The following is a 107909-nucleotide window of genomic DNA, read 5'->3' as shown; positions in this document are numbered from 1 at the left end:
ACCGGGGACCCGCACGTTCTCGCCGGGGGAGAGGAACGGGATGTTGGTGATCCCGGCGAAGTACGCGCTCCCCGCCCCGGACTCGCCCTTGGAAACCCCTTCCACGTACTGGCCGAGCTGGACCATGCCGCGCAGCGTCGGGCCGAGCGAGTCCTTGATCGCGGCGAACCCGTCCAGCACCGCGCCCACGTCGTTGATCTTCGAGACGAGATCGCCGCGCACCCGCGACAGCAGGTTGTTGCCACTGGTGCCCGCGTTCGCGACCTTGGTGAGGACCTCGGTGATCTTCCCGGTCTGCTCGGAGAGCACCCGCATCGCCGGGGTGAAATCGGCCAGTGCCGCGTCGATCGTGCCGCGCCGCTGCTCGGCGGTGGCGGTCAGCGACCGGGCCGACGCCAGCACGCGGTCGATGTCGGCGGTGCGCGCGTTCAACGTCGACAGCGTGCCCTCGAGTTGCCCGAGGAGGTGCCGGATCTGGTCGGGCCGGTCGGTCAGCGCGGTGTTGACCTCGGTGACGATCGTCTTCAGCTGGCCCAGCCCGCCCCCGTTGACCAGGGCGGACAACGCGGCCAGGGTGTCCTCGACGCTGGCCGCCGCGCTGGTCGAGCCGAGGTTGATGGTGTCGTTCGCGCGCAGCGGCGGGCCGGGTTCCCGCGGCGGGTGCAACGCGACGAACACGTCCCCGAGCGGGGTCGCCTGGCGCAGTTCGGCGGTCGTCCCGGCGGGCAGCGTGACGTTCGTGGAGATCACCATGCCGACGTGGGCGTGGAAGTCCTTGGCGTGGATCCCGGTCACCCGGCCGATGTCGACGCCGTTCAGCTTCACGTGCGCCTTCTCCGGCAGGTTGAGCGCGTCCTCGAAGACGGCGTTCAGCGGGTAGGTGTCGCCGGTGACCCCGCCGCCGGGCAACGGCAGATCGGCCGCGGTCACCCCGCATCCGGTGAGCAGCGCGGAGGTGAGCAGCACGGCGGCGAACGCGTTCCTGACCTTCATTTCCGCACCGCCCCCACCAGGAGTTCGGTCATGCCCAGGTCCGGGCCGAAGTCGGCGACCTTGCCGTCCCGGCAGCCGGGCAGCTGGATGCCGACGGCCTTGCACAGCCCGTTGACCAGCTCGCCGTCCAGCAGCATCTCCGCGAGGTCGGCGTGCACCCGCAGTTGCCCGGTCTTGTGGTCCACCGCGGCGGCCACGTTCTGGAACAGCAGCGGCAGCACGTCCGCCGATTCGGCCAGTTCCCGCCCGTGCCGGGCGAGCGTGTCGGTGGTGACGCGCAGCTTCTTCAGGCTTTCCTGCGCGCTGCTCCGGTTCTCGTTGACCAGTTTCGTGGCCTCGTCGAGCAGGCCGTTCAGCCGCTGCAGCGCGGCGCCGAGCTGCGGGGCCTCCCCGGCGAACAGTTCGGTGACCTGGGTGAGCCCCGAGCTGAACGTCTTGATCTTCGCGTCGTTCTCCGCGGCGGCCGCGGTGAGCTGGTCGACGTTGCGGACCAGGCTCAGCAACGCGTCCCGCTGCCCGGTGCCCACGTCGACCAGGCCGTTCAACGCGTCCAGGCTCGCCCGGATGCGGTCCCCGTTCCCGGCCATGTTCCGCGCGAACACGTCGGTGGCGTCCTGGACCACCCCGGTACCACCGTCCGTTTTGGACAGTTGCGCGGAGAGTTCGTCCACGGCCTTGATCACCCGGTCGATCTCCACCGGGGTTTTGGTGCGCTCCAGGGGAATCACGTCCCCGTCGCGCAGCGTCGGCCCGCCGCGGTACACCGGGGTCAATTCCACGTGCCGGTCGGTCACCACCGACGGCGAGACGGTCACCGCGCCCGCGTTCGCCGGGATCTTGGTGTCCGCCTTGAGTTCCAGCTTCACCGAGACCTGCGTCCCGCGCGGTTTGATCTCCTTGACCGTGCCGATCGGGATGCCCAGCATGGCCACGTCGTTGCCGACGTACAGGCCCACCGAGTCCCGGAACTGGGCGGTGACGGTCATCGTCGGCGGGCTGAACACCGCGCAGCCGCTCGCCGACACCAGACCGGCCACCGCGGCGAGGATCACTACCAGGACCTTCTTCATCGGCAGTCCTTGATCGCGCCCGCCGTGCACAGCAGGTTGTCCGGGATGATCGCGTAGGGCAGGTACATGTCGCCGTACGGTCCGTTGCCGAACGCGTTGGCCAGGTACCGCCCGGCGGGGGCGAGGATCTGCAGCGCCCGGTCCAGCGCGTCGTCGTTGCGGCTCAGGATGTCGGTGACCCCGGCCAGGTTCGACAGCAGCGGTTCGATCTGCGGCCGGTTCTCGTTGAGGATCTCCTGCAACTGGCCGCTGAGCGTCTTGAAATCGGTCAGCACGCTGCGGATCAGGTCGCGGCGTTGCAGCAACTGCTTGATCAGCCCGTCCGCCTGGCCCATCAACTCGAACAGCTGCGCCCGGTTCTTGTTCAGCGTGGTGGTCACCGCGTCCGCGCTCGACAGCAGTTGGGCGAGCTGGTCCTGGCGCTTGGTGACCAGTTCGGACAGCTGACCCAGCCCGTCGAGCGTCTTCGCGATCTGCTGCGGCGCGCCGCGGAAGTCGTCGGCGAGCACCTTGAGCGATTCGCGCAGTTTCGCGCCGTCCAGCTTCTCGATGGCCGGGCCGCCGGTCTCGATCACCTTCTCCAGGTCGAACGGGACCGTGGTGTTCGCCAGTTTGATCCGGTCGCCCTCGAGTTCCCCTTCACCGAGCGGTTGCAGGTCGACAAAGCGGCCGCCGAGCAGGGTGGCGAGTTTGATGGTGGCGTGCGTGCCGCTGCCCAGGTGCACGCTTCGCTTGGCGCGGAAGGAAATGAGCACCTTGTCGCCGTCCAGCCGGGTGCCGGTGACCTCGCCGACGCCCATTCCGGCGACCCGCACCTCGTCCCCGGCCCGGATCCCGCCGGTGTGCGCGAACTCGGCCTCGTACCGGGCGTCACCGAGCCCCAGCGTGCCGACGGCCAGCGAGCCCAGCACCAGCGCGCCGATCACCGCGGCCCCAATGATCCCCAACCAGATCGGGTTGTACTCCTTGAGCGGCCTGATGATCCTCACCGGCACACCTCCGACTGCTTGGTGCCGATGATCTGCGGCACCACGCCGACCGGGAACGGCGCGAGGTTGATGTCGATGCTGCAGGCGTACAGGTTCAGCCACGAGCCGTACTGCGAAACGCGGGCGAGCCCGCCGAGGAACCCGGGCAGCGCCTTCACGGTCGCGTCCACGGTCGGGCCCTCCTTCAGGAACAGCCCGGCGACCTGGTTGAACCCGGCGAGATCCTTGCGCAGCGCGGGGCGGATGTCGTCGATCAGCCCGGTCACCGAACCGCTCACCTGGTCGATCTTGTCCATCGCGCCGAAGATCGCGTCGGTGTTGCCGCCGAGCGTGTTCACCAGCTGCTTCGCCTGCGCGAGCAGCTGGTCGAACTGCGGGCCCTTGCCCGCCAGGTGGTCGAGCACGCTGGTCAGGCCGGTGAGCACGTCACCGAGCACCTGGTCCCGGTCGGCGATCTTGCCGGTCAGCTCCGCGCTCTGGCTCAACAGCGAGTTGAGCGCGGGCCCTTCCCCTTGCAGCGCCTGGATGATCGTGCCGGACAGCTTGTTCAGGTCATCGGGCTCCAGCATGGAGAACAGCGGCTCGAACCCGTTGAGCAGCGCGGACAGGTCCAGCGAGGGTTCGGTCCGGTCCGGCGGGATGCGGGCGCCGTCGGGCAGCGGTTTGGCGGCGCCCGCCCCCGGCGTCAGCGCCAGGTAGCGCTGGCCGACCAGGTTCTGGTACCGGATCAGGGCCTTCGTGTTCGCGAACACCGGCTGGTCCGCCTGCACGGTGAAGCCGACCTCGGCGCGGGAGCCGGTCAGCTCGAGGCTTTCGATCCGGCCCACCTTCACCCCGGCCACCCGGACGTCGTCGCCCTCGTGCAGGCCGGTGACGTCGCTGAACTCGGCGACGAAGGTGTTGGTGTCCCCGCGGACGGTGTTGCGCAGCGTCGAGTAGATCAGTGCGATCGCGCATGCGGCGACCACGACCACCGCGGTCAGCTTGAACAGGGCTCCCTTGATGTTGTTACCCACGTGGCATCACCGTCGCTCCCCGCAGGAACGGTCCGAGCAGCAGGTTTCCCAGCGAGCCGAACGACTTCGCCGCGTCGCCGAAGATCGAGCCGATCGCCTCGGTCTCCTGCGGGCTGCCGACCGGGCCGACCAGCCCGCCGGGCGCCTGCTGAGTGGTCGCGGGCGGGGGAGTGGTCACCGGCGCCGGGGCGAGCTGCGGCGCCTGAGCCGGTTGGCTGGGCGGGAGCGGGATCGGCGCGGGCTGGGGCGGCGGGGGATCGTCGCAGTTCGGCCCGTCCAGGCCCGGGTACCGCGGGCAGTTGGTCGAGTTGTACGGGGTGAACGGGGTGACCGTGAAGACCAGGTCGATGTTGAGCCAGTGGTGCGGCCCCTCGAAGGCCTCGCCGAACGCCTTGACGCCCTTGCCCAGCGCCTCGAAGGACAGCGGGATGTCGGCGGCGTGCTGCCCGAGCGTCTTCACCACCGGGGTGATCTCGTGGATCACCTTGATCATCCGGTCGGCGTTGTCGTCCAGCACGCCTCGCACGCTGTCCACAGTGGATGCACCACCGGCCAGGGTGCGGGCGAGCTGCTGCTGCTTCTCCACGATCGTCCGGCTGGTCACCAGCGCGGAATCCACGGTGTCCAGGAGTTTCGGCGCGTTCGCCTGCAACCCCTCCAGCGCGGTGGCCAAAGTGGACAGATCGTGGGTGAAGGTGCCGGTGTGCGGGGTGATCGCGGACAGGTACTTGTCCAGCCGCCCGATCAGCGTCCCGAGCTGCCCGCCGCGCCCGTCCAGCGCCTGCGCGATCCCGGTGAGCGCGGTGTTCAGCTTGGCCGGTTCCACCGCGGCCAGCACGTCCCGCACCTTGGTCATCGCGGTCTGCAGCTGCAGCGCTTCGGTGGAGTCGTCGCCCGGGACCACCGCGTCCGCGGCCAGCGGCCGGGTGTCGTTCGGCTCCGGCACCAGCTCGACGTACGGCGCGCCGAACACGTTGGTCGGCAGGATCCGGGCCTTCACCGAGGCCGGGATGCCGGAAACGTGCTCGGGTTTGAGGTTGAGGTGGACGACGTGCCGCGCCCCGCCGGGCGTGGATTCGACCGCGCCCACCGAACCGACCTGCACGCCGCGCACCTTCACGTCCGAACCGGCAGGCAGGCCGTCGCCGACGTCGCTGACCACCGCGGTGGCCCGCACGTCGTCCCGGAACGCCCCCTGGGACTGCAGCACGAGCACGGTGGTCACCACCGCGATCACCGACAGGTAGACGAAACCGCGCAGCGCGAGCGAGCGCACCGACGGGCCGCGGCCGGAGGGATCGATGAGGGAGGCCATGCGCTACCCCGAAATCCGGATGCCGGGGTCGAAACCCCAGAACGCCAGGGTCATCAGCATGTCCACCACGACGATCACGATGATGCTCGCCCGGATCGCGCGCCCGGACGCGACACCCACGCCCTCCGGCCCGCCCGAGGCGTAGTAGCCGTAGTAGCAGTGGATCAGGGTGGACAGCACCACGAACGAGGCCGCCTTCAGCACCGACAGCGCGACATCGCCGGGTACCAGGAACTGGTGGAAGTAGTGCAGGTAGGTCCCGCTGGTCTGGCCGTAGACGATGCTCAGGACCCCTTGCGTGGCAAGGTAACTCCCGGCCAGGCCGAGCAGGTAGAGCGGGATGATCGCGAGGAACGAGGCGAGCATCCGGGTGGTCACCAGGTACGGCAGCGGCCGGATGGACATCGACTCGAGCGCGTCGATCTCCTCGGAGATCCGCATCGAACCCAGTTGCGCGGTGGTGCGGCAGCCCGCCTGCGCGGTGAACGCGATCGCGGCGATCAGCGGCGCCAGTTCGCGCGTGTTCCCGTACGCGGACACGAAACCGGTGAGCGGCGCCAGCCCGAGGATGTCCAGCGCGTTGAACCCCTCGACGCCGACCGTGGCGCCGGTGAACAGCGACAGCAGCGCCATCACGCCGACCGTGCCGCCGCCGACCACGATCGCCCCGCTGCCCCAGCTGATGTCCGAGAGCAGCCGGAACACCTCGGCCCGGTAATGCCGCAGCGTCAACGGAATCGCCGCGATCGCGCGGACGAAGAAGGTCGCCTGGTGACCCATTCCGGCGAGCCCGTGGTACGGGGCCCGCACGACCCGCTCGGCCACCCGGACCGGCGGCGCCTGGTAACGCGATCCGACGGCCATCACACGATCCTCGACGGGAAGAGGACGTTGGAGATCTGCGTGATGATCACGTTGACCCCGAACAGGATTACCACGGCGAGCACCACGGCCGCGTTCACCGCGTGCGCGACGCCGCCCGGCCCGCCCTGCGCGGTGAGGCCCTTCTGCGCGGCCACCACGCCGACGATCGCGCCGAACAGCACCGATTTGAACTCGGCCAGGATCAGGTCGCTGGGCTGGGCGAACGCGGCGAACGAGCTGACGTAACTGCCCGGCGTGCCGCCCTGGGCCAGCACGTTGAAGAAGTAGCCGGTGACCACCCCGGTGAACACCACGATCCCGCACAGCACGATGGCCACCAGCACGATCGCGACCATCCGCGGCGCGACCAGCCGACGGATCGGGGACAGGCCCATGGTCTCCAGCGCGTCGATCTCCTCGCGGATCTTGCGCGCGCCGAGGTCCGAGGTGATCGCCGAACCGACCGCCCCGGCCAGCAGCAGCGCGGTGACGATCGGCGCGCCCTGCTGGATCACGCCGAGGCCGTTGGCGGCGCCCATGAACGAGCTGGCGCCGACCTGCTGGGCGACGCTGGACACCTGGACCGAGATGATCACGCCGAACGGCACCGCGACCAGGATCGTCGGGATCACCGAGACGCTGACCATGAACCAGGCCTGGCGGACGAATTCCCGCCACGGGAACCGCCGGCGCGGGATGTCGGTGAGGATGCTCGCGCCCACGGTCACGGACATCACCAGCACGTTCCCCGCGGTCGCACACGACTGGAGCGCGCGGGAAACCAGCAGCTCAGCGAGCGATCCCTGCTTCATCGTGTCCTGCGCCACAGTCGCAGCGTACAGAATGACACGTCATTCACAAGGGCGGCTGTCATTTCACACCCCTTCCCCGTTGAAGGTGCTCACCGTCATCGCCCGTGCTCGCTGAGTGCTACCTACTCGCGAGTTCATCAAGGTACAACGAGTGGGTGTGATGCGCGTTACTCCATTGTGGCGACAAGGTCGTTGGTCCTGTCGCGCCTCGTTGTGAGTGTTGACACTCGCGGGCGGCCTATGGATAGTAACTCGTCAGTAACGGATACCTGAGGTACCAAGTACTGGCAGGGTGGTGTCGACGATGACCAGGACCGCCGCGAACCAGGAGCGCACGGCCCAGCGCCTGCTCACCTCCTCGGCGAACAAGTTCTACGACCCCCAGGTGGACATCGACTGGGGCGAGCCGATGCTCGACGGCGCGCCCTATCTCCCCGAACACCGGATCTCCTTGTACGGCACCGAGTTGTGGGACCGGATGGCCCCCGAGCAGCGCCTCGAACTGGGCAAGCACGAGGCGGTCAGCATGGTCAGCTACGGCATCTACGCCGAGGTCGCGCTGATGCACCTGCTGCTGCGAATCGTCGCCGAAGGGGACCCGGCCAGCGCGCACGCGCAGTACACGCTCACCGAGATCGGTGACGAGACCCGCCACTCGACGATGTTCGGCAAGTTCATCGGCAAGACCGGCGTCCGTGCGTACCGGCAGCCGTGGCTCGCCGCGAAGGCGCTGCGGTTCATCTCGCTCATCCCGATCGGCCCGGTCAGCTACGGCATGGCCCTGCTCATCGAGGAAATCCTGGACCGCGGCCAGCGGGAGAACATGGCCGACGAGCGCATCCAGCCGCATTTCCGGATGCTCAACCGGATCCACGTGCTCGAGGAGGCCCGGCACATCGGCTTCGCGCGTGAGGAACTCGTGCGCAGCGCGGAGAAACTCAACCGGTTCCAGCTCGCGCTGAACCGGGTCATCCTGGCGATCGCCGCGAACGCGGTGGCCTACATGCTGATCCACCCCAAGGTCTACCGAGCGGTCGGGATCAAACCCCGGGTGGGGCGCAAGGCCGCGCTGCGGAACCCGCACTACCAGCGGACCTCGCAGTTCATGGCCGAACGGCTGGTGGACTTCTTCACCGAGACCGGGATGATCAAAGGTTGGCTGACCACCGCGCTGTGGCGCCGCTCGAACCTGCTGCCGCGGGGCCGGAAATGACCGCGCTGCACGCCGTCCCGGCGCCACCCGAACCCAGGCCCGATCCGCGGCGCTTCGTGACCGCCGACGGCTCCGCGCTGCGCGTGGTCGGGTCCGGACCGGCCGACGCGCCGGTGACCGTGGTGCTCGTGCACTGCTGGATGATGGACCACGAATCCTGGGACGACGTGGTCTCGCACCTCGGCCCGGACGTCCGCGTGCTGCGGTACGACCACCGCGGGCACGGCCGCTCGGTCGCCGCGCCGCCGGGGACCGCGCGGATCGAGCAACTCGCCGACGATCTGGCCGAACTGCTCGCCGACCGGGCGCCGACCGGGAAACTGGTGCTGGCCGGGCATTCCCTCGGCGGTATGACGATCATGGCGCTCGCCGAGCGGCACCCCGAGCTGGTGCGCGCCCGGGTCGCCGGGGTCGCGTTCGTGGCGACCAGCTCCGGTGACCTGTCTTCGAACACGTTCGGCGTCCCGCCGAAGCTGTTCACCGCCGGTCAGCGGATCGAGGCGCCGGTCAACCGCTGGCTCGTGCGGCGCGATCCGCGTTCACGGCGCTACGGCACGGCGGTCCTGCGGCTGGTGCTCTTCGGCCGCAACCCGAGCCGGTACGACCTGGCCCGGGCGGCGAAGCAGTTCGCCCGCTCGCATCCGGCGAGCATGATCGGCATCCGGTACTCGCTCTACGAGCACGACCGGTACCACGCGCTCGCCGCGTTCCGGGACATCCCGGCCGTGGTGCTCGCGGGCGCGGTCGACGTGCTGACCCCGGTCGGCCACCTGGCCCGGATCGCGCGGGCGCTGCCGGACGCCGATTTCGTCCTCTTCCCGCGAGCGGGGCACATGCTGCCGTTCGAACGGTCCGCCGAGGTCGCCGAGCGGATCGGAGGTCTCCTGCGGGCGGCCGCGGATCGGAAAGCGAGGCGACATGGCTAGGCGCACGGCCGCTCGGAAGGTCACCGAGGAGACCGGGATCGTCATCGTCGGCACCGGGTTTTCCGGGCTGGGCATGGCGATCCAGCTCAAGAAGGCGGGCCGGGACGATTTCGTGCTGCTGGAGAAGGCCGCCGAGATCGGCGGCACCTGGCGGGACAACAGCTATCCCGGCTGCGCTTGTGACGTGCCGTCGCACATGTACTCGTATTCCTTCGAACCGAACGCGCGCTGGTCGCAGACGTTCTCCGCGCAGCCGGAGATCTGGGACTACCTCAAGCGGCTCACCGACAAGTACGGGCTGCGCGAGCACATCCGGTTCGGGCACGAGGTGACCTCGGCGCGCTGGGACGACCGCGAACACCGCTGGCAAGTCGGTACCAAGGCGGGCGAGTTCACCGGGAAGTTCCTGGTCGCCGGGGTCGGGGCGCTGCACATCCCGAACATCCCGCAGCTGCCCGGACTCGACACCTTCAAAGGGAAGACGTTCCACTCCGCGCAGTGGGACCACGCCTACGACCTGCGTGGCAAGAAGGTCGCGGTGATCGGCACCGGCGCGAGCGCGATCCAGTTCGTGCCGGAGATCGCCAAGCAGGTCGCCGAACTGCACCTGTACCAGCGCACGCCGCCCTGGGTGATGCCGCGGGCGAACGCGGAGATCCCGGAATCCGCGCGGAACGTCTTCCAGCGCGTCCCGCTGCTGCGCCGCGTTTACCGCAACGTCGTCTACTGGGGCGCGGAATCCCTCGCGATCGGCATGAACGGGCATCCCGCGATCCTGCGCGCGGGCGAATGGCTGGGCAAGCGGCACATCAACCGCCAGATCGCCGATCCGGTGCTGCGGAAGAAGGTCACCCCGCGCTACCGGCTCGGCTGCAAGCGGGTGCTCGGCTCGAACACCTACTACCGGTCGCTGACCCGGGACCACGTGCAGGTGATCACCGAGGGCATCACCGAGATCCGGGAGCACGGCGTGGTCACCGCCGACGGCACGGAACGCGCGGTCGACGCGATCATCTTCGGCACCGGGTTCCACGTCACGGACGCCTTCGAGTACCTCGACATCAAGGGCCGGGGCGGCCGGGACCTGGCCGAGCAGTGGCGGCGCGAGGGCATCCAGACCCATCTGGGCATCACGGTCAACGGGTTCCCGAACTCGTTCTTCCTGCTCGGCCCGAACACCGGACTGGGGCACAACTCGGTGGTGTTCATGATCGAGTCGCAGATCCGGTACGCGCTGGACGCGATCCGGATGGTCGAGCGGAACCGGGCCGCGGGCTTCGAGGTCCGCCGCCAGGTGCAGGGCGAGTTCAACGCGGAAATCCAGCGCAAGCTCGCGAAAGGCGTGTGGAGCACCGGCGGCTGCACCAGCTGGTACCTGGATTCCCAGGGGGTGAACCGGACGATCTGGCCCGGTTTCACCTGGCAGTACTGGTTGCGCACGCGCAAGGCGGATCCGGCGGACTTCGAGCTGATCGGTTCCCGGCGGGGGCAACATGCTGACAGAGAACACAGTTTGACGGGAGTTGTGCGGTGAAGCGGTTCGCGGACAAGGTCGCGGTGATCACCGGAGCCGGTTCCGGCATCGGCCGGGCCCTCGCCCTGGAACTGGCCGATCGAGGGGCTCGGCTGGCACTGTCCGATGTGGACCTCGCGCGGGTCGCCGAAACGGCCGCGCTGTGCGAGAAGGCGGGGGCGAAGGCGTTGCCCTACCAGGTCAACGTGGCCGACCGGACCGCGGTGCTCGCGCACGCCGACGAGGTCGCGGGCGAGTTCGGCGCGGTGAACCTGGTGGTGAACAACGCCGGCGTGGCCTTGTCCGCGAACGTCGACGAGATGCGGTGGGACGACCTGGACTGGTTGATGAACATCAACTTCTGGGGCGTGGCGCACGGCACCAAGGCGTTCCTGCCGTACCTGATCGAATCCGGCGACGGGCACCTGGTGAACGTCTCCAGCGTCTTCGGGTTCATCGGGGTGCCCACGCAGAGCGCCTACAACGCGGCGAAGTTCGCGGTCCGCGGCTTCACCGAGGCGCTGCGCCAGGAGATGCTCATCGACAGGCGACCGGTCGGGGTGAGCTGCGTGCACCCCGGCGGGATCAAGACCAACATCGTCCGCGACGCCCGCTCCACGGGAGCGTTACGCCTGGACAAAGCCGACCGGGACTTCCAGCGGATCGCGCTCACCACGCCCGCGCGGGCCGCGCGCACGATCCTGCGCGGGGTGCAGCGGAACAAGCCCCGGATCCTGATCGGCCCGGACGCGTACGTCTTCGACGCGCTGCCGCGCGTGCTCGGTGCCCGCTACCAGCGGCTCAGCGCGCTGATCGCGAAGGGCGGGCTGTCCCTCGGCTCCCGTCTGGGCCGGTTGTGAACCCTAGGAAGCCGACCGGGGAAGTGGTAGAAATGAAGCGGAATGACAGATCATTCCGTCTCGTGACGGGAGGTGCCGGGATGGCCGACGTGGCTGACCAGGCCGTGGAGAGGGCGACCGAACCGGCCGCGCGCCCGGCACCTCCCGTCGTGGAACACCGGGGCAGGGGAAGCCGCCGCTCCCGCGTGCTCGCGCTGTTCCTGCGCGTCTTCGTGCGCCCGGTCCTGGTGGCCTACGGCCGCTTCCCGCACCTGCCCTGGCCGTTCGGCCTGATCGACCGGCTCGCCTTCTGGATGCGTTCGCTACCCGGCACCGAACGCGCGCCGGTCGCGCTGCCGGACTGCCGCGCGGAGTGGATCCAGGCGCGGAAGGCGACCGGGAACCGGGTCGTCCTCTACCTGCACGGCGGCGCCTTCATCTGCTGCGGCCTGCGCACCCACCGGCGCCTGGTGTCCGAGATCTCGGCCGCCGGGCGGTGCCCGGTGCTCACCGTCGACTACCGGATGCTGCCGCGCGCGCCGATCTCCAGTTCGGTGACCGATGGCGTGCACGGCTTCCGCTGGCTGCTCGACCAGGGTTTCCGACCGGAGGAGATCGTCGTCGCGGGCGATTCCGCGGGCGGTTTCCTCGCCTTCCAGGTCGCGCTGGCCGTTGTCCAGCGCCGCCTTGGCACCCCCGCCGCCGTGGTGGCGCTCTCCCCGCTCACCGACCTCGACCCGGCCCGGAAGTGCGAGCACCCCAACGCGAGCCTCGATCCGGTGTTCCCGACCAGCGTGCTGTCCGCGGTCGCCGACCTCGCCGCGAAGACCGAGGCGCGCGTGTTCGTCGACGGCAGCCCCGGCCCCGCGCTCTCCCCGGTGGACGCCGACCTCGGCGAGTTGCCGCCGGTGCTGATCCAGGCGGGTTCCACCGAGATGCTGCTGCCGGATTCGGAACTGATGGCGGACCGCCTCGCCGCCGCGGGCGTCGGCGTGACCCTGCAGATCTGGGACCGCCAGGTGCACGTCTTCCAGGCCGCCGCCGACCTCGTCCCGGAAGGCCGCGCCGCCATCCGCGAGATCGGAACCTTCCTACGCCAGGCCGCCCCATGATCCCCCGCCACCATTTCCCCCAATGTGGCTTTCGGGGCGCTCAAGGTACCCAATGCGGCTTTCGGGGCGTTGAAGGTACCGAAAGCCACTTTGGGGGATTCCCGGGGTGCACCATGAACGTCCACTGTGGAGGATCGCGATGACGGAAACCCCGGACCACGAGATCATCATCGTCGGGGCCGGTGTCGGCGGGCTCGGCGCGGGCATCGCGGTGCGCAAGGCGGGCATCGAGGACTTCGTGATCCTGGAGCGGGCCTCGGACATCGGGGGCACCTGGCGGGACAACACCTATCCCGATGTCGCCGTGGACCTGCCCTCGTTCACCTACCAGTTCTCGTTCGAGAAGAACCCGGACTGGTCGCGGGTGTTCCCGAAGGGCCACGAGGTCAAGGAGTACATCGATCGCGTAGCCGACAAGTACGGGCTGCGGCCATATATCCGGTTGAACACCGAGATGACCGCGCGGGTGTGGGACGAGGACGAGCATCTCTGGCGGATACATTTGCGTGGCGGGAAGGTGCTGACCTGCCGGTACGTGATCACCGCGCTGGGCGCGTTCGTGGATCCGAAGCGGCCGGACATTCCCGGGCTCGACGATTTCGGCGGGAAGGTCATTCAGACCTCGCGCTGGGATCACGACTACGACCTGCGGGGGAAGCGGGTCGGGGTGATCGGCACCGGGTCCACGGCGGTGCAGATGGTGCCGAAGGTCGCGAACGTGGCGAAGAAGCTGAGCGTGTTCCAGCGGCACGCGATCTGGGTGTTCGCCAAACCGGACCTGAAGATTCCGCCCGGGTTGCGGAGGTTGTTCCGGGTGGCGCCGTTCACGCAGAGCGTGGTGCGCGGGGTCACCGCGGCGATCGTCGAGGTGCTGCTGGTCGGCGTGATCGTGTCCGGCAAACCCGGCACGTTCGTGGCCAGGCGCTGTGAGCGGGCCATTCGCGGGTACCTGCGGACGCAGGTGCGGGATCCGGAACTGCGGCGCAAGCTCACCCCGGACTACGGGTTCGGCTGCAAGCGGCCGAGCGTGTCGAACACCTACTACAAGACGTTCACCCGGGAGCACGTCGACCTGGTGACCGACGGGATCGAGCGGATCACGCCGACCGGGATCCTGGACCAGGCCGGGCGCCACCACGAGATCGACGCGCTGATCCTGGCCACCGGATTCCGGCTGTCGAACGATCCGGAGAACTACCGCAAGGTGCCGGTCAAGGGGCGGGACGGGTTCGATCTCGCCGACTTCTTCGCGACCGAGCAGGTCCAGGCGTATGAAGGGGTGAGCATTCCCAAGCTGCCCAACAGCTTCTTCATCTTCGGGCCGTTCTCCTGGACCGGGAGTTCGTGGCACGTGATGGTGGAAACCCAGTCGCACCACGCGATGCGGGTGATCGCCGAGGCCAAGCGCCGGGGTGCGACCGCGGTCGAGGTCACGCAGGAGGCGAACGACCGGTTCTTCGCCTTCGCCCATGGCCGGGCCAGTCGCTCGCTGCTGTTCAGCAACAACTGCGAGAACGCGAACACCTACTACATCGACCACCACGGCGACTTCTCGCTGCTGCGGCCGACGACCGCGTTCCAGGCGATGTGGAAGAGCCGCCGGTTCTCCCTCGACGACTACACCTACCGGACCCTGCCCGCGAAACCGGTGAACGGCCGGGAGGTGAAGCGGCAATGGCGGCGCCCGATCAGCAGCCCGACCACGAAGTCGTCGTGATCGGCGCCGGGCCCGGCGGCATCGCGGCCGGGGTCCGGTTGCGCGAGACCGGTCTCGACTTCGTGATCTTGGAACGGGCCGGGGAGATCGGCGGGAGCTGGCGCGACAACACTTACCCCGGGATCGGCGTGGACATCCCGTCGATCGCCTACCAGTACTCGTTCGCCCGCAACCCGGACTGGTCGCGGGTGTTCGCGCGCGGTGCGGAAGTGCAGGCGTACCACCGCGATGTCGTCGAGCGGTTCGGCCTCGGGCCGCATCTGGAGTTCCACACCGAGGTGGTGCGCGAGGTCTGGGACGACGAGCGGCACCGGTGGAACCTGCACACCGGCGACGGCCGGGTGATCACCGCGCGGTTCGTGATCAGCGCGGTCGGCGCGTTCATCAATCCCAAGCTGGATCCGGGGATCCCCGGGCTCGCGGACTACCTGGGCAAGATCCAGCGCCCCACCGCGTGGGACCACGACTACGACCACACCGGAAGGCGGGTCGGGATCATCGGCACCGGCGCGAGTTCGGTGCAGATCACCCCGTCGATCGCGCCCGAGGTCGAGCGGCTCGACGTCTTCCAGCGCACCCCGGTGTGGTGCCTGCCGAAACCGGACTTCGCGATCCCGCCCGCGGTGCGGCTCCTGCTGCGGGTCCCCGGGCTGATGGCGTTGCTGCACGGGACGATGCTGGCCGGGGTCGAGGTGCTGCTGCGGCTCGCGGTGCATTCGCCGCTGCCGATCGCCGCGCGGGCGATGCGGTTGATGGACTCGCGGGCGCGGGCGTTCTACCGGTGGTACCTCCGCCGCGCGGTGCGGGACCCGGAAACCCGTGCGGCGCTGGTCCCGGCCTACGGCGTGCTCGGCAAGCGGCCGACCATGTCCAACACGTTCGTCCAGGCGTTCAACCGGCCGAACACGAACCTGGTGACCACGCCGATCGAACGGTTCACCGAGAAGGGCGTGCGGCTGGCGGACGGCACCGAACGCGAGTTCGACATGATCGTGCTGGCCACCGGGTACGAGCTGTTCTCCGATCCGGAGAGCTACCGGCCCGGCGCGATCGTCGGCCGGGACGGGTTCGACCTCGGCGAGTTCTACGCGGCGCGGCGGCTGCAGGCGTACGAGAGCGTGAGCGTGCCCAAGCTGCCGAACCGGTGGATGCTGGTGGGGCCGTACTCGTGGACCGGAACCGGCTGGCACGCGCTGGTCGAGATCACCTCGCGGCACGCGGTGCGCGCGATCACCGAGGCCCGGCGCCGCGGGGCCACCGCGGTCGAGGTGGACCAGGCCGCGCACGACCGCTACCACGCGGGCGTGCGGCGGCGCGGGCGCAACATCGCGTACTACTTCGGCGTGCTCAACCAGGGTTTGCGGACGTACTACGTGAACTCCCAGGGCGACATGCCCTACATCCGGCCCTCGTCGGTGCTGCAGGCCCGGCGCAGGAGCCGTAGTTTCGATCTGGACGACTACACCTATCGGGCGGCGTGATGGCGAACTGGACGGCGGCGGACATTCCCGATCAGCACGGCCGGACGGCCGTGGTGACCGGGGCGAACAGCGGACTCGGGCTGGTGGCGGCGAAGGAACTCGCCCGGGCCGGGGCGCGGGTGATCCTGGCCTGCCGGGACGTGGGCAAGGGCAAGGACGCGGCTGCCGGGATGACCGGCGACGTGGAGGTGCGCGCGCTCGACCTCGCCGATCTGGCGTCGGTGCGGGCGTTCGCGGACAGCGTCGACGGGCCGGTGGACATGCTGATCAACAACGCGGGCCTGATGGCGGTGCCGCGCGGGCAGACCCGGGACGGGTTCGAGACCCAGTTCGGGGTGAACCACCTCGGCCACTTCGCGCTCACCGGGCTCCTGCTGGACCGGATCACCGACCGGGTCGTCTCGCTGTCCAGTTTCATGCACCGCATCGGGCGGATCCGGCTGAGCGACCCGAACTTCACCCGGCGGTACGGTCGCTGGTCGGCCTACGGCCAGTCGAAGCTCGCGAACCTGATGTTCGCCTACGAACTCCAGCGGCGGCTGGCGGACGCGGGTTCGGACGTGCGTTCGATGGCCGCGCATCCCGGATACGCGAACACGAACCTGCAGGGGCGCACCGAGTCGATCCAGGACTTCGGGATGCGCCTGATGAACCGGTTCCTCGCGCAGAGCGCCGAGCGGGGCGCGCTGCCGACGCTGTACGCGGCGACCAAGCCCGATCTGCCCGGCGGTTCGTTCGCCGGTCCGAACCTGCCCGGCGAGATGTGGGGGCATCCGCACCGGGTCCGGTCCAACCGGGCGTCCCGCGACCGCGAGGTTCAGCGGAAGCTGTGGGAGCTGTCCGAGGAGCTGACCGGCGTGCGGTACGACTTCGCGGTCCTTCGACGTTGACGGTGTGCTCGCCCGGGGAAGTGGGATACTGCGGGCGATGACGACAGCAGCGGATCGGGCGGCGGAACGGGCCGAGCAGCGGCGCGCGGACATCGTGCACGCGGCTTTCAAGGTGTTCACCGAACGCGGGTACCACGCGGCCGGGATCGCGGACATCGCGAACGAGCTGGGCATCGGGCACGGCACGTTCTACCGGTACTTCGCGAACAAGCGCGACATTCTGATGCACGTGCTGGCCAACGCGGCCGAGCGCCTGATGTCGGTGATGGCGCTCGCCGATCCGGCGTCGACGAACACGCTGGAGGAGTACCGCGAGCAGGTCCGCCAGATCTGCGACCGGATGTTCACCCTGTTCGTCGAGGACCCCGAACTGGTGCGCCTGCTGTTCGTGGAGGCGCTCGGCGCGGATCCGGAGATGACCGCGCTGACCCTGGACACCTACCGCGGCATGGCCCAGGGCACCGAGATGTACCTGCGCAACGGCGTGGAGAAGGGTTTCCTGCGCGCCGACCTGGACACCGAGGTCACCGCCCAGGCCCTGAACGGCGTGATCATCTCGTGCGGTCTGTCCCTGCTCACCGCCAAGGACCCCGCCGCCGAACGCGACCGCTGGATCAACGCCGGCACCCGGGTCATGTTCGACGGCATCCGCGCCTGAGTTCCACGTTCGCGCACGCGAGTTTCACGTTCAGGCACGCGAGTTCAACGTTCGGGCAAGCGAGTCGCACACTCGGGCACACGAGTTCGACGGTCAGCGGCCGACCAGGTTGGCGAGGCTGATCGGCTGGTCCGCGTCGAGCACGATCCCCTCGGACCGCAGGGCGCCGTCGATCGCGCCCCAGACGAACGGGGTCAGGTAGTCGATCACCTGGTCCCGGGTCATCGACTCGCTCTCCAGCCACCATTCGGTGGCCGCCGCGACCGCGCCGACCACCGCGTGCGCCCACGGTTCCGCCCCGCCCGCGTCGCCGGAGAACGAGCGCAGGTTCTCCGCGAACAGCCCGGCGAGCAGGCTCGCCACCTTGCGGCCGTTGTCCACCACCGGATCGGCTTCCCAGGACCGGTCGATGAAGTGGCTGCCGACCAGGAACCGCACCACGTTCGGGTACTCGTCCACCAGCCCCACGTACGCGGCCAGCGCGGTCCGGACGATCGCGCGCGGCTCGCCGTAGGTGTTCAGCGCGGGGAGCAGGCGCTCCCACAGGATGCGCAAGGTGCGCTCGGCGACCGCGTCGAACAGGTCCTCCTTGTCCGCGAAGTACCGGTACAGCCGCGGTTTCGCCACGCGAGCCTCGCGGGCGATATCGGCCATGGTGACGTCCGGGCCGTGCTCGTTCAGCGCGCGGAAGGTGGCGTCCAGAAACTCCTCGCGCCGCGCGGCGCGGTGCTGGCGCCACCGTTCGGCGCGCCCGTCCCGGCCGCTGTGACCGTTGACACTGTCGTCCACTCGCACCATAGTACTTACAGGTATCCGATACTGGCGGTATCCCATAGTCGGGAGGCAAGATGGGCGCACGCGACGGCCGGGAGCGCACGGCCGAGCGACTCCTGCAGTCCTCGGCGGACAAGTTCTACGACCCCGCGGTCGACATCGACTGGTCCGCGCCGATCGAACCGGACAAGTACTACCTGCCCGAACACCGGATCTCGCTCTACGGCACCGCGCTCTGGGACCGGATGACCCCGGAACAGCGCTTCGAACTCGGCAAGCAGGAAATCGCCAGCATCACCAGCTTCGGCATTTTCGCCGAGGTCGGCCTGATGCACATGCTGCTCAACACGATCGCCGAGGGCGACCCGACCTCGCGCCACGCGCAGTACGCGCTGACCGAGATCGCCGACGAATGCCGCCACTCCACCATGTTCGGCCGCTCGCTGGAGAAGTTCGGCGTGCGCCCCTTCCTGCTGCCCCGGCGGGTCCGCGTGCTGCAGCGGATCGCCTCGCTCATCCCGACCGGCCCGGCGATGTACGGCGGCGCGCTGCTGATCGAGGAGATGATCGACCGGCTGCAGCGGGAGACCATGGCCGACGAGAACATGCAGCCGCACATCCGCATGGTCAACCGGATCCACGTGCTCGAAGAGGCCCGGCACATCACCTATGCCCGCGAAGAGCTGCGGCGCCTGATGCCGCGCCTCGGCCCGGTGCTGCGCGCGCTCAACCGGGTCGGCCTCGCGCTCGCCGCGTGGGGCGCCGCGCGCGTGCTGATCGATCCGCGCGCGTACAAGCGGGCCGGGCTTGATCCGTGGGAGGCGAGAAAGGCCGCGCTGGCCAATCCGCATTACCGGGAGAGCGTGCGCTGGATGGGCGAGCGGCTGGTGCGGTTCCTCGACGAGGCCGGGATGATCAAAGGCCGGGTCACCACCGCGCTGTGGCGGCGCTCCTTCCTGCTGGGCGGCCGGGTTTGAGCGCCCGCCGGCTCGCGCACGAACTGGGGAACCTCGGCGTGCTCGTGCGGTCCGGGCTGGTGCGCCCGGTGCGCCCGTCGACCGCGTTTCGGCTCGGCGGCGCGGCCCTGCGCTGGGGCGCCGGAGCGGCGACCTTGGTGAAGGCCGCCGCGATCCAGCACGGCGATCGCGTCGCGCTGATCGACGAACGCGGCTCGCTCACCTTCACCGAACTGGACCGGCGCGCCGAGGCGCTGGCCCGCGCGCTCGCCGCGGACGGCGTCACCGCCGCGGACCGGATCGGCCTGATCTGCCGCAACCACCGGGGATTCGTGGACGGGCTGCTGGCGGCGGCCAAACTCGGCGCGGACGCGTTGCTGATGAACACCGCGTTCGCCGGTCCGCAGCTGGCGGATTCGCTGGCCGCCGAGGGCGCGACCGCGGTCATCCACGACCAGGAGTACACCGGATTCAACTTCGGCCGCCGCTATGTCGCCTGGCACGACGGTGACGCCGACGCGCCGACGCTGGACGGGATGATCGCCGCGCACCGCGACGGGCCGCCGGTCAAACCGGACGGCGTCGGCCGGATCGTGATCCTGACCTCGGGCACCACCGGCCGCCCGAAGGGGGTCGCCCGGCCGGAACCGCGTTCACTCGATCCGATCGCCGGGCTCGTCGACCGGATTCCGTTGCGCCGCAGGCAGTCGCAGGTGCTCGCCGCGCCGATGTTCCACACCTGGGGTCTGAGTTTCCTGCTGCTGGGCCTGTATCTCGGCACCACGCAGGTGATCCGCCGCCGGTTCGACCCGGAGGCCGTGCTCGCCGACATCGAATGCCGCCGGTGCTCGGTGGTGGTCCCGGTGCCGGTGATGCTGCGCCGGATTCTGGACCTGCCCCGCGCGGTCCGGGCCCGGTACGACACGTCCACAGTGGACGTCGTGGCCACGGCCGGTTCCGCGCTGCCGGGCGATCTGGCGACCGAGTGGATGACCGAGTTCGGCGACAACCTGTACAACATCTACGGTTCCACCGAGGTGGCGCTGGTGTCCGTCGCGACCCCGGCCGACCTGCGCGCGGCGCCGGGTACCGCGGGCTTTCCCGCGCGCGGAACCGAGGTGCGCCTGCTCGACGAACGGGGTCGGCCGGTCCCGCGCGGGGTGACCGGGCGGATCTTCGTGGGCAACGGCGGGCTGTTCGAGGGGTACACCGGCGGCGGGGGCAAACAGGTGATCGGCGGCCTGATGTCCACCGGGGACGTCGGCGAGTTCGACGCCGCCGGGCGCCTGTACGTGCGCGGCCGGGACGACGAGATGATCGTTTCCGGCGGGGAGAACGTGTTTCCCGCGGAGATCGAGGATCTGCTGACCCGGCACCCGGCGGTCCGCGAGGCCGCGGCGGTCGGGGTGCCCGACGACGAGTTCGGGCAGCGGCTGCTGGCGTTCGTCGCCCCGGCCGGGGAGGCGCCGCCGGACGAGGACGAGCTGAAGGACTACGTGAAGCGGAATCTCGCGCGGTACAAGGTGCCGCGCGAGATCCGGTTCCTGCCCGCGTTGCCGCGCAACGCCACCGGGAAGATCGTCAAACGCGAGTTGCTCGACCGGGCCTAGGCGCGGGCGTAGTCGCGCAGCGGCGGTTCCGCGCGGACCCAGGTCCAGGGCGGGCTCTGCAACCAGGCCTTGATCGGCAGGGACAGCAGATCGGGCAGGGCCTGGGCGAATCCGGGCCAGTCGAGCGGCATGAACGCCTGCCCGCACACCGATTTGTCGATCCGGTTCACGTCGGCGGGGCCGTCGTGGGTCAGGGCGTCGGTGGCCAGCGCGAACGCGACGGCGTCGACCACGAGCGCGAGGTGCTCACCGACGCGGCCGGGGCACACGTCGTGCAACCCGAGATGCGCCGCCCCGGCCAGCGCGCTCGCGTCCTCGCCGGGTGCGGCGAACTCGTCGGTCGCGGTGTAGATCGAGGTGAACGAGGGCCCGCTGGGCATCGGTGCGCGGTTGAGCGCCTTGGACCAGTTGGAGTGCCAGGTGAACTGCCAGAACGACTCCTGGCAACCGGTCGGGAAGGCGTTGAGCACCTGGCAGTAGCCGGTGGCCACCAGGGAACCCTGGAACGGGGTGCCCAGGCTGATCGCGTCGTCGAGCATCCCGGCGATGTCCGGCCAGAACCGGGCCGCCCACGCCGGGTGCAGGCCGCCCTGGCTGTGCCCGATGGTGGACACCCTGCGGCCGCTGCGCTCGTGCATGGTGCGGATCGCGTGCACGATGTACTCGGAGCTGATCTGCATGTCGCGCCAGCCGCGGTACGGGTAGTTGACCCAGCAGGCCGGGACGCCCCGTTCGCGCAGCGCGGTCACGTAGTTCCAGGCGAAGTTCTCGCCGCCCTCGGCGGTGGTGCCCGGGACGAACAGGACCGGGTTCGTCGTCGCGTGGTCGATCCCGTCGTCGCAGTGCAGTGCGGCGTCCAATTGGGACGGCGGGGTTTCCAGGGGCGGGCCGGGGTCGCCCGCGGCGTTCGCGGTGTTTCCGATGACTCCGGTGAGGCTCACCGACAGCGCGGCGAGCAGCGCGATCCCGGCGCGCCGCAGCGTGGATTTCCCGGTCATCGTCGACCCCTTCCCGCACTTCTCGAGCACGCGCCTTCGCGTGATCCACCGCACAGTAGCTCCGGCGGTTCATTTCGACAAGCGGTCTGACCAAATATTCGTGCGCCGCGGTGCAACCCCGCCCGGATGGGTGGTGTTACCCGGGTATGCGGGATTTGCTGAGTGAACTGGACTGGGACAAAGTGGGCGACGACCTGGACCGGAGCGGGTTCGCCCTGACCGGGCCACTGCTCACGCGCGCGCAATGCGCCGAGGTCGTCGACCTGTTCGACGTCGACGAGGTCTTCCGCAGCACGGTGGTGATGGCCCGGCACGCCTACGGCGAGGGCCGGTACCGGTACTTCGGCGATCCGCTGGTGCCGATCGTGCGGGACCTGCGCGAGCGGCTGTACCCGCCGCTGGCGCGGATCGCGAACCGCTGGGCGGAACTGCTCGGCGAGCGCAGCTTCCCCGCCGAACTGGACGGGCTGGTCGCCGAATGCGCGGCGGCCGGGCAGCACCGGCCGACGCCGCTGCTGCTGCGCTACGGGCCGAGCGGTTACAACTGCCTGCACCAGGACGTCTACGGCGAACTGACGTTCCCGTTGCAGGTGGCGATCATGCTCAACCGGCCGGACGAGGACTTCACCGGCGGCGAGAGCGTGTTCGTCGAGCAGCGGCCGCGGCAGCAGTCCCGGGCGATGGTGGCCCGGCCCCGGCAGGGACAGGGCATGGTGTTCCCGGTGCGGCACCGCCCGGTCCCCGGCAAACGCGGCTACCGGCGGGTGGCGCTCCGGCACGGTGTCAGCGAAGTCCACAGTGGACAAAGGCACGTGCTGGGGATCATCTTCCACAACGCCGTGTAGCGGCCCACTTCGCGTATTCCTCGGGCAGGCAGCGCGCGCACGGCCGGTACCCCGCGGCGCGGGCCGTGGCGGCGTCGGCGAAGAAGACGCGGTGCCGGACGTAGTGGCCGCGCCCGATCCAGCGCAACGCGCTCGGGCAGTCCAGCCTGCCGTAGACCCGCAGCTTCCGGTGCCCGCCCAGCGTGCCCGGCGTGGCGCTGCGGTAGGTCCGGCCGTGCGCGTCGAGCAGCCGGTAGTTCACAGCCCGGACACGCGGAGCGTGAGGTTCAGGCGGCCTTCGGGCAGGCCGATGTCCGGGGCGTCCGCGGCGGGCAGGGTTTTCGGCACCCCGTGGTAGGCCAGGCGGGACGGACCGCCGAAGACGAACAGGTCGCCCGACCGCAGTTCGACATCGGTCCACGGCCGGCCCCGGTTCTCGGTGTTGCCGAAGCGGAACACGCAACCGTTGCCCAGGCTCAGCGACACCACCGGCTCGCGGGACCGTTCGTCCTTGTCCTGGTGCATGCCCATCCGCGCGTCCGCGTCGTAGTAGTTGATCAGCGCGATGTCCGGGCGGTAGGCGACCTCCGGCTCGCGGTAGGCGTCCGCGACGGCGCGCCGCCCGAGGTCGGCCAGCCAGTCCGGGAACGGCAGCACCGGGGAGCCGTCGACGTCGTCGAGGGTTTTGGAGTAGCGGTAGGGGTACCAGTGCCAGCCGAGGCACACCGTGCGCACCGACATCACGCCCCCGGAGGGCAGGCGGGCGGCGCGCATCTTCGCCGCCCAGCCCCGGCACGCGTCAACGAGTTCGCGCTGCTCGCCGAGCGAGAGCCAGTCCGGCACGTGCACCGCACCCGGCGCGATCTCCTTGCGGGGCCGGGGAATCAGTGCTTGGTTCATGTCGCGCGACCGCGATCGCGTCGACAGGGCGCTCTTTCCATCGTCATCTCCCGTTACGCGGTTGGGCGCCCTGCCCCCGCGATAGCGGGGCCTTCGGCCAGGGCGCGTGCATCCATGGGGCGTTCTCCAGCCTCCCGTCGACGAACGTCCACGCCCGGCCGTCCCGGTCCGCGCCGCTGAGCCCCTCGGTGGCGCACCACCCGGCGAGTTCGGGCAGCCCGGGATCGGCGAGCCCGCCGAACGCGACCGTACGCCGCGCCCGCCAGGCGGCCTGGGCGGCCAGGCGGCGGCCGAACCCGGCCCAGCCCTCCCGTTCGTCCGCGACCACCCAGGCGTCCGGGGCGCCGTGCGCCAACCGGCACGCGGGCCGCAACCAGGACGCCGCCGTCGCGGGCCAGGACACCACGGCGCCGATCTCGCCGCCGCGCTCCCGCCAGGCTTCGACGAACGCCTCCGCGTCGGCCACCGACCGCGCCGACCGCCCGTGGCCCACGTTCACCAGCACCGCCCGGTGCTTGCGGACGAGCGCGAGAACGGTCTCGAGTTCCGGATTCGGCATGCTCGCTCCCGCGTCGTGGTCGTCTCGGGCGCCCGGGGTGATCATGCGACCGCCCCGGGACGGCACACCTGGCACGGCCGGTATCCGGCCCGTTCGGCCGCCGCGACACTGGCGAACCCCCGGCGATGCGGCGCGCTGATCCGCCGCGCGTTGTGGCAGGTCGGGAAGCAGACGATCCCCGTGGTGGCGCTGGCCAGGAAGTGCACGTTCGCCTCGGCGAGCGCGCGCAGCGCGTCCACGTCCACGTTTTCCGTCCGCAGCAGGCGTTCCTTCGTGGCCGGACCGAACACGTACTCGCCGAGCGCGCCGTCCGCGCGGGTCACCCGGTGGCACGGGATGAGCACCGGCACCGGGTTGCGGCCCAGCGCCGAACCGACCGCCCGCACCGCCCGCGGCCGCCCGATCTCCCGGGCGACCCAGCCGTACGGGCGGGTCTGCCCGGCCGGGATGCGCCGGGTGGCGGTGAGGACGTCCCGTTCGAAATCGGTCAGCCCGCGCAGATCGAACCGCAGCGCGCGGGCGGAACCACCCCGCAGCGCGGGCAGCAACCCGGCCGGGGGCCGGTCCGCCGGGCGCAGCGGCCGCCCGAACCGCCGCCGGTACTCCTCGGCGAAGGAATCCTCGCCGACCGCGCCGGCGACCCGGACGTAACTGATCCCGCGCTCGGTGAACGCGACATACAGCTCCCCGGCCGGTCCGCCGACCCGGACCCAGCGGTCGAGGACCAGGTCCAGCAGGCTCCTCGGGGGCGCGGCGGACAGCTTGCCGAGAGCGTCGAGGATGGGATCTTCGGTGGTCATCATGCTTCCCTCCCGGAGCTGAGCGGCTCCGCGGCCGCGTAGAGCGCGCGCAACCGGCGCAGACCGCGTGAGACGTGTGACTTGGCGGTGCCCTCGGGGCAGCGCAGAACGGCGGCGACCTCGGCGATCGGCAGGCCCTCGACATGCCGCAACACCACCGCGATCCGCTGGGGCTCGGGCAGGCGGGCGAGGAGATCGCCCAGTTCCCGCAGGCTCTCGTCCCGCTCGGCGAGTTCCTCGACCCCCGGCCCCGGCTGCACCGGATCGGCCAGTTCGTCGAGCGGCAGCTGGCTCGGCCGCCGGGTCGCGTCCCGGATCGCATTGCGCCAGGTGTTCAGCAGGATCGTGAGCAGCCACGAACGCGGCCGCAGCGCGAGGATGCGCGCCCGGTCGTAGCGGCGCAGCGCGCGGTAGGCCCGCAGGAACGCCTCGGCGGCCAGATCCTCCGCCTCGGCGTGCCGCCCGCTGACCCGCAGCGCCACCGAGTAGACGACCCGCTCGTACTCGCCCACCAACCCGGCGAAACCCCGGTCGAGGTCGTCGGCCAAGCCGGTGAGCAGCGCGGACGGATCGTCGGTCATACCGCCTAGAACACCAGTTCCGCCACCCCGGTTGCGCTTCCCGACACGCCCCCGACGCGGCATTCGCCGACACCGGTTGGTTCAGCGCATGCCGAGGCGGCGGTCGACGGCGATCTCGATCACCACCCGGTTCGGGTTGACGCGCGGCTCGCGGCCGTACCGCACGGTGTGCCGCCGCTCGGCCTCGCGGATCGTCTCCGGATCGGCGCGGATGACCGCGCGGCCCTCCAGGGTCGACCAGCGCCGCCGGTCCACCTGGCTCACCGCCACCCGCGCACCGGCTTCGCCCGCGGCGAGGACGTTGCGCGCCTTGACGCTGCCACGCGAGCACATCACCCGCGCGACGCCGAGATCGGCGTCCACCGTGACGCACACCGGCACGACGTGCGGCGATCCGTTGGGCCGCAACGTGGTGAGCGTGCCGTGGTGCCGCTCGCGCCAGAAGTCACACAGTTCCGCGCTCGGCGCCCCGGCCTGTCGGCCCCCGTTCGACTCACCCATGTTGCCAGGATGCACGGGCGCACGCGACAACTCGGTACTGGGGGAGGACGAACGACATGATGGGCCGCACCCACGCGCTCACCGGCTGGTGCGCCGGACTCGCACTCGCACCCGTGGTCGGCGCGGGCACCGTGCACCAGGCGGTCGCCTTCGCGGCCACCACCGCCGGGTTCGCGCTCCTGCCGGACCTCGACCATCCCGGCGCCCGGGCGTCGAAGCTGCTCGGACCGATCACCGGCGCGCTGTCCTGGCTGCTGCGCCGCGCCTCCGCCGGGCTGTACGCGATCACCAAGGGGCCGCGCGACGAGAACCGGACCGGCACCCACCGGCACCTCTCGCACACCGTCCTGTTCGCCGCCGGGCTCGGCGCGCTCGCCACCGCGGCTACGGCGGCGGGCGGCTGGTGGGCCGTGGCCGCGATCGTGCTGTTCGGCGTGCTGCTCGCCGAGGACGCGCTCGGAGACTGGCTCCTGCCGGTCGCGGGTGGCGCGATCATCTGGTGGACCTACACCGCCGGTGCGGCCGGCGCCGGGCAACTCGACCAGCTCGGCGGCTGGCTCGGCATCGCCGTGGCGGCCGGCTGCCTGGTGCACTGCCTCGGCGACGCGCTCACCGAGTCCGGATGCCCGTTCCTGTTCCCGCTGCCCATCGCCGGGGAGACCTGGTACGAACTGCGGCCACCGCGCTGGCTTCGGTTCCGCACCGGGAAGAAGGTGGAGAACCTGCTGGTGTTCCCCGTCTTCGTGGTGCTGGCCGCGTTGCTCGTACCGGGCATCTGGCCGCTGGTCACCGACGCCGTCGGCCGGTTCTTCGAGCAGCAGACCGTTCAGGCCGGTCCGTGAACGTCCTGTTCGGACGGCGACGAATCCCGCCGTGCCGAACGGACGACCGAGTACCCGCACTGCGAGTACCGAATCCCTTTCAAAGTGTCCTCCCCTCCGTGCGGCTTCCTTGCCGCGCTCGGGTCCAGGATGAAGGACGGCACCGACAAAAACGGGGCGCCTAGAATCGAGGGCGATGAACTCGGTCGAGAAACCCGCCCTGCGCGCCGACGCGCGCCGCAACCGCGCGCGCGTGCTGGCCGCGGCCGAGGCGGCGTTCGCCGACGAGGGCCCGGCCGTGCCGCTGGACGAGATCGCCCGGCGCGCCGGGGTCGGCGCGGGCACGGTCTACCGGCACTTTCCCAGCAAGGAAGCCCTTTTCGCGGCGGTCGTCCTGGACCGGATCGACCAGCTCGCCCAGCAGGCCCGCGCCCGGCTCGCCGAGGACGGCGACCCGGGCGAGACGTTCTTCGCGTTCTTCGCCACGGTCGCGGAACAGGCCGTGCTGAACAAGGCCCTGTGCGACGCGCTCGAGGACAGCGCGACCCTGAAGTCCAAGGCGCCGGAGAGCGATTTCCGCGCGGCCTTCGGCGAACTGCTCACCCGGGCCCAGCGGGCGGGCGCGGTCCGCCGGGACATCGGGGTGGCGGACGTGAGCGCGCTGCTCGCGGGCTATCTGGCCCTGGAACGCCAGTCTCCGCCGGACCGCCACCTGGGCCACATCCTCACCGACGGCCTGCGCGCACCGGAGTCCCGCACGTAACCGGCTCGGTGCGGGACTCCGCGGCGATCAGGACCGGGCGGGGTCGACGCCGAAGTGCTTCGCGAGGTCGTCCAGCATGGCCTGGGCGCCCTGCAGGCTCACCGAGGTGAACCACACGTTGTCGTTCACGTCGGCCACCTTCCCGGTGAGCTTCGTCCACAGTGGATTGGTCTGGAACCGCGCCTTCGGGTCCTCCGCGGCCTTCGTCGGATCCGCGTAGCTGGACACGAAAACGCTGTCGGCGTCCAGTTTGGTGATGTCCTCCTGGCTCAGGTCCACCGAGATCTTGCCCGCCGAATCCGGCTGGCCCGCCGGACGCCTGAGCCCGGCGTCGGCCATCACGATCCCGGGGAAGGAACGGCTGCTGTACAGCCGCACGGTCGGCTCGCCCTCGACGAACCGGGTCAGCGACACCGTCGCGTCCTTGCCCAGCTTCGCCCGGATGTTCTCGCCGACGCGCCGCGCCCGGTCCTCGTAGGCCTTGATCTTGCGCTCGGCGAGCTCCTCCTTGCCCAGCGCCTTCGCCAGCAGCCGGATGTTCTCCTTCCAGGTCGCCCCGGTGGTCTGGCTGAACACGGTCGGCGCGACCCCGGTGAACTCGTTGTACAGCTTCTCGTGCCGCACCTTCGCCGAGACGATCAGATCCGGTTTGATGTCGTACAGCTGCTCGATGTCCGGGTTCTCCAGCTCGCCGACGATCTTCGCCTGCTGGCCGTACTTCGCGTCGTCGCCGAGGTAGTCCGGCAGCTTGTCGTAGGCGCGGTACTTGGTGTACGCGACGACTTCGGCCTCCAGCGCGAGCGCGGCGTCGACGTAACTCGAATCGAGCGCGGCGACCCGTTTGGGCTGGGTCTTCAGCTCCGTCGAGCCCATGACGTGCTGGACCGTGCGCGGGAACCCGCCCTGCGCCGCCTGCTGGTCCCCGGCCTGCTGGTCGCCGCCACCGCAGGCGGTCAACGACAGGGACGCGGCCGCCGAGACGGCCAGAACGGCGCGCCAGGAGCGGCGGCGGAGAAGAGGTCGGGTCATCGGACATCCCTACTGTTCGCTTAGGCTTGCCTAAGGGAGACTAGGTCGGCGACCCGGTTTGTTAAAGTTCAAGTAATCAAGACGACAGGAGTGGTGACGTGAACTCGACCGTCACCAACCGCGCTCGCACCCGCCCGCTCGCACTGGCCGCCCTCGTCGTCGTACTGCTGCTGACCTGCGTGGCAAGCGTGGTGTTCGGTGCGCGGGCCATCCCGCTCGGTGTCGTCTGGGACGCGCTGGCGCACCCGTCCGGGCTCGAGGAGCACCTCGTCGTGCGGTCGCTGCGGCTGCCGCGGACCCTGCTCGGCGTGCTGGTCGGCCTCGCGCTCGGCGCGGCCGGGGCGCTGATGCAGGGGCACACCCGCAACCCGCTCGCCGAACCCGGCCTGCTCGGCGTCAACCAGGGCGCCGCGTTCATGGTCGTGCTCTCCACCGTCGTACTGGATGTACACAGCTTGTATACAACGATCTGGTTCGGGTTCGCGGGCGCGCTGCTGGCCAGTGTCGTGGTGTTCGCACTGGGCACCGCCGGTGGCCGCGGCTCCACCCCGGTGACGCTCGCGCTCGCCGGATCCGCGATCAGCTTCCTGCTCAACGGCCTGGTCTCCGCGATCGTGCTCGGCGACCGGCTGGGCATGGAGGTCTACCGGTTCTGGCACGTCGGATCGATCGCCGCGCGCGACTACACGGTCGCCGCGCAGATAATCCCTTTTCTTGTCGTTGGCTTACTTCTCGCGCTGCTCAACGCGCCCGGGATGAACCTGCTTTCCCTCGGCGACGACGTGGCGACCGCGCTCGGTCAGCGCAAGCGCCGGACCCGGGTGGTCGGCGTCCTCGCGATCACCCTGCTCACCGGCGCGGCCGTCGCCGCATGCGGGCCGATCGCGTTCCTCGGGCTGGTCGTGCCGCATCTCGCGCGTGCGCTCACCGGGCCGGACTACCGGTGGCTGGTCCCGTTCGCGGCCCTGCTCGGCGCGATCGTGCTGCTGGCCGCGGACGTGCTGGGGCGCGTGCTCACCGGGGACTCGTTCGAGGTCGGCATCATGCTCGCGCTGATCGGCGCGCCCGTGTTCGTGTTCCTGGTGCGCCGGAAGGGGTTGGTGCGCCTGTGAACCGCAAGGTGCTGAAGGCCGGTCCGGCCGCGTGGAGCTTCCGGCCGCGGGTGGTGGCGGTGCCGCTCGCCGCCGCGGCCCTGCTGCTCGTGGTGGCCGCGGTGAACATCGCCCAGGGCAGCGCCCATCTCGACGCCTTCGACGTGCTGCGGACGTTGTTCGGCGGTGGCGACCGGCGCGAGCAGGGCATCGTCTTCGACCTCCGGCTGCCGCGCACGCTGGCCGGTGCCCTGGTCGGGGCGGCCCTCGGGCTGTCCGGCGCGGTGTTCCAGTCGATCGCGCGCAATCCGCTGGCCAGCCCGGACGTCCTCGGCATCACCTGGGGCGCCGGGGTCGGCGCGGTCCTGGTGATCGTCGTCGGCGGGAACGCCGGCCAGGTGAGCGGGAGCGCGGGCGGGTTCGGCGTGCCGCTGGCCGGGTTGTGTGGCGGCCTGCTCGCCGGGCTGCTGCTGTACCTGCTGTCCTGGCGCCGCGGGATCGACGGCTACCGCATGGTGCTGGTCGGGATCGGCCTGTCGGCGATCGGCTACAACGTCGTCTACTGGCTGCTGACCGTCGGCGACGTGGACAACGCGGCGCGCGCGACGACCTGGCTCGTCGGCAACCTGGCCGACGTGGGCTGGGAGTCGGTGTGGCCGGTGCTGATCGCGCTCGCGGTGCTGGTTCCGGTGACCCTGGTCGGCTCGCGCACCATCGGCGGTCTGCAGTTCGGCGACGACACCTCGCGTGCGCTCGGTATCCGGGTGGACGCCGCGCGCGGCGGGTTGCTGCTGCTGGCCGCCGGGCTCGCGGCGGTGGCCGCCGCGGCGGCCGGGCCGATCACGTTCGTCGCGCTGGCCAGCCCGCAGATCGCGCTGCGCCTGGCCGGAACCGCGCAGCCACCGCTGGCCGGGTCGCTCGCGGTGGGCGCGCTGCTCACGGTGACCGCCGATCTGGCGGTGCGCGTGCTCCCGGGCATTTCCGGGCTGCCGGTCGGGGTGCTCACCGCGATCCTCGGCGCGCCGTACCTGATCTACCTGTTCGTGCGAAGCCGCCGGGAGGAGCGGGGATGACCGCGAGACTGCGAGCCGAGCGACTGCGGCTGGGATACGGCGACTCGGTCGTCGTCGACGGGCTGGACCTGGACGTGCTCGACGGCACGGTCACCGCGATCATCGGGCCGAACGGCTGCGGCAAGTCGACCCTGCTGCGCGCCCTGGCGCGGCTGCTCGGCCCACGCGACGGCGCGGTCCTGCTGGACGGCAAGCGGATCGACAAGCTGCCCACGCGCGAGGTCGCGAAGGTCGTCGGCCTGCTGCCCCAGTCGCCGGTCGCGCCGGAGGGGCTGACCGTGGCGGACCTGGTTTCGCGGGGGCGGCATCCGTACCAGAACTGGTACCGCCAGTGGTCGCCCACCGACGAGCACGCGATCGCCGAAGCGTTGCGGCTGACCGGGATGGACGAGCACGCGGACCGGATGGTCGACCACCTCTCCGGCGGGCAGCGGCAGCGCGCGTGGATTTCGATGACCCTGGCGCAGGAGACCGGTCTGCTGCTGCTCGACGAGCCGATCACCTACCTCGATCTCGCGCACCAGGTCGACGTGCTCGACCTTGTATACAAGCTGCATACCGATCGTGGAACGACCGTGGTCATGGTGCTGCACGATCTGAACCTGGCCGCGCGGTACGCCGACACCCTGATCGCCATGCGCGCGGGGAAGATCGTCGCGCGCGGCGAACCCGCCGAAGTCCTCACCGAGCCGTTGCTGGACGAGGTCTTCGGCCTGGAGGCGAAGGTGCTGCCGGATCCGGTCGCCGGAACGCCCCTGGTGATCCCGGTCAGCGCGCACCACAAGGACGGCTGATCCTGTGCTGTGATGGGCGCATGTCGGAAACCGCTCTCCTCGGGTTCACCCTGGTCGCCCTGCTCGGCGTGCTGACCCCGGGCCTCGACACGATGCTCATGTTGCGGCACACGCTGCTCGGCGGCCGGCGGGCCGGATTCGCCGCGCTCGCCGGGATCAGCCTGGGCTGCCTGGTCTGGGGGACCGCGAGCATCGCCGGGCTGACCGCGCTGCTCACCGCGTCGCGGCTCGCCTACGACATCGTCCGCATCGCGGGCGCGGCGTACCTGATCTGGCTGGGCGGCTCGGCGCTGTGGAAGAGCCTGCCGCGCAACCGCCGCGAAGAACCCGCCGAGGTCGCCGCGACTCCCGGCCGCTCGGGGAACGGGGTGGCGCTGCGAGCGGGCCTGGTCACCAACCTGCTCAACCCCAAGGTCGGGGTGTTCTACATGAGCCTGCTGCCGCAGTTCCTCCCGGCGGGGCCGGGCTCGGCGGCCTGGGGCGCGCTGCTGGTGGCGATCCACGTGACCGTCGGCCTGCTCTGGATGTCCACCCTCCTGCTGGCCGCGGCCCAGGCGCGGCGGTTCTTCCTCCGCGAGAAGGTGAAGCGCTGGCTGGACCGGGTCACCGCGACTGTCCTCATCGGACTCGGCCTGAAACTCGCCGCAGAATCCCGGTAGCGCCCGCGCGCGGGACTCAGCTGTAGGTCGTGTGGCGTGACCGGGCCACCTCCCGCAGCTTCGCGCGGAGGTGTTCCCGGGTGCTCCCGTGGGTTTTGATCCGGTGGCAGTTCGGGCACAGCGCGATCATCTGCTCCGGGTGATCGCGTCCGCCCAGCGCCAGATCCTCGATGTGGTCGACGTCGAGGAGCGGTTTGCCGCTGTCGGTCACGTCCTCGGGTTGTCCGGTGCAGCCGGGGTTTTCGCATCGGCCCGCACTGCGTAACCGCACGGCTTCCCGGGCACAGGCCGAGCGGAACGGGCTGGTCGTGGTCCGGGTCGTGCGCTTGCCCGAGTTCACCGGCTCGCCGCGCTCGACGACCCGGCACAACCGCGCGTATTCGGTTGCCATTCCGGTTCGCGTGGAGTCGATCAGGCCCGTGTCGGTCAGCAGTTCGTCGTGCGGTTCGTTGTCGAGGTAGGTGTCGAAGATCTGGTCGATGGCGGCGGCCTGTGCCGATTCCGAGTCTCGGAGCAGTTCGTATATCGGCAGGGGGAGTCCGCCGCGTGGCTGGTTCCGGTTGAACCAGGGTTCCGGCTCGGCGCCCCCGTGCGCGGTGGGAACCGGGGGTTCGTGGTCGCGCAGTTCCCAGATCCCGGCCCGATGCAGTGCCGCGATGGGGCGATCCGGTCGCGGCTTCTCGCCGTGCTTCCGGAGCAGTTCTTTCAGGGTGGCCTGGGTTTCGGGCCAGGGGAGTAGCCGTTCGGCGCCGCGCCGGGCTCGGCCGATCGCCCACAACAGGACTACCGGTTGGAAGAGCGCGCTCTTTCCCGCTCGCCGGTACCGCTGCATCGTGTCGATCCGGCTCAGCAGGTCATCGAGCGTGGTCGCCGGTTCGGTCATGTTCACACGATAGAGCGATATGCCGACAAGACCGGTCGGTTTGACGGATGGCTTGGTTGCTCTTCGTGACGACAGTGGAGGCGTCCGCACGTCGTACGAGGAGAGAAACCGATGACGGAGTTGAATCGCCGGGGAGTGCTGGGTGGGCTGGGTGCCGGGCTCGCCGGGTCCCCGCCCGCTTTCCGGATCGCCTGCTCGACCGCCTCGCCGAGACGCTCCCAGCGGCCGCAGAACCCAAGTACGGGCGCCTCGGCATCGCGTTCAACAACGCCGGGATCGAGCGCGGCAAACCGCGCGGACTGGGGCGACCTTCCCGCAGCCGCCCGGCTAGGCCCGCCGCCAGGCGGCCGCCCCGGCCAGCACCACGACCCCGGCCCCGCCGAGCACCCAGGAGATCCACGTCGGCGCCCCGAGGCCGACGAGGATTCCGGACACCCCGAACGACGAATGCCAGAGCGACTCGGTGAGCGCCGAACCGAATCCCTGCACCAGCAGGAGCACGCCCACGATCCACAGTGCGGTCCGCATGATTCCCTCCCCGGGTTGTGATGCGCTTGCATCGGAACGTTAGCACGGTACCGATGCAAGCGCATCACAACGGGGTACGATGACCGGTATGCCACGGCAGGTAGACCACGACGCCCGGCGGCAGCGGATCGCCGACGCCGTCTGCGAACTCATCGCCGAGCGGGGGATCGAGGCGGCCACCCTGCGCGACGTCGCCGACCGCGCGGGCGTCTCGATGGGCGCGGTCCAGCGCAGTTTCCCCAAGGACGGCATGCTCCGCTTCGCCCTCGAGCACATCATCGCCCGGACGACCGAACGCGCCCGGTCCCGCATCGACGGTTCGGACCACGCACGGGACCTGCTCCGGATCACCGTGCACGAGATGACGCTCGCCGAAAGCCCGGCGGAGGCCCGCGTCTGGCTGACCTTCGTGGCGCAGGCCGGGGTCCGCGACGAGTTCGCGGCCGTCCTGCGCGAGCAGCACGCCAAAGCCCTCGAACTCCTCGAGTGGCTGATCGCCTACGGCCAGCACGCCGGGCACATCCGCGCGGAGATCGACCCCGCGCCCGAGGCCCGGGCCCTCCAGGCGATGGCCGACGGCCTCACCCAGCACGTCGTGCTCGGGCACACCACACCCGCCGAAGCGCGGGCCCTGATCGACCGCGCCACCAGCGGGTTCTGGCCCTAGACCGCCAGCGCCAGGTACTTGACGTCCAGGTACTCGTCGATGCCCTCGGCGCCACCCTCGCGACCGAACCCCGAGGACTTCACCCCGCCGAACGGCGCCGCCGCGTTCGACACCAGCCCGGTGTTCAACCCGGCCATCCCGGTCCGCAGCCGCTCGCCGACCCGGATCGCGCGGTCGAGATCCCGGGTGAACACGTAAGCCACCAGGCCGAACTCGGTGTCGTGCGCGAGCCGCAACGCCTCGTCTTCGTCGGCGAACGTGGTGATCGGCGCGACCGGTCCGAACACCTCCTCGTGCAGGATGCGGGCCGAGGAGGGCACGTCCGCCAGCACGGTCGGCGGGTAGAAGAAACCCTTGCCCTCCCACTGCTGCCCGGACGTGGTGACCTTCGCGCCCCGGTCGGTCGCGTCGGCGACCAGTTCGACGACCTTGTCCCGCTGCTCGATGCTGATCAGCGGCCCGACCTGCACGCCGTCCTCGGTGCCGTGGCCCATCTTCAGCGCGTCCAGTTCGGCGGTGAGCCGGCGCGTGAACTCCTCGGCGACCGATTCGTGCACGTGGAACCGATTCGCCGCGACGCAGGATTCGCCGTTGTTGCGCATCTTCGCGGTCACCGCGCCCCGCACCGCGGCGTCCAGATCGGCGTCGGGGAAGACCAGGAACGGCGCGTTCCCACCGAGTTCCATCGACGTGCGTTGCAGGTTCGGCGCGCACTGCTCGACCAGTTTGCGGCCCACCTCGGTGGACCCGGTGAAGGACAGCTTGCGCACGCGGAAGTCGCCGAGCACCGGGTCGACCACCCGGCTCGCCGACGTGCTCGGCACGACACCCAGCACCCCGTCCGGCAGCCCGGCCTCGGCGAGCAGCGCGGCCAGGTTCAGCATCGACAGCGGCGTGAGCTGCGCGGGTTTGACGATCATCGTGCAGCCCGCGGCGATCGCCGGGCCGATCTTGCGGGTGCCCATGGCGAGCGGGAAGTTCCACGGCGTGACCAGCAGGCACGGGCCGACCGGTTGCTTAGTGACGATGGTGCGGCCGCCCCCGGCGGGGCTCGGCGTGTACCGGCCGTCGATGCGCACGGCTTCCTCGGAAAACCACCGGAAGAACTCGGCCGCATAAGTCACTTCGGCCCGGGATTCGGTGAGGCTCTTGCCCATCTCCAGGGTCATCAGGCGGGCGAGGTCGTCGGCGCGGTCGGTCATCAGCTGCCACGCGCGCCGCAGGATCTCCCCGCGTTCCCGGGGTGGCGTCGCCGCCCACGAATCCTGGGCCGCGACCGCCGCCTCCACCGCGGCTTCGGCGTCGGCGGCCTGGCCGTCGGCGACTTCGCACAGCCACTCCTCGCTGCCCGGGTCGTGCACGCCGAACGTGGTGGCGTCGGCCGAATCCCACCAGGAGCCGTTCCGGAAAACCTGCTTGGGTACGCGATCGATCAGGTCGTTCATCCCTCCCGGCTACCCGGCTCCGCGGATTCGCATTCCCGGGGCAGAGCACGCGATCGCCGCAGTGGCGAGAACACCAGGAATCCGGCGCTCGCGAACACCCCGGCCCCGGCCACCCACAGCGTGGCGCGCAGCCCGAGCGTCCCGGCCAGCACCCCGCCGAGCAGGCTGCCCAGCGGTACCGGCCCCAGCAGGAGGAACCGGATCGTCGCGTTCATCCGGCCCAGCAGGCGTTCCGGCGTGACGGCCTGCTGGAAACTCGCCGCCAGCACGCTCAGCACGATGATCCCGAAACTGGTGGCCAGGCCCGCGACGACGTACCAGGCGAGCGCCCACCCCGGGCCGGTGAGCGGAAAGAGCAGGTACGCCAGCCCGATCACGATCCCGGACACCCAGAGCCCGCGGGCCTGCCCCAGCCGCAGCCCGATCCACCGGGCGCACAGCGCGCCGAGCACCGCGCCGACCAGGGTGCTGGTGCTGAGCACGCCGATGATTCCGGGCGAAAGGTGGATCTCGCGCAGCAGGAAGACCACGTTGATCGCGATCTGCCCGGATTGGAAGAGGCTCAGCACCGCGGCATTCAGGCCGATCGCGCGCAGGATCGGATGCCCGAACACCAGCCGCAACCCTTCGCCGATCTCGCGCCACAGCCTCGGCCGTTCCGCCCGGACCGGGCGCGGGTCAGGAGTTCGGATGCGTCGAAGCCACCAGGCGGACCAGAGAAAACTCAGCGCGTTGACCGCGATCGCGGCCGGGCCGCCGAAGACCTGCACGAGGTACCCGGCGGGCGCCGGGGCGGCGACCGCGGCCATCGACCGGTTCGTCTCCAGCCGGGCGTTGGCTTCCAGGAGGTGTTCCCGGCCGACCAGCCGGGGCAGGTAACTCGGCCGCGCCACATCGAAGAACACGCTCAGCACCCCGGTCGTCGCGACCACCGCGAACAGTTGTCCGAGGGTGAGCACGCCGAACGCGGCCACCACCGGGACCGAGGCGAGCACGACCGTGCGGCCGAGATCGGCGGCGAGCAGGAGCGGACGGCAGCGCAGCCGGTCGCACCAGGCGCCCACCTGCAGGCCGATTACCAGGTACGCCAGGGTTTCCAGGGTGCGCAGCAACGACACCTGCAACGCCGAAGCGTGCAGGGTGGTGGCCGCCAGCAGCGGCAGGGCGAGGACCTGGATCCGGCTGCCGAACTGGCTCAGCGCGTCGGCGAGCCACAACTGCCGGAAGTCCCGGTGACGCAGCAACCCACCACGCCGAGCCTCGGTGATCACCCGACCCACCATGCCCGGGCTGAGCACGCGGCGGCAACTAAGTTGAGTCCTGCCAACTCAAGAAGAAACGCGACACGATAGGTGTGTTTGACACGCTCTGTAACGGTTCGTGCGATCAACGCGAGTACCCTGAAGAACGTCGGACCAGTGAAAGAACCGAGCCAGTACAGGGATGCGCGTGACAGTCTGTTAGTCGTGGGTCGAGCCCGGGGAGGTGTCGTCCATGGTCGAGCGGTGGCCCCGCACCGGGGTCGTCTCGGTCGGCGTCCTCGCCGGGTTCGTCGCCGGGCTTTCGGTCGCCGCCGCACTGGTCGCCGGGCGCACCCCGCCGCAGAACGCGGTCCCCGCGCGCGAAGTCGTCGCGCCGAACCCCAGCACGATCGTCCGCACGGTGCCCGGTCCGCCGCGGCCCGCCTCGACGATCACCGAGGTCGTCGTGGCACCTTCCCCGTCGGAACTGACGATCATCGAACGGCAGACCGTGACCCGGTCCGAAACGGTCACTCCGACCTCGGCCACCCCGAGTTCGACCTCCGCGGAACCGACTTCCAGCTCTACCGGCCAGTCGCCGTCCACCCGGTGCCGACCGCGCTGCTAGCTTCGCGGGGGTGTCGACGAGTACCGCATCGCCAGTGGAACCCGAAGCTCCCGCCCGATTCGCCGGGTCCGCCAAGACTTTCCGGCGCGCATTCCAGGATCTGGTGCGGGCCCTGCGGGCGCGCGAACTCTGGGGGCAGCTCGCCTGGCAGGACATCAAGCAGCGCTACCGCCGCTCGACCATCGGTCCGCTGTGGATCACCGTGGGCATGGGGGTCACCGCGCTGGCGCTCGGCGTGGTCAACTCCGCGTTGTTCGGCACGTCGATCGCCACGTTGCTGCCGAGCATCACCACCGGGCTGATCCTGTGGAACTTCATCAACGGCTGCATCGTGGAAGGCTCCGAGACGTTCATCGTGAACGAGGGCCTGATCAAGCAGTTGCCCGCGCCGATCACGACCTACGCCTTCCGCACGGTCTGGCGGCAGACCCTGTACTTCGCGCACAACATGGTCGTCTACGTGGTCGTGCTGCTCGTCTTCTTCGGCAGCGTCGACCATCCGTACAAGGTCATCGACCACCCGGACGCGCCGGTGCATCCGGGCCTGGGGTGGCCGATCCTGCTGGCGATCCCGGCGTTCGTGCTGATCATGCTCAACGGCACCTGGGTGGTGCTGCTGTTCGGCGTCGTCGCGACCCGGTTCCGGGACGTCCCGCCGGTCATCCAGAGCTTCATCACCATGCTCTTCTACGCGACCCCGATCATGTGGTCGATGGACCAGGTCATCGCCATGAACGCCAACAGCGGGCCCGGCTCGTGGGGCGTCACGGTGCTGAAGTTCAACCCGATCTACCACTTCGTGGAGATCCTCCGGGCGCCGCTGATCGGCCAGATGCAGAGCTGGGTGCACTGGGTGGTGGCGGGCGGCGTCACCGTGGTCGGCTGGGCGCTGGCGCTGCTCGTGCTGCGCAACTACCGGTCGCGGATTTCCTACTGGGTCTGAACGCGTACCTCGCTGGCCCCGCGGAACGGGGCGAGTGATTCGGCTTCGCCGACGAGTTCGTTCGCGTCCAGTTCGCCGAACGCCTCGACGGTCAAGGTCAGCCGCTTGCCCTGTTTCCGCGGCCGCCAGAGCCCGGCGATCTCGCCGTCGCGCAGCACGACGCCGGGGTTGCCGACGATGCGCCACACGCGTTCGCGGAGCTGCCGATCGGCGACGAGCGATTCCCGGTCGCGGGTCGCCAGGTACGGGTCGTACGGCGGCAGCAGGCGGATTCCCTTGGCGCGTGGTGGTTCCGGGCGGTCTCCGGCGAGGGTCCAGGCGGTGCGATCGCGGTAGCGGACCTCGGCCGGATCCACGAGTTCCCAGGACTCGCGGGCGAACCGCGGCGAGACCCCGGACCATTCCGCGAATTCGCCCGGGGTCGACGGCCCGTGGCAGCGCAGGTACCGCCGGACCAGCTCCGCCCGCGGTTCTTCCTTGGGTGGCAACGGTTTCCCGAGCCACTGCTCGGTCAACGCGAATCTCGCCGGGTTCTCCGAAACGAAACACACCGTGCCGTGCAGCCCGGCGACGTACAACGCGAACCGCACCAGGCTCTGGCCGTAGGTGTTCTTCCCCAGTCCGTCGGGTTCGTTCCACTTCCCGGGTTTCCGGACCCGCACCTGATCGGCGAGCGCGACACCCAGTTCGTCCTTGGTGAGTTCCCGCCCGTCGAGGACCTCGGGCAGCGCTTCGAGCGTGCGTTCGACCGCTTCGCTCGCGGTCAGCCCCAGCGCGTCCAGGTGCTCGGCCGCGCCGCGGATGAAATGCAGCGTGGATTCCTCGTCGCAAGGCTTGAGCCCAGTGGTGAACACGGCCGCGTCCGCGGTCGGCACCACGTGCGGCGCACCCCGCACGCTCCACACCTGGATGAGCGATTTGTCTTCGTGCAGGGCTTTTTTCACCACATCGGGGGAAAGATCCCGCACGCGCGCGTGCAGTGCCTGGCCCGCCGACCCCGGCGGGGTGTGCTGCACGCCGATCGCCCCGGCCGCGGCGAGGAGGTCGTCCCCGCGTTCGGCCAGCCCGTGCCCGGCGAGCCGGAACCGCACGGCTTCGTCCACGGTGACCATGCCCAGCACGCTAGTGCAACCACTCGCGGGTGTCGTGCCGTCTGTAGGGCATGCGTGCTTTCCCCGCGATCGGCCTGCTCTTCCTCGCCACCGCCTGCGGCGCCCCGGCGGGAGCGGGCGACGGTCACCCGTGCACCGAGATCGGCACGCCGGTGGGAATCTCGATCGACATCGCGGCGCCGCTGGCCGACCGGGCGCGCGCGGTGAACGTGACGGTGTGCTGGGCGGGCTCCTGCCAGGCGCCGCGGGTGGACCTGTTCCCGTCCAGCGAGGCCGGCCAGTCCGGCTGCGCGGGCGAGGTGTGCTCGGCACAGGCCCGGCCGACCGGCGCGAAACACGGCTTCGCCGATGTCCCCGGCCTCCCCGCGTCGCCGGTGCGGGTGACCCTCGCCCTGGTTTCCGAAAGCGGCAGCACTTTCTCCGAACGGGTCCTCGAGGTCACCCCGGCGCTGGCCTACCCGAACGGCCCGGACTGCGGCGCGGGCGGCCCGCAAGCGGGGCTGACGGTCGCCCCGGACGGAACGGTGACCCAGCGCCGCTGAGGGGCGGAAGCGGGATGTCGACAAGTTCGCGGTCGCCTTCTGACGGGGGATCGTGAGTGTTGCGGCCGGTTCTAACCGGTCTGTCCACTCACGACCCCAGCGCACGGCAAGCTGCCGTGCGCTTGGTCGCCGGAACGGCTCACCTGGGGCCTGGAGTCCTCGCCCGAAATGGTGAACCTGCGCCGCTGAGCCAGGCGGTTTCGCAGGCGAGGCAGGTCGGATCGAACCAGTGCCCGCCGAGTTCGAGGATGTCGGTGCGGCGAACGGTCACCTCGGCCCCGCACAGCGCGCGGAAACTACCGCCCGGCGGCGGGGTGAGCCCCACCATCGCGTGTCGCTTCCCTTCGGCCTGCTGCCAGTGCAACATCCCTACCTCCCCGCGTGTCGCTTGGAACAGAGCGTAAGCGTTCTTACACTCAACGCAAGCTCGTTGCAGCAACGAGACGGGGAGGGGTGCTCAATGCCGCGAAAATCGCCTGGTGCCAAGGCCAGGGGGCTCGGTGCGCAGTTGCGGGTATGCCGGGAAAACGCCGGGTTGAACCTGCGTGAGGCCGCCGAAGCGCTCGACTGGGACAAGTCCACTCTGTCCCGTCTGGAGACCGGCAAGCGCAACATGACCGTGGAAGAGGTCGCGCAGATGCTGGGTGTCTACCGCGTGCGCGGAGATCTGAGCAGGGAGATCCTCGCGATCGCCAGAACCATGGACGAACCAGGCTGGTGGGACCAGGGAATGCACGGCCTGCCAAAGGAATCCGCGACTCTTGCCGACTACGAGTCCGAGGCGATCCGGATTACCAACTGGGCGCCGCTGCTGATCCCCGGTCTGCTGCAGACTCTGGACTATTCACGGGCATGGATGCTCGCCGACGGCATCGCGCCGAGCGGTGTCGAATTGCGACTCACCGCGCGGCTTCGCCGTCAGCACATACTCACCACCGGGAAGGTGCGCTATGTCGCCTTCATCGGTGAGCCTGCCCTGTACACCCCGGTTGGAGATGCGGCGATCTCGGCGAGTCAACTGGCCGCGATCCGGGAAATCGGCGCGCGGCCCAATGTCGCGGTGCGGGTGGTGCCTACTGGAGTCGGCCCGCACCGCGGACAACTCGGCTCGTTCAGCACGCTGGAGTTCCACTCCGCACCGCCGGTGGTCCACGTTGAACTCGCCCGGTCCGGTGTGTTCATGGATGAGGACAAGCACACCGCCCCTTATCTCGATCTCTTGCCCTACTTCGCGCGTGTTGCACTGAGTGAGACAGAATCGGCCCGACTGATCACTCGGATCCAGGCGAGGTGGAGTGCCCATGTCGGACCAAATGGGCTGGAGAAAATCCAGTTATAGCGGGTCGACGTCCGACTGCGTCGAGGTTGCGGTCGGTCGCACGGTCGGCGTACGGGACACAAAGGACAGGGATGGGGGCACGCTGATCCTGTCTCGCGAGGTGTGGTCCGCGGTCCTCTCGGCGCTGAAGTCCTAGTCGGGTCGTGAGTGGTTAGGCCGGTTAGAACCGGCCTAACCACTCACGACCTAGCCGATGTCGCGCTGGCGGAAGCGGGCCAGGCCTGCGGCCAGGGCCACGATCGCGATACCGGTCAGCCAGAGCAGCGGGGTCGCGGTGAACTCCGCGCTGGGCAGCTGCGGGATGTGCGTGAACGGCGAGATGTTCAGCACCGCCTGGGAGACCTGGGCGACCGGGCCGAATACCTTGAGCAGCACGAAGAACGCGGCCACCGCCCAGGCGGCCGTCGCGAACTTCGGCAGGAACGCGAACAGCAGCACCGAGGCGGCGACGACCACCCACGCCGCGGGCAGCTGGGCCAGGGAAGCGCCGAGCACGGCGGGCACCTGACCGCTCACGTCGCTGATCCGCAGCCCGTGCAGCAGCCCCATCGCGAGCCCGGCGACCGCCATCAGCACCGCGGTGCCGAGCAGGGCGAACACCAGGTGGCTCCCCGCCCAGCGCAGCCGCCCGACCCGGGTGGCCAGCAGCGGCTCGACCCGCAGCGCGACCTCCTCCGAGCGCATCCGCAGGGTCGCCTGCACCGCGTACATCGTCGCGACCGCACCGACCATGCCGGTCATCGCGGCGAGGAAGGCGTCCTCAATACCGGAGGCGCCGCCCATCCGCTCGAGCATCTGCCGCGTCTGCTCGCTGTCGCCCACCACGTCACCGATCCCGGCGACGAGCGAACCGAGCATCGCGCCCATCAGGGCGAACCCGATGCCCCAGCCGATCAGCGCACCGCGGTGCAGCCGCCAGGCCAGCGCGAACGGGCTGCGCAGGGTCTCCGCCGCGGCGGCCGGGCCCGGCCGGGCCGGGTAGAGGCCCATGCCGATGTCCCGGCGCGGCAGCAGCGCGTACCCGATCCCGCCGAGCACGACCGCGGCCGCCAGCAACAGCAGCAGCACCCACCAGCGTTCCTGCGCGAACGGCCGCACCTGGGTGCCCCAGCCGATCGGGGAGAGCCAGGACAGCCAGTCGATGTCCTTGGCCGAGTCGCCGACCGCGCGGAACAGGAACGTCACGCCGAGCACCGCGGTGGCGATGCCGTTGGCCGTGCGGGAGTACTCGGCGAGCTGTGCGGCGATCGCGGCCACCCCGGTGAACACCCAGCCCACCAGCGCGGTCCCGAGCCCGAAGGCCAGCGCCCCGGACGCGGGCAGCTTGGCGCCCGCCATCCCGGCCGTGATCAGCAGGCCGGTCACCAGGGACGCGGCGCCGGACACCAGCACGGCGGCGGTCAGCGGCGCGTACCGCCCGAGGACCGTGGACGACAGCAGTTCCTGGCGCCCGGTGTCCTCCTCCTGCCGGGTGTGCCTGGTGACGGTGAAGACGCAGGCCAGCGCGAGGAACAGCGGGATCAGCGTGCCGTAGCGCCAGGTGGTCCAGCCGCCCGCGGTGGACAGGTCGAACGGCGGCCCGTAGAGCAGGCTCAGCGACGGGTTCGCGCCGGCGCCCGCGGTCAGCGAGGCGCGTTCGGCGGGTGTCTTGTACAGCTCTTCGTACGCGTTCGCGCCCGCCGACGGGATCAGGCCGATGAGCAGGACCCAGATCGGCAGGATGATCCGGTCCCGGCGCAGCGCCAGGCGGGTCATCTGCCAGGTGCCGAGCAGGGGATGTGGCGACTCGCTCGGCGCGTGGTGCGTTGTCCGGGGGCGGTCGAGGGTGGTGGTCATTTCGTTGCCGCCGCGTGTTTGGAGTTGGTCGCTTCGGTGGTGTAGTGGCGCAGGAAGAGCTCTTCCAGCGTCGGGGGCTGGCTGGTCAGGCTGCGCACGCCGACCTTGGTGAGCTGCTTGAGCGCGTCGTCCAGCGAATGCGTTTCGACGTCGAAGTGCACCCGGTTGCCCTCGACCCGGAGGTCGTGCACGTTGTCCAAAGTAGACAAACCGTTGGGCGGTCCGGCCAGTTCGGCGGAGATCGAGGTGCGGGTCAGGTGGCGGAGTTCGGCGAGCGTGCCGGTCTCCACGTTGTGCCCGTTGCGGATGATGCTCACCCGGTCGCACAGCGACTCGACCTCGGCGAGGATGTGGCTGGAGAGCAGCACCGTGCGGCCCTGTTCGCGCTCCTCCTGGATCGCGTACTGGAAGGTGGCCTCCATCAGCGGGTCCAGGCCCGAGGTCGGCTCGTCCAGGATCAACAGGTCCACATTGGACGCGAGCGCGGCCACGATGGCGACCTTCTGCCGGTTGCCCTTGGAATAGGTGCGCCCCTTCTTCTTGGGGTCGAGGTCGAAGCGCTCGATGAGCTCGGCGCGCCGGCGCTTGTCGAGTCCCCCGCGAAGCCTGCCGAGCAGGTCGATGACCTCGCCGCCGGAAAGGTTGGGCCAGAGGTTCACGTCCCCCGGGACGTAAGCGAGCCGGCGGTGCAGGGCCGCGGCGTCCTTCCACGGGTCGCCGCCGAGCAGCCGGACGGTGCCCTTGTCCGCGCGAAGCAGGCCGAGCAGGACCCGGACGGTGGTCGACTTGCCGGCGCCGTTCGGGCCGAGGAAGCCGTGCACCTCGCCGGTCGCGACGGACAGGTCGAGGTCGTCGAGGGCCTTTGTCCGGCCGAACGACTTGTGCAGGCCGGAGATGGAGATGGCGTTGTCCATGCGAGTGAAGGTACACTCTTTTCACAAAGTTGTGAAGTTAAGAAACGGTATGGATCGAGTGATCGCTCCGACCGCATGAGAGAGGATGGGACTCATGTCGAGCAGACCGCAATCGCAACGTGATCCCGACACGCGACGTGACGAGGAGGCTGTCCGCCGCTACATCGAGAGCTTCGCGCTGGTGCTGATCAAGATCGGCCTCCAGCGGATGGCGGCGAGGGTGTTCGCGGCGCTCATGGTCACCGACAGCGGGCGGCTGACCGCCGCGGAACTGGCGGAACGGCTCTCGGTCAGCCCGGCGGCGATCTCCGGCGCCGTGCGCTACCTGGAGCAGGTGGGCATGGTCGCGAAGGAACGCGAGCCGGGTGAACGGCGTGACCACTACCGCCTCTACGACGACCTCTGGTATGCGACCTTCCAGAAACGGGACCGCGCCATGGAGATCTGGCACGGCACCGCCGTCGAGGGCATCGAGGCCGTGGGTGCCGATACCCCGGCTGGTCGTCGGCTGGCGGAGATGGCCGACTACCTGGAGTTCATGATCAAGGAGTTGCCGCTGCTCTTCGAGCGGTGGCACGAGCAGCACCTCGAACGCGAGAAGCGCGCCGGATGAGCCCTACGCCCCGGTGAGCAGCGTGTGCACCAGGGAGGTGGCCAGCGCGTCCAGTTCGGCATCGGTGGGCGGTTCGGCCGCGAACGAGGCCAGGAACGCCTGCTGGAAGCAGGCTCCGAGCAGCAGTGCGGCGGCGTCCGGGTGCACGTGCCGGTCGACGCGGCCCAGTTTCTGCTCCGCGCGTAAGTAACGCGCTAATCCGTCCTGCGGGTGGTGCGGCCCGGCGCCGCGCTCGATCAGGCGTGCGCGGTGTGCCTCGAGGAGTCGCTGGGACGAGTACAGCGACGCGGCGATCGACACGCTCTCGCGGTAGAAGTCGAGCGCGGTGCGGGCCAGGCGGATCAGGTTCACCCGGACCGTGCGCCGGCCCGCACTCCGCTCGAGTTCGTCCAAAGTGGACCCGAGTGCGGGCATGTTCTCGCTGATGACGGCCAGGAAGATCTCGGTCTTGTCCGGGAAGTGCTTGTACAGCGCGGCCTCGGAGTATCCGGCGGCGCGGGCGATCTCCTTGGTGGTCGCCCGCGCGTAGCCCTCGGTGCGCATGATCCGCGCGGCCGCTTCGAGGATTTCCTCCCGGGTGCCCATGGCGCTCCTCACTAACCAAGGAGGACCACTCATGAAGGTGACGGTTTTCGGCGCGATCGGGGAGACGGGCGGCCACCTGGTGCGCCGGGCGCTGGCCGCGGGCCACCAGGTGACCGCGGACGTCTTCGATCCGGCGGCGATCGAATCCGCGGTGAGCGGCCGGGACGCGGTGATCTCGACGTTGGGCACCCGCGACCGGAACCCCACCACCCTGCGCCGGGACGCCACGCGCTCGCTCATCACCGCGATGCGGGCGGCCGGTGCGGACCGGCTGGTCGTGGTGAGCGCGAGCGGGTTCCACTTCGAAGGGGACGGGCTGCTGGTGCGGGCGGGCTTCAAACCGCTGCTCGGCCGGTTGCTGCGCAATATGTTCGAGGACATGCGGGAGATGAGGCGCGGGTGACCGGCAGCGGGCTGAACTGGACGATCGTGTGCCCGCCGCGGCTGAACAGCGGGCCGCGCACCAGGCGGATCCGGAGCCGGGTGGGTGCGAACGTGCGGGGCAGCTACCGCCTCGGGCGTGCCGACCTCGCCGATTTCCTGCTCCGCGCGGCGGCCGATGACGTCCTGGCCCGCGCGACCGTTTCCGTCGCCGCCGCCTGACCCCGCTCCGGGGCGCCCGAAAGCGCGCGCGCTTTCGGGCCGGTCCCGAATCGCGGCGCGCCCGGGAGCGCGACACGCCGGGGGAGAGCGGATCTGAGGACTACGGGGCGGAGGGGACTGGGCCGGTCGGGTGCCGCGGTATGTCGGCCGGTCGGGGGTGCCGCGATTACGCCACACCGGTGCTGAACAGCGCTTTTAGGTCGCTTCGTGGTCACACTCCGCTAACCCTGGGCTGGCAAACGGATGATGAGTCCAAATTTATGCCAAAAAGTTTGACGCGGTGTGTATCTGCGGGCGGTGTTACTGCGTCATATGGGGCGATGACTACTTCCACCCCTTCCACCCCCGACCGGGAGGATGCATGAGCCCCGACCATCCCTGCGTGGCGGAGATCGCGGCTGTCCGCGATTCGCTCGCCACACTGGGCGATCCGTGGCGGGCCGGTGAGACGCGGCTGAGCAGGCTGCCCACCGACTCCCGCGCGATCCGGCTCGGGGTGCCGGCACCGGACGCGGACGAGACCACGGCCCGGGCGGGGCAGCCCGGGCGGATGGCCGAGGCCGCGCTGGCGACGGCGGGGAAGCCGGTCACCGCCGCGATGGCCCCGACGCCGAACCTGCCCGAACGGTTCGACCTGCGGGACCTGAACGGGCGCAACTACGTCACCCCGGTCAAGGATCAGGGTGAGTGTGGTTCGTGCAGCGCATTCGCCGCGGTCGCCGTGCTGGAGGGCACGGCGGCATACACCAGGAGTGCGCCGCGCCTGAACCTCGACCTGTCCGAAGCGCACCTGTTCTTCGGGCACGCCGCGGCACGGGAGTACACGAGCCAGACCGGTTCGTGGCCGGACGAGCTGTTCGACGACACCAGGTCGCCGGGCGTCACGTTCGAGGACTGCTTCCCGTACCGCGAAGACGGTTCCGGCACGCCGCACCGCGACTGGCCGAACCGGGTGGCGAAATCGGTGGGCGTCGTCGACCTCACCGGGGATCCCGCAGCGATCAAGCACCATCTCTACGGGTACGGGCCGGTGGCCACGTGCCTGGTCATCTACAACGATCTCTTCCACTACACCGGCGGCGTCTACCGAGCCACCACCGAGGAGACCAGCGGCGGCCACTGCGTCGCCCTGGTCGGGTGGGACGACACCGCTGGGTGCTGGATCGCGAAGAACTCCTGGGGGCCCGAGTGGGGCGAGGACGGTTACTTCCGGATCGCTTACGGCGAGGCCTATCTCGAGGACTACCCGGCCGCCAGGCCGACCACGCTCGGCTGCACGGGCGTGCACCTGCGTGCCTGGCTGCCCGCGCAGCGTGCGCTCCGGCTGTTCGCGTCGGCCTATGACGCGCACGGCTGGGCGTATCTGGAACACCTGGGGTGGACGCGTCTCTCCGGCGGACCGCACGGCAGGACGAACAACCTCGCGACGCTGACCGCCGCCCGGGCACGGGGGCGCCCGGTTTCCCCGTTCGTCGACGACGAACTCGGCATGGTCCAGCTCGCGAACTGAATCCGGCATACAGCGCAGACAGCAGGGGAGAGACCCGATGACCACCAGCAAACTGAGCGAGGACGACCCGAACACCACCTCGGAGAAACCGGCGGAGGAGAACCCGGCCGTCGCGCCGCCACCCGTCCCGGTCACGCCGACGGGCTGGGAAGGCAACAGCGTGCCGCCGAACGCCTCGCCGTCCGTGCCGGTCGGCTGGGAGGGCAACGCGGAGCCGCCGTGGCGCCACGCCACGCCGCCGCCGAACTCCCACCCGGCCGTGCCGACCGGCTGGGAAGGCAACAGCGTCCCGCCGAACGCGAAGCCGATCGTCCCGACCGGGTGGGAGGGCAACAGCGTCCCGCCGAACGCGAAGCCGATCGTGCCCACCGGGTGGGAGGGCAACAGCGTGCCGCCCAGCGCGAAGCCGATCGTCCCGACCGGCTGGGAGGGCAACAGCGCTCCGCCGAACGCGAAGCCGATCGTCCCGACCGGGTGGGAAGGCAACGGCGCGCCGCCGCCCGAAGGCCACCCGGCCACCAACGGCTGGACCTACCAGCGGGCGATCACGCACCTGTGGTCCTACAGCACCACGCCCGGCATCTGGGCGTACGTGCACGGAACGGGCTGGAAGCGGCTTTCGCCGGCGTCCGAGTCCGGCCACAGCCACCTGATCACGCTCGCGCTGGTGGCCAAGAACAACCGCGTCCTCGTCGACTTCCACGAGGACGCGCAGGGACAGATCGACCAGCTGGTCGTCTGATCCGTTCCAGACAGGTGGTGGCCGGCAGTCGAGGGGGCCGCCGGCCACCACCGCCCTCGCGAGCTCGGTAAGGGGAGAGACCGTGGCGAAGATCCGGCTTGCGCAGGCCGATGCGGGGGCTACGCGGGAACTGCGCACGGGGGATGCCGTGGAACTCCGGCTTCCGGAGATCCCGGCGTCCGGCTACCGCTGGCGCTGGCGACTGCCCGAAGGGGTGCGGGTCGTCGCCGACGAATACGCCGGCGGAGCGGAAGGACCACCCGGGGAGGGGTCATCGGGGGCGGGACCCCCTGGGGAGGGTGGGGTTCGCCGGCTGGCGCTCGACATCGTCGGCGCCGGCCGGCACCTTCTGCGGGCCGAACTGGTCCGCCCGTGGCAGGACGCGCCGCGGCGGACGCTCACGTTCGTTCTGCACGCGAGCAATTCGGACTAGGCCAAAAGAGTGAAGCTATGTATCTGAAGGCGGACCGGCTGCACCCTTGTTCCAAGGGGCTCGTGATACTTCCAGCACCGACTTGAGGAGACGAAACCCGAAACGGGGCGGATGCGGTGACGGACGTGCGAACCGCCGAGGCGGACCCGCCATGGGAGGGCCTGCGCGGCGCGGAGTTGTACGCGGCATGCATGCATGCGGCACGAGAGGGTAATCGGCAGGCCATGAACCGACTGGTCGCCGAGCTCACGCCGCTGGTGTGGCACGTCGCGCGGGGGAACGGATTGGACCAGCACACCGCCGAGGACGTGGTGCAGACGGTCTGGCTGGCGCTGTTCAGCCACCTCGACCAGCTCAACGAGCCGAGGGCGCTGGCCGGCTGGCTGATCACCACGGCCCGCCGGGAGTCGCAGCGCACGTTCGGGCGCAAACCGGCGCCGGTGCCGCTCACCGACGAGATGGCCGAGACCGTCCCGGGCACCCAGCCGGCGCCGGAGGCCGAGGTGCTGCGCGCCGATCGGGATCGCCAGCTCTGGAACGCCTTCGAAAAACTGCCGCAGAAATGCCAGGAGCTGCTGCGGCTGACCGTCTTGGCCGGGCGCGCCGAGTACCGCCTGGTCGCCGATGCGATGCATATGCCACAGGGCAGCATCGGACCGACCAGGGGCCGCTGCCTGAAGACGATGCGACAACTGCTGGACATCGAAGGGGGCAGCGCATGAGTGAGAACAAGCCGGTGGGGGAGGGGATCTTCCCCGATGATGCGACGCTGCTCGCGGAGCTCGATCGGCTGGTCGAGACGGTCGATCCGCCACCGGACGACCTGGTCGAACGCATCCAGTTCGCGATGGCGCTGGAGAACCTGGACGTCGAGGTCGCGCGCTGGGAACGCGCGGACTCGCTGGCCGGGGTGCGCGGGGGCGATCAGGGCACGATCACGTTCACCGTCAGCGATCTCACCGTGATGATCAACCTGACCAAGATCGGTTCGAACCACCGCATCGACGGCTGGCTGGTGCCGGCGGGGTGCTACGGGGTGGAGGTCCGGGTCGCCGAGCACGGGTCGTCCACGACCACGGCCGACGAGGGCGGGCGGTTCGTGCTGGACAGCGTTCCGCGCGGAACCACGCAGATCGTGGTCCATTTGGGCGCGCCCTCTTGCCGCCGAACGGTCGTGACTCCGACTGTTGTGCTGTAGAACAACACATTCGGTGACCCGATTCGCCCTGCCTGCGGAGTGATCACGGCAGCGGGTGTGCTCCCATTAGGCGCGTGCCCGCCCTGTCTGGATCGACGTCTTCCCTGTCGCGGGGCCAGGACGTCAGCCGTGTGATCGCGGCCGCCACGGAACTGCACGCACGTGCCATGAAGGCCGCGAACAACATGCATTCCGGGCAGGCCGCCGGGCTGCTGAGCCGGGCGCTGCGCGAACTCGACGCGGCGGGCGAGGCCACCGAAGACTGGCTGCGGACCCGGACGCGGGTGCTCATCACCCTCGCCCTGGCGGTGGCCGAAAGCGGTTCGACCGCAAGGGGTTTGGCGCATCTGGACGCCGCCGAGGAGACGCTGGGGCGCCTCCCGGCCGGAACCCAGCAGGCCACCCTGCGCGCGGTGGCCGGGCTGCAGCGCGCGGTCCTGCTCTTCCGGGTCAGCCGCTCGGCCGAGGCGCTGGCGCTGTTCGACGCGATCCTCCCGGTCGTCGAACGCGAGGTCAGCGACGGCGGGCTGCTGCTCACCCGCAATCTGATGAACCGCGCGCAGTTGCACGCGAACATGAACAACTCCGAGGCCGCCGCGCGCGACTTCCGGCGCAGCATCGACCTGGCCACCCGGTACGGGCTGACCCGGCTGGAGGGCAAGGCCCGGCACGGCCTCGGCGATCTGGCCCAGCTGACCGGCGACATCCCCGAAGCGCTGCGGCACTACGAGGAGGCCGCGCGGATCCTGGAAGCCGCCGCGCCCGGCTGGCTGACCCGGGTCCGGCTGGACCAGGCCCGGGCGTTGCTGGTGGCCGGGCTCGCCGAAGAGGCCGCGCGGCACCTGGACGAGGTGCTGCCCGAACTTCGCCGGATGCGGGTCAACCAGGATCTCGCCGAGGCCGAGGTGGCCCGGGCCGCCGCCGCGCTCCTGGACGGTGACCACGTCCTGGCCCGGCGGCTCGCGGCCGCCGCCCACCGCCGGTTCCTGCGGCGCGGCAACGCCCCGTGGGCCGAGGTCGCCGCGCTGACCCGGCTGCGGGCCGACGCGCTCGCCGAACTTCGCCCGGGCACCCGGCCGAAGTCCCGGTTGCCCGCCGAGTTCGTCCGGCTCGCCGGGCGATTGGCCGAACTCGGGCTGCGCGACGAGGCCGCGGTCGCCCGGCTGCTCGCCGTCCGGCTGCGGCTGCACCGGGGCGCGGTCGCCGAGGCCGAAACCCTGCTCGCCCAGGTGCCGAAACCGCGGCGGACCACCCCGGTGGACCACAAGATGCTGCTGCGGCTGTGCCGCGCCGAACTGGCCGTGGCCACCGGACGGCACCGGTCGGCGCTCGCGCAGGCGCGCGCCGGGCTGGTCGAACTGGGCCGCGTCCGCGACCGCATGGGTGGTCTGGACCTGCTCTGCGGCACCGCGGTGCACGGGGAGGAGCTCGGCCAGCTCGCGGTCGGGCTGGTGCTCGGCAAGGCGCGGGGGCAGGCCGACGCGCGGCGGTTGTTCGCCTGGCAGGAGCGCACGCGGGCCCAGGTGTACCGGTACGAACCGCTGCCCGCGATCGAGGACCAGGTGCTCGCGCGGCACCTCACCGAGATGCGGCACGTCCAGCGGACCGTGCAGCAGAACCGGCTGATCGGCAAACCGGTCGCCGGCCTGGAGCACCGGTACGTGTGGCTGCAGCGCGAGGCGAGCCGCCTCGGCTGGCACACCAGCCCGTGGGGCCGGCCGCGGCCGGTGTGTTCACCGGACGAGGTGGCCGCGCGGCTCGGCGACCGGACGCTGGTGAGCCTGGCCGGGCACGGCGACTCGCTGGCCGCCGTGGTGGTCCGGGACGGCCGGTTCCGGCTGGTGCGGCTCGGGCCGCTGGCCGAGGTCGTGGAGGTCACCAAGCAGCTGCACGCCGATCTGGACGCGCTCGCGCCGGACCACCTGTCCGAGGTCCTGGTGAACGCGGTGACCGCGTCGGCGCGGCGGCGCGCGAACCTGCTGGACGAGCTTCTTGTCCGACCGCTCGCCAACGCGCTGGGCGACGGCGAGCTGGTGATCGTCCCGATCGGACCGCTGTACGCGTTGCCCTGGGCGGCGCTGCCGTCGCTGCGCGGGCGGCCGATCTCGGTCACCCCGTCGGCGACCGCGTGGGTGGCCGCGTCCTCCCGGCCGTACCCGGAGGAGACCTCGGGGCCGGTGGTGCTGGTCGGCGGGCCGGGAGTGCCCGGGGCGATCGGTGAGGTGCGGCAGCTGCGGTCGGTGTACCCGGAGGCGACGCTGGTCGACGGGCAGCAGGCGACGAGCGGCGAGGTGCTGTCGGCGCTGGAGGGTTCGCGGCTGGCGCATCTGGTGGCGCACGGGACGCACGAACCGGCGAACGCGTTGTTCTCGCGGCTCGACCTGGTCGACGGGCCGTTGTTCGCGCACGAGACCGCGCGGTTGAACAAGCCGCCGGAACGGGTCGTGCTCGCCGCCTGCGAGCTGGCGATGAGCCACATCCGGCCGGGGGAGGAGGCGCTCGGGTTCGCCGGGACGTTGCTCGCGAGCGGATCGCGGTCGGTGGTGGGCGCGGTGGCCCGGGTCGGCGACTACGCCGCCGCGGAGGCCATGTCGGATCTGCACCGGCAGCTCGCGTCCGGGGTTTCCCCGGCGTTCGCCCTGGCCGAGGCGACCGCGGTCGACCCGCTGCGCCGCCCCTTCCTCTGCCTCGGCTCCGGCTGACCCGGTCAGCCGAGGAAGTCGGTGAGGGGGACCGGGGTGAGCCCGGCGCGCTTGGCCTCGTCGACGAACGCGGTGTAGTCCTGCGCGAACGTCTTGCGGAAGTGCATCAGCACGATGTCCCCCGCGCGCAGCTTGTCCCCCTCCTGGAACTGCACGTGCCCGTCGTTCACCGCGGCCGTCCAGAGCACCGCGGCGCGCATCCCGCAGGCGGCCGCGGCCTGCAGCGTGTTCGCGTCGTAGGTGCCGAACGGCGGCCGGAACAGCGTGGGGCGCTTGCCGAACTCCCGCTGGAAGGAATCCGCGTCGTCGCAGATCTCCTTGTGCTGGAAGGCGTACGGCTTGCCGCGCAGGTTGGGGTGGCTCACCGTGTGGTCGCCGATCGTGGCGCCGGTGGCGTCCACGATCTGCTTGAAGTAGTCCTCGTGTCCCTGGACGTAACGCTGGTTGAGGAACAGCACCGGGCGGGTGCCGGACTCCTTGATCAGGCGGAGCGCGTCCGGGTCCTTGACTTGGCCGTCGTCGATGGTGATGAACACGTACGGCTTGTCGGTGGCGATCCGCCGCACCACGGGGATCTTGCCGTCGGTGATCGGCGGCGCCTGCTGCTGCACTTCACCGAAACGGTACGGCGGCGGGAAAATCGGGGCCGGGGGCGCGGCGCCGGGCGCCGGGTTCGATTGGGCGGGTTCGGGGGCGGGCGGGTTCGACGAGCACGCGACCAGCGCCAGCGCGGCCAGCAGGGCGCACGCGAGCGCGCCGGATCTTGTCCATTGTGTCATGTCGTGTCCCCTTTTTGCCTTGTGACGCAAAGGTTTCCAGGTCTTGTGGACCCGTCGAGGGGACGTGATCATGAGACGCCGGGTTGTCCGGCGCGTCTGTGTCCTATCGCACCTCGCCGCGCTCGGCCGCGCGCACGAGTTGCGCCGAGAGCAGTTTGATTACCGCGTGCAGGATCCGGAGCGTTACAGCTCCGGTGCCCGGTATCCGCTCCCGGAAGGTCCCGCTCCAGCGCAAATCCGTGCCGCCCTCCCCGGTTGGGGTGAAGATCACTTCGGCGCGGTAGTCGCGCACCGGCGCCGGCGGTCCGGCGAACGTGTAGACGTGCCGGCGGTCCTGTTCGTACTCGAGCGTCTGCTCGCGCATCAGCAGCGGCCACAGCCCGACCTTGCGGATCGCCCCGATCCCGCCGGGCGCCGGATCGCCCTGGCGTTCCCAGCCGGACTGGACGACCAGCGGCCGCGCCCAGCTCGACCAGCGCGCGCCGTCGGTCTCCAGCGCGAACAGCGCGGACGGTGGCGCGCTGCTCGTCCGGTTGACCTCGAACGAGAACTTCTTGTCCGGCATCGGAAACCCTCCCGGTTTCGGTTATTGGCTCAACGACAACTGGGTGTCGCGGGTTACGTGCGTCAAGATGTGGGAGTGCCCCGTCCCGACTTCGCCGCACCACACTGGCTCGTCCAGTTGCTGCGCAGCAAGCCGGAGCCGGTGCCCTGGTCGCGGATGGTCCGCGCGCCGATCGCGCTCGCGCTGCCGCTGGCCGTGGGTTTCGCGCTCGGCGACCTCCGCCTCGGCGCGCTGGTGTCCACCGGCGCGCTGCCGACCGTGCTGTCCGAGGCGGCGGGGCCGTACCGCTACCGCGCGCGGAGGCTCGGCGGCGCGACCGCGGCCGCCGCGGTCGGGTACCTGATCGGGCTGCTCGCCGGCGGCAACCCGGCCGTCTCGATCCCGGCCGTGGTCGGGGTCGCCGCGGTGTCCGCGGTGATCAGCGCGGCCGGGAGCAACGCCTCGGTGGCGGGCCTGCAGTTCTTCGTCTTCTGCGTGCTCGGCACCGGCCAGCACGCGGCCGGGGTGCGGCTGGACCTCGCGCTGGGGTGCTTCCTGGCCGGTGCGGCGTGGAGCCTGTCGGTGGCGCTGCTCGGCTGGACCGTGCGCGCCACCAGCCCGGAACGGACCGCGGTCGCGCACGTGTTCATCGAGCTGGCCGGGATGCTGTCCGCGCCGGACGAACCGACCTCCCGCGCCGCGCGGCACCAGCTGACCACCGCGATGAACACCGCCTACGACCGGCTGCTCACCGCGCGTTCCTGGCTGTCCGGCCGGGACGAGGCGTACCGGCGCCTGCTGAACCTGCTGTCCGCGAGCACGCCCGCGGTCGAAGCCTCGGTGGCCCTGGTCAACGCGGGCCGCCGGGCGCCGGAGGAGGCGGTCGAGTACGTGGTCTCGGTGGCCACCGCGGTGCTCGCCGAGCACCCCTTGCCCGCCGCGCCCGAGGGCCCCGAGGAGTTCGCGCCGCTCTACGCCGGGCTGGCGCGGATCCGGGCCGGGGCGGACCGCAAGCGCCGGGAACCGGAGCCGCTGCGCGTGCGGCTGCGCGAATGGGCGGGTTCGCTGGCCGGGCCGCTGACCTGGGTCGCCGCGCTGCGGCTGAGCCTGTGCGTGCTGCTGGCCGAACTGGTGAGCCTGGTGGTGCCGCTGGAGCGGTCGTACTGGATCACGCTGACCGTCGGGATCGTGCTGAAACCGGATTTCGGCTCGGTGTTCGGCCGCGCGGTGCTGCGCGGCATCGGCACGGTCGCCGGGGTGGGCATCGGCGCCGCGGTGCTGGGCCTCGATCCGCACGGCTGGGTGCTGGTCGCGCTGATCGCCGGGTTCGCCGCCGGGGTGGCCGTCGGCAAGGTGCGCAACTACGGGATCCTCAGCGCGTTCGTCACCCCGCTGATCATCCTGCAGACCGATCTGGCCAGCCACGGCGACTGGGCCGTGGTGCTCGCGCGGCTGGTGGACACCGTGCTGGGCTGCGCGATCGTGCTGGTCTTCGGTTACCTGCTCTGGCCGGGCAGCCGGCGGCCGCGGGTCGGCGGGCGGCTCGCCGACGGGCTGGACACGGTCGCCGGGTACGTGCGGCGGGCGCTCGTCCCGGGCGAGTCCGGCCCGGACCGGGCCGAGCGGTCGCGGGCGCGGCGGCGGGCCTACCGGGCGCTGGCCGATCTGCGGACCGCGTTCCAGCAGGTGGTGGTCGAACCGTCCGCGGCGGGACGGCAGGCGACCGCGTGGTGGCCGGTGATCGTCGCGCTGGAACGGGTGGCCGACGCGGTGACCGAGGTGGTGGTGACCGTCGAGCACGGCGCGCCGCCGCCCGCCGCCGGGGACGTCGATCTGCTCGTCGCCGCGCTCGGCGAGCTGGCCGCCTCGGTGCGGGAGCAGCGGGAGCCGGAGAGCGTTCCGCTGCCGGAGACCGAGCAGTTGTCCGGGGTCGTCGACCAGCTCGCCTCGGCGTTCGACGCGGTGCGCGGCCCTGACCTGGCCGACTGGTCGCCGCGGCGGCTTGTGCGGCGGTTCCTGCCGTCACCTCGGCGGACGACCTGAGTTGCGGTCCGCGTGGACTCGGGTTTCATAGTGGGTATGGGCATAAACTTCGACGAGGTCAAGAAGAAGGCGCAGGAAGCGCTCGGCAAGAACGCCGAGAAGATCGAACAGGGCATGGACAAGGCGAGCGGGTTCGCGAAGTCCAAGTTCGGCCAGCACTCGGACAAGATCGACAACGTGGCCGAGAAGGCGAAGGACTTCCTGCACAAGAACAAGGGCGAAGGCGGCCGGAAACCGGGCGACCAGCCGCCCCCGCCGCCACCCGGCTGACCCCGGGGTTCCTCAGCACACCTCGCCGACGGCCGTGTCGCCGGCGATGGCCGTGATGCGCCCGCCGCGCTCGCCGAGGGCGATCAGGCCCTCCCGGGCGTCCGGCGCGGTCAGGCTCACCCGCACCCCGGCCAGCCGGGCCGCGCGCGCCTGCGCAAGCGCTTGCGCGCCCTCGTGCCCGGCGTTCACCGTCGCCGCGAGCCCGCCGGTGGACGCGAGCGATCCGCGCGCCGCGCCCAGCTTGCCCAGCGCCTCGTCCAGCACCGGCAGCAGCGCGTCCCGGTTGCCCTCGGTCATCGCGCGCACCAGCTCGGGCCGCGATCCGGCGACCCGGGTGCCGTCGGTGTACGAACCCGCGGCCAGCGACATCGCCAGCGGCCCGCCCTGCGCCCCGACCGCCGCCAGCACCGCGGCCAGCAGGTGCGGCAGGTGGGAGATCCGCGCGACCGCCTCGTCGTGCGAGGCAGCGGGCAGCGGCACCACGTGCGCGCCGAGGTCGAGGGCGAGCCCGGCGACCTCGGCCCAGGCCGCGAGGTCGGTGTCCTCCTCGACGCAGGCCACCCAGGCCGCACCGCCGAACAGCGCCGCGTCGCCCGCGCGCCAACCGGATTCGGCGGTTCCGGCCATCGGATGCCCACCCACGTATCTCGCGGACGGCACGAACCGGCGCACCGAGTCCAGGACCGGTGACTTCACGCTCGTCACGTCGGTCAGCAGGCATTCCGGCGCGCGGTCGGCGACCTTGCCGAGGACGTCGTCCACCCTGGTCAGCGGGACGGCCAGGACCACCACCGCGTCCCGGTCCGCCGCGCGGGCCAGGGCTTCGTCCACATCGGTCGTGACGTCGTAGCCGTCGGCCTTGGCCGCGTCGGCGTCCACTTCGGACGTCGACGCACCCCAGACCGCCCGTCCGGCTCCGGCCGCGGCGCGCACCAGCGAGCCGCCGATCAATCCGAGTCCGATCACGCATACGTCTCGCACGCTGAGACATACTGCCAGTCAACGCAAGGCGTGCGTGCGGACCGACTTGACCAGCGGGCCGCGCTCGGCCGAAGGCCCCGCTGGTGCGGGGGCAGGGCGCCCTTCAGACCTACGTGAGCGATGCGCCGATCGAGCGCCCTGGCCACGCGCCAGTGTTCGCGTCCTCAAGAACACTGCCAGTCAACGCAAGGGATTGACTCGATCAACGCAAGGCGTCCAGGGCGAAAGCGGCGTACAGCGCCACGCCGTGTGCGAACGACTCCTCGTGGTAGTGGACGCGGTTCGAGTGGTTCGGTGCGGCCTCGGCCGGATCGGTGCCCGGCGCCGCCGCGCCGAGGAACGCGAACGTGCCCGGAACCCGTTGCAGCACATAGGAAAAGTCTTCGGCACCCATGATCGGATCGGCCATCGGGGCCACGTTCCGCGCGCCGAGCACGTCCCCGGCCAGGTCCAGCACCCGTGCGGCGGAGGCCGCGTCGTTCACGGTCACCGGGTAGCCCGGCTCGATGTCGGCGAACACGCGGCAGCCGTGCGCCGCGCCGATCGACTCGCACACCTTCGGCAGTTCCTCGCGGACCAGCGCCCGGGACTGCTCGGACAGCGTGCGGATGGTGCCGCGCAGTTCGGCCGTTTCCGGGATGACGTTCGTCGTGGTCCCGGCCGTGATCTGGGTCACCGAAAGCACCGCGGGGTCGAACACGCTCACCCGCCGCGTGACCATCGTCTGCAGCGCGCCGACCATCGCCGCGGCCGCCGGAACCGGGTCGATCGCGAGCTGCGGCATCGAACCGTGCCCGCCCTTGCCGGTGACGGTGACCGTGAAGCTGTCCGCCGAGGCCAGGATCGGGCCGGGCCGGGTGTACACCAGGCCGGACGGCGCGTTGGCGAAGACGTGCAGGGCGAAGGCGCTTTCCACCCGCGACCCGGCCGCGTCCAGCACGCCTTCGTGGATCATGTGCCGGGCGCCGTGGTAGCCCTCTTCGCCGGGCTGGAACATGAAGACCACCGAACCGGCGAGTTCGTCGGCGTGCGCCGCCAGCAGCCGGGCCGCCGAGGCGAGCATCGCCACATGGCAGTCGTGCCCGCAGGCGTGCATCGAATCCGGAGACTCGGAGGCGAAGTCCAGGCCGGTGTCCTCGGTCAGCGGCAACGCGTCCATGTCCCCGCGCAGCAGCACCGCCGGACCGGGCCGCCCGCCGCGCAGCACCGCGGTGATCGACGTGGTCGACTTCCCGAGCGTGATCTCCAGCGGCAGGTCGGCCAGCGCCCGCCGCAGCACCGCCTGGGTCTTCGGGAGGTCCAGACCTTGTTCGGGATGCCGGTGGATCTCCCGGCGGAGCTCGACGGTCTTGGCTTGCAGGGCCTTCGCCTCGTCGAGCAGCCCGGCGAGGCGGGCGTCGGGCAGCGAGGGGAGGTCGGTGGGTCCGGTCATGAACCCGATAGTGGCACCACGCCCGGCTGTGGCGCACCACCGCTGGTTTACGGCAGGTATACGGTGTGCGCATGGCGGTGAAGGAGCCGGTCCAGGGGTTCGGGGTTGCGGTGGTCCGGGAGGACGGCCGATGGCGGTGCAGCCTGCTGGATTCCGCAGCGCTGACCGAGTTGGACGCCGCGATCACCGAGCTGGCGAAAATGCGGTCCACCGGGGCGGTGTTCGGTCTGCTCGCGGTGGACGACGAGTTCTTCGTGATCGTGCGCCCCAGCCCGCGCGGGGCGTCCTTGTTGCTCTCCGACGCGGCGGCGGCGCTCGACTACGACATCGCCGCGGACGTCCTCGATCTGCTGCGGGTCGATCCGCCGGACGAGGACGACGAGTCCGTCTGGCCGGAGGGCGATCTGGAGATCCTGGCCGACCTCGGGCTGCCCGGCGGGGAGCTGGAGGTGATCGTGAACGAGGTGGAGCTCTACCCCGACGAGCAACTCCAGATGATCGCGCAGCGGTGCGGTTTCGGTGAGCAGTTCGGCAAGCTGCTCGACGAGATCTAGCCGTGCCCGGCGACGCCGACGCGGTCCGGGCGGCGCTCGAGGTCGCCGTGCGCGCGGGGGACGACGTGCCGATCGGCGCGGTGGTGTTCGCCCCGGACGGCCGGGTGCTGGCGAGCGCGCACAACGCCCGCGAAGAGCTCGGCGATCCGACCGCGCACGCCGAGGTGCTCGCCCTGCGCGCGGCCGCGCGCGCGTACGGCGACGGCTGGCGGCTGGACGGCTGCACGCTCGCGGTGACCGTCGAACCGTGCACGATGTGCGCGGGCGCGCTCGTGCTGGCCCGGGTGGCGCGCCTGGTGTTCGGCGCGTGGGAGCCCCGCACCGGCGCGGTGGGCTCGCTCTGGGACGTGGTGCGTGACCGACGTCTCAACCACCGGCCCGAGGTGATCGGCGGGGTGCTCGCCGAGGAATGCGCGGCCCTGCTCGACGCCTTCTTCGCGGGCCACCGGGATGGCCCGCAGCGGTGATCGCGTGATTGGGCCGTGCTCACCGCGGGTATTCCCCGGGTAGCGGACCGGCCCGCATGGGGCCGGACGCCCACGAAGGAGGATCGTCAGATGAGCCTGTTCGACAAGGTCAAGGACAAGGCGCAGCAGATGGTCGGTGGCGCGAAGGAGAAGCTGGGCGAGGCGACCGGGAACGAGGACCTGCAGGCTTCCGGCAAGGCCGACCAGACCAAGGGCGAAGCCAAGGAAGCGGGCCACGACCTGCGGGACAAGGCCACCGGTGCGGTGCAGGACGCCAAGGACAAGCTGAACCGCGACGACCGCTGAGGCGAGGCGGACGGCCCGGTCCGGTTCGCCGGGCCGGGCCGCCTCGTGCGCGGTTCGGGGCGTGCAGTACCCTGGTCGGCGGTAGCGTGTCCGAGCGGCCGAAGGAGCGCGCCTCGAAAGCGCGTGACGGGCAACCCCCGTCCGTGGGTTCAAATCCCACCGCTACCGCATTGAGCGAAGCGCCGGTTCCCGGGAATCCGGGGACCGGCGCTTCGCCGTTTCACTGGCCGCCGTCAAGGGACACCATCCACAGTGGACATAGTGATCGGGTGGCTTTTCCTTGCGCGGCAATCTTTCACCATCGGTACCAGCGCCCCCGCGCGCCCGCGCCGGTCGTGGGGCGGATCAGGAACCCCAGCAACCAGACCACCAGCACGACGGCCGCGATGATCCACAGGACGTCCCAGGCGAAGCCTGCGCCGAAGAGGACCAGCGCGAGCAGCAGGACCAGAACAAGTGGCAACATTGACAACCTCCTCGCGCCCCCGATGGGCGGACACATCCCGGATACCCCGTCCAACCCGGAAGAATCTCCGCGGGGACCCGATTGCGCCGTCCGGCCCAGAGAACTTTTCCGGCACTAGGCCGGATGCGGGCGGCGGGCTAGCCTGGCGAGTACCCAGTCGCGAGCCCGTGGGAGGACACCTGATGGCGGATCCGAAAGCGACGGTCGGCGCATTCCTGGCGGCCCTCGAAGAGTTCGACCTGGACGGCGCGCTGAGCCTCGTCGCCGACGACATCGTCTACCAGAACGTGCCGCTGCCCCCGGCTCGCGGAATCGCCGCGGTGGAGAAGCAGTTGCGGCTCATGGCCAAGTACGGCACCGGATTCGAGGCGCGGACCCACCACATCGCCGCGGACGGGCCGATCGTGCTCACCGAACGCACCGACGTGCTCCGCGCCCGGTCCTGGGAAGCCGAGTTCTGGGTTTGCGGCACCTTCGAGGTCCGGGACGACCGAATCGTGCTGTGGCGCGACTATTTCGACTGGGCCACCTTCCTCGCCGCCAGCGCGAAGGGCGCCGGAAAGGCCGCGGTGGCCGGACTTTCCGGCCTGCTCGCCCGCTTCCGCTCCCCGGCTGCGTAGCCCTCGGGGCGAGCTAACGGCCCCACGCGAACCATCGCAGGCGCGTTTGCGAAAGCAACTTGCTGACGTGACGTGATCAACTCGGTACCGTTTGCTGGCGGACAGTATCAGCGAGATACCTGCCGGTATGGGGGCCGACTTGGACGAGGGCGCAACGGACAACAGGATGTCCGGCCAGGCCACGAACGTGGTGCAGGCGCGGGACATCTCCACCCTCCACATCGAGAACACGATCCGTTTACCGGTCCCGCGCCAGCTTCCGCCGGACACGGTGCCCTTTGTGGATCGCGAGTCAGTGCTCGAAGGGCTGACGTCCTGGTTGACCGAGTCGGGCGAGGACGCGCCCGGCCATGTGGTGGTGGCGGGTATCGGTGGCGTCGGCAAGACCGCGATCGCTGCCCATTGGGCCCACGGTGTGCGCGACCAGTTTCCGGACGGCGAACTCTACATCGATCTCCGCGGATATCATGCGAATGATTCCTTGAGTGCGGAAGAGGCCCTGAACGAGCTGCTGTGTGCGTTCCTACCGGCGGATCGCGTGCCGTTCGGGCTGGCTGCCAAGGTCGGACTCTACCGTTCCCTGCTTCGCGAGCGCCGGATGCTCGTGCTGTTGGACAACGCCGCGACCGTCGACCAGGTTCGCCCCCTGCTGCCGGGGACGTCGACCTGCCGGGTTCTGATCACCAGTCGCAGCCGTCTGACGGGGCTTGCGACCAGGGAGGGCGCCCACCGCCTACCGCTCGACGTGTTACCTCCAGATCGCGCGGTCGACCTGTTGCGCCAGGTCAGCGGGCCCGAATGGATCGACGCCGAACCGGATGCGACGAATGAGCTGGCGCGCTTCTGCGGTTACCTGCCCCTGGCCTTGCGCATTGTCGCCGAACGGCTGGTCACCGGGCAGCGGCCGTCCGAACTGGTCGAGGAACTCGCGGAGGAACACGAACGTCTGGACGCGCTGACCTCCGAAGAGGATGACTTCTCCTCCGTACGCACGGTTTTCTCGTGGTCGTACCGTATTCTTCCGCCGCCGGTGGCTCGGATGTTCCGGCTGCTTTCATTGCCCGCCGGGACGGACCTCAGCCTTGCGGCGGCGGCCGCGCTGGCCGATGTTTCGCGTGCCGAGGCGCGGAGGCAACTCGGTGTTCTGGTCGGTGCGCACCTGTTGCACGAAAGCGGTCCACGGCGTTATCGCCTGCACGATCTCCTTCGTGTGTATTCGGCCGAATGCGCGGAGGTGGACGAAACCGAGGCCGATCGGAGAGCCGCGATGCGCCGCCTGCATACGTGGCTGCTGTATTCCACGGAGAAGGCGGTATCCGTCCTCTATCCCAACCGATTTCGTTACCCGCTGGAGCAGTCGCAGGTTCCCCGTGCGCTGCCTGAGTTCGCGGATCCGCGACAGGCGCTCCAGTGGTGTGACGACGAAAGCGGCAACCTTGTCGCGGCTGTTCGTCAGGCCGCGGACAGCGGCGACCACGACCTGGCATATCGGCTTCCCGTGGTGCTGTTCGGCTATTTCGTCGTCCGCAAGCCGTGGGATGACTGGATCACCTCTTTTGGCATCGGCCTGGCGTCCGCTCGGCGACTGGGGGAACGTGACGCGCAGGCATGGCTGTTGAGCGGTATCGCGTTGCCCCATCTGGATCGACGGGAGTTCGATGCCGCGATCGGCTATCTCCGCCAGGCGCTGGACGCGTGGCGGGACACCGGCCAGCGTTGGGGTGAGGCGTGGGCCTTGCGCGACCTCGGCGAGGCTTGTTGCCAGCAGGAAAGGTTCGCCGAAGCCGTCGATCACCTGGAACGCGCCGTCGCTATCGCTGCGGAAATCGGCGACCGGGCTGGTGAGGCGGACGCGCGGGTCTACCTGGCCGGTGCCTGCTGCGGCCTCGGTCGGTTTGACGAGGCGCTCAGCTGTGTTCAGATCGCGTTGGACCTTCGGAGCGGAACCGGGGACAGCCGTGATGTGGCCGGGGTGCTGAACACGATGAGCCGGGTGTACCGGCATCTGGAACGGTTCGACGCCGCCCTTGAACATGGAAACCGTGCCCTGGAGATTTGGCACGGCGTTGACTACCGGCACGGCGAAGCGGTCGTGCACGAAAACCTGGGCGAGACCCTGAGCCTCGCCGGTCGAACCGACGAGGCGCGGAGTCATTTCGGTGCGGCGCTGGCCATCTTCGAAGAGCTGGGGGATCCACGCGCGGACGGCATCCGCGATCGCCTAGCACCGTGAAGCGTCCAGGGCCAACTGCGGTCTACCGGTCTTCGGACGCCCGTGGGGGATCGGTGCGGTAGTGCTTCCGGTCCCAGTTCACCGGGTCGAAGGCCATTTCGGCCTCATGAACCCGGGACATCCGGCCCGGCAGCCGGACCTTGCGCACCCCGCCGCGTGCGCGGTCCTTCAGGTCCACGACCGCGGCGATGCCGAGTATCACCACGAATACGCCGAGAATCGTCCACAACGCCCACATCGCGCCTCCCCGCCCGATCGGATCACGCCAGGGTAGCGGCGACTCCGACCGGACGGCGCGGCATTTTCCGCTTAACGGCCGCGTAGTCCGGCGACGTAGATGTCGCCGTCGGCGACCGAGACGTCCCGCTGGCTCGACGCGCCGGTGGCCAGGACCCGGGCCGGGTCGCGGAAGCCGGTGATCACTTCGACGCGCTGCACGGGTTTCGGCGTGCGGATCACGGTTTCCGGGTGCCAGTCCCGGCCACCCGTCAGGCGGTAGGTCTCGATATCCGGTTTCCCGTCCCGGGTCGCGTAGACCCGCCAGACCCCGCCGCCGAGCGGTTCGAGTTCGCGCAGCCGCAGCCCGGTCGCCACCTCGCGCACGTCCCAGCCGCGGCCGTTCCACGCGCCGGCGTAGTCGTGCGGGGTCCCGGTCGTGTCGAACTGGAACCAGGTCACGAACGGTTTGCCGTCGGCCTGGGCGCCGGTCTGCAGGATGTAGTCCGGCGACTTGGTCCCGGCGGGCCGTTCCAGCGGGGTGTCCGCGACCTTCAGGTACCGCTCCTGCTCGGCGTCGTCCACCTGCGTCCCGAGATCGCGCCCGGACGCGGAGAAGAAGCGCAGGGTGGCCGGGTCGAAGGACGCGAAGTACACGTTTCGGTGGTAGAAGTCGTGCTTGTGCTGGTCCGGACCACCACCGGCCAGTGTGTATACGAGCTGTATACGACCGGTATGCGAGTCGTATCGCAGCTGGCCCGCGTAGATCTCGTCCAGGTGGTCGGCGCGCCCCAGCGAGCCGAGGGCCCACCGCTTCCCGGTCAGCTCGACCGAGTTCCGCCAGGTGCGGCCGTCGTCCCGGGACACCAGGTACTTCAGCGGGCGGAAATCGGTCGGCGCACCGGGGTCGAGTTCGGCCGCGGTCTCCCGGTAGAACACGATCAGCGTGCCGCCGGCGAGCTTGACCGGCATCGGATAGCTGGCCGCGGCCCCGGCGGCGACCTCGGTGTGCGTCCACTCGCCGTCCAGCGAACGCGCCCGCGGCGACCGGCTCACCACCGTCCGGCTGTTGTGCATGCCGCGGAAGACCAGCAGGTGCCCGTCGGCGGCCTGCACCAAGGTCGGGTAGTTGTGCGAATCGGATTCCCCGCCCGCGAGCCGTTTCGGCGCGGTCCACGTCCCGCGGCGGTGGTCGTAGGCCTGCACGTAGGCGTCGGCGTGTCGACCGGACCACGAGATGAACGTGCGCCCGGCGACCGGATCGTGCACCCCGCCCGCGACCGGCCGCCGGTCGCTGCGCGAGGCGACCGAGGCCGCGGGTGTCATCACCGAGAACTCGCGGGACGTCGCGATCGCGGGGGCCGAAGTCAGGGCGAGGGCGAGGATGGTCAGGGGAGAGAGCAACCGTGAGAACCGGCGCATGAAAAAGCCTCCTGGTGTCCAGGCGGCGGAAGCTCATCCTGGCACACCGCGAACCGGGCCGGAAGTGTCACGAATTGTTGCCACATTGTCTTCTCACTCGTCGCTTGTCCGGGGGACGATGCCACGACCGCACCGCGGAAGAGGGGGACTGAGGGTGACTTACTCGCGACGGATCGGTGTGCTCGCCGCCGCTCTCGTGCTGGCCGGGATCGCTACCCCGGTGGCCGGGGCCGAGCCGAGCGCGGACGCCGTGATCGCCGAGGTCTACGGCGGCGGGGGCAACTCCGGCGCGACGCTGACCAGCGACTTCATCGAACTGGTCACCGCGGGCCCGGCCCCGCTGAGGCTGGCCGGGTGGAGCGTGCAGTACCTGCCGGGCGCACCGAGCCCGACCAGCCGGTGGCAGGTGACGCCGTTGACCGGCAGCCTCCAGCCCGGCGCCCGGTACCTGATCGGCGAGGCCAAGGGCACCGGCGGAACGGTCGCGCTGCCCGCGCCGGACGCCACCGGGACCATCGCCCTCGCGGCCACCGCGGGCACGGTCGCCCTGGTGCACGGCACCGAGGCGCTGACCTGCCGCACCGCCGCCGACTGCGCCGCGGACACCCGGATCCGCGATCTGGTCGGCTACGGCTCGGCGACCGTCCGCGAGGGCGCCCCGGCCCCCGCGCCTGGCAACACCACCTCGGTCGCTCGCGGCGCCGCACTCGCCGACACCGACGCCAACGCCGCGGACTTCGCCGTCGGCGCGCCGACCCCGGTCAACGCCAAGGGGGAGACCCCCGGTGGCGATCCGGCCCCGGTCGACGCGCGCATCCACGACATCCAGGGCACCACGCGGATCTCGCCGCTGGACGGCAGGCAGGTCGGCGGCGTGACCGGCGTGGTCACCGCGCTGCGGACGTTCGGCTCGGCCCGCGGGTTCTGGTTCACCGATCCCCGGCCGGACGCCGATCCGCGCACCAGCGAGGGCCTGTTCGTGTTCACCGGTTCGACCACCCCGGCCGTCGCCGTGGGGGACGCGGTGACCGTGCGCGGCACGGTCAAGGAGTACTACCCGGACAACCTGCGGGACTCCAGGTACCAGTCGCTCACCGAACTCACAGGTCCACAGTGGACCGTGACGTCCAGCGGGAACGCGCTGCCCGCGCCGACCGCGCTCGCGCCGGACACCGTGCCGGACGCGCTCGTTCCCCAGCCCGGCGGGAACATCGAGGGGCTGGCGCTGGAACCGGCGACGTACGCGCTGGACTTCTGGGAGGCGCACGAGAGCGAGATCGTCAGCGTCACCGACGCGCGGGTCGTCGGCCGGACCACCGAGTACAACGAGCTCTACGTCACCACCAAGCCCGGCCAGCGGCCGACCCCGCGCGGCGGCACGCTGTACACCGGATACGACCGGCCGAACACCGGCGTGCTCAAGATCGAGTCACTGATCCCGTTCGCGCAGCGGCCGTTCCCCAAGGCCAACACCGGGGACACGCTCGGCGGGCCGACCTCGGGCCCGGTGGAGTACGACTCGTTCGGCGGCTACACGCTCTTCGCGACCGCGCTCGGCGAGCTGAAGGACAACGGCCTCCAGCGCGAGGTCACCCGCCCCCAGCGCTCGGGCGAACTCGCCGTGGCGACCTACAACGTGGAGAACCTCTCCGCGGTGCACGACCAGCGGAAGTTCGACCAGCTCGCGCACGGCGTCGTCGACAACCTCCAGCGGCCGGACATCGTGACGCTGGAGGAGATCCAGGACAACAACGGCGAGCAGGGCCACGGTGACGGCGTGGTCGCCGCCGACCAGACGCTGCGACGGTTCGCCGACGCGATCGTGGCCGCCGGTGGGCCGCGGTACGAATGGCGGCAGATCGATCCGGCCGACCTCGCCGACGGCGGCGCGCCCGGCGGGAACATCCGGGTGGGCTTCCTGTTCAACCCGGCCCGGGTGTCCTTTGTGGACCGGCCGGGCGGGGACTCGGCCACGGCGGTGCGCGTGCGCGACGACCACGGCAAACCGCACCTCTCGGTTTCCCCGGGCCGCGTCGACCCGGGCAACGAGGCGTGGCAGGCCAGCCGCAAACCGCTGGCGGGAGAGTTCGTCTTCCACGGCCGCACGGTTTTCGTGATCGCGAACCACTTCAACTCCAAGGGCGGCGACCAGCCCGTCCACGGCCGGTTCCAGCCGCCCGCGCGGAGTTCCGAGGTGCAGCGGGTGCGGCAGGCGCAGGTCCTGCGCGGATTCGTCGACCAGTTGCTGGCCGTGGACCGGAACGCGAACGTGATCGTCGCGGGCGACCTCAACGACTACCCGTTCTCCCCGGCGGTGCGCACCCTCACCAGCGGCGGCGCGCTGCGGGCGCTGATCGACACGCTGCCGGAGAACGAGCGGTACGGCTACGTCTACGAGGGCAACTCGCAGGTGCTGGACCACATCCTGGCCTCGGCGGCGCCGCGCGGCGTGGACTACGACGTGGTTCACGTCAACGCGGAGTTCGCCGACCAGGCCAGCGACCACGATCCGCAGGTGGTCCGCTTCCGCCCCGGCACGGGCAGCCGCCTCGGGGACGCCTACTACGACGCCCTCGACTGGCTGGAGCGCACCTTCCCCCATTAGTCATGGTTTCGAAAGACGCGTGTTTCGCCCGAGGTGACCAGGCGCGCGGTTGGGCCGAAGGCCCCGGATTTGTGGAGGCAGGCCGCTGACCTGCAATGGTGACCGCACTGGGGGAGTCACGGCCTGGCTACGCAAATCCGGTCGCGCGCACCATAAACACAGTTAGCGGCGGGCGCGCCAGCCGAGTTGCAGGACGGCGTGCACGAGCTGGTTGTAGGCGGGTTTGACCTCGGCCAGGTACTGGTCCAGCCGGTCGCCCCGGGCGTTCGGGGCGGGCCCGGGCGGCTCGGCGAGTTCCAGCCAGGACAACCGGGACACGTTGTCCTCGGCCATCCGCCACCAGTGGTTGGCGCCCTGCGAGGTGCGCTGTTCCCGTTCGGCGGCGGCTTCGACGGCCGCCTGGGCGGCGGCGATCGCCGAGTCCAGTTCCTCGGCGCGGTTCAGCTCCCACGCGCGCAGATCGTTCGCGGCCTTGGCGGCCAGGCCCACGATCTCCTTGTACCGCATCGCGGCACTGACTCCGTCGGCTCCGTCAGGCGACGTCATGGACACCATGCTCCCGGTCGGGTCGCAGGAACGGAATGATCACTTCGGGCGCGCTGTGCGTGCTCCGGTCGAAGAACAGCGCCCGCCCCGGCCGCGGCGACCAGTGCACCACGATCCCCGCGGCGAACGGCCCCAGTTCGGCGCCCTGCACGTCCAGCGCGGCCCACGCGCCGATGTCGTCGGTGCCGCCGAAGCCGAGGGTGTCCTTCAACCGGGCCGTGCTGCGCCACCAGCCGAGCGTGTGCACGCCGTTGCCCGGCCCGTGTTTGAGCACCACGCGCAGCTGGTCCAGACCGCTCTTCGGTTCGCCGGGCTTCTTCGCCTCCAGGGCGGGCAGCGCCGCGTCCACGCCGTAGAGCAGCAGGACGCGCGGGGTCTGCCCGGCCGGTTGGGCGGCGATCTCGGTCAGCCGGGCGCCGAGGTCCGCGTCGCTGACGAGCACCGCCCGGTGCCCGGCGGCGCACAGCCCGTCGACGAGCTCGCGCACGGCGTGCACGCACCGTTCGACCGGGCAGTTCACCACGAACTCCACCCCGCCCGGTTCGTACTGCCGCGCCAGCGACCGCGTCGCCGCGTCCATAATGGACAGAGCTTCCGCGGCCGAGGTGCCGAGCACCGCCAGGTTGCGGCCGGGCGAGGGGGACAGCTCGACGCCGCACGCCGCCTCCCGGACGTCGATCGACTGGCCGAGCAGCGCGCGCGGATGCCCGTCCGGCTTGAGCTCGGCGAAGGCCGACACCTGCTCCAGCACCGGCGAATGCGCGCCGTCGAACAGGCGGGGCCGGTCGTGCTCGACGGCGTAGGCGTTCCACAGCCTCGCCTGCAACGCGGGGAACACGTCCTTGCTGCTGGCGTCCGGGACGTGCGCGAGCTGGTTGCCGTGCGCCACCCCGGAATCGTGGTTGATCACCGCGTGCCACTTCGGCGCGCCCACCGCCGCGTTGTTCGTCTCGGCGAGCACGCGCCGCGCCTTCGGCATGGCGATGCGCAGCGTGCACTGCTCGAACACCGCGGGCTTGCCCCAGAACGCCTCGATGCCCGCCACGTCCTGGCTGGCCAGGATCAGGTGGATGCCCTGCGCCCGGCCGCGCCGCGCGATGTCCTCGAGCAGCGCGGTCGCCTGGTTGGTCACCCCGTCCCGCCCGGCGAACAGGTACTGGAACTCGTCGATCACCGCGACGATCCGCGGCCAGTGCCCCTCGGGATCCTCCTGCCGCAACCCGGCCAGGTTGGTGACCTCGTGCTCCTTCGCCGCGGTCGACCGGCGGCGCAGCTCGTCGGCGAGGAACCGCAGCAGCGCGAGGCCGAACTCGCGGTCGGTGTTGACGTTGACGCCGATCAGCTTGGCGTGCGGCAGCCACGTGGCGTCCTTGCGGCCCGGGGCGAGCCCGGCGAAGGACACCCCCTCCTTGAAATCCAGCAGGTACAGCGCCAGCTCACCCGGTGGGTACCGGGCGGCGAGGCTGCCGAGCAGCGCGTACAGGAAGTTCGTCTTGCCGGATCCGCTCGGCCCGCCGATCAGCGCGTGCGGGCTGTGGTCGCCGATCACCACCTCGACCGGGTCGCCCTCGTAGAAGCCGACCGGGGCGCGCAGTTCCTCGGCGGAGTTTCCCTGGCCCAGTTCGGGCGGCAGCAGATCGGCGAACGACCGGGGCCCGCCCTGCTTTTCGATCAGCGCCTGGGCCAGCCGGTTCGCCGCCCCGGCGACTTGCCCGGCCGGCAGCGGCGGGTCCAGGTCGACGATCAGCTCGGGCCCGGTCATGCTGGTGACCGCGTGGCTTTCGTCGAGCAACCGGATGTTCTCCACCGAACCGCCGAGCACGGTCGGCAAGTCGACCGTGATCAGCGAGATCCCGGCCGCGTGCGCCCCGGTCGCGATCCGCTTGAGCGCGCGCAGCGGCTCCGGGCTCCAGGTGTCCCCGTTGCCGTACAGCACCGCGATCCGCCACGGTTCCCGGCGGTGCCCGTCGGCCAGGCGCATCGCGCGCAACGAGGTGTACCCGGATTTCATGGTCTGCTCGTGGATGCGCCGGATGTGCCCGGCCAGCTCGTCGAGCAGGTCGTCCAGCCGGGTCGGGTCGTAGGTGTTGAGCGCGCTGGTCCGGCTGAGCGGGTACAGGTTCGGGAGCACGGCGGTGAGCTGGCCGACGTCCCACAAGTGGATGCGCACGGCGCCCGGTTCGACCGTGCTGAGCACGCGCATCAGCAGGTTCTCGATCAGCGCGTCCACCCGGTCCCGGGTCTTCGGCGCCGAGGTGATGGACAGATGCGATTCGTCCAGCAGCGGCACCACCACGTCGAACGGGCCGTTGCTGTCCATTGTGGACGAGCCGATCCGCCACAGCGCGGGCGGGTGCTTGGCGTTGCCCACCGTGCCCAGCCAGTCGCCGGGCGGGCGACCGGCCGGGCCCGGGGCCGTTTCCGCGACCAGTTCCCGCAGCCGGCGGGGCACGGTCGCCGCCTCGGCGTAGAACTGGGCGCGCACGGTTTCCAGCCATTTGCGCACCCCGGCCATCGCCGGGTGCCGCAGCTGTTCGAGCACCTGCTCGTCCGCGCCGGCCTGATCGATCCCGGCGCGGACGATCCGTTGTTCCAGCTCCAGTCTGGCGAGGTCGGTCTCGGCCGCCTCGCGGGCCGCCTGAGCGGACCCGAGAACGAGCCCGATCTGCTGCCGCATCTCGCTCAGCGCGGCGACGACGCGTTCGCGCTGTTCGCTGGCCTTCTGGAACTTCAACGGATCAATTCCTCGCTAGAGGCGCGCCTCGTACCTGCTCACCAGGTCTTCGGCTGCGGACAGCCGGTCCGCGTCGGAGCCGAGCCGTTCGATCGCGCCGTCCAGTTGCGGCGGCACCCACGGTTCCGCCTGCGCGTGTGCGTCGACGATCGCTTTCCTGGCTTCGTTCAGCAGGTCCACCGCCCGTTTGGTGTGCTCGGTTGCCTCGATCAGTTTCGCACGAGCGGCACTGAACTGTTCGTGTAGTTCGGAGAGGACGGACATGGCACGGACAGTAGTCAGAGGCGGGCCGCATACGATTCCGCGGACGAGATACAGGCCTCGACCGTGCCCTGCGTGTCGTTGATGCCGTTCAGCGCTTCGGCGATCATCCGGTGCGCCTCGTTGACCTCGTTCTGCGAGCTGCCTTCGGTGGCTTGGGAGAGGATCTGCTGTGCCTCTCCGAGCGACTGCGCCGCCTGTTGTAGCGCGGCGATGCTCGCGGAGGCCTTCTCGTTCGCCTGCGCGATTCCAGCCCGGACCTCTTCCACTCCGGCCATTGGCGTGGACTCCTTGGGGTGTATCGGAATTACTCGGATTCGGTCCGCGGCGGGACCGATGGCGGACAACCTAGCGTGAACCGATACAGAGGCCCGATCAGGGCCATGGATCTGCCGCAAGGGGCAACGAAGGCCCCGGGCAGGGTGCCGCCCGGGGCCTTCGACAAGCGCGGAGGATACGGGATTCGAACCCGTGAGGGCTTTTACACCCAACACGATTTCCAATCGTGCGCCTTAGGCCGCTCGGCCAATCCTCCGCCGAGAAGGGTACAGGGGCGCGTGCCTGCCAGCGGATACGGGGTCCGGCGTCGCGGCGTCACCGCACCGGTACGCACCGCGAGTGGCGAAATCGTGATCTACGAACCACCTGACCGGCTCAACTTCCCAGGGGTGTGCGGCGTCTGGACGGGTGAAGATCGAACGGATGTGACGGGGGTTTGGCGTGGGAGTGAAAAAGATTCTGGTCGCGGTGTCCGGCCTGGCGCTGGCCGGAGTGCTGGCCGCTTGCTCGGGTGGCGCGAGCGGGGAGGCGAACGTCGTCGGCGCGGGGGCCGCGGCGGGCGCGCCCGCACCGGCGGCCACCACGCCCCCGTCGTCTTCGTCGTCTTCGACCCCGCCGCCGAGTTCGAGCAGCGCGCCGACGAGCACGAAGACCACGCCGTCGTCGCAGCCGAAGAAGGACCAGCCGAAGCCCGTCGCCGAGACCAAACCGGCGCCCGGAGTTCCGTGCACGATCACCGAGGGCGCGTGCGTCGACCTGTCCGCGCACAAGGCGTGGCTGCTCTCCGGCGGGAAGGTCACCTACGGTCCGGTGCCGATGCTGCCCGGCAAGCGCGGCGCCGCCACCCCGGCCGGCACCTTCCGGGTGATCAACAAGGTGAAGAACTACCACAGCCGGGAGTTCGACGCGCCGATGCCGAACTCGGTGTTCTTCTACCCGGGGGACGCCTTCCACACCGGCAGCCTGAAGAACTACTCCAACGGGTGCATTCACCTGTCCGCGGCGGCCTCGCTGAAGTTCTTCAACACCCTGCAGGTCGGTGATCCGGTCCAGGTCGTCCGCTGAGTGTGGGTTGGGTCTCATTTCTGAAGCGCTGATCACGGTCAGATCAAGGTGGCCGGGGTAAATCGGGGTTCGGCGCTTTTGTGGCGGTCCGGACAGTGCGCCGGCGCGGGTTTTGTGCCGAACCTGACAAAGGTCGACTGGGTTAACCCCGGTTCCGGATATGGGGTTGTGGGGCTTGTTTACCGGCGGGTAGGGTTGCCCGGATCTGTTTGCGGAATGAATCCGGGAGGCGGTTTTCGTGCTGCCAGTTTCTCTTCGGTATTCGATTCCCCTGGTGTTCTTCCGCCCAGGCGGCGGTGAAACCGGTGCACCGCTGGCGAGCCGGCTCGGCGCCAAGCGGGCGCTGGTCCGGGTGCACGACGACACCCCGGAGGCCGCCGCGCGGTGTGCCGAGGAGTTGCGCGCCGAACATCCCGGCGGGCCGTACCGCCTCGCCGGCTGGGGTGACGCGGGCGTGCTCGCGTTCGAAGCGGCGCGGCGGCTGGTGTCCGTCGGGGAGCGGGTCGACCTGGTCGTGCTGATCGACTCGGTGCCGCCCCCGGTGCTTTCCGGCCGGTTCGACGGCGGCGTGGTGCTGTACCGCGCCGATGAGCGCGCCGAGGGGGACAGTTCGCTCGGCTGGTACGGCTGGTGTCCGCATCTGCGGATCGTGCGGATCCCGGGCACCCGGCTGTCCGAGAGCGAGCCCGCTCAGGTGGCCGCCGTCGCGAACCATCTCGAGGGCGTGCTCGCCGAACGCGACCGGGCGGCGCGGCTCGGCGGCTGAGTTCAGCGGAGTCCGACGAAATCGGCCATCTGCTGGGTGGTGTGCGCGAAGAATTCGTCGGTGGGGTCGACGCTGCCGACGAACTGCCCGAACAGTTCGAAGCTGATCACGCCGAAGAGCTGTGCCCAGGCGATGAGCAGGCGGGTCAGCGCGGGGGCGGGCAGGTCCGCTTCGAGCCGGGCGGCGAGGTCTTCGGTCTGCCGGGCGAGTTTCGCGGAGGGTTTGGGGCCCTCGAAGGCGGGGCGCAGCGCGGCGGAGTCGAGCACGCCGACCAGGGCGAGCGCGACCCGGGACGCCGGGGCGACCGTGTCCCGCGGGGCCTGGTAGCCGGGGATGGGTGAGCCGTAGATCAGCGCGTATTCGTGCGGGTGGGCCTTGGCCCAGGTGCGGGCGGCGTGCCAGATGTGCCGCCACCGCTGGCGGGGATCGGCGTCGATGGCGGCGGCCTTCTCGGCGACCTCGCCGATGGCGTTGTAGGCGTCGATGATCAGCTCGGTGAGCAGGTGGTCCCGGCTGGGGAAGTACCGGTAGAGCGCCGACGACACCATGCCCAACTCCCGGGCGACCGCGCGCAGCGAGAGTCCGTTCGCGCCCACCTCGGCCAACTGCCGCCGGGCCACGTCCTTGATCTCCTGGGTCAGTTCATCCCGGGCACGTTCGCGTGCCGTTCGGGTTCCTGTGCCTGCCATGACCGCCAGTCTGCCACAAACCGAGAGCACTGCACAAATTCGAGATCAGTGCTCTCTATGGTGAGGGTTGACTGGCTGCTGCGGAAGGGCGCCGGTCGAGCGGGTGAGCATCGGCCACATTCGAGAGCGCCGCTCTCGTAGAAGAGCGCCAGTCACTTCGGGGAGCAGTAGTCACATTTCGGAGCGGCGGCCACCTTGAAGAGCGGCGGCCACCTTGAAGAGCGGCAGTCACCTTGAAGGGCGGCAGTCACCTGGAGAGCGGCAGTCACCTGAAGGGCGGCGGTCACCTGGAGAGCGGTCACCTGGAGCGGCAGTTCACTTGGGGGCAGCGGTCACCTGGAGAGTGGTGGTCGCCAGAGAGTGGTGGTCGCCAGGAGAGTGGCGGCCGGGTTGGAGGGTGGGGCCGGTTGGAGAGCGGGGGTTGGTTGGAGAGCGGGGGTTGGTTGGAGGGGGCGGCCAGGTGGAGGGTGGTAGTCGCCTCGGGGAGTGGGAGTTGCCTGGAGAGCGGTAGTCGCTTTGGAGAGCGGTGCTCTCTTGGGGGGCGCGGTGGGATCGCATTGGGGATCGGGGTTCGGGTTCGAGAGCGGTGATCTCAATTGAGAGCGCTGCTCTTGACTTGGGGCACTGGTCTCGGGTTCACTGATCTCGTACGAGAGCGGTGCTCTCCTAAGAGATCGGTGATCTCGGAGGAGAGTGGTGATCTCGGGGGAGATCCGAAGACGCGAGATCCAAAGACCTGAAGCGGCCTCGGAAGTGGCCCGAAGTGAAGTTCTGGAGGAGAGACAGCGATGAACAAGATCCACTACGTGCAGCCTGGCGGGGCCGCCGCCGTGTTCAACCGGGTCGTCGCAGGGCTGACCAAGGTGGGGGTGAGCTTGTGGGGCAGCCGCGTGCTGTCGGTGCGGGGTCGGAAGTCGGGGCAGTGGCGGTCGGTTCCGGTGAACCTGCTGACCTTCGACGGCGAGCGGTATCTCGTCGCGCCGCGGGGTGAGACCCAGTGGGTGCGCAACCTTCGCGCCGCGGGCGACGGCCTGCTGCGGGTGGGTCGCCGAGGTGAGGAGTTCACCGCGGCCGAACTCGCCGACGACGCCAAACCGGCCATACTGCGCGCCTACCTCAAGCGCTGGAAGTGGGAGGTCGGCGTCTTCTTCGACGGCGTGGACGCCGGTGCCACCGATGCGGACCTGCGCCGGATCGCCCCTCGCTACCCGATCTTCCGCATCGCGACCGGAACCCTCAGCTGACCTTCCGGCGGCCGGTTCCCCGGAAGGTCGCGGCGGCCAGGACGACCCCGACCAGCAGCACGCCCAGCCCGATCAGGAACCACAGCTTCTGCCCGGTCATGAAACTGCCGCCGAGCACGCCGATGCCCTGCAGCACCCAGATCACGCCGATCGCCGCGCACAGGACTCCGAACGCGAAGAGAATCCACCGTTTCATGGTTCGCTCCCGAGGCCGCACTGGTGTTCCCGCCGGAGTCTCACACGCTACGACATCACGTTCCGGTCCACCGCCCGATCACCGAAACATGCAGCGGTCAGGGGCGGTGGCATCGGCACAACGGCAGGTTTCCCGGCCCACGGTCGGGTCGGGAGAGCTAACCCGCGAGGAACGGGCGGAGGCGGGCCAGCAGCGCGGCGGGTTGTTCCTCGGCGAGGAAGTGCCCGCACTCCGCCAACGCCTCGCCGGTCACGTCTTCCGCGTAGTCGCGCCAGATCTCCAGGGTGGGGAGCTTGCCGAGCAGACCCGTAGACCCCCACACCGCGAGCACCGGCATCCCGAGTTTCCGGCCCGCGTCGGCGTCGTCGTCCGCCGCGTCGGCCGGGAAGGAGGCGCGGTAGTCGTCGAACCCCGCCCGCAGCGCGCCCGGCGCGGAGAACGCGCGCACGTATTCGGCGACCGACTCGGGGTCCAGGCCGTGCCGCTGGTAGGTCCAGCGTTCGAAGAAGTATCCGAGATACCCCGCGATGTTCCGGCCGGCGAGCAGTTCCGGCAGATCGGGCTGCAGGTGGAAGAGCCAGTGCCAGTAGCCGCGGCCGACCTCGGAGTCCATCCGCCGCCACATCTCCCGGGTCGGGATGATGTCCAGCACGGCGAGCCGGGCCACCTCCTCCGGCCGGTCCAGCGCCCACCGGTGCGCCACCCGGCCGCCGCGGTCGTGCCCGACCACGCCGACCCGGTCGAAGCCGAGGGAACGCACCAGTTCCGAGACGTCGGTCGCCATGGTCCGCTTGTCGAAGCCGTCGCGCGGTTTGTCGCTCAGCCCGTAACCGCGCAGATCCGGCGCGATGACCGTGTGCTCGTGCGCCAGATCGCCGATCACCTTGCGCCAGCAGTACGAGGTCTGCGGCCAGCCGTGCAGCAGCACGACCGGTGACCCTTCGCCCGCGATCCGGTAGTGCATCCGGATTCCGTTCACGGTCGCCGTCGAAGCTTCCACTCTTCTACCTCTCTAACCGGGTTATAGGGTTAGAGGGTAAGGCCAGGTGTCGCGCGGCGGCAAGGAGTAAGCTGGGGTGATGACCGCGGAGTGGGTGTTCGACGGGGGGCGCGCGAGCGTCGACCTGGTCAACACGCTGCGCGATCGCAAGCGCGGCGGGCGCGAGCTGCTGGTCGATCCGGCCGCGCTCGGCGAGTGGCTGACCGTCGCGGGGCTGCTCGAGCGCAAGGCGAAGGTGACCGCGCGGCACTTGGAGGAAGCGCTCCAGCTCCGGGAGTCCGCCGACCGGTTGCTGCGCGCCGCCGCGGCCGGTGACCGTCCTAAGGCGACAGACGTGAAGACGGTGAACGTGCTGGCGGCCGCCGTGCCCCCGGCGCCGCCGCAGTTGCGGGTGGACAGCGACGGAAGGGTGCGGCTGCGGAGCTTCGCGCCGGCCGATCCGGTGGCGGCGGCCCTGGCCGCGCTCGCGACCGACGCGATCGAACTGGCCGTCGAGGCCGCGCCGGTGCGGATCTGCGCGGCCACCGACTGCGGGTTGCGCTTCGTCGACCGCTCGCCGAAGCGCAACCGGCAGTGGTGTTCCATGGCGCGCTGCGGAAACCGGGCGAAGGCCCGCGCGCACTACGCCCGGGGCGGATCGTTGTGACAGGTCCGGTCCAGCTCGCCGCCGTCGGTGAAGAACGCGGCGAAGGCGCGGGTGCAGTTCGCTGACCCGGTGTTGCCCTGAATCGTGGAGTTCTTCAGGATCACCACGCTGAGCGGGAAACCGCCGTTGGGCGGCACGAACGAGTCGAGGTAGGCGGGCGCGGCGTTCAGCCCGGAGCCCTCGTCGGTCGCGCTGTTGCCGGTGATCGCCGAGCCTTCGATCGTCAGCGGACCCGGACCGCGCAGGTCGATCCCGCCGCCGCGGCCACCCAGCGACGCGGGATGCGTGACCCAGTGCGGGTTGACCACCTTGTTGCCGGTGATCCGTGAGTTGGTGACCTTGCCCGACCAGTCGAACCGGATGCCCCCGGCCTCACCCGCGGAGTTCCCGGCCACCACGCTGTCCGAGATTTCCAGATCGGACAGCGGGATGTTGAAGATCCCGCCGCCGTAGTCGGCCCGGTTGCCGGTGACCTCGACCCGCCGCAACTTCAGATTCGACGTGTTCAGGATGCCGCCGCCACCGGTGATGAACACCAGCTCGCGTTCCCGGGTCACGCCGCCGGTGACGGTCAGATCGCTGATCGTGGAATTGTCGCTGGTGAAGAAGACGCGGTCGACGCCGTTCGCGTCCACGACCGTCTTACCGGATCCGGCGCCGCTGATCCGCGCGGGCTTGAGGATGTTCAGGTCGCCGGTCGACGCGTCCGGGAACGGGCCGAGCGGCAGCGGCGGTGGCTGGATGGTCAACGTGAAATGCCCCGCGGGAACCGTGATCCGGGCGCCCTGGCCGGCGTTGGACTCCATGATCGCGGCCCGCAGCGTGCACGCGCCCGCGCCGCTGCGGCACACGCCGTCGCCGGGATTCGCGTCCGGCGCGTCCGCTGTGCTGTCCACTGTGTACACGACCTCGTTCGCGGCCGGGGCCGCCTGCGCCGTGCCCGGCCACGCCAGCGCGCCCAGCGCGGCCAGCGCCACCGGAACCGACTTTCTCAAGATCATGACTGCCTCCTGGCCAAGTGAGAAACACCGATGTACACGATGTGTGTACGGTAATGTACATAGCTCGTGCAAGCCCCCACTCTCGCCGAACTGCAGACGCCCCCGGAGCCCCTGCCACGAGGGCCGCACGGCCTGTCCCGCGCGGAGATCGCCGCGCGTCAGCGTCGCCGCATGTTGTGGGCCGGATGGCAGCTCCTCGCCGAGAAGGGCTTCTCGGCGACTGTCGCGGATGTCACAGCGAAGGCCGGGGTCTCCCGGAAGACGTTCTACGACCATTTCGCCGATCGCGAGGACTGCCTGCTCGCCGCCTACGACCTGTGCAACGCCGCGCTCATGCGGCACGTGATCGACGCGGGGCTCCAGGTCGCCGCGGCCGAGCCGATCGAGCAACTGCGCGCGGCCGTGCACGCCTACCTGGCGTTCCTGGCCGCCAGTCCGGTGCTCGCCCGGGCGGCGCTGGTGGAAGGGCCGACGGTGGGAACGGTCGCGATCGAGCATTGCGCCCAGGTGCGGCGCGACCTCGCGGCGATGCTGCGCGCCTGGCACGAGGCCGCGCGCCGGGCCCGTCCGGACTGGCCGCAAGCGCCGGATTCGGCCTTCACCGCACTCGCCGGGGCGATGCACGAACTCGCGTTCCAGCAGGTCATCGCGGGCGCGACGGATCGGATGCTCGAACTGGAACCCGCGGTGATGCGCGCCTCGGCGGCCCTGCTCACGCTGCCGTAGTTCTATTACGGTACGTACTGTACTGTTGAGGCATGACGACGACAGCAGCGTGGCCGGTGGCCCAGGTCCGGGTCGCCCGGCCGACCGACCGGCTCGACGAGGTGATCCGCTTCTACACCGAGGGCCTCGGGCTCGAAGAGCTCTACCGGTTCGAGAACCACGCGGGGTACGACGGCGTGATGCTCGGCCTGCCCGGCGCGGAGTACCACCTGGAGTTCACGTCCTTCGCGGACGGAAGCCCGGGCGACGCGCCGAGCGCGGAGAACCTGCTGGTGCTCTACTTCACCGGGGAAGCCCAGATGTACGCGGCGGTCCAGCGGCTGGGCGAGTTCGGCGTCGAACCGGTCGAGGCGGAGAACCCGTACTGGGCGGCCAACGGCGGCCTCACGTTCCCGGATCCGGACGGGTGGCGGGTCGTGCTGATGCCGAAACCGGTGTTCTGATGCCGGGCCGTGCGCGCGACGATCGGATCGACGCGGCGGTGCTCGCGGCGACGCGGGACCTGCTCGACGAGGGCGGGTACGCCGACCTGTCGATCGGCCGGGTCGCGGCCCGCGCCGAGGTGCACCGGCCCGCGATCTACCGGCGCTGGCCGTCGAAACGGCATCTCGTGGTGGACGCGGTCGCCGCGATGCTCGGGCTGGATCCCACCCCGAGCACCGGCGATCTGCGCGCCGACCTGATCACCGGGATGACCACGGTGCTCACCGCGTTCCGGGAGACCTCCCTGGGCCGCGTGCTGCCCGCGCTGGTCGCCGATCTCGCCGAGGATCCCGAACTGTCGGCGCATTTCCTGCGCACGGTGTTCGACACGCGCCGGGAGACCACGGCGAAGGCGTTGCGCGCGGCGATCGAGCGGGGCGAGGTGGCTGCCGGGATCGACCTGGATTTCGTGCTGGACGCGCTGGCCGCGCCGATCTACTACCGCGCGCTGTTCCGGCACCTGCCGCTCGACGACCGCCTCGCCGAGCAGACCGTGGACGCGGTCCTGGCGGCTATTTCACCAGCCGCCGCAGGATCGCCGGATGCGCGCGCAGCCAGACGTTGAGCCTGCCGACGGTCCGCACGTGCACCGACCGCAGGGAAATCGGCAGCAGATCACCCAGCATCCGCGTCACCGCCCGGAACCGGTCGAACCGCCGCTGCCGCCCGGGAGTCCACTGTAGACCAAGCTTGTCCCGGAAGTCGGCGGGCAGCGTGGCGCTGATCAGGAACAGCTGGAACCGGTGCTGCCACCGCCGCAACGGAGTCCACAGTGGACCAGGGATCGAGCGGGGTTTCCGCACCGTGCGGATGGTTTCCAGGAGCGTTTCGATGGTTTCGTTGGGACCGAACCCGGCGACCATCTCGTCGTAGTAGTCCTCGAAGGAGGCCCAGTCCGGCGGGATGTCCCGCTCGCGCAGGCCGAGCATGCGGCCGACCTCGCACAGCTGCGCGTAGTACTCGTCCAGTTCGGCGGGCGTCAGCGGATGCCCGAAGAACCGTTGCGCGTCCACGGGAAGCTTGACCAGGGTGGCGTGCACCCAGGCGTAGGCGTGCGGATTCAGCGCGCTGTACCGGTTGCCGTCGGCGTCCACGCCGCGGAAGGACCGGTGCAGTTCCCGCAACCGATCGGCCTCGAACCGGGCGCCGTCGCGGCCGCCGTAGATGTAGATGGACAGCGAACCCGCGGTGCGCAGCAGGCGCGTCCACGGGTCCTGCTGGTAGTTCGAATGATCGCGCACCCCGGCGGCCACCACCGGATGCGCGACCTGCAACAGCAGCACCTGCCCGGCGAGCAGCGCGCCGCGGAAGTCGCCGAAGTAGCGCCAGGCCGCGGTGCCCCGCACGATCGGCGGCGCGGTCACGATCCCGCGCCGCGCACGAGCATGGTCAGCGCCTCGGCGGCCGGGGTGGCCGCGGTGGCCCCGGTCGCGAGGCGGCGCAGTTGCAGGCCCGCGATCAGCGCGACCGCGGGCCCGGCGAGCCGTTCCGGTTCGGGCACGCCCAGCGCGGTGAGGATGGTGGTGGCCAGTTCGTCGTAGGCGGCGAAACAGCGCCGGGTCGAACCGCGCAACGCCGGGTCCCGCCCGGCCTGCAGGTACAACTCCAGCGGCGCGATCTCGTAGGTGCCCAGCGCCATCTGCTCGATGACCCGCTCCACCACGGCCGCCGCCTGCTCGACGGTCGGGTTCTCGGCCCGGTGCGTTTCCGCCAGGGCGGCCAGTTTCGCGGTCTCCTGTTCGGCGAACAGCAGCATCGCCTGGCGCAGCAACTCGGTCTGGCTGGGGAAGTGGTAGGTCAGCGTGCCGAGCGAGACGCCCGCGTCGGCCACGATCCGCCGGTTCGTCAGCCCGGCGACGCCCTGTTCGCCGATCACCTTCAACGCGGCGACCAGGATCGCCTCCCGTGTGTTCACCATCGCGCCGGTGGCCTCCGCTCGTGCCAGCGTTCGACGGTTTCCAGTTGCGCGGCAAGGGAAATCAGCCGTTCCTCGGAATCGGCCGGGCCGAGCAGCTGGGCGCCGAGGGGCAGGCCGTCCGGGGACGGCCCGGCGGGCACGTTCACCCCGGGCCAGCCGAGCACGTTCCACGGCCAGCAGTACGGGCAGGCCGCGATCATCGCCTGATCGGTCTGCCAGCCGGACAGCCCGTCGAAGGCGCCGACGCGCGGCGGCGGGGTCGCGGTGGTCGGCGCCAGCAGCACGTCGACGTCGTCGAAGACCGCGCCGATCTGCTTGTGCAGCAGCGGTTCGGCGGCCCGGGCCAGGCGCAGCGCGGGCCCGGCGAGGCGGGATCCGTTGCGCCCGTTGGCGCGCGTGCGGGGGTCGAGCAGGCCCGGTTCGGGGACGCGGCGGCACCAGTCGCGCACGCCGACCAGGGACCGCGGCAGGAAGCTCAGGCCGATGAGCCGGTAGCGGGGTTCGATCGGCACCACCCGGTGGCCCAGTTCGCGCAGCGATCCCGCGAGCCGGGTCACCGCGGCGCGCACCCGCGGATCCAGGCTGGTTTTCGTCGCGGTGAACGGAATCCGGAAGGAGAGCCCGATGCGCAGCGAGCCCGGTTCCCGGTGTGCCGCGGTGCGGTGGAAGTCCGTTCCGGCGGCCACGTCCAGCAGCAGCGCGGCGTCTTCGACGGTCCGGGCCAGCGGGCCGAGCACGGTCAGCCCGTGGAACAGTTCCGGTTCGGGCGCCGGGGAGACGCGGTCGCGCTGGGGTTTGATGCCGACCAGGTTGTTCCACGCGGCCGGGATGCGGACCGATCCGGCGCCGTCCGAACCGAGTGCGGCGGGCACGATCCCGGCGGCGACCGCGGCGGCCGATCCGCCGGAGGAGCCGCCCGGCGTGTGGTCGGTGTTCCACGGGTTGCGGGTGGCGCCGAACGCGCTGCCCTCGGTGAACGGCCACTGCCCGATCTCCGGGGTGTTGGTCTTGCCGACGAGCACCGCCCCGGCGGCCTTCAACCGCCGCACCACCTCGCTGTCGGTGTCGCGGACGCCGAACTCGCCGGGGCAGCCGAACGCGGTGGGCAGCCCGGCGACGTCGACGTCGTCCTTGACCGCGATCGGCACGCCGAGCAGTGGCGCGCGGTCCCCGGCGGCGAGGCGACGGTCGGCCTCGGCGGCCTCGCGCAGCGCGTCCTCGCGGCGCAGCCACCGGAAGGCGTTCAGCGTGGACCGGGTGGCCTCGGCGCGGTGCAGGGCCTTGGTGGTGAGCTCGACCGAGGTCACCGCGCCTTCGGCGAGCAGCCGGACCTGCGCGGCCAGCCCGGCGAAGGCGAGGTCACCGGCGGGACGGGTGTCGGTCATGGCGGCCGCCTCCCTCTCGTTCGCTCGTACGAACAGTACCAGCGAGTAACCAAGATCGGCAGGTCGAATCCGAACCGTTCTCACATCGTGGCCGGAGGTGTCGCGGCGGATGACTGGCAGGATGCGGGAGACCCCGTCGAAGGGATGCCCGATGACGCTCGACCTGGACCGGTTTCCGCGCGCCGCCCTCGGCCGGTGGCCGACCCCGCTGGAGGACGCGCCGCGGCTGAGCGAGGCGCTCGGCGTGCCGGTGCTGCTCAAACGCGACGACGTCAACGGTCTCGGCGCGGGCGGCAACAAGCTGCGCAAGCTGGAGTTCCTGCTCGGCCGGGCGCTCGCCGACGGCGCCGACACGGTGATCACCTTCGGCGCGCTGCAGACCAACCACGGCCGCCAGACCGCGGCGGCGTGCGCGAAACTCGGCCTGCGCTGCGAACTGGTGCTCACCGCCAAGGTTCCGCGCGACGGCGAAGCCTACGAACGGTCCGGCAACATCGCGCTCGACCACCTCTTCGGCGCGCGCGTGCACGTCTGCGCCGACGCCGAGGAGACCGCGCGGACCTACCAGGGCCTGCTGGACGAGGCCGCCGCCGAGGGCCGGAAGGTCGCCACCTTCCCGGTCGGCGGCTCGGACGCGACCGGCGTGCTCGGCTATGTGGCGGCGGCCGGGGAACTCGCGGGTCAGCTCGCCGGGAACGGGCTCGGCACCGCCCGGATCGTCGCCGCGCACGGCAGCGGCGGCACCGCGGCCGGGCTTGCCCTGGGCACCGAGCTGCTCGGCCTGCCGGTGCGCGTCGACCTCGCCTGCGTCGGCCACCCCGCCGACGAGTCCGCCGAGACGCTGCACCGCCTGGCCGGGGCGGCCGCCGCGCTACTCGGTGCGGACCAGCCCGCCCTGGACCACGTCCGCATCACCGATCGGACCCTGGGCGAGGGGTACGGCCTGCCGACCGGCGAGATGTGGCAGGCGCTCCGGTTGTTCGCGCGCACCGAGGGGGTGGTGCTGGATCCGGTCTACACCGGCAAGGCCGCGGCCGCCCTCGTCGACTGGGCCGAGCGCGGTGACCTGGGCTCCGGCGAGCCCGTCGTGTTCGTGCACACCGGTGGGCTGCCCGGCCTCTACGGGTACGCGCCCGAGTTCGCCGCCGCCGTGCGCTGAGGCCGCCCGCGCGAGGGTCACCAGCGAGCACAGCAGCAGGATGTGCACGGCCAGCGAGATCCGCTGGGTCAGGCCCACCGGCAGCAGTTCGGACGCCTCGCGCAGCACCGGGATCCCGGACGCCTTGACGAGCAGGTAGCTGAAGCCGAACAGGACGAGCCCGCCCGCGCTCCACTTCGTCCACCGCGCCAGCCGTTCCCGCTGGCGGACGAGCGCGGGCAGTTCGCGGACGCGATCCAGAATCGAGAAACCGATCGCCGGAATGCTGAGAAACGCGATCAGGCAGGAGTACTGGTGGATTTCCCCGCTCACCGGGTCCGGATTCTCCGGGTAACTGGCCGGGAAGACCGCGGCGAGCGCCATTCCGCCGGACCAGGTGCCGAACAGCGCGCCGGTGGTGCGCGAGATCGGTATTCCGGCGGTGCGCAGCGCGCCGAGCAGGCAGAGTGAGCCGATGGCCACCGAGAGCATGCTCGCCGCGAGCATCCCGGTGCCGCGATCGGTGAAGGCGTAACTGGACAACGTGTCGAGCACCGGATTGTGCGAGCTGATCAGGTGCAGGACGGTGATCGTGAAAGCCCCCCAGCCGATCGCCGCGATCGAGGCGATCAGCCAGGGGCGCGTTCTGGCCGCGACTGTGGTTTTCCTGTCCCCGTTCCCCATGGAACAAGAATCGCGCAGATTTCACACCGTTGTTATCCGGGAAACACCCTGATTTTCGGTGGGGTAGCCCCCACCAACCCGGGTCAGCGGGTGAAGTCGACCAGCACCAGGGCCTGGTCGTCGTGCCGCTTCGCGCGCGGCCAGCGGGTGCCGTCGGGGTCGGCCCGTTCCGCCGCCCGCACCGCCTCCAGCACCGAACCCAGACCGCGGGTCCGCGCGAGTTCGTACACGCCCGGCCAGTCGAAGATCCGGTACTCGTCGACGCCGATCGCGACCCCGTCGCTGGCCAGCAGGACCGCGTCGACCTCTCGCCGGGGCCACCGCTTGCGCATCGCGCGCCCCGCGGCGGCCGGTTCCGCCTCGGCCACCCAGAACCCGTCGTCCGCGTTGCGCCGCCGCCGCACGTCCGCGCCGGTGAGCAGCTTTCCGTTGTCCCGCAAGGAAACGAGCCGGTCGTCGGCGAGCACGTCCGGGCCGGAGCGTCCAAACGCGACGATCGGGCTGTCGGCCAGCACCAGCCCCTCCACCGCCTCCGGCGTCCACCGGAGCATGGCCACCGTGCTGGACGGCGAATGGCCGGGCAGCAGGCCGTGCGCGGCGGCGACCTCCGCGATCGAGGCGGCCAGCACGGTGGCCAGGTCGTCGTCCGGCCGGGCCCGCAGCCGCGCCGCGAGCGACGCGGTGAGCAGCCCGGCGTACCAGCCGCCGCTGGGCAGGTCCGGACGCGGCGCGGTCGCGCCGTCCAGCAGCAGCACCGCGTTGTCCAGGACGAAAACGTGGTCCTCGGTGGGGCGAGGACGTCCGTCCGCGCCGACACCGGCCTGTTCGGCCACCTCGATCTCGGGCATCGATCGACTTTAGCGCCGCATTAGCCTGTGTCCACGATCGCACGTGCCTCAAGGGAACAGGGTGAGAATGTCGGCGACCCGGCTGCTGGTGCTCGGTGTGGTGCGCGGATTCGGCCGGGCCCACGGGTACCTGGTGCGCTCCGAACTGGTGACCTGGGGCGCCGAGGAATGGGCGAACATCAAATGGGGTTCGCTGTACCACGCGCTCCGGCAGCTGGCGAAGGAGGGCCTGCTGCGCGCCAGCCAGGTGCCGGAGTGGCCGGGGCGGGTCGACTACGAAATCACCCCCGAGGGCGATGCCGAGTTCTTCCGGCTGCTGCGGGACGCCCTGCGGAGCTTCGACCACCGGCCGGACCTGCTGAACGCCGGGCTCGCGCTGTTGCCCGCGCTGTCCCGCGAGGAGGCGATCGGCCTGCTCGAACAGCGCCTGGCGAACGTGGAATCCGGCCGCGCCGACCTGATCGAGCAGACCGGCACGTGGGCCGATCCGGGGCACGTCGGCGAGCTGTTCAACCTCTGGATCTTCACCACCGAACGGGACGCCGAATGGACCCGCGGCCTGATCCGCCGCCTCCGCGAGGGCGCGTACGTGATGGCCGGGGAGGCCGAGAAGAGCTTCGGCACCCCGGGCACCTGGACACCGACCAGCGCCGAGTGAGCGCGTCAACCACGGTTGACATCATCCCGATGTCAACGTAGGTTGACGTTATGACCGAGGCAACCGATCTGGCCGCGCGGGCCGGCGACCGCGATCCCAAGGTGGGACTGCGCGCGGTTGCCGCCCTGCGCCGGCTCTTGGAACAACTGGAGGCCGTGCAGGTGCGCAGCGCGCGGGTGCACGGCTGGTCGTGGCAGGAGATCGCCGCCGAACTCGGGGTGAGCCGGCAAGCCGTGCACAAGAAGTACGGGAGGCACTAGATGTTCGAAAGGTTCACCGGCGACGCCCGGCTGACGGTCGTCGAGGCGCAGGGCGAGGCCCGCGAGGCGCGCTCGCGCGAGATCGACGCCCTGCACCTGCTCACCGCGCTGACCCGGTTTCCGGACAGCGACGCCTGCCGCCTGCTGGGCGATCTGGGGGTGGCGCTGGACGATCTGGTCGCCCAGGCCGCACGGGTCCGCCGCCGCGGCGGGCTGAGCGAGGCCGACGCGGTCGCGCTCGACGGTTTCGGCATCGACGTGGACCGGATCGTCGAGCGGATCGAGGAGGCCCACGGCCCGAACGCGCTCGCCGAAGCCGGGCGCCGCGGCGGCTGGGGGCGCCGATCGTCGCCCGGGCACATCCCGTTCGCGGGGGAGGCGAAGAAGGTGCTCGAGCAGTCCCTCAAGGAGGCGACCAAGATCGGGGACCGGCACATCGGCACCGAGCACCTGCTGCTCGCGCTGACCACCCGGCGGGGCGCGGCGGCGGACGTGCTGGCCGGTTTCGACGTCGACCAGGTCGCCGTCCGCCGCGCGCTCACCCGCCGCCAGGCGAGCTGACCTCGGTGCGCCAGGCGACCAGGGGGAGGAACGCCTGAATCAGCGGGCCGATGGCGAGTGCGTAGAGCACGGTGCCCACGCCGACCGTTCCGCCGAGCAGCCACCCGGCCGCCAGGACGGTCACCTCGATCCCGGTTCGCACCAGCCGCACCGAACGCCCGGTCCGCGCGGACAGCCCGGTCATCAGGCCGTCGCGCGGGCCGGGCCCGAGCCGGACGCCCACGTAGGACGCCGACGCCAGTCCATTGAGGACGATCCCGGCGACGAGCAGCACGATCTGCCAAGCCAGGTCGTGCTGCTCCGGGAGCACCGCGCGGACCAGGTCCACGGTGACCGCGATGAGCACGACGTTGAGCACGGTGCCGATCCCCGGCCGCTGCCGCAGCGGGATCCACAGCAGCAGCACCGCGACCGCGGTGATCGCGGTGATCGTGCCGAAGGTGAGCCCGGTGAGTTCGGTGAGTCCCTCGTGCAGCACGTCCCAGGGGTCGAGGCCGAGGCCCGCCCGGGTCAGCATCGCCATGCTGGCGCCGTAGAGCAGCAGGCCGCCGACGAGCTGCGAAAGCCGCCGCACCGGGCGGACCGAAACCTGGACCGGACGAAGATCAAGTGAAGCCACACCCGGACTATCCGCGAGATTGGCTCGCTTGACCATGACCAGTTGGCAATAATTGGTCTCATGGATGCCCAGCTCCCACCAGGTGGGCGGATTTCCGGTCCGCGATTGGCCGTACTGCTCGGCGAATGGCGCCGCGGGGGCTCGCGGCACGGCGCGGCCGATCTCGCGGCGGCCGTCGAACTGCAGGTGCTGGACGGGCAACTGCCGATCGGCACCCGGCTGCCCGCCGAACGCGAGCTCGCCGACGCGCTCGACTGCAGCCGCACCCTGATCGGCGCCGCGCTGGATCGGTTGCGCGACAACGGGATCGTGCGCAGCCGCCGCGGCGCCGGGTCCTGGATCGCCGCCGCCGGCCGCGGCGGCCTGGCCACCTCGCTGCCCGAGGACAGCGACCTGATCGACCTGGCGCGCGCGTCGCCGCCCGCGGTGGCCGGAATGGCGCCCGCGGTGGATGCCGCCCGCCGCCTGCTCGCCGACGAACTCGGCGGTCATGGCTACAGCGAACGCGGCCTGCCGATCCTGCGGGAACGCATCGCGGACCGGTACACCCGGCGCGGCCTGCCGACCACCCCGGCCCGGGTGATGATCACCAACGGCGCGCACCACGCGTTCGTGCTGGCCCTGCGGATGCTCGCCGGTCCGGGCGATCGCGTGCTCGTCGAACAGCCCAGCTACCCGAACGCGCTGGAGGCCGTGCGCGCCGCGCACGCGATCCCGGTGCCGGTCGCCCTCGATCCGAGCGGTGACCGCGCCTGGGACTTCACCGGGATCGAGGCCGCGCTGCGCCAGGCCGCACCCCGGCTCGCCTACCTCATCGCCGATTTCCAGAACCCCACCGGCGCGCGGATGGACGCCGAGGGACGCGCCCGCCTCGCGGCCGTGCTGACCCGCGCCCGCACCCCGGTGCTGGTCGACGAGACCCTGGCCGAACTGGACCTCGAGGGCGATCCGCTGGACGGCCCGGCCCCGCTCGGCGCGTTCGCGGGCGACCTGGCGATCACCGTCGGCTCGGCGTCCAAATCGCATTGGGGCGGGCTGCGGCTGGGCTGGATCCGGGCTTCCGAGGACCTGCTCGCCCGCCTGGTCTCCAGCCGCTACGCCCTCGACCTCGGCTCGCCGGTGTTCGAACAGCTCGTGCTGGCCGAGTTGCTCGCCGATCCGGACGCCGCGCTGCACCGGCGCCGCGCCGACGCCCGCGCGCTGCGCGACACGCTGGCCGGGGCGCTCCGCGAGTACTGCCCGGACTGGACGTTCCGGCTCCCGGCGGGCGGGCTGTGCCTGTGGTGCCGGTTGCCGGAACCGATGAGCACCCGGCTGGCCGTCGCCGCCGCGAACCACGGCGTGCAACTCGCGCCCGGCTCCCGGTTCGCCGCGCACGGCGGGCTGGAGCGCTGGGCCCGGCTGCCGTACACGCAACCGGCGGAGCGCCTCGTCGAGGCGGTGCGGCGGCTCAGCGCGGCGGCCGCGTCGGTCCGCGGGATCCCCGCCGGGGCCACGGGCTGGGAAGTACCGGTGACATGAATACAGCCGGTGCGCTGGATGGAAGTCCGTCGCTCCAGGGAGGTACAACGGCGATGTGCATCCAGCGCACCGGCTGCGTCCCGCGGCTGCTTCCCGGCACCGCCCCTCGACGTGCCGGGAAGCGCCGGCGGATCAGGCGCGCAGCGGGAGGGTGTCCCTGTTCGGCGCGGTGAACAGGAACGCCCGCGGCGCGCCCGGTGTTGGTCCCGGCGCCGCGGGGGCAACGCGGCGCCGGGACCAGGACCCGACCCGGCCGGGCGCGGTCGGCCGATCGGGAAGTCTGCGAGTCATGGCACAAAACCCCTGGGACAAGGCGAAAAAGACAGGTTGAGACCGCGGACGACCGGGAGGTCAGAACCGAGAAGTTGATCTTGATCTGGGCACGGCTCTCCCCGGCGGTTCGGCTCGGGTCAGTCGGGCGAGGTGGTCGGCAGGGCCGCATCCCTGCCCGCACCGATCGCGGAGTGCCCGCGAAGGGTGCCGATCAGCCGCAGCTGCGTGGTGTCCGCGCTGGAACCGGTCACGGCGAACGGGTGTTTCCCGCCGTTTCCGTGATCGTGGGTGGTGCCGGCGCTACAGGTGGGGGCTGCCGGTGCGGTCGGAGTATTGGGGAGCTGGCCGCCGCCGGAACCACCGCCACCGGGGCGGGCCTTCAGGTGCGACTCGGCTTCGGGTGCGGGGACGGGGTGGCCGCGCAGGACGGGACCGTGCCCGGCGCCCGGGGCCGCCCGGTCCGGTGCGGTCGACGGCGTCGGGTCGACCGGCGACGCCGGTCGCGGCGCCTCGGGCTGCGGCGCGGCCGGGACGGCTGCCGCGGCGGGCGTGGCGAGTTCGGCCGCGGGCACCGCGATGGTGACCGTGCCACCGGTCGCGGGCGCGGGCTGGATCACCGGGAAGAGCCCGCCCACGTCGGGCAGCGGGGAGTTCGGGCAGTGGTCACCGCCGAGGCCGATCGGGGCGAGCACCGCGTGGCCGACCGTGCCGACGGTGTCGAGCAGCCCGCCGACGGTGTTGCCGACCGTGCCGAGCAGGCCGCCGACGGTGTTCCCGACCAGGCCGAGCAATCCGCCGCCCGGCTGGGCCACGCGAGCCACCGGCGCCTGGGGCGCGCGCGGCGTTTCGGCGCGGACCGGCCGTGGCTCCGGCGCACGCGGCGCGGGGGACCGTTCCGGGACGGTGGATTTCACCGGCGCCGGAGCGCTTTCCGGGGAGCCGCCGTCGTCCTCTGGCGCGGGATCGTTCGCCGCGGGACTTTCCCGGCTTTCCCGGGATTCGGGATCGCTCGCCGGTTCTTCGGCCGCGGGCGGCCGGTCCTGGCGGGCGGGCTGTTCAGCGCTCGCGGGCGGCGCCGAGACGGTGCCGGTCTCGCCGGTCCCCGTGCCCGTGCCCGGCAGCTCGTCGGCCGAGGCCGCGGAACTCAGCAGAAGACCCAGGAGCCAGCCGGCGAAGGCGAGTCCGGTGACGATCAGCAGGCGGCGCAGGGCGCGGCCGGAGGCGCGCACGAACTTCGTGCTCCGCACCGCTACCACCACCGTTCGAACTCATACGACCGTTGCCTTGGACTGTTTTCCTCGTGGGTTTCCTCAGGTTCTCCGTGCAGCTCCCCCCGGGCTGCCCTATTTCTAGCACCGGTGGCGAGTGTTTCACCTTGTCAGCGTTCGATCCACCCCGGAAAGAGGAACGGACGTACCGTTCTTGGGGGACCCGGGGTCCTTGTTGATCACTCTCGGTTTTGGTCTCTGTCCTGTGTGGAACTACCCATATTGCCGCTGAACTGCGGATTTCCGGAACCTGGATGCGGACGGTGCCGTCTCAGTCGCGGTCGGTCGCCATCGGAGCGGCCGGCGCGGCGCGAGGAGGGGTTGGTTCCGGTGTCCGAACTCGAGACCGGCGTGCTGGTCCAGCGAGCACTCGGCGGGGATCAGCTGGCGTGGAACGCGCTGGTGCGCGGGCTCTCGCAGGTGATCTTCGGGGTGGCCCGGGCGTACCGGCTCGGCGACGCGGACGCGCTCGACATCTGCCAGAGCACGTGGCTTTCCCTGGTGCGGCAGGTCGCCGTGCTGCGCGAGCCGGGCCGCCTGCCGGGCTGGCTGGCCACCACCGCGCGCCGGCACGCGCTGCGCGTCCTGGCCCGCCGCGACCGCGAGGCGGCGGGCGAAGGGGAGAACCGGCTCGATCCGGCGTCTCCCGAGGTCAGCGCGTTGAGCACGGAACGTGACCGGGCGTTCTGGGCGGCCGTCGCGCGGTTGCCCCCACGATCGCGGCGGCTGGTCTGGCTGCTGGCCTACCGGCCCGAGCTGACCCATGCCGAACTGGCCGCCGAGCTGGGGATTCGTCCGGGCAGCGTGGGCCCGTTGCGGAAGCGGTGCTTCGACAGCCTGCGGGCGCGCCTGCGCGCGGACGGATTCGTCTACCCCTGAGTAGCCAGTTTGTGCAAGCGCGCGATGGCTTCATCCAGGACCGCGTCTCGTTTACAGAACGCGAAACGCAGTATATGTTTCCACTCGTTCGGGTGATCGGTGAACACACTGACGGGTACCGCGGCCACGCCGACCCGCTCCGGCAGTTGCCAGGCCAGCTCGGCGGCGTCGGTGAACCCCAGCGGCCGGACGTCCGCGCAGACGAAGTAGGTCCCCGCGCTCGGCCGGACCGCGAACCCCGCTTCGGCGAGCCCGGCGGAGAGCAGGTCGCGTTTGGCGGCGAGCGAGGCGCGGAGGTTCTCGACCCACGGCAGCTCGTGCTCGAGCGCGTGGGCGACGGCCGGTTGCAGCGGCCCGCCGGACACGAAGGTCATGAACTGCTTGGCGGCCTTGACCGCGCCGACGAGCTCGGGCGCCGCGCAGACCCAGCCGATCTTCCAGCCGGTGCAGTTGAACGTCTTGCCGGCACTGGAGATCGAGACCGTCCGGTCGCGCATCCCGGGGAAACCGGCCAGCGGGAGGTGCTCGGCGTCGTCGAACACCAGGTGCTCGTAGACCTCGTCGGTGATGGCGATCAGGTCGTGCTCCACGCAGGCGGCCGCGAGCGCGGTCAGCTCGTCGCGGGTGAACACCGTCCCGGTCGGGTTGTGCGGCGAGTTCACCAGGATCGCCCGGGTTGCCGGGGTGATCGCGGCGCGGACCGCGTCGACGTCGAGCGCGAACCGGCCGTCGGCGCCCTGCACCAGCGACACCACGCGCCGGGTGGCCCCGGCCATCGCCACCGAGGCGGCGTAGGAGTCGTAGTACGGCTCGACGACGATGACCTCGTCGCCGGGCTCGGTGAGCGCGAGCAGGCTCGCGGCGATCGCCTCGGTGGCGCCCGCGGTGACCAGGATCTCGTTGTCCGGGTCGTATTCGAGGCCGTAGCGCCGGCGGTGCTCGGCGATCGCGGCGCGCAGTTCCGGGCGGCCGGGGCCGGGCGGGTACTGGTTCGCGCCGCCGAACAGGGCGTCCTTGGCCGCGTCGAGCATGCCCGCGGGGCCGTCGGTGTCCGGGAAACCCTGGCCGAGGTTGACCGCGCCGGTTCGCGCGGCCAGCGCGGTCATCTCCGCGAAGATGGTCGAAGTGAACGGTCGGAGGCGGGGGACGAGAACAGGTTCGCGCACGATGGTCGATCCTCACGGACAATGGGGGCGTGGAGCAACTAGACGCCCGAGGTGAGACGCGTGAGCTGCCCGCCGGAGGCGCCGCGCGGGCCGTGGCCCGCCCCGAACCGGCGCCGGCGCGTGCGGCGCTCGCGGATCCGCCCGGTCCGGCGAACGAGGAGAGCAAGCGGCGCGGCCTGCGCAAGATGAAGCTGGTCGCGCTGTCGTTCCTGCTCGGCGCGACGGTGATCTTCCTGCTCACCAGCTGGGCGCAGGCGGCGGGCTGGCCGGGCTGGGTCGGTTACGTGAAGGCCGCGGCGGAGGCGGGCATGGTCGGCGCGCTGGCCGACTGGTTCGCGGTCACCGCGCTGTTCCGGCATCCGCTGCGGCTGCGGATCCCGCACACCGCGATCATCCCGAGCAAGAAGGACACGCTGGGCCGCAGCCTCGGCGAGTTCGTCGGCACCAACTTCCTGTCCGAGTCGGTGATCCGCGAGAAGCTGCGCCGGGTGGACGTGTCCCGGCGGCTCGGCGGCTGGCTTTCCCAGCCGGAGAACGCGGAACGGGTCACCTCCGAACTGGCGACCGTGGTGCGCGGGGTGGTCACCGTGCTGCGCGACGAGGACGTGCAGGCGGTGATGGAACAGGCCGTGGTGCGCCGGGTGGTGGAGCAGCCGTGGGGCCCGCCGCTGGGCAAGCTGCTCGACCAGGTGTTCAGCGACGGCGCGCACCACAAACTGGTCGATCTGATGTGCGACCGGGCTTACGAATGGGTGCGCGACAACCACAACACGATGCTGCGGGTGGTGTCCGACCGGGCGCCGACCTGGTCGCCGAAGTTCGTCGACGCGATGCTCGCGGACAAGGTCTACGGCGAGGTGCTGTCGTTCGCGTGGGCGGTCAAGACCGACGTCAACCACCCGATGCGGCTGGCGCTGGACAAGTTCCTCGGCGAGTTCGCGCAGGACCTGCAGAAGGACCCGGAGACGATGGCGCGGGCCGAACAGGTCAAGGCGCAGGTGCTCGAGCACCCCGAGGTGCAGAAGCTGATCGGCTCGGCCTGGGCGACCGCGAAGGCCATGCTGCTGAACGCGGCCGAGGACCCGTCCAGCGAACTGCGCAAGCGTGTCCGCGACGGCCTGCGCGGCCTGGGCGAGCGCCTGATCTCCGACGATTCGCTGCGGTCCAAAGTGGACTCCTGGGTGGAGGGCGCCGCGGCGTACGTGGTGCTCAACTACTCGACCGAGATCACCACGATCATCACCGACACCGTGGAGCGCTGGGACGCCGAGGAGACCTCGCGCAAGATCGAACTCCAGGTCGGCCGGGACCTCCAGTTCATCCGGATCAACGGCACGGTGGTCGGCGCACTCGCCGGACTGGTCATCTACACGGTGGCCCAGCTGTTGTTCTAGAGCTGGCCGGTTCAGTGGGGTCGTGAGTGTTTGGACCGGTTAGAACCGACCTGGCCACTCGCGACCCCCCATGATCGGTACCGCCATTGGAGTGGTTGCCCCCCAACAGTGTCCCCATTCCGTGACCCCGAAACTCCTTCACGTACCCCCGCCACCTGCCCCTTCCCGAAGTTATCCACATCTACCCCGGTTATCCACAGATCTTCTGTGGGTAACCCGCGAGGGGGACTTCGCCGGTAGGCTGGAGCAGGGCCGGTCCCCCGGGAAGGGTGGGGGGTGCACTAGGTACCCAGGGGCTACCGAAGCCGGGTGTGCCGGGGAGTTCGGCGCTGGTCAGGGTGTGTGGGGCGGTTGTGTTCCGCGGCCGAGACGGTGGCTCAAGGCTGGGTTCTCGCTGAGCGTTCGCGCCAGGCGCGGGCCTTTTCCCGGTTGCCGCAGACGCGCATCGAGCACCAGGTGCGGGAGTGGTTGCGGGACTGGTCGTAGAAGGCCCACCGGCAGTCGTCGGCCGGGCAGATCTTGATCCGGTGCCCCTCGCCGAGCACCGTCAGCCGGGTCGCCGCGGCCAGGACGGCGCTCACCGCGGTCGAAGCCACCAGCGCGGGCCCGTCGCCGGTCAGCTCGATCCGCACGGTCGCGCCGGTCGCCTCCGGGAACGGTTCGCCCGCCGCCCACGCGCGCAACGCCTCGCGGGCCGCCCGCGCGGCGGGCAGCGGGCCCGCTTCGAGGTCCCGTTCGCCCGCCCACGCCTGCCAGGAACCCTTGTCCCGCAACACATCGGTGTCTTCCTCGACGTCCACGGTGTTGAGGAAGGCGAGGACCAGCGCCACGTCGGCGTCCCGGGCAGCCTGCTCGCTCACGTGGACCAGTGTAGGCCGGACGGTGGTTGCGTCCCGTCCGCATAACCCCCATACTCGATTCGCTGGTTACGCCGACGAAAGGAGCCGACCATGAGCGCGCCCGTGATCCCGGCCTTCGGCGCGGTCGTCCTGGACTGCCCCGAACCCGCGGCACTCGCGACGTTCTACGCCGATCTGCTGGACTGGCCGTTCGAGCCGGAACCCGGTGAGGACCGCTGGGTCGACCTGTACAGCCCGGATCGGCGCCTGCGCATCGCGTTCCAGAAGGTCGAGGGCTACCAGCCGCCGAACTGGCCGGCCCAGGACCAGGCGCAGCAGTTCCACCTGGACCTCGACGTCAGCGACCTCGACGCCGGACAGGACCACGCCCTCGCGCTCGGCGCGAAACTGCTGGACGACAAACCGGCGCGATTCCGCGTCTACGCCGATCCGGCGGGACATCCTTTCTGTTTGTGTCTCTCCTGACGCGCGCGGGCAAATATGCGTACGCTGTGATGCGTGATTTGTCCGAAGTGTCAAAACGTGATGAAGACGGTCGACAAGAACGGCATCCACATCGACCAGTGCGAGGGATGCCGCGGCATCTTCCTCGACCGGGGTGAGCTGGAAGCGATCGTCGGCGCGGAGAGTTCCTACTACGGCAACCAGGCGCCGCCGCCGTACCAGGCCGCGACCCCGCCGCCCGCATACGGCCACGCGCCCACCGCGCACTACGGCCACGGCGATTCGCCCCGGCCCTATCGCGGCCACGGTGACTCGCCGCGTCCCTACCGGGGCGGCTACGGCGACTCACCCCGGCCGTACCGCGGCGGGTACGGCGATTCGCCGCGCCCGTACGGCCACCGCGGCCACCGCAAGCGCAGCTTCCTCGAGAACCTGTTCGACTAGCCGGTGCTCGATCTGCGCATCTGCCCCGCCTGCGGGGACCGCGCCGACCGGCCGATCGTGGAGAACGAGCTCCGCGTCTGCGCGCGCTGCGGGCATGCCTGGCCGTTCCGGCGGCTCCCGCTGTTCGCGCTGACCGGGCCGAGCGCGGCCGGGAAGTCGACCGTGGGACCGATCCTCGCCGGACGCCTCGCCGATCGGGTCGTGGTGCTCGAACAGGATGTGCTCTGGACCGCCGGGTTGCGCGACGACGTCGACGGGCACCCGGCGTTCCGGTCCACCTGGCTGCGGCTCGCCGCGATGATCCACCAGAACGGGCGGCCGGTGGTGCTGTGCGGCACCGTCGTGCCGCCGGAGTTCGAGGCCCTGCCGGAGCGGGTGTTCTTCGCCGACATCCACTACCTGGCCCTGGTCGGCGATTCGGCGGTACTGGCCCGGCGGTTGCGGGCGCGGCCCGCGTGGCGGGAATGGTCCGAACCGCGCATCGAGGAGATGCTCGAGTTCAACGACTGGCTGCGCACGTCGGCCGCGACGCTGAACCCGCCGGTCCGATTGTTCGACACCACCGACGTGCCCGTCGACGCCGCCGCCGACGAGGCGTGCAAATGGGTCGAGGACCTGCTACCCGGGTAGCGGCCGCGGGTTGATCCGGATCATTCTGCCGGTGCGGGCGGCACGTTCGAGGTCTTCGGCGTCGGGCGTGCCGTCCGGCCCGAGCGTCACGCCGTGGTACTTCGCGTCGCGGGGTGTCTTGAGCAGGAAATCCCGCAGGCTCGCCACGGCAGCCGGGTGGCTCTGCTCGACGAATTCGCCGACGCCGTGCAGCCGCCGTCCGGCGACGGTGACCGTCACCGGCGCCCCGCCGCGCAGGTTCTTCCACCAACCGCTGTCGGTGAAGCAGATGATGGCTTCGCCCTCCCGGCAGTAGCTGACCGGAACGGTGTAGGCCTTCCCCGTCTTCCGGCCGGTGAAGGACAGCAGCATCGTGTTGCGGCTCATCAAGCGGTGTGCCGGTGTGCGGAGCAGCGCTCGGACGAAGACGTTGACGAAGCGCGGGACGGTGGGATTCGCCGTGGTCACGGAAGCCAGGCTAGAACCGCTTGCCTCAGCGCTGCCAATCCGACGCCACGAGCGGCCACCGGTGCGGGGAACCTGGCGTGTCGAGCCAGATTTCCTGGCCGTCCGGGGTGACCGTGACGCCGAACCGGTCGCGGCTCGGTTCGCCGAGGGACCGCCAGGTCGCGTACGCCGCCTCCACGATGTCCCACAGCCGTCGCGGCCCGCCCTGCTCGACGAGGTAGTCCCCCTCGCGCGCCCGGTGCCGGGCCCAGGAACCGTCCGCGTGCACGAGGAACGTGGCGTCGCGATCGGCGGGATCGTGGACCGGCGAGACGTCCGGCAGTTGCAAGCCCGCGAAGAACTCGAACCGGCTCGACGGGCTGACCACGGCCCCGATCGGCAGCGTGGTCTTCCCGGCGGCCGCGTCCCGGCGGTCCGGCAGTGCCGCGACCAGCCGTTCCGGATCGGCCAGCCGGTGCGCGCGCAGCGGCATGAACCGGCCGTCCCGGGCCAGCACCCGCCCGGTGCCCAGCGGGCCCCGCTGCGCGACGATCCGCACCAGCCCGGCGCCGATCGGCCGGTTCAGCGTGGTGACGACCAGCCCGCCGGGCCTGGTCTGCTCCAGCCACGCCGGGGGAATGCACGACACCGCGCACGTGCACAGCACGCGATCGTACGGCGCGTTCGGTGGAAACCCTTGCGCCCCATCGTAAACCTCGCAGGACGGGGCGTAGCCGCATCGCGCCAGCGCGCGCCGGGCCGTGTGCACGAGGTGCGCGTCGATGTCCACAGTGGACACATGGGACGCGCCGAGGCGGCGGCAGAGCAGGGCGGCGTTGTAGCCGGTTCCGCTGCCCACTTCCAGCACCCGGTCGCCGTCGGTGACCCGGAGCTCCTCGAGCATGATCGCCATGATCGCGGGCATGCTGGAGGAACAGGTCGGGGTGCCGGGAATCGGCCCGCCGCGGCGCGCCCTGGCCCAGCCGGACGGATCGTCGTCGAGCTGGGTGACCAGCACGCGGTCCGCGTACACCTGCTGCAGCCAGCCGTCGTCGCCTTCCGCGACCGCGGCCCAGCCGGAGTTGTCCGGCACGAAGAACCGGGGCAGGAAGACGTGCCGCGGGACCCGCCGGAACGCGCTGATCCAGGCGGGATCGGAAAGCGCGTCCTCCCGGCGGAGAACCTCCACCAGGCGACGCCGTTCCCGGACCGCGCCCACCGTCATGCATCCACGGTAGACCGTGACGGAAGACTCACTCGATGGTTGCAAGCAGAGTGCTTGCAATAGTTAGCACCTCCGCGTAGCGTGGGTTTTGTCGCGAGGAGGTGCGATCGGATGACCGAAGCGGCCTACGCCGAAGAACCCCCGGCCGTCGAGGGAACCGGCGCCACAAGCGCGGGTGCGAGCGCCACACCACCTGCCTCGCCGATGGAAAAGGTCGCGGACCTCGGCCGCGACATCGGGGAGTACATCCGGCAGCAACGGAGCCACGCCAAGATCTCCCTGCGGCAACTGTCCAAACTGGCCGGGGTTTCCAATCCCTATCTGAGCCAGATCGAACGCGGGGTGCGCAAGCCCAGCGCGGAAATCCTGCAGCAGATCGCCAAAGGGCTGCGGATTTCGGCCGAAGCGCTCTATGTGCAGGCGGGCATTCTCGACCTGCCGACGGGCGGCCCGGTGACCGACGCGATTCGTGCCGACGCCGAACTCACCGAACGGCAGAAGCAGGTTCTGCTCGACGTCTACGAGTCGTTCCGCCGGGAGAACCAGGCGAACAAGTCTCCCGAAGATCCATCCCAGAGCTGAAGCGGTGCTCGATACCGCGGTATTCAAGGAGTGATTCCGATGACCAATCCCAAGACCGAGGACGTCCGCAAGGCGGTCAACACCGCCCTCGACCAGGTCCGCACCCCGCTGCTCGCCGCGCTCGGCGCCGGCAACCTGGCCAGCCAGGCCGTGGTGGACGCGGTGAACAAGGCCAAGGAGCGGGTGACCGAGGGCAGCGAGACCGCGCGCAAGAACCTCGAAGAGCTGCCCACCGACGTGGAGAGCCTGCGCGAGAAGCTCGACCCCGCCGAGCTGCGCAAGGTCATCGACGAGTACACCGACGCGGCGCTGAAGCTGTACAACAAGCTGGCCGAGTCCGGTGAGCAGGCGTGGGACAAGATCGTGGCCCAGCCGCAGGTCAAGAAGGCCCTGGAGCAGCTCGAGGACGCGCTGAAGACCGCGCAGGACCGCGTCGAGGAGGTCACCGCCGACACCCGCGAGCGGGTCGAGGACGTGCTGGGCAAGGTCACCAAGCGCACCCGCTCCGGCGGTGAGCAGGCCGCCCGCACGGTGAAGAAGGTCAGCAGCGAGATCGCCGACAAGGTCGAAGAGGTCGGCGAGGACGTGGCGCACGAGACCCGGAGCGCGACCCGCAAGGCCGCGAACAAGACGGCCCCGCGCGCGGCGAGCACCACCCGCCGCTCCACCACCGCTTCGACCACGAAGAAGCCGGCGAACGGCACCAAGCCCGCCAAGTAGGCGGCCCGATTCGACCGGGCCCGGCAGCTGAATCGCAGGTGCCGGGCCCGGTTCGCGCCGAAGGCACGTACTCTGGACCCGTGCCGTTCATCGCGTATTGGATCTGCGTCGCCATCGACTGGGCCGGCACCATCGCCGGCCTGTGCGCGTTCGTGCACGCCATCCTGCAGCGGGCGGACGCGTTCACCGCCGCGGACCGCAAGACGAAACCGATCTGGCTGGCGATCACCGGAGGCAGCACCATCGTGCTCGGCTTCGCCGGGTTCTACGGCGCGGGCATGATCTTCTGGCTGGCCGCGCTGGTCGCCGTGCTCGTCTACCTGGTGGACGTGCGCCCAAAACTCATCGAGGTCCAGCGCGGCGGCAAGAGCTGGTAGCTACCCTGGCGGCGTGACGACGTGGACCATCGCCGGAACCCTGACCGTGGAACCGGCCACCGAACGAACCGACCTGCTGGCCGAGCCCGTGGCCAAGGCGCTCACCACGCTCACCGACCCGGATTCGGTCGGCGTGGCCGAGATCGACCCCGAGCTCGCGGACACCGCCGAATTCTGCGCGGCCTACTCCTCCCCGCTGTCCGCCTCCGCGAACTGCGTGGTCGTGGCCGGTAAGCGCGCCGGTGAGGTGCGCTACGCCGCCGCCCTGGTGCTCGCCACCACCCGCGCCGACGTGAACGGCGTGATCAGGCGGCGGCTGGACGTCCGCAAGGCGTCCTTCGCGCCGATGGACGAGGCCGTCGAGCTGACCGGGATGGCCTACGGCGGCATCACCCCGATCGGCCTGCCCGAGGGCTGGCCGATCCTGGTCGACCGGGCCGTGGCCGAGGAGCCGGAACTGGTGATCGGCAGCGGCGTGCGCGGCAGCAAGCTGTTGGTCACCGGGGATCTGCTGGCCGGCCTGCCCGGCGCCGAGGTGATCGCGGATCTCGCCCGGCCGGTGGGCTGAGGTCCGACACGCCTGGAATGGCGGCGTGCTTGCTTTTTTCGTGCGTGACGGACCGTTTCTTCACGCCGCCACTTCAGTCCACTGCCGAGTGGATTTATTCAACTCGTTCGGATAATTGCCGTGTGTTCCGTTCCGAACTTACGCTGAATAGTGCCCGCCGATCATCGCCGCGCACCGAGGGGAGCGGGAATGTCCGGAAGCACGATCGAACCGGTATTACCGCTGTTTTCGCCGCCGGTGGGAAACGAAACACCGGTATACGCGGTGGGCGGACTCGGGTACGACTTCGGCAGCGCGTCCCGGCGGGATTCTTTCCGGAAGAATATGGGGGCCGGTGCGAATCCGGACGACGAGGGCGAGCTGGTCGACTACCTGAAGCGGAATCCGGCCGCGGCCCGGGGACTGATCTGGACCCTGAGCACCCAGCAGCTCGCGCCGAGCTACGCCGTCGCGCCGGTCGGATCCCGCACCGCGGTCGCCTACCACGAACTCGCCCGCCTGCTGCGGGCCCAGCTGCGGTCCGCGCAGGCGAGTTCGGCGGCCGCCGAGGGCGTCCCGGTGCTGGCCCGGCACGCGATCGAGCGGATCGCCGTGCCCGGCCGGCTCCGGGGGCGCACGGTCCGGTTGCTCAGCGGGCCGATCGTGCCGATCGTCGAGTTGGACGACAGCGAGCGTCCGGCGCCGTGGAACTTCGCCGAACTGGCCGAGGCCGTCCGGCGGGAGGCGCGTGGCCTGGCCGGGGTGGTGATCCAGCAGGCCGTGCGGGTGTTCCTCGCGCAGCTCGCGTGGCGGGCGGGCAACCTGGGCGCCGAACCCGGCGACCGGGCACTGAACTTCGTGGTCACCGAGGCCGTGCGCCCGCCGAGCGCGGTCGTTTCGGCGCTGGCCGCCGGGCTCGTGCTGGAGGACGTCCGCGCCGAAGACCGTCCGATCGGGGAGGAATGGGACGTGACGCTGAGTTTCATCAACCCGGCCGACGGCCATCGGATGTCGGTTCGCTCCACAGTGGACGTCGGCGGGGTCCGCCCGCTCGTGCGTTCCCAGCTGCTGGGCCGGTGATTCCGCGCCGCGGGCGCGTGGGATCGTGGCGGTGGTACCCACAGCGAAACGAGGAATGAGATGGGCAAGGTCACGGCCACCGCGGAACGCACCATCGACGCACCGGTCGAGCAGGTGCGCGCACTCGTCGCCGACTACGCCGAGACGCGGCCGAAGATCCTCACCGAGCACTACCGCGACTACCGGGTGACCGAGGGCGGCACCGGCGCGGGCACCAAGGCGAACTGGAAGCTGCAGGCCACCTCGAAGCGGGTGCGCGACGTGGCCGCGACCGTCAGCGAACCGGAGCCCGGCACGCTCGTCGAAACGGACGCGAACTCCAGCCTGGTCACCACCTGGACGGTCCGGGAAGCGGGTGACAAGAGCCGGAGCCTGGTGCGGATCGAGACGAGCTGGGACGGCGCCGGCGGCATCGGCGGGTTCTTCGAACGGACCTTCGCGCCCGGCGGGCTCCGGCGCATCTACGACGGCGTGCTCGGCAAGCTCGCCGGGCTGGTGTAGCCCTCGCCACAATCGGAATGTGCGCCCCGGTTAGCTCGTTGCCCTCGAGGGCGCCGGAAAACGCCGCGCCCGGAGACCTACCAGTTGGGAGTTCAAGGGTGAACGCATCGACGCAGGCGACCGAGATCAGGCTGGCGTCCCGGCCGCACGGCTGGCCGACGCTGGACAACTTCTCCATTGTGGACACCGACGTCCCGAGTCCCGGCGCGGGGCAGGTGCTGGTGCGCAACCAGGTCCTCAGCGTCGACCCGTACATGCGGGGCCGGATGAGCGACGCCAAGTCCTACGCCGCGCCCTACGAGGTCGGCAAGGTGATGTACGACGGCGGCGCGCTCGGCGAGGTCGTCGAATCGCGGGCGGACGCCCTCGAACCCGGTGACCTGGTGACGCACCGCGCGGGCTGGCGCACGCATTCGGTGCTGGACGCGGACAAGGTCGTCAAGATCGACCCGGAGGCCGCGCCGCCGACCGCCTACCTCAGCGTGCTGGGCATGACCGGGCTGACCGCCTACGCGGGGTTGCTGGAATCCGCCGAGTTCAAACCCGGCGACACCGTGTTCGTCTCCGGCGCCGCGGGCGCGGTCGGTTCGGTGGTGGGCCAGCTCGCGAAGCTCCGGGGCGCGAAGCGGGTGATCGGCAGCGCGGGGTCGCCCGCGAAGGTCCGGCACCTCGTCGACGACCTCGGCTTCGACGCCGCGTTCAACTACCAGGACGGGCCGGTCACCGAGCAGCTCCGCGCGGCCGCCCCGGACGGCATCGACGTCTACTTCGACAACGTCGGCGGCGAGCACCTCGAGGCGGCGATCGACTCGATCAACTTGCACGGCCGGATCGCGGTGTGCGGGATGATCTCGCAGTACAACGCGACCGAGCCGACCCCGGCGCCGCGCAACCTGTCGCAGATCATCGCCAAGCGGTTCACCATGCGGGGCATGCTGGTGACCGACCACTTCCACCTGCGGGACCGGTTCTTCGCCGAGGTGGCGCCGCTGGTGGCCGACGGCCGCCTCAAGTACTCCGAGACCGTGGTCGAGGGCGGCATCCGGAAGACCCCGCAGGCCTTCCTGGACCTCCTCGCCGGCGCCAACACCGGCAAGATGCTCGTCCGCATCGCCGACTGAGAGAGCGTCTGAGACCTGGAGCGACCTGCGCAAAGTGCGTAGGCGGAACTCGCGGAGCGAGTTCTCAGATAGGCACTGAGGGGAAATCGCCGATGCCCGGAACTCCGCCGGGCAGCCCGCTCGACGAGCTGACCGAGGATCCGCATCCGGTGCTCGCCCGGTTGCGGGCGAGCGAACCGGTGTCCTGGCGGCCGGAGCTGAATGCCTGGCTGGTCACCCGGCACGACCTGGCGCTGCGGGTGCTGCGCGACACGGCCGCGTTCACCGTCGACGATCCCCGGTTCGCCACGGCCGTGGTGGTGGGCCCGAGCATGCTCTCCACCGACGGCGCCGAGCACGCGCGGCACCGCGGGCCGTTCACCCGGGACTTCCGGCCCGCCGAGGTGCGGGCGCGGTTCGGCGAGTTCGCCGCGGAACGGGCCCGGCGACTGGTGGCGGACCTGCGGAAGTCCCCGGTGGCCGAGATCCGCCGCGGCCTGGCCGGACCGCTCGCGGTCGCGGTCATCGCGCACGCGCTCGGCCTCGCCGAGACCGGCGCGGACCGGGTGCTCGCCTGGTACGACGCGATCGTCTCGGCGGTCACCGGGATCGCCGCCGGCGAGACACCCGGCCCGGCCGGGGCGGCCGCGTTCGGCGAGCTGCGGGCGAGCGTCGAGCACACCGTGCGCGGCGACGCTTCCCTGCTGGCCGAGGCCGCGCGCGGGCTGGAGCTGCCCGAGGTGGTGTCCAACGCGGCGGTGCTGATGTTCGGCGGCATCGAGACCACCGAGGGCATGATCGCGAACGCGGCCGGGCACCTGCTCGGCCATCCCGCGCAGCTCGCGCTCGTGCGCGCCGATCCCGGCCTGCTGCCGCGGGCGATCGAGGAATCGCTGCGCCTGGAACCCGCCGCCGCGGTCGTCGACCGGTACGCCACGGCCGATGCCGAACTGGGCGGGGCGCGGATCCGGCGCGGCGAGCAGGTGACCGTGTCGCTCGCGGGCGCGAACCGGGATCCGGCGGTGTTCGCGGACCCGGACGCGTTCGACCTCCGCCGGGCGGATCTCCGGCGGCACCTCGCGTTCGCGCACGGACCGCACTTCTGCGTCGCCGCGGACCTGGCGCGGCTGGAGACGCGGGTCGCGCTGCGCGCGTTGCTCGACGCGTCCCCGGACGTACGCCTGGACGGTCCGTTCCGCCCGCGCGGCCTGGTGTTCCGCAAACCCGAGGCGTTGTTCGTGCGCTGGGCTTGAGGCACGTACGCAGCTGGGCGTACGGCGAAGTCGCGATTCCGGGCGGACGACCGCGCCGCCCGCGCGAGGCGACCATGGGCGCCATGACGAAGACCAGCGAGATCGGCGCCGCACTGCGGAAGATCTGGACCGGCGGGCGGCGCGTCGAGCGGATCGCCTATTGCGTGGGCGCGGTGCTGTTCGCCAGCGGGCTGGTGCACCTGAGCGTGTTGCTGTTCTCGGGCGCCTCGTGGACCGGGCCGCTGTCGCTGCGCAAACCGACCACGTTCGGGCTGTCCTTCGGGCTCACGCTGGCGACGGTGGCCTGGGCGACCTCGTTCGTCGCCCTGCGGTCGGGGACCCGGACGTTCCTGCTGGGCCTGTTCACCCTCGCGTCCGCGGTGGAGACGGCGCTGGTCAGCATGCAGGCGTGGCGCGGGGTCCCGTCGCATTTCAACTTCGAGACCGGGTTCGATTCCGCGGTCTCGACGACCCTGGCCGCCGGGGGCGGGGTGCTCATCTTCACCACGCTCGGCTGCACCGCGGCCGCGGTGCGCGGGGCCGCGAAGATCTCGCCGAGCATGCTGCTCGCGGTGCGGTTCGGGTTCCTCGCGCTGCTGGTGGCGCTGGGCGCCGGGGCGGCCATGATCGCGGCCGGGGTCGGGGAAGCGCGCGGTGGCGACCCGCAGCTCGCCTACACCACGGCTGGGGCGCTCAAACCGGTGCACGCGGTCGCGATGCACGCGATCCTCGTCCTGCCCGCGCTCGCGTGGCTGCTGCGCTTCGCGGCGTGGACCGAGCGGCGCCGGGTGGTCGTGGTGTGGGCGGCGATCGGCGCGTACGCGCTGCTCATCGCGGTCGTGGCGATCGAATCGTGGACCGGCATCCCGCCGCTCGCCGCGCCGCTGCCCTACGCGGGCGCGTCCCTGCTCGCGCTGGCCGTCCTCGCGGGCGCGGGAGTGAGCGCCCTGCGGGGCGTGCTGACCCGGCGCTGAAGTCAGTACTGGTTGAGCTTGGCCTCCATGGCCAGGGCCGCCCCGATGACCTTCGCCGGGATCTTGGTGTTCATGTGGTCCTTCGCGATCTGCCCGTCGCTGGGCAGGTCCTTGCGGTCCGGCCAGGTCTCCGGTTTCCACAGCCCGGAACGCAGGAACGCCTTGGCGCAGTGCATGTACAGCTCGGTCACCTCGACCAGGACCGCCAGGTGCGGCCGCTTCCCCTTGACCGCCATCCGGTCGAAGAACGGCCCGTCCTTCACGATGGCCGCGTTGCCGTTGACGCGCAGCGTCGCGTTCATGCCCGGCACCACGAACAGCAGGCCGACGTGCGGGTTGCCGAGGATGTTGCGGAAGTTGTCCAGGCGCTTGTTGCCCGGGCGGTCCGGGATCGCCAGCGTGTGCTCGTCGAGCACCAGTACCGAGCCCGGCGGGTCCCCGCGCGGGGAGACATCACAGGTCCCGTCCGGTGCGGAGGTCGCGAGCAGGAAGAACGGCGAGTACCCGATGATCGTCCGGGCGTGCTCGTCGATCCGGGCGATGTCCTTGTCCCAGACCGGCTGCGGCGGGGTGGGGAGCACCTCGCGCAGTTCGGCCTCGGTGGTTACGCGCGACACGTCGTCGTAGATCCCCATACCCAGTAAGGTATGCCTTACCTAGCCGCTTGGCTAGAGGATCACCGTGCGGTTTCCGTGCACCAGGACGCGGTTCTCCAGGTGCCAGCGCAGCCCGCGGGCCAGGGTGACCTTCTCGATGTCCCGGCCCTTGCGCACCATGTCCGCCACCGAATCGCCGTGGTCCACCCGGATCACGTCCTGCTCGATGATCGGCCCGGCGTCCAGGTCCGCGGTCACGTAGTGGCAGGTCGCGCCGACCAGTTTCACCCCGCGCGCGTACGCCTGGTGGTACGGCCGCGCGCCGACGAACGAGGGCAGGAAGCTGTGGTGGATGTTCAGCGCCCGGCCCGCCCACGCCGCGCACAGGTCCGCGGGCAGGATCTGCATGAACCGGGCCAGCACCACGGCGTGCGGCTGGTGCTCGTCGACGAGCGCGGCCACCTTCGCGAACGCGGCCGCCTTGTCCTCGCGCGGGAACGGCACGTGGTGGAACGGGATGCCGTGCGCGCGGGTGATGTCGCCCAGCGCCGCGTGGTTGCCGATCACCGCGCACACCTCGACGTCCAGCTCCCCGGCGGCGACCCGGCCGAGCAGGTCGTACAGGCAGTGCCCCTCCCGGGACACCAGGATCACCACGCGCCGCCGGACCCCGGTGTCGTCGACCCGCCACTCCGAATGGCCGGACAGCGACGCGGCCACCTCGGCGAACCGGGCGCGCAGCTCGTCGGCGTCGAACGGGAGCGAATCGGCGCGGACTTCCTGGCGGGTGAAGAACCAGCCGGTGTCCGGGTCGGTGTGGTAGGCCGCCTCGACGATCCAGCCACCGGCGTCGGCGAGGAACGAGGAGATCCTCGCGACGATCCCGGTGCGGTCGGGGCAGCCGAAGGTGATCACGTAGCGCTGGTCTGCGGCGGGCACGGTGAGTCATCTTCCCCCGTGCTGGTCATGGCGCGGCGAGCGGCTCCAGTAACGCGGTGTCACCGGTGACGGTCGCGTGGTTCGGGCGGCCCCAGACGGCCTTGTAGACGGCGTCGGCGGTGCCCGCGATCGTCGCGCCCGCCTCGAAGGTCGCCGGGACGTGCGCCCCGGATTCCACGATCGGCTCCGCGCCCGGGGTGAGCTTGATCGTCCACACCTGGCCGACGTCGGCCGCGTGCAGCAGCACCGAGCCCTCGGTCGTGCGGTCCGCCCATTCCCCGCGGCCCGGCAGCAGCCAGGCGATCAGTTCGTCGATGCCGTCCGCCGCGAACTCGGGCGCGAAGGTGGCCGGTGCCACGCCCAGCGCGTATTCCGCGTCCAGCCGGTGGATGGCGGCCTCGTGCGCCTGCCGCCGGGTCCAGGATTCGGTGGTCGGCGCGTAGCGCCCGAACGGCAGCCAGGCCGGAGTGCCCGGGTTCGCCAGCAGCTCGAGCATCGCCGTGCGCTGCTCGTCGGCCCAGGCCAGGGTGCCCGGCCAGTCCTCAGGCGGACGACCGGGTTTGACGCCTTCCCCGTCCGGCGCCGCGACCGCGGCGCGGACCCAGGAGTGCACCCGGGCCAGATGGGCGACCAGTTTCTGCACTGTCCACTTCGGACAGGTCGGCACCGGGGCGTCCGGGCCCGCTTCGATCGCCGCCGCGCGCAGTGCCGCGCAGTGCGTCCGGATCGCTTCGAGGAAGCTCGCGTGGTCCACGACGCGAGCGTAGCCGCAGCCGCAAGCGGCGGCCGAGCTCGATGGCCGCGACCACCAGCAGGGCGAGGGCGAAGGCGAGCAGCACGCCCTTCGCGGGTTCGTCCGCGTAGCTCGCGCCACCGACGTACCCGATCAGCGTGCTGTAGGCCGCCCAGAGCCCGGCGCCGAGCGCGTCCAGGACCACGAACCGCCGCCACGGATAGGACATGCTCCCGGTGGCCAGGCCGCTGGCGACCCGGCCGCCGGGCAGGTAGCGCGCGGCGAGGATCAGCAGCGGGGCGTGCTGGTCGACCTTGGCGCGGGCCCAGGCGTACCGGCGGCGGCCGCGTTCGGCCCGCCGCAGCCGGGCGAGCAGTTTCGGCGCGGCGCCGCGGCCGGTCCAGTAGCTCAGGCAGTCCCCGGCCAGCGCGCCGATCCCCGCGACCAGGACCAGGGCCACCAGCCGGACCGGATCGGGACCGATCAGCACGGCGACCAGGACCACGGTCGTCTCGCTCGGCATGAACGGCAGCAGGGCGTCCAATCCGGCGACCGCGAACACGAGCAACCACAGCCACGGCGAGTCCAGCGTTCCGCGCAGGACCTCGGTGATGGCGGTGAGCAGGTCAAACATGTGCGGGGACCCGGGCCGGTGTCGTCACCCCTCCATGATGATCACCCAAGGTCGCATTCAGATGACACAGCGCGGTGCGCTGGGTGAATAGCG

The 107909-nt window shown here is 70.8% G+C and carries 120 protein-coding genes, 2 tRNA genes and 3 pseudogenes (1 of these 125 running past the window's edge); 68 read left to right on the top strand and 57 right to left on the bottom strand.

Translation table 11 applies throughout. The features are described from left to right. The 7 genes in view from FXO23_RS19280 to FXO23_RS19250 are tightly spaced (at most 3 nt apart) and all read right to left on the bottom strand, a layout consistent with a single transcriptional unit that may run on beyond the window. Positions 1 to 993, bottom strand: the 5' portion of a protein-coding gene (locus FXO23_RS19280; RefSeq protein WP_158886730.1) for an MCE family protein. Its footprint begins 81 nt before the window's first position; only the first 993 of its 1074 coding nucleotides appear in the window; the start codon lies at positions 991 to 993; its stop codon lies off the left edge, out of view. Further along, the gene (locus tag FXO23_RS19275; RefSeq protein WP_158886729.1) at positions 990 to 2063 is read right to left on the bottom strand and encodes an MCE family protein; all 1074 of its coding nucleotides are present in this window, start codon (positions 2061 to 2063) and stop codon (positions 990 to 992) included. Before FXO23_RS19275 ends, FXO23_RS19280 begins: the two co-directional genes overlap by 4 nt. Continuing rightward, complete coding sequence (locus FXO23_RS19270; RefSeq protein WP_158886728.1) at positions 2060 to 3052, bottom strand: MCE family protein; 993 nt, start codon at positions 3050 to 3052, stop codon at positions 2060 to 2062. The genes FXO23_RS19275 and FXO23_RS19270 overlap by 4 nt, the downstream gene beginning before the upstream one ends. Then, positions 3049 to 4068: an MCE family protein gene (locus tag FXO23_RS19265; RefSeq protein WP_158886727.1), complete on the bottom strand. Its 1020-nt coding sequence runs from the start codon at positions 4066 to 4068 to the stop codon at positions 3049 to 3051. Before FXO23_RS19265 ends, FXO23_RS19270 begins: the two co-directional genes overlap by 4 nt. Further along, entirely contained in the window at positions 4061 to 5383 is a 1323-nt protein-coding gene (locus FXO23_RS19260) for an MCE family protein (protein WP_158886726.1), read from the bottom strand. Before FXO23_RS19260 ends, FXO23_RS19265 begins: the two co-directional genes overlap by 8 nt. A 3-nt stretch (positions 5384 to 5386) precedes the next feature. Beyond that, the gene (locus tag FXO23_RS19255; RefSeq protein ID WP_158886725.1) at positions 5387 to 6247 is read right to left on the bottom strand and encodes an MlaE family ABC transporter permease; all 861 of its coding nucleotides are present in this window, start codon (positions 6245 to 6247) and stop codon (positions 5387 to 5389) included. Continuing rightward, complete coding sequence (locus FXO23_RS19250; protein ID WP_246257541.1) at positions 6247 to 7074, bottom strand: MlaE family ABC transporter permease; 828 nt, start codon at positions 7072 to 7074, stop codon at positions 6247 to 6249. Before FXO23_RS19250 ends, FXO23_RS19255 begins: the two co-directional genes overlap by 1 nt. Before the next feature lie 289 nt (positions 7075 to 7363). Between FXO23_RS19250 and FXO23_RS19245 the strand changes: the two genes are divergently transcribed. The 9 genes from FXO23_RS19245 (at position 7364) to FXO23_RS19205 (ending at position 17408) form a co-directional block, all read left to right on the top strand. Further along, positions 7364 to 8272, top strand: coding sequence for an AurF N-oxygenase family protein (locus tag FXO23_RS19245; protein WP_158886724.1), 909 nt, complete (start codon positions 7364 to 7366; stop codon positions 8270 to 8272). Beyond that, positions 8269 to 9198: an alpha/beta fold hydrolase gene (locus FXO23_RS19240; RefSeq protein ID WP_158886723.1), complete on the top strand. Its 930-nt coding sequence runs from the start codon at positions 8269 to 8271 to the stop codon at positions 9196 to 9198. Before FXO23_RS19245 ends, FXO23_RS19240 begins: the two co-directional genes overlap by 4 nt. Continuing rightward, positions 9191 to 10732, top strand: a complete 1542-nt coding sequence (locus tag FXO23_RS19235; RefSeq protein WP_158886722.1) for a flavin-containing monooxygenase — start codon at positions 9191 to 9193, stop codon at positions 10730 to 10732. Before FXO23_RS19240 ends, FXO23_RS19235 begins: the two co-directional genes overlap by 8 nt. After that, the gene (locus tag FXO23_RS19230; protein WP_158886721.1) at positions 10729 to 11571 is read left to right on the top strand and encodes an SDR family NAD(P)-dependent oxidoreductase; all 843 of its coding nucleotides are present in this window, start codon (positions 10729 to 10731) and stop codon (positions 11569 to 11571) included. The genes FXO23_RS19235 and FXO23_RS19230 overlap by 4 nt, the downstream gene beginning before the upstream one ends. 80 nt (positions 11572 to 11651) lie before the next feature. Then, the gene (locus tag FXO23_RS19225; RefSeq protein WP_246257538.1) at positions 11652 to 12662 is read left to right on the top strand and encodes an alpha/beta hydrolase; all 1011 of its coding nucleotides are present in this window, start codon (positions 11652 to 11654) and stop codon (positions 12660 to 12662) included. Between the two features lie 139 nt (positions 12663 to 12801). After that, positions 12802 to 14379 (top strand): flavin-containing monooxygenase, encoded by a 1578-nt coding sequence (locus tag FXO23_RS19220; protein ID WP_158886720.1) that lies wholly within the window; start codon positions 12802 to 12804, stop codon positions 14377 to 14379. Continuing rightward, on the top strand, positions 14337 to 15860 hold the full coding sequence (locus FXO23_RS19215; RefSeq protein WP_158886719.1) for a flavin-containing monooxygenase: 1524 nt from the start codon (positions 14337 to 14339) through the stop codon (positions 15858 to 15860). The genes FXO23_RS19220 and FXO23_RS19215 overlap by 43 nt, the downstream gene beginning before the upstream one ends. Beyond that, complete coding sequence (locus FXO23_RS19210; protein ID WP_158886718.1) at positions 15860 to 16750, top strand: oxidoreductase; 891 nt, start codon at positions 15860 to 15862, stop codon at positions 16748 to 16750. Before FXO23_RS19215 ends, FXO23_RS19210 begins: the two co-directional genes overlap by 1 nt. Before the next feature lie 37 nt (positions 16751 to 16787). After that, positions 16788 to 17408, top strand: coding sequence for a TetR/AcrR family transcriptional regulator (locus tag FXO23_RS19205; protein WP_158886717.1), 621 nt, complete (start codon positions 16788 to 16790; stop codon positions 17406 to 17408). A gap of 93 nt (positions 17409 to 17501) precedes the next feature. Here FXO23_RS19205 and FXO23_RS19200 read toward each other — a convergent pair whose 3' ends face one another. Continuing rightward, positions 17502 to 18197, bottom strand: a complete 696-nt coding sequence (locus FXO23_RS19200; RefSeq protein ID WP_158886716.1) for a TetR/AcrR family transcriptional regulator — start codon at positions 18195 to 18197, stop codon at positions 17502 to 17504. A 59-nt stretch (positions 18198 to 18256) separates the two neighbouring features. Between FXO23_RS19200 and FXO23_RS19195 the strand changes: the two genes are divergently transcribed. Both FXO23_RS19195 and FXO23_RS19190 read left to right on the top strand, forming a co-directional pair. Continuing rightward, positions 18257 to 19159 (top strand): AurF N-oxygenase family protein, encoded by a 903-nt coding sequence (locus FXO23_RS19195; RefSeq protein ID WP_158886715.1) that lies wholly within the window; start codon positions 18257 to 18259, stop codon positions 19157 to 19159. Beyond that, positions 19156 to 20748 (top strand): AMP-binding protein, encoded by a 1593-nt coding sequence (locus tag FXO23_RS19190; protein ID WP_158886714.1) that lies wholly within the window; start codon positions 19156 to 19158, stop codon positions 20746 to 20748. Before FXO23_RS19195 ends, FXO23_RS19190 begins: the two co-directional genes overlap by 4 nt. Here FXO23_RS19190 and FXO23_RS19185 read toward each other — a convergent pair. After that, entirely contained in the window at positions 20745 to 21746 is a 1002-nt protein-coding gene (locus tag FXO23_RS19185; protein WP_158886713.1) for an esterase/lipase family protein, read from the bottom strand. The two genes, FXO23_RS19190 and FXO23_RS19185, sit on opposite strands and share 4 nt — an antisense overlap. Positions 21747 to 21892: 146 nt before the next feature. On the opposite strand from FXO23_RS19185, the gene FXO23_RS19180 reads away from it, so the two are divergent. Then, complete coding sequence (locus FXO23_RS19180) at positions 21893 to 22591, top strand: 2OG-Fe(II) oxygenase (protein ID WP_158886712.1); 699 nt, start codon at positions 21893 to 21895, stop codon at positions 22589 to 22591. Here FXO23_RS19180 and FXO23_RS19175 read toward each other — a convergent pair. The 6 genes from FXO23_RS19175 to FXO23_RS19150 form a co-directional block, all read right to left on the bottom strand. Next, positions 22569 to 22832 (bottom strand): Ada metal-binding domain-containing protein, encoded by a 264-nt coding sequence (locus tag FXO23_RS19175; protein ID WP_158886711.1) that lies wholly within the window; start codon positions 22830 to 22832, stop codon positions 22569 to 22571. The genes FXO23_RS19180 and FXO23_RS19175 overlap by 23 nt on opposite strands. Next, positions 22829 to 23470: an alpha-ketoglutarate-dependent dioxygenase AlkB family protein gene (locus FXO23_RS19170; protein ID WP_158886710.1), complete on the bottom strand. Its 642-nt coding sequence runs from the start codon at positions 23468 to 23470 to the stop codon at positions 22829 to 22831. The genes FXO23_RS19175 and FXO23_RS19170 overlap by 4 nt, the downstream gene beginning before the upstream one ends. Positions 23471 to 23513: 43 nt before the next feature. Next, the gene (locus FXO23_RS19165; protein ID WP_246257535.1) at positions 23514 to 24074 is read right to left on the bottom strand and encodes a hypothetical protein; all 561 of its coding nucleotides are present in this window, start codon (positions 24072 to 24074) and stop codon (positions 23514 to 23516) included. Further along, entirely contained in the window at positions 24071 to 24832 is a 762-nt protein-coding gene (locus FXO23_RS19160) for a methylated-DNA--[protein]-cysteine S-methyltransferase (RefSeq protein ID WP_246257529.1), read from the bottom strand. The genes FXO23_RS19165 and FXO23_RS19160 overlap by 4 nt, the downstream gene beginning before the upstream one ends. Continuing rightward, positions 24829 to 25410 (bottom strand): RNA polymerase sigma factor, encoded by a 582-nt coding sequence (locus FXO23_RS19155; RefSeq protein ID WP_158886709.1) that lies wholly within the window; start codon positions 25408 to 25410, stop codon positions 24829 to 24831. Before FXO23_RS19155 ends, FXO23_RS19160 begins: the two co-directional genes overlap by 4 nt. Before the next feature lie 81 nt (positions 25411 to 25491). After that, positions 25492 to 25911: a pyridoxamine 5'-phosphate oxidase family protein gene (locus FXO23_RS19150; protein WP_158886708.1), complete on the bottom strand. Its 420-nt coding sequence runs from the start codon at positions 25909 to 25911 to the stop codon at positions 25492 to 25494. Between the two features lie 59 nt (positions 25912 to 25970). Here FXO23_RS19150 and FXO23_RS19145 point away from each other — a divergent pair, with 59 nt between their 5' ends. Together FXO23_RS19145 and FXO23_RS19140 are read left to right on the top strand one after the other, a co-directional pair. Beyond that, complete coding sequence (locus tag FXO23_RS19145; RefSeq protein WP_158886796.1) at positions 25971 to 26753, top strand: metal-dependent hydrolase; 783 nt, start codon at positions 25971 to 25973, stop codon at positions 26751 to 26753. A 175-nt stretch (positions 26754 to 26928) separates the two neighbouring features. Next, positions 26929 to 27495 carry a TetR/AcrR family transcriptional regulator gene (locus FXO23_RS19140; RefSeq protein WP_158886707.1) on the top strand — a complete coding sequence of 189 codons (567 nt, stop codon included), beginning with the start codon at positions 26929 to 26931 and terminating at the stop codon, positions 27493 to 27495. Between the two features lie 27 nt (positions 27496 to 27522). On the opposite strand, the gene FXO23_RS19135 is transcribed toward FXO23_RS19140, so the two are convergent. Then, a complete protein-coding gene (locus tag FXO23_RS19135) occupies positions 27523 to 28524 on the bottom strand; it encodes an ABC transporter substrate-binding protein (RefSeq protein ID WP_158886706.1) in 1002 nt (333 codons plus the stop codon). A gap of 98 nt (positions 28525 to 28622) precedes the next feature. Here FXO23_RS19135 and FXO23_RS50770 point away from each other — a divergent pair, with 98 nt between their 5' ends. From FXO23_RS50770 to FXO23_RS19120, 4 genes are read left to right on the top strand one after another with little or no spacing between them, the layout of a single operon-like run. Further along, positions 28623 to 29636, top strand: coding sequence for a FecCD family ABC transporter permease (locus tag FXO23_RS50770; protein ID WP_246257527.1), 1014 nt, complete (start codon positions 28623 to 28625; stop codon positions 29634 to 29636). Continuing rightward, a complete protein-coding gene (locus FXO23_RS19130) occupies positions 29633 to 30688 on the top strand; it encodes a FecCD family ABC transporter permease (RefSeq protein WP_179956810.1) in 1056 nt (351 codons plus the stop codon). Before FXO23_RS50770 ends, FXO23_RS19130 begins: the two co-directional genes overlap by 4 nt. After that, positions 30685 to 31482: an ABC transporter ATP-binding protein gene (locus tag FXO23_RS19125; protein WP_158886704.1), complete on the top strand. Its 798-nt coding sequence runs from the start codon at positions 30685 to 30687 to the stop codon at positions 31480 to 31482. Before FXO23_RS19130 ends, FXO23_RS19125 begins: the two co-directional genes overlap by 4 nt. A 20-nt stretch (positions 31483 to 31502) precedes the next feature. After that, on the top strand, positions 31503 to 32141 hold the full coding sequence (locus FXO23_RS19120; protein WP_158886703.1) for a LysE family translocator: 639 nt from the start codon (positions 31503 to 31505) through the stop codon (positions 32139 to 32141). A 16-nt stretch (positions 32142 to 32157) separates the two neighbouring features. On the opposite strand, the gene FXO23_RS19115 is transcribed toward FXO23_RS19120, so the two are convergent. Next, on the bottom strand, positions 32158 to 33024 hold the full coding sequence (locus tag FXO23_RS19115) for an HNH endonuclease signature motif containing protein (protein WP_158886702.1): 867 nt from the start codon (positions 33022 to 33024) through the stop codon (positions 32158 to 32160). A 327-nt stretch (positions 33025 to 33351) separates the two neighbouring features. Next, on the bottom strand, positions 33352 to 33552 hold the full coding sequence (locus FXO23_RS19110) for a hypothetical protein (protein ID WP_158886701.1): 201 nt from the start codon (positions 33550 to 33552) through the stop codon (positions 33352 to 33354). Positions 33553 to 33640: 88 nt separating this feature from the next. Here FXO23_RS19110 and FXO23_RS19105 point away from each other — a divergent pair, with 88 nt between their 5' ends. Beyond that, complete coding sequence (locus FXO23_RS19105) at positions 33641 to 34219, top strand: TetR/AcrR family transcriptional regulator (RefSeq protein WP_158886700.1); 579 nt, start codon at positions 33641 to 33643, stop codon at positions 34217 to 34219. Here FXO23_RS19105 and FXO23_RS19100 read toward each other — a convergent pair. Further along, complete coding sequence (locus tag FXO23_RS19100) at positions 34216 to 35664, bottom strand: NAD-dependent succinate-semialdehyde dehydrogenase (RefSeq protein WP_158886699.1); 1449 nt, start codon at positions 35662 to 35664, stop codon at positions 34216 to 34218. The genes FXO23_RS19105 and FXO23_RS19100 overlap by 4 nt on opposite strands. Beyond that, complete coding sequence (locus tag FXO23_RS19095; protein WP_246257524.1) at positions 35661 to 36935, bottom strand: MFS transporter; 1275 nt, start codon at positions 36933 to 36935, stop codon at positions 35661 to 35663. Before FXO23_RS19095 ends, FXO23_RS19100 begins: the two co-directional genes overlap by 4 nt. A 223-nt stretch (positions 36936 to 37158) precedes the next feature. Here FXO23_RS19095 and FXO23_RS19090 point away from each other — a divergent pair, with 223 nt between their 5' ends. Then, the gene (locus FXO23_RS19090) at positions 37159 to 37533 is read left to right on the top strand and encodes a hypothetical protein (protein WP_158886697.1); all 375 of its coding nucleotides are present in this window, start codon (positions 37159 to 37161) and stop codon (positions 37531 to 37533) included. A gap of 34 nt (positions 37534 to 37567) precedes the next feature. Continuing rightward, positions 37568 to 38476, top strand: coding sequence for a galactan export ABC transporter permease subunit Wzm/RfbD (wzm, locus tag FXO23_RS19085; RefSeq protein ID WP_158886696.1), 909 nt, complete (start codon positions 37568 to 37570; stop codon positions 38474 to 38476). On the opposite strand, the gene FXO23_RS19080 is transcribed toward wzm, so the two are convergent. Next, positions 38464 to 39588 carry a winged helix DNA-binding domain-containing protein gene (locus tag FXO23_RS19080; protein WP_158886695.1) on the bottom strand — a complete coding sequence of 375 codons (1125 nt, stop codon included), beginning with the start codon at positions 39586 to 39588 and terminating at the stop codon, positions 38464 to 38466. The genes wzm and FXO23_RS19080 overlap by 13 nt on opposite strands. A 50-nt stretch (positions 39589 to 39638) precedes the next feature. Between FXO23_RS19080 and FXO23_RS19075 the strand changes: the two genes are divergently transcribed. Beyond that, a complete protein-coding gene (locus tag FXO23_RS19075) occupies positions 39639 to 40130 on the top strand; it encodes a hypothetical protein (protein WP_158886694.1) in 492 nt (163 codons plus the stop codon). 139 nt (positions 40131 to 40269) lie between these two features. Here FXO23_RS19075 and FXO23_RS19070 read toward each other — a convergent pair whose 3' ends face one another. After that, positions 40270 to 40497: an HC3 family zinc finger protein gene (locus tag FXO23_RS19070; protein ID WP_158886693.1), complete on the bottom strand. Its 228-nt coding sequence runs from the start codon at positions 40495 to 40497 to the stop codon at positions 40270 to 40272. A 93-nt stretch (positions 40498 to 40590) separates the two neighbouring features. On the opposite strand from FXO23_RS19070, the gene FXO23_RS19065 reads away from it, so the two are divergent. Both FXO23_RS19065 and FXO23_RS19060 read left to right on the top strand, forming a co-directional pair. Beyond that, complete coding sequence (locus tag FXO23_RS19065) at positions 40591 to 41469, top strand: helix-turn-helix domain-containing protein (protein ID WP_281356555.1); 879 nt, start codon at positions 40591 to 40593, stop codon at positions 41467 to 41469. Then, a complete protein-coding gene (locus tag FXO23_RS19060; protein WP_158886691.1) occupies positions 41432 to 41605 on the top strand; it encodes a DUF397 domain-containing protein in 174 nt (57 codons plus the stop codon). Before FXO23_RS19065 ends, FXO23_RS19060 begins: the two co-directional genes overlap by 38 nt. Before the next feature lie 50 nt (positions 41606 to 41655). Here the strand turns inward: FXO23_RS19060 and FXO23_RS19055 are convergent, their stop codons facing one another. Together FXO23_RS19055 and FXO23_RS19050 are read right to left on the bottom strand one after the other, a co-directional pair. Beyond that, positions 41656 to 43305: an ABC transporter permease gene (locus FXO23_RS19055; protein WP_158886690.1), complete on the bottom strand. Its 1650-nt coding sequence runs from the start codon at positions 43303 to 43305 to the stop codon at positions 41656 to 41658. Further along, on the bottom strand, positions 43302 to 44219 hold the full coding sequence (locus FXO23_RS19050; protein ID WP_158886689.1) for an ABC transporter ATP-binding protein: 918 nt from the start codon (positions 44217 to 44219) through the stop codon (positions 43302 to 43304). Before FXO23_RS19050 ends, FXO23_RS19055 begins: the two co-directional genes overlap by 4 nt. 94 nt (positions 44220 to 44313) lie before the next feature. Here FXO23_RS19050 and FXO23_RS19045 point away from each other — a divergent pair, with 94 nt between their 5' ends. After that, positions 44314 to 44832, top strand: a complete 519-nt coding sequence (locus FXO23_RS19045) for a GbsR/MarR family transcriptional regulator (RefSeq protein ID WP_158886688.1) — start codon at positions 44314 to 44316, stop codon at positions 44830 to 44832. Positions 44833 to 44835: 3 nt separating this feature from the next. Here the strand turns inward: FXO23_RS19045 and FXO23_RS19040 are convergent, their stop codons facing one another. Further along, a complete protein-coding gene (locus tag FXO23_RS19040) occupies positions 44836 to 45417 on the bottom strand; it encodes a TetR/AcrR family transcriptional regulator (protein ID WP_158886687.1) in 582 nt (193 codons plus the stop codon). Here FXO23_RS19040 and FXO23_RS52510 point away from each other — a divergent pair. The 8 genes and pseudogenes from FXO23_RS52510 to FXO23_RS19005 all read left to right on the top strand — a co-directional run. Next, positions 45374 to 45676, top strand: a pseudogene (locus FXO23_RS52510) (NAD(P)-dependent oxidoreductase); the annotation flags it as partial. The gene FXO23_RS19040 and the pseudogene FXO23_RS52510 sit on opposite strands and share 44 nt — an antisense overlap. Beyond that, positions 45562 to 46020, top strand: a complete 459-nt coding sequence (locus FXO23_RS52505) for an NAD(P)H-binding protein (RefSeq protein ID WP_343034495.1) — start codon at positions 45562 to 45564, stop codon at positions 46018 to 46020. The pseudogene FXO23_RS52510 and the gene FXO23_RS52505, both read left to right, overlap by 115 nt. A 361-nt stretch (positions 46021 to 46381) precedes the next feature. Beyond that, the gene (locus FXO23_RS19030) at positions 46382 to 47530 is read left to right on the top strand and encodes a C1 family peptidase (protein WP_158886686.1); all 1149 of its coding nucleotides are present in this window, start codon (positions 46382 to 46384) and stop codon (positions 47528 to 47530) included. A gap of 37 nt (positions 47531 to 47567) precedes the next feature. Continuing rightward, positions 47568 to 48272 (top strand): hypothetical protein, encoded by a 705-nt coding sequence (locus FXO23_RS19025; RefSeq protein ID WP_158886685.1) that lies wholly within the window; start codon positions 47568 to 47570, stop codon positions 48270 to 48272. Between the two features lie 82 nt (positions 48273 to 48354). Beyond that, positions 48355 to 48705, top strand: a complete 351-nt coding sequence (locus FXO23_RS19020; protein WP_158886684.1) for a protease inhibitor I42 family protein — start codon at positions 48355 to 48357, stop codon at positions 48703 to 48705. 116 nt (positions 48706 to 48821) lie between these two features. Beyond that, the gene (locus FXO23_RS19015) at positions 48822 to 49427 is read left to right on the top strand and encodes an RNA polymerase sigma factor (RefSeq protein ID WP_158886683.1); all 606 of its coding nucleotides are present in this window, start codon (positions 48822 to 48824) and stop codon (positions 49425 to 49427) included. Continuing rightward, on the top strand, positions 49424 to 49903 hold the full coding sequence (locus FXO23_RS19010) for a carboxypeptidase regulatory-like domain-containing protein (protein ID WP_158886682.1): 480 nt from the start codon (positions 49424 to 49426) through the stop codon (positions 49901 to 49903). Before FXO23_RS19015 ends, FXO23_RS19010 begins: the two co-directional genes overlap by 4 nt. Positions 49904 to 50070: 167 nt before the next feature. After that, positions 50071 to 52605 carry a CHAT domain-containing protein gene (locus tag FXO23_RS19005; protein ID WP_158886795.1) on the top strand — a complete coding sequence of 845 codons (2535 nt, stop codon included), beginning with the start codon at positions 50071 to 50073 and terminating at the stop codon, positions 52603 to 52605. 5 nt (positions 52606 to 52610) lie between these two features. On the opposite strand, the gene FXO23_RS19000 is transcribed toward FXO23_RS19005, so the two are convergent. Next, complete coding sequence (locus tag FXO23_RS19000; protein WP_158886681.1) at positions 52611 to 53384, bottom strand: polysaccharide deacetylase family protein; 774 nt, start codon at positions 53382 to 53384, stop codon at positions 52611 to 52613. A gap of 103 nt (positions 53385 to 53487) precedes the next feature. Next, positions 53488 to 53949 carry an SRPBCC family protein gene (locus tag FXO23_RS18995; protein ID WP_158886680.1) on the bottom strand — a complete coding sequence of 154 codons (462 nt, stop codon included), beginning with the start codon at positions 53947 to 53949 and terminating at the stop codon, positions 53488 to 53490. A 69-nt stretch (positions 53950 to 54018) separates the two neighbouring features. Here FXO23_RS18995 and FXO23_RS18990 point away from each other — a divergent pair, with 69 nt between their 5' ends. Continuing rightward, complete coding sequence (locus FXO23_RS18990) at positions 54019 to 55971, top strand: FUSC family protein (protein WP_158886794.1); 1953 nt, start codon at positions 54019 to 54021, stop codon at positions 55969 to 55971. Positions 55972 to 56007: 36 nt separating this feature from the next. Beyond that, positions 56008 to 56241, top strand: a complete 234-nt coding sequence (locus FXO23_RS18985; protein ID WP_158886679.1) for an antitoxin — start codon at positions 56008 to 56010, stop codon at positions 56239 to 56241. Between the two features lie 12 nt (positions 56242 to 56253). On the opposite strand, the gene FXO23_RS18980 is transcribed toward FXO23_RS18985, so the two are convergent. Together FXO23_RS18980 and FXO23_RS18975 are read right to left on the bottom strand one after the other, a co-directional pair. After that, positions 56254 to 57222, bottom strand: a complete 969-nt coding sequence (locus FXO23_RS18980; RefSeq protein WP_281356551.1) for a prephenate dehydrogenase — start codon at positions 57220 to 57222, stop codon at positions 56254 to 56256. A 202-nt stretch (positions 57223 to 57424) separates the two neighbouring features. Beyond that, on the bottom strand, positions 57425 to 58654 hold the full coding sequence (locus tag FXO23_RS18975; RefSeq protein WP_158886678.1) for a M20 metallopeptidase family protein: 1230 nt from the start codon (positions 58652 to 58654) through the stop codon (positions 57425 to 57427). A 71-nt stretch (positions 58655 to 58725) separates the two neighbouring features. On the opposite strand from FXO23_RS18975, the gene FXO23_RS18970 reads away from it, so the two are divergent. The 4 genes from FXO23_RS18970 (at position 58726) to FXO23_RS18955 (ending at position 60149) form a co-directional block, all read left to right on the top strand. Continuing rightward, entirely contained in the window at positions 58726 to 59208 is a 483-nt protein-coding gene (locus tag FXO23_RS18970; RefSeq protein WP_158886677.1) for a tRNA adenosine deaminase-associated protein, read from the top strand. Positions 59209 to 59210: 2 nt separating this feature from the next. Continuing rightward, complete coding sequence (locus FXO23_RS18965) at positions 59211 to 59675, top strand: nucleoside deaminase (RefSeq protein ID WP_158886675.1); 465 nt, start codon at positions 59211 to 59213, stop codon at positions 59673 to 59675. 90 nt (positions 59676 to 59765) lie between these two features. Continuing rightward, complete coding sequence (locus tag FXO23_RS18960; RefSeq protein WP_158886673.1) at positions 59766 to 59981, top strand: CsbD family protein; 216 nt, start codon at positions 59766 to 59768, stop codon at positions 59979 to 59981. Positions 59982 to 60061: 80 nt separating this feature from the next. Continuing rightward, positions 60062 to 60149 (top strand) — tRNA-Ser (locus tag FXO23_RS18955). A 127-nt stretch (positions 60150 to 60276) separates the two neighbouring features. Here the strand turns inward: FXO23_RS18955 and FXO23_RS18950 are convergent. Next, positions 60277 to 60447 (bottom strand): hydrophobic protein, encoded by a 171-nt coding sequence (locus FXO23_RS18950; RefSeq protein ID WP_158886671.1) that lies wholly within the window; start codon positions 60445 to 60447, stop codon positions 60277 to 60279. Positions 60448 to 60629: 182 nt separating this feature from the next. Here FXO23_RS18950 and FXO23_RS18945 point away from each other — a divergent pair, with 182 nt between their 5' ends. Beyond that, a complete protein-coding gene (locus tag FXO23_RS18945) occupies positions 60630 to 61067 on the top strand; it encodes a limonene-1,2-epoxide hydrolase family protein (protein WP_158886669.1) in 438 nt (145 codons plus the stop codon). A gap of 166 nt (positions 61068 to 61233) precedes the next feature. Continuing rightward, positions 61234 to 63300 (top strand): ATP-binding protein, encoded by a 2067-nt coding sequence (locus FXO23_RS18940; RefSeq protein WP_158886667.1) that lies wholly within the window; start codon positions 61234 to 61236, stop codon positions 63298 to 63300. Between the two features lie 22 nt (positions 63301 to 63322). Here the strand turns inward: FXO23_RS18940 and FXO23_RS18935 are convergent, their stop codons facing one another. After that, positions 63323 to 63538, bottom strand: coding sequence for a hypothetical protein (locus tag FXO23_RS18935; protein ID WP_158886665.1), 216 nt, complete (start codon positions 63536 to 63538; stop codon positions 63323 to 63325). A gap of 71 nt (positions 63539 to 63609) precedes the next feature. Beyond that, entirely contained in the window at positions 63610 to 64938 is a 1329-nt protein-coding gene (locus FXO23_RS18930; protein WP_158886663.1) for a BNR-4 repeat-containing protein, read from the bottom strand. A 118-nt stretch (positions 64939 to 65056) separates the two neighbouring features. Here FXO23_RS18930 and FXO23_RS18925 point away from each other — a divergent pair, with 118 nt between their 5' ends. Beyond that, entirely contained in the window at positions 65057 to 67543 is a 2487-nt protein-coding gene (locus FXO23_RS18925; protein ID WP_158886661.1) for an endonuclease/exonuclease/phosphatase family protein, read from the top strand. A 162-nt stretch (positions 67544 to 67705) separates the two neighbouring features. Here FXO23_RS18925 and FXO23_RS18920 read toward each other — a convergent pair whose 3' ends face one another. The 5 genes from FXO23_RS18920 to FXO23_RS18900 form a co-directional block, all read right to left on the bottom strand. After that, positions 67706 to 68089: a hypothetical protein gene (locus FXO23_RS18920; protein WP_158886659.1), complete on the bottom strand. Its 384-nt coding sequence runs from the start codon at positions 68087 to 68089 to the stop codon at positions 67706 to 67708. Continuing rightward, a complete protein-coding gene (locus FXO23_RS18915) occupies positions 68076 to 70766 on the bottom strand; it encodes an FtsK/SpoIIIE domain-containing protein (protein WP_158886792.1) in 2691 nt (896 codons plus the stop codon). The genes FXO23_RS18920 and FXO23_RS18915 overlap by 14 nt, the downstream gene beginning before the upstream one ends. Positions 70767 to 70838: 72 nt before the next feature. Next, the gene (locus tag FXO23_RS18910; RefSeq protein ID WP_158886657.1) at positions 70839 to 71087 is read right to left on the bottom strand and encodes a hypothetical protein; all 249 of its coding nucleotides are present in this window, start codon (positions 71085 to 71087) and stop codon (positions 70839 to 70841) included. 14 nt (positions 71088 to 71101) lie between these two features. Then, the gene (locus FXO23_RS18905) at positions 71102 to 71362 is read right to left on the bottom strand and encodes a hypothetical protein (protein ID WP_158886655.1); all 261 of its coding nucleotides are present in this window, start codon (positions 71360 to 71362) and stop codon (positions 71102 to 71104) included. 170 nt (positions 71363 to 71532) lie between these two features. Beyond that, positions 71533 to 71619 (bottom strand) — tRNA-Ser (locus FXO23_RS18900). A 191-nt stretch (positions 71620 to 71810) separates the two neighbouring features. On the opposite strand from FXO23_RS18900, the gene FXO23_RS18895 reads away from it, so the two are divergent. Both FXO23_RS18895 and FXO23_RS18890 read left to right on the top strand, forming a co-directional pair. Next, positions 71811 to 72428, top strand: a complete 618-nt coding sequence (locus tag FXO23_RS18895; protein ID WP_158886653.1) for a L,D-transpeptidase — start codon at positions 71811 to 71813, stop codon at positions 72426 to 72428. 274 nt (positions 72429 to 72702) lie between these two features. Then, positions 72703 to 73194, top strand: coding sequence for a thioesterase domain-containing protein (locus tag FXO23_RS18890; RefSeq protein ID WP_158886651.1), 492 nt, complete (start codon positions 72703 to 72705; stop codon positions 73192 to 73194). Between the two features lie 2 nt (positions 73195 to 73196). On the opposite strand, the gene FXO23_RS18885 is transcribed toward FXO23_RS18890, so the two are convergent. Continuing rightward, a complete protein-coding gene (locus FXO23_RS18885; protein ID WP_158886649.1) occupies positions 73197 to 73883 on the bottom strand; it encodes a TetR/AcrR family transcriptional regulator in 687 nt (228 codons plus the stop codon). A gap of 788 nt (positions 73884 to 74671) precedes the next feature. Here FXO23_RS18885 and FXO23_RS18880 point away from each other — a divergent pair. After that, entirely contained in the window at positions 74672 to 75127 is a 456-nt protein-coding gene (locus tag FXO23_RS18880) for a nitroreductase family deazaflavin-dependent oxidoreductase (RefSeq protein WP_158886647.1), read from the top strand. Here FXO23_RS18880 and FXO23_RS18875 read toward each other — a convergent pair. Then, positions 75120 to 75323, bottom strand: coding sequence for a hypothetical protein (locus FXO23_RS18875; RefSeq protein ID WP_158886645.1), 204 nt, complete (start codon positions 75321 to 75323; stop codon positions 75120 to 75122). The genes FXO23_RS18880 and FXO23_RS18875 overlap by 8 nt on opposite strands. 157 nt (positions 75324 to 75480) lie before the next feature. Then, positions 75481 to 76287 (bottom strand): alpha/beta fold hydrolase, encoded by an 807-nt coding sequence (locus tag FXO23_RS18870; protein WP_179956812.1) that lies wholly within the window; start codon positions 76285 to 76287, stop codon positions 75481 to 75483. Positions 76288 to 76402: 115 nt separating this feature from the next. On the opposite strand from FXO23_RS18870, the gene FXO23_RS18865 reads away from it, so the two are divergent. Further along, entirely contained in the window at positions 76403 to 76969 is a 567-nt protein-coding gene (locus FXO23_RS18865) for a CGNR zinc finger domain-containing protein (protein WP_158886641.1), read from the top strand. Here the strand turns inward: FXO23_RS18865 and FXO23_RS18860 are convergent. Next, positions 76945 to 77970, bottom strand: coding sequence for a CSLREA domain-containing protein (locus FXO23_RS18860; protein WP_158886639.1), 1026 nt, complete (start codon positions 77968 to 77970; stop codon positions 76945 to 76947). The genes FXO23_RS18865 and FXO23_RS18860 overlap by 25 nt on opposite strands. A 66-nt stretch (positions 77971 to 78036) precedes the next feature. On the opposite strand from FXO23_RS18860, the gene FXO23_RS18855 reads away from it, so the two are divergent. Genes FXO23_RS18855 through FXO23_RS18845 form a run of 3 tightly spaced genes read left to right on the top strand, consistent with a single transcriptional unit; the run spans position 78037 to position 79744 of the window. Beyond that, positions 78037 to 78696 (top strand): TetR/AcrR family transcriptional regulator, encoded by a 660-nt coding sequence (locus FXO23_RS18855; protein ID WP_158886637.1) that lies wholly within the window; start codon positions 78037 to 78039, stop codon positions 78694 to 78696. Positions 78697 to 78728: 32 nt separating this feature from the next. Continuing rightward, positions 78729 to 79139, top strand: a complete 411-nt coding sequence (locus tag FXO23_RS18850) for a VOC family protein (protein ID WP_158886636.1) — start codon at positions 78729 to 78731, stop codon at positions 79137 to 79139. Continuing rightward, positions 79139 to 79744: a TetR/AcrR family transcriptional regulator gene (locus FXO23_RS18845; RefSeq protein ID WP_158886635.1), complete on the top strand. Its 606-nt coding sequence runs from the start codon at positions 79139 to 79141 to the stop codon at positions 79742 to 79744. Before FXO23_RS18850 ends, FXO23_RS18845 begins: the two co-directional genes overlap by 1 nt. Here the strand turns inward: FXO23_RS18845 and FXO23_RS18840 are convergent. Genes FXO23_RS18840 through FXO23_RS18830 form a run of 3 tightly spaced genes read right to left on the bottom strand, consistent with a single transcriptional unit; the run spans position 79692 to position 82482 of the window. Next, positions 79692 to 80543 (bottom strand): oxygenase MpaB family protein, encoded by an 852-nt coding sequence (locus FXO23_RS18840; RefSeq protein ID WP_158886634.1) that lies wholly within the window; start codon positions 80541 to 80543, stop codon positions 79692 to 79694. The genes FXO23_RS18845 and FXO23_RS18840 overlap by 53 nt on opposite strands. Continuing rightward, positions 80540 to 81097 (bottom strand): TetR/AcrR family transcriptional regulator, encoded by a 558-nt coding sequence (locus FXO23_RS18835; RefSeq protein WP_158886632.1) that lies wholly within the window; start codon positions 81095 to 81097, stop codon positions 80540 to 80542. Before FXO23_RS18835 ends, FXO23_RS18840 begins: the two co-directional genes overlap by 4 nt. Further along, the gene (locus FXO23_RS18830) at positions 81091 to 82482 is read right to left on the bottom strand and encodes an amidase (protein ID WP_158886630.1); all 1392 of its coding nucleotides are present in this window, start codon (positions 82480 to 82482) and stop codon (positions 81091 to 81093) included. Before FXO23_RS18830 ends, FXO23_RS18835 begins: the two co-directional genes overlap by 7 nt. Positions 82483 to 82591: 109 nt before the next feature. Here FXO23_RS18830 and FXO23_RS18825 point away from each other — a divergent pair, with 109 nt between their 5' ends. After that, on the top strand, positions 82592 to 83641 hold the full coding sequence (locus FXO23_RS18825) for a D-cysteine desulfhydrase family protein (RefSeq protein ID WP_425484876.1): 1050 nt from the start codon (positions 82592 to 82594) through the stop codon (positions 83639 to 83641). A gap of 39 nt (positions 83642 to 83680) precedes the next feature. Here FXO23_RS18825 and FXO23_RS18820 read toward each other — a convergent pair. Both FXO23_RS18820 and FXO23_RS18815 read right to left on the bottom strand, forming a co-directional pair. Beyond that, positions 83681 to 84304: pseudogene (locus tag FXO23_RS18820) on the bottom strand (DUF998 domain-containing protein); the annotation flags it as partial. Between the two features lie 83 nt (positions 84305 to 84387). Further along, complete coding sequence (locus tag FXO23_RS18815; RefSeq protein WP_158886628.1) at positions 84388 to 85152, bottom strand: hypothetical protein; 765 nt, start codon at positions 85150 to 85152, stop codon at positions 84388 to 84390. 67 nt (positions 85153 to 85219) lie between these two features. On the opposite strand from FXO23_RS18815, the gene FXO23_RS18810 reads away from it, so the two are divergent. From FXO23_RS18810 to FXO23_RS18800, 3 genes are read left to right on the top strand one after another with little or no spacing between them, the layout of a single operon-like run. After that, positions 85220 to 85810, top strand: coding sequence for a PadR family transcriptional regulator (locus tag FXO23_RS18810; RefSeq protein ID WP_158886626.1), 591 nt, complete (start codon positions 85220 to 85222; stop codon positions 85808 to 85810). A 50-nt stretch (positions 85811 to 85860) separates the two neighbouring features. Further along, positions 85861 to 86070 (top strand): sigma factor-like helix-turn-helix DNA-binding protein, encoded by a 210-nt coding sequence (locus tag FXO23_RS18805; protein ID WP_158886624.1) that lies wholly within the window; start codon positions 85861 to 85863, stop codon positions 86068 to 86070. Continuing rightward, on the top strand, positions 86071 to 86631 hold the full coding sequence (locus FXO23_RS18800) for a Clp protease N-terminal domain-containing protein (RefSeq protein ID WP_158886622.1): 561 nt from the start codon (positions 86071 to 86073) through the stop codon (positions 86629 to 86631). Here FXO23_RS18800 and yczE read toward each other — a convergent pair. Beyond that, on the bottom strand, positions 86609 to 87286 hold the full coding sequence (gene yczE / locus FXO23_RS18795; RefSeq protein WP_158886620.1) for a membrane protein YczE: 678 nt from the start codon (positions 87284 to 87286) through the stop codon (positions 86609 to 86611). The two genes, FXO23_RS18800 and yczE, sit on opposite strands and share 23 nt — an antisense overlap. A gap of 24 nt (positions 87287 to 87310) precedes the next feature. On the opposite strand from yczE, the gene yczR reads away from it, so the two are divergent. Continuing rightward, positions 87311 to 88771 carry a MocR-like transcription factor YczR gene (yczR, locus tag FXO23_RS18790; RefSeq protein WP_179956809.1) on the top strand — a complete coding sequence of 487 codons (1461 nt, stop codon included), beginning with the start codon at positions 87311 to 87313 and terminating at the stop codon, positions 88769 to 88771. A gap of 132 nt (positions 88772 to 88903) precedes the next feature. On the opposite strand, the gene FXO23_RS18785 is transcribed toward yczR, so the two are convergent. Together FXO23_RS18785 and FXO23_RS18780 are read right to left on the bottom strand one after the other, a co-directional pair. Next, positions 88904 to 89062 carry a hypothetical protein gene (locus FXO23_RS18785; RefSeq protein WP_158886618.1) on the bottom strand — a complete coding sequence of 53 codons (159 nt, stop codon included), beginning with the start codon at positions 89060 to 89062 and terminating at the stop codon, positions 88904 to 88906. Between the two features lie 119 nt (positions 89063 to 89181). Further along, a complete protein-coding gene (locus FXO23_RS18780; protein WP_158886616.1) occupies positions 89182 to 90291 on the bottom strand; it encodes a hypothetical protein in 1110 nt (369 codons plus the stop codon). A 351-nt stretch (positions 90292 to 90642) separates the two neighbouring features. Between FXO23_RS18780 and FXO23_RS18775 the strand changes: the two genes are divergently transcribed. After that, positions 90643 to 91191 (top strand): RNA polymerase sigma factor, encoded by a 549-nt coding sequence (locus FXO23_RS18775; protein WP_158886614.1) that lies wholly within the window; start codon positions 90643 to 90645, stop codon positions 91189 to 91191. On the opposite strand, the gene FXO23_RS18770 is transcribed toward FXO23_RS18775, so the two are convergent. Next, entirely contained in the window at positions 91182 to 92357 is a 1176-nt protein-coding gene (locus FXO23_RS18770; RefSeq protein ID WP_158886612.1) for a pyridoxal phosphate-dependent aminotransferase, read from the bottom strand. The genes FXO23_RS18775 and FXO23_RS18770 overlap by 10 nt on opposite strands. A 92-nt stretch (positions 92358 to 92449) precedes the next feature. On the opposite strand from FXO23_RS18770, the gene FXO23_RS18765 reads away from it, so the two are divergent. After that, complete coding sequence (locus FXO23_RS18765) at positions 92450 to 93751, top strand: DUF445 domain-containing protein (RefSeq protein WP_246257564.1); 1302 nt, start codon at positions 92450 to 92452, stop codon at positions 93749 to 93751. A gap of 377 nt (positions 93752 to 94128) precedes the next feature. On the opposite strand, the gene FXO23_RS18760 is transcribed toward FXO23_RS18765, so the two are convergent. Further along, positions 94129 to 94611: a CGNR zinc finger domain-containing protein gene (locus FXO23_RS18760; protein WP_158886610.1), complete on the bottom strand. Its 483-nt coding sequence runs from the start codon at positions 94609 to 94611 to the stop codon at positions 94129 to 94131. A gap of 90 nt (positions 94612 to 94701) precedes the next feature. On the opposite strand from FXO23_RS18760, the gene FXO23_RS18755 reads away from it, so the two are divergent. The 3 genes from FXO23_RS18755 to FXO23_RS18745 are packed head-to-tail and all read left to right on the top strand — an operon-like array spanning position 94702 to position 96129. Continuing rightward, complete coding sequence (locus tag FXO23_RS18755; RefSeq protein ID WP_158886608.1) at positions 94702 to 95076, top strand: VOC family protein; 375 nt, start codon at positions 94702 to 94704, stop codon at positions 95074 to 95076. Between the two features lie 33 nt (positions 95077 to 95109). Next, positions 95110 to 95499, top strand: coding sequence for a TFIIB-type zinc ribbon-containing protein (locus FXO23_RS18750; protein WP_158886606.1), 390 nt, complete (start codon positions 95110 to 95112; stop codon positions 95497 to 95499). Positions 95500 to 95502: 3 nt separating this feature from the next. Next, positions 95503 to 96129, top strand: a complete 627-nt coding sequence (locus FXO23_RS18745) for an AAA family ATPase (RefSeq protein WP_158886604.1) — start codon at positions 95503 to 95505, stop codon at positions 96127 to 96129. On the opposite strand, the gene FXO23_RS18740 is transcribed toward FXO23_RS18745, so the two are convergent. Together FXO23_RS18740 and tgmC are read right to left on the bottom strand one after the other, a co-directional pair. Then, complete coding sequence (locus FXO23_RS18740) at positions 96118 to 96576, bottom strand: nitroreductase/quinone reductase family protein (protein ID WP_158886602.1); 459 nt, start codon at positions 96574 to 96576, stop codon at positions 96118 to 96120. The genes FXO23_RS18745 and FXO23_RS18740 overlap by 12 nt on opposite strands. Positions 96577 to 96601: 25 nt before the next feature. Further along, entirely contained in the window at positions 96602 to 97780 is a 1179-nt protein-coding gene (gene tgmC, locus FXO23_RS18735) for an ATP-grasp peptide maturase system methyltransferase (protein ID WP_158886600.1), read from the bottom strand. A gap of 204 nt (positions 97781 to 97984) precedes the next feature. Between tgmC and FXO23_RS18730 the strand changes: the two genes are divergently transcribed. The 9 genes from FXO23_RS18730 to FXO23_RS18690 all read left to right on the top strand — a co-directional run bounded on the left by FXO23_RS18730 (position 97985) and on the right by FXO23_RS18690 (position 104914). Next, on the top strand, positions 97985 to 98362 hold the full coding sequence (locus tag FXO23_RS18730; RefSeq protein ID WP_158886788.1) for a helix-turn-helix domain-containing protein: 378 nt from the start codon (positions 97985 to 97987) through the stop codon (positions 98360 to 98362). A gap of 39 nt (positions 98363 to 98401) precedes the next feature. Next, on the top strand, positions 98402 to 99082 hold the full coding sequence (locus FXO23_RS18725; protein WP_158886598.1) for a hypothetical protein: 681 nt from the start codon (positions 98402 to 98404) through the stop codon (positions 99080 to 99082). 80 nt (positions 99083 to 99162) lie between these two features. Then, a complete protein-coding gene (locus FXO23_RS18720; protein WP_158886596.1) occupies positions 99163 to 99459 on the top strand; it encodes a DUF2516 family protein in 297 nt (98 codons plus the stop codon). A gap of 13 nt (positions 99460 to 99472) precedes the next feature. Next, positions 99473 to 100027, top strand: coding sequence for a YbaK/EbsC family protein (locus FXO23_RS18715; RefSeq protein ID WP_158886594.1), 555 nt, complete (start codon positions 99473 to 99475; stop codon positions 100025 to 100027). Positions 100028 to 100216: 189 nt separating this feature from the next. After that, positions 100217 to 101086 carry a cyanobactin maturation protease PatG family protein gene (locus FXO23_RS18710; protein ID WP_158886592.1) on the top strand — a complete coding sequence of 290 codons (870 nt, stop codon included), beginning with the start codon at positions 100217 to 100219 and terminating at the stop codon, positions 101084 to 101086. Positions 101087 to 101146: 60 nt separating this feature from the next. After that, the gene (locus tag FXO23_RS18705; protein ID WP_158886590.1) at positions 101147 to 101587 is read left to right on the top strand and encodes an SRPBCC family protein; all 441 of its coding nucleotides are present in this window, start codon (positions 101147 to 101149) and stop codon (positions 101585 to 101587) included. 98 nt (positions 101588 to 101685) lie between these two features. Beyond that, positions 101686 to 102708 carry an NADP-dependent oxidoreductase gene (locus tag FXO23_RS18700; protein ID WP_246257519.1) on the top strand — a complete coding sequence of 341 codons (1023 nt, stop codon included), beginning with the start codon at positions 101686 to 101688 and terminating at the stop codon, positions 102706 to 102708. 92 nt (positions 102709 to 102800) lie between these two features. Further along, positions 102801 to 103940 (top strand): cytochrome P450, encoded by a 1140-nt coding sequence (locus FXO23_RS18695; RefSeq protein ID WP_158886586.1) that lies wholly within the window; start codon positions 102801 to 102803, stop codon positions 103938 to 103940. Between the two features lie 83 nt (positions 103941 to 104023). Further along, complete coding sequence (locus tag FXO23_RS18690; protein ID WP_158886584.1) at positions 104024 to 104914, top strand: hypothetical protein; 891 nt, start codon at positions 104024 to 104026, stop codon at positions 104912 to 104914. A 2-nt stretch (positions 104915 to 104916) separates the two neighbouring features. Here the strand turns inward: FXO23_RS18690 and FXO23_RS18685 are convergent, their stop codons facing one another. From FXO23_RS18685 to FXO23_RS52690, 4 genes and pseudogenes are all read right to left on the bottom strand, one after another. After that, positions 104917 to 105549 carry a pyridoxamine 5'-phosphate oxidase family protein gene (locus FXO23_RS18685; RefSeq protein WP_158886581.1) on the bottom strand — a complete coding sequence of 211 codons (633 nt, stop codon included), beginning with the start codon at positions 105547 to 105549 and terminating at the stop codon, positions 104917 to 104919. Positions 105550 to 105582: 33 nt separating this feature from the next. Beyond that, positions 105583 to 106425, bottom strand: coding sequence for a formyltetrahydrofolate deformylase (purU, locus tag FXO23_RS18680; RefSeq protein ID WP_179956811.1), 843 nt, complete (start codon positions 106423 to 106425; stop codon positions 105583 to 105585). A gap of 49 nt (positions 106426 to 106474) precedes the next feature. Beyond that, positions 106475 to 107203: a maleylpyruvate isomerase family mycothiol-dependent enzyme gene (locus FXO23_RS18675; RefSeq protein ID WP_246257517.1), complete on the bottom strand. Its 729-nt coding sequence runs from the start codon at positions 107201 to 107203 to the stop codon at positions 106475 to 106477. Between the two features lie 136 nt (positions 107204 to 107339). Continuing rightward, a pseudogene (locus FXO23_RS52690) lies at positions 107340 to 107705 on the bottom strand (DedA family protein); the annotation flags it as partial. Positions 107706 to 107909: the final 204 nt, after the last annotated feature.

Source organism: Amycolatopsis anabasis, assembly GCF_009765355.1.
GTDB lineage: Bacteria > Actinomycetota > Actinomycetes > Mycobacteriales > Pseudonocardiaceae > Amycolatopsis > Amycolatopsis anabasis.
This window is presented reverse-complemented; position numbering and strand designations above follow the sequence as displayed.

Excerpts from the sequence above, each read along its gene's own strand:
- FXO23_RS19145 (WP_158886796.1), top strand. The coding sequence starts at position 25,971 with ATGGGCCGCACCCACGCGCTCACCGGCTGGTGCGCCGGACTCGCACTC.
- FXO23_RS19170 (WP_158886710.1), bottom strand. The coding sequence starts at position 23,470 with ATGAACCAAGCACTGATTCCCCGGCCCCGCAAGGAGATCGCGCCGGGT.
- FXO23_RS18845 (WP_158886635.1), top strand. The coding sequence starts at position 79,139 with ATGCCGGGCCGTGCGCGCGACGATCGGATCGACGCGGCGGTGCTCGCG.
- FXO23_RS19050 (WP_158886689.1), bottom strand. The coding sequence starts at position 44,219 with ATGGACAACGCCATCTCCATCTCCGGCCTGCACAAGTCGTTCGGCCGG.
- FXO23_RS18875 (WP_158886645.1), bottom strand. The coding sequence starts at position 75,323 with ATGAAACGGTGGATTCTCTTCGCGTTCGGAGTCCTGTGCGCGGCGATC.
- FXO23_RS19205 (WP_158886717.1), top strand. The coding sequence starts at position 16,788 with ATGACGACAGCAGCGGATCGGGCGGCGGAACGGGCCGAGCAGCGGCGC.
- FXO23_RS19160 (WP_246257529.1), bottom strand. The coding sequence starts at position 24,832 with ATGATGACCACCGAAGATCCCATCCTCGACGCTCTCGGCAAGCTGTCC.
- FXO23_RS19155 (WP_158886709.1), bottom strand. The coding sequence starts at position 25,410 with ATGACCGACGATCCGTCCGCGCTGCTCACCGGCTTGGCCGACGACCTC.
- FXO23_RS19060 (WP_158886691.1), top strand. The coding sequence starts at position 41,432 with ATGTCGGACCAAATGGGCTGGAGAAAATCCAGTTATAGCGGGTCGACG.
- FXO23_RS19210 (WP_158886718.1), top strand. The coding sequence starts at position 15,860 with ATGGCGAACTGGACGGCGGCGGACATTCCCGATCAGCACGGCCGGACG.
- FXO23_RS18915 (WP_158886792.1), bottom strand. The coding sequence starts at position 70,766 with ATGCGGCAGCAGATCGGGCTCGTTCTCGGGTCCGCTCAGGCGGCCCGC.
- FXO23_RS18830 (WP_158886630.1), bottom strand. The coding sequence starts at position 82,482 with ATGACCGACACCCGTCCCGCCGGTGACCTCGCCTTCGCCGGGCTGGCC.
- FXO23_RS19070 (WP_158886693.1), bottom strand. The coding sequence starts at position 40,497 with ATGTTGCACTGGCAGCAGGCCGAAGGGAAGCGACACGCGATGGTGGGG.
- FXO23_RS19195 (WP_158886715.1), top strand. The coding sequence starts at position 18,257 with ATGGGCGCACGCGACGGCCGGGAGCGCACGGCCGAGCGACTCCTGCAG.
- FXO23_RS18690 (WP_158886584.1), top strand. The coding sequence starts at position 104,024 with ATGACGAAGACCAGCGAGATCGGCGCCGCACTGCGGAAGATCTGGACC.
- FXO23_RS19010 (WP_158886682.1), top strand. The coding sequence starts at position 49,424 with ATGAGTGAGAACAAGCCGGTGGGGGAGGGGATCTTCCCCGATGATGCG.
- FXO23_RS18870 (WP_179956812.1), bottom strand. The coding sequence starts at position 76,287 with ATGCACTACCGGATCGCGGGCGAAGGGTCACCGGTCGTGCTGCTGCAC.
- FXO23_RS18865 (WP_158886641.1), top strand. The coding sequence starts at position 76,403 with ATGACCGCGGAGTGGGTGTTCGACGGGGGGCGCGCGAGCGTCGACCTG.
- FXO23_RS19215 (WP_158886719.1), top strand. The coding sequence starts at position 14,337 with ATGGCGGCGCCCGATCAGCAGCCCGACCACGAAGTCGTCGTGATCGGC.
- FXO23_RS19125 (WP_158886704.1), top strand. The coding sequence starts at position 30,685 with ATGACCGCGAGACTGCGAGCCGAGCGACTGCGGCTGGGATACGGCGAC.
- yczE (WP_158886620.1), bottom strand. The coding sequence starts at position 87,286 with ATGGTCAAGCGAGCCAATCTCGCGGATAGTCCGGGTGTGGCTTCACTT.
- FXO23_RS18910 (WP_158886657.1), bottom strand. The coding sequence starts at position 71,087 with ATGTCCGTCCTCTCCGAACTACACGAACAGTTCAGTGCCGCTCGTGCG.
- FXO23_RS18925 (WP_158886661.1), top strand. The coding sequence starts at position 65,057 with ATGCCACGACCGCACCGCGGAAGAGGGGGACTGAGGGTGACTTACTCG.
- FXO23_RS19005 (WP_158886795.1), top strand. The coding sequence starts at position 50,071 with ATGAAGGCCGCGAACAACATGCATTCCGGGCAGGCCGCCGGGCTGCTG.
- FXO23_RS18945 (WP_158886669.1), top strand. The coding sequence starts at position 60,630 with ATGGCGGATCCGAAAGCGACGGTCGGCGCATTCCTGGCGGCCCTCGAA.
- FXO23_RS19135 (WP_158886706.1), bottom strand. The coding sequence starts at position 28,524 with ATGACCCGACCTCTTCTCCGCCGCCGCTCCTGGCGCGCCGTTCTGGCC.
- FXO23_RS19115 (WP_158886702.1), bottom strand. The coding sequence starts at position 33,024 with ATGACCGAACCGGCGACCACGCTCGATGACCTGCTGAGCCGGATCGAC.
- FXO23_RS19185 (WP_158886713.1), bottom strand. The coding sequence starts at position 21,746 with ATGACCGGGAAATCCACGCTGCGGCGCGCCGGGATCGCGCTGCTCGCC.
- FXO23_RS19225 (WP_246257538.1), top strand. The coding sequence starts at position 11,652 with ATGGCCGACGTGGCTGACCAGGCCGTGGAGAGGGCGACCGAACCGGCC.
- FXO23_RS18970 (WP_158886677.1), top strand. The coding sequence starts at position 58,726 with ATGGCGGTGAAGGAGCCGGTCCAGGGGTTCGGGGTTGCGGTGGTCCGG.
- FXO23_RS19110 (WP_158886701.1), bottom strand. The coding sequence starts at position 33,552 with ATGCGGACCGCACTGTGGATCGTGGGCGTGCTCCTGCTGGTGCAGGGA.
- FXO23_RS19045 (WP_158886688.1), top strand. The coding sequence starts at position 44,314 with ATGTCGAGCAGACCGCAATCGCAACGTGATCCCGACACGCGACGTGAC.
- FXO23_RS18725 (WP_158886598.1), top strand. The coding sequence starts at position 98,402 with ATGACCAATCCCAAGACCGAGGACGTCCGCAAGGCGGTCAACACCGCC.
- FXO23_RS19075 (WP_158886694.1), top strand. The coding sequence starts at position 39,639 with ATGCGTGCTTTCCCCGCGATCGGCCTGCTCTTCCTCGCCACCGCCTGC.
- FXO23_RS18810 (WP_158886626.1), top strand. The coding sequence starts at position 85,220 with ATGTCGGCGACCCGGCTGCTGGTGCTCGGTGTGGTGCGCGGATTCGGC.
- FXO23_RS18685 (WP_158886581.1), bottom strand. The coding sequence starts at position 105,549 with ATGGGGATCTACGACGACGTGTCGCGCGTAACCACCGAGGCCGAACTG.
- FXO23_RS19025 (WP_158886685.1), top strand. The coding sequence starts at position 47,568 with ATGACCACCAGCAAACTGAGCGAGGACGACCCGAACACCACCTCGGAG.
- FXO23_RS19180 (WP_158886712.1), top strand. The coding sequence starts at position 21,893 with ATGCGGGATTTGCTGAGTGAACTGGACTGGGACAAAGTGGGCGACGAC.
- FXO23_RS19260 (WP_158886726.1), bottom strand. The coding sequence starts at position 5,383 with ATGGCCTCCCTCATCGATCCCTCCGGCCGCGGCCCGTCGGTGCGCTCG.
- tgmC (WP_158886600.1), bottom strand. The coding sequence starts at position 97,780 with ATGACGGTGGGCGCGGTCCGGGAACGGCGTCGCCTGGTGGAGGTTCTC.
- FXO23_RS19100 (WP_158886699.1), bottom strand. The coding sequence starts at position 35,664 with ATGAACGACCTGATCGATCGCGTACCCAAGCAGGTTTTCCGGAACGGC.
- FXO23_RS18880 (WP_158886647.1), top strand. The coding sequence starts at position 74,672 with ATGAACAAGATCCACTACGTGCAGCCTGGCGGGGCCGCCGCCGTGTTC.
- yczR (WP_179956809.1), top strand. The coding sequence starts at position 87,311 with ATGGATGCCCAGCTCCCACCAGGTGGGCGGATTTCCGGTCCGCGATTG.
- FXO23_RS18920 (WP_158886659.1), bottom strand. The coding sequence starts at position 68,089 with ATGACGTCGCCTGACGGAGCCGACGGAGTCAGTGCCGCGATGCGGTAC.
- FXO23_RS19165 (WP_246257535.1), bottom strand. The coding sequence starts at position 24,074 with ATGATCACCCCGGGCGCCCGAGACGACCACGACGCGGGAGCGAGCATG.
- FXO23_RS19220 (WP_158886720.1), top strand. The coding sequence starts at position 12,802 with ATGACGGAAACCCCGGACCACGAGATCATCATCGTCGGGGCCGGTGTC.
- FXO23_RS19090 (WP_158886697.1), top strand. The coding sequence starts at position 37,159 with ATGGTCGAGCGGTGGCCCCGCACCGGGGTCGTCTCGGTCGGCGTCCTC.
- FXO23_RS18705 (WP_158886590.1), top strand. The coding sequence starts at position 101,147 with ATGGGCAAGGTCACGGCCACCGCGGAACGCACCATCGACGCACCGGTC.
- FXO23_RS18935 (WP_158886665.1), bottom strand. The coding sequence starts at position 63,538 with ATGTGGGCGTTGTGGACGATTCTCGGCGTATTCGTGGTGATACTCGGC.
- FXO23_RS18785 (WP_158886618.1), bottom strand. The coding sequence starts at position 89,062 with ATGACTCGCAGACTTCCCGATCGGCCGACCGCGCCCGGCCGGGTCGGG.
- FXO23_RS18800 (WP_158886622.1), top strand. The coding sequence starts at position 86,071 with ATGTTCGAAAGGTTCACCGGCGACGCCCGGCTGACGGTCGTCGAGGCG.
- FXO23_RS18805 (WP_158886624.1), top strand. The coding sequence starts at position 85,861 with ATGACCGAGGCAACCGATCTGGCCGCGCGGGCCGGCGACCGCGATCCC.
- FXO23_RS18835 (WP_158886632.1), bottom strand. The coding sequence starts at position 81,097 with ATGGTGAACACACGGGAGGCGATCCTGGTCGCCGCGTTGAAGGTGATC.
- FXO23_RS18960 (WP_158886673.1), top strand. The coding sequence starts at position 59,766 with ATGAGCCTGTTCGACAAGGTCAAGGACAAGGCGCAGCAGATGGTCGGT.
- FXO23_RS19275 (WP_158886729.1), bottom strand. The coding sequence starts at position 2,063 with ATGAAGAAGGTCCTGGTAGTGATCCTCGCCGCGGTGGCCGGTCTGGTG.
- FXO23_RS19000 (WP_158886681.1), bottom strand. The coding sequence starts at position 53,384 with ATGACACAATGGACAAGATCCGGCGCGCTCGCGTGCGCCCTGCTGGCC.
- FXO23_RS19105 (WP_158886700.1), top strand. The coding sequence starts at position 33,641 with ATGCCACGGCAGGTAGACCACGACGCCCGGCGGCAGCGGATCGCCGAC.
- FXO23_RS18975 (WP_158886678.1), bottom strand. The coding sequence starts at position 58,654 with ATGACCGGACCCACCGACCTCCCCTCGCTGCCCGACGCCCGCCTCGCC.
- FXO23_RS18940 (WP_158886667.1), top strand. The coding sequence starts at position 61,234 with ATGTCCGGCCAGGCCACGAACGTGGTGCAGGCGCGGGACATCTCCACC.
- FXO23_RS19055 (WP_158886690.1), bottom strand. The coding sequence starts at position 43,305 with ATGACCACCACCCTCGACCGCCCCCGGACAACGCACCACGCGCCGAGC.
- FXO23_RS18850 (WP_158886636.1), top strand. The coding sequence starts at position 78,729 with ATGACGACGACAGCAGCGTGGCCGGTGGCCCAGGTCCGGGTCGCCCGG.
- FXO23_RS18930 (WP_158886663.1), bottom strand. The coding sequence starts at position 64,938 with ATGCGCCGGTTCTCACGGTTGCTCTCTCCCCTGACCATCCTCGCCCTC.
- FXO23_RS18950 (WP_158886671.1), bottom strand. The coding sequence starts at position 60,447 with ATGTTGCCACTTGTTCTGGTCCTGCTGCTCGCGCTGGTCCTCTTCGGC.
- FXO23_RS18755 (WP_158886608.1), top strand. The coding sequence starts at position 94,702 with ATGAGCGCGCCCGTGATCCCGGCCTTCGGCGCGGTCGTCCTGGACTGC.
- FXO23_RS19065 (WP_281356555.1), top strand. The coding sequence starts at position 40,591 with ATGCCGCGAAAATCGCCTGGTGCCAAGGCCAGGGGGCTCGGTGCGCAG.
- FXO23_RS19150 (WP_158886708.1), bottom strand. The coding sequence starts at position 25,911 with ATGGGTGAGTCGAACGGGGGCCGACAGGCCGGGGCGCCGAGCGCGGAA.
- FXO23_RS19030 (WP_158886686.1), top strand. The coding sequence starts at position 46,382 with ATGAGCCCCGACCATCCCTGCGTGGCGGAGATCGCGGCTGTCCGCGAT.
- FXO23_RS18710 (WP_158886592.1), top strand. The coding sequence starts at position 100,217 with ATGTCCGGAAGCACGATCGAACCGGTATTACCGCTGTTTTCGCCGCCG.
- FXO23_RS19240 (WP_158886723.1), top strand. The coding sequence starts at position 8,269 with ATGACCGCGCTGCACGCCGTCCCGGCGCCACCCGAACCCAGGCCCGAT.
- FXO23_RS18995 (WP_158886680.1), bottom strand. The coding sequence starts at position 53,949 with ATGCCGGACAAGAAGTTCTCGTTCGAGGTCAACCGGACGAGCAGCGCG.
- FXO23_RS18860 (WP_158886639.1), bottom strand. The coding sequence starts at position 77,970 with ATGATCTTGAGAAAGTCGGTTCCGGTGGCGCTGGCCGCGCTGGGCGCG.
- FXO23_RS18730 (WP_158886788.1), top strand. The coding sequence starts at position 97,985 with ATGGAAAAGGTCGCGGACCTCGGCCGCGACATCGGGGAGTACATCCGG.
- FXO23_RS19140 (WP_158886707.1), top strand. The coding sequence starts at position 26,929 with ATGAACTCGGTCGAGAAACCCGCCCTGCGCGCCGACGCGCGCCGCAAC.
- FXO23_RS19120 (WP_158886703.1), top strand. The coding sequence starts at position 31,503 with ATGTCGGAAACCGCTCTCCTCGGGTTCACCCTGGTCGCCCTGCTCGGC.
- FXO23_RS19255 (WP_158886725.1), bottom strand. The coding sequence starts at position 6,247 with ATGGCCGTCGGATCGCGTTACCAGGCGCCGCCGGTCCGGGTGGCCGAG.
- FXO23_RS18815 (WP_158886628.1), bottom strand. The coding sequence starts at position 85,152 with ATGCCCGAGATCGAGGTGGCCGAACAGGCCGGTGTCGGCGCGGACGGA.
- FXO23_RS19080 (WP_158886695.1), bottom strand. The coding sequence starts at position 39,588 with ATGGTCACCGTGGACGAAGCCGTGCGGTTCCGGCTCGCCGGGCACGGG.
- FXO23_RS18905 (WP_158886655.1), bottom strand. The coding sequence starts at position 71,362 with ATGGCCGGAGTGGAAGAGGTCCGGGCTGGAATCGCGCAGGCGAACGAG.
- FXO23_RS19245 (WP_158886724.1), top strand. The coding sequence starts at position 7,364 with ATGACCAGGACCGCCGCGAACCAGGAGCGCACGGCCCAGCGCCTGCTC.
- FXO23_RS19040 (WP_158886687.1), bottom strand. The coding sequence starts at position 45,417 with ATGGGCACCCGGGAGGAAATCCTCGAAGCGGCCGCGCGGATCATGCGC.
- FXO23_RS18985 (WP_158886679.1), top strand. The coding sequence starts at position 56,008 with ATGGGCATAAACTTCGACGAGGTCAAGAAGAAGGCGCAGGAAGCGCTC.
- FXO23_RS18695 (WP_158886586.1), top strand. The coding sequence starts at position 102,801 with ATGCCCGGAACTCCGCCGGGCAGCCCGCTCGACGAGCTGACCGAGGAT.
- FXO23_RS18825 (WP_425484876.1), top strand. The coding sequence starts at position 82,592 with ATGACTGGCAGGATGCGGGAGACCCCGTCGAAGGGATGCCCGATGACG.
- FXO23_RS19235 (WP_158886722.1), top strand. The coding sequence starts at position 9,191 with ATGGCTAGGCGCACGGCCGCTCGGAAGGTCACCGAGGAGACCGGGATC.
- FXO23_RS18885 (WP_158886649.1), bottom strand. The coding sequence starts at position 73,883 with ATGGCAGGCACAGGAACCCGAACGGCACGCGAACGTGCCCGGGATGAA.